Source organism: Streptomyces nigra, assembly GCF_003074055.1.
GTDB lineage: Bacteria > Actinomycetota > Actinomycetes > Streptomycetales > Streptomycetaceae > Streptomyces > Streptomyces nigra.
In genome coordinates this window covers 1,194,633-1,307,814 of the sequence record NZ_CP029043.1, presented here as the reverse complement: position 1 = coordinate 1,307,814, position 113,182 = coordinate 1,194,633, and the positions used below count along the sequence as shown (strand labels likewise).

Sequence of the window (113,182 nt, the reverse complement as noted above, 5' to 3'; positions counted from 1 at the left end):
GTCCAACTCCAGGCACACCCGCACCACTTCACGGCCGCCCGCGCGGGACTCGTCGATCAGCCGCAGCTGCGCCGGGTCGTCGATCATCACGGTGACCGCCGCCGCGAGCTTGGGATCGCTCGTCAGCTCGGCGAAGGCGGCCCGGTCGGCGGACGGATAGGCCAGCAGGACGTCGTCGAAACCGGACCGCGCCAGCCACAGGGACTCGGCGAGGGTGAAAGACATGATCCCCGCGAAGCCGTCCTTCGCGAGGACGCGTTCGAGCAGCGCCCGGCAGCGCACGGACTTGCTCGCGACCCGGATCGGCTTGCCGCCGGCCCGGCGGAGCATGTCGTCCGCGTTGGCGTCGAAGGCGTCCAGGTCCACGATCGCGAGAGGGGCGTCGAGATGGGCGGTGGCCCGGTCGTAACGGGCCCGGTCGGCGGCGCGCGCAGTCATGAACGAAGCCTGCCAGACCGGATTACCGCAGGGTAGGGGGACGTTCCGGGCAGATGTGCACGGGGTCGCGGACTGGTTCCCGCTCGCCCGGCATCAACCCGTAGAGTGACGCGCACGCAAGGGGAACGCCACCGGTCGCGCACCGCGCCGGGATGACGCTCCCCGGGTGCGGGTATGCGTGCCTGGTCGGAGAAGTCCGCCGGGCGCACCGGCACCGGGGACGACGGCCCGTGGACGAGGACGGGCCCGGACACGAGGAAACGGGGGGTGCATGAGCACGGAAGCGCGCCGCGCCCCGATCCCACCGCGCCCCGCCACACCCCCACCCCCGGCGGCCCCGCCACCCCCGGCCACCCCGCCCCGCCCCACGAACCCCCGGAACCGCCGAGCACCGCCCCCGCGCCCCCGTCGGCGCCCCAGCCGCCCCTCGACGCCCCGCCGCCGCCCCGGGCATCGGCCCGCTTCCCGGACACCCCGCCTACGGCGGGCCGCCAGGACGCGCCCCAGAGCGCTCCGGCGAGCCCGACCCCGGGCCAGGACGCCCAGCCGTCCAATGGGGCGAGCACGGCCGCGCGCCGGGACCGGCCGTCGGCTGCGCCCTCGGCCGGTGGGTACCCCGGTGCCGCCCCGGGCCAGGACGCTCAGCCCTCCGACGGAGCGAGCACGGCCCCGCGCCGGGACCGGCCGTCGGCTGCGCCCTCGGCCGGGGGCTACCCTGGCACGGCCCCGCGGCAGGACGCTCAGCCCTCCAACGGGGCGAGCACGGCCCCGCGCCAAGGTCGGCCGTCGGCTGCGCCCTCGGCGGGTGGGTACCCCGGTGCCGCCCCGCGTCCGGACGCCCAGCCCATCGGCGGGGGTTACCCGAGTACGGCGGCACGCTCGGACGCCCCGTCGGCGTCTGCCCCACAGGCCCCCTCGCGCCCTGGCGCCGGCAGCCCGCTGCCCGCCGAGCGCGGCGGTCCGGACCGTGCCACCCTCCGGCCCCCGGCGCCCCGGCACCCCGAGCCAGGCCCCCAGGCGCGCCGCGCCCCCGCCGAGACGTCTGCCGAGACCACGTTCCGGCTGCGGCCGATCCCCGGCGAGCCGCCGGCCCCCGGCACGCCTGCGCCTGCCCGGCCGGGCACACCCTCGGCCGCCGCGCCCACCCGGCCGGGTACCGCCTCGACGCCCCCCGGCGCATCCGCCCGGCCCGGCACCACTCCGCCGTCCGGCGCCCCCAGCGGGTTCGGCGCGCCCCCCGCGCCGCCGCAGAACCCCATGCCGCCGCAGAACCCCGCACCCGCTCCCGGCCACGCCCCCTTCCCGCCCGACCCCTCGCTCTCCTGGAGCGCCCCCACACCTCCGCCCCCCGGGCGGCCCGTCGTGTCGTTCGGGGAGCCCGAGGGGTACGACGCGGGGACCCGCCCGCGTCCCCTCGGCGGCCTGCGGCTCCGGCCGCGGATCGCCCTCGCCGCCGCCTGTGGCGTCCTCGGACTCGGGCTGATCGGCGGTGCCCTGACCGGTAGCTGGCTGGTCGGCGAGCCCGGCGGCGGCGACCAGGGCACTTTCGCCACGGCCGGAACGCTGTGGCACAGCATCCCCGTCGACCGTCTCTTCCCGCCCACCGTGGACGGCAAGGGCGCCGGCCCCGGCGGCGCCGATCGGACCTGGACGCGGATCGCCGTGGCCCCCGACACCGGATGCGCGGACGCCCTCGACCCGCTGCTGCGCAAGGCCCTCGCCCCGGCCGGCTGCCGGCGCCTGCTGCGCGCCACCTACATCGACGCCACCCAGAGTCATGTCACCACCGTCGGCCTGCTGTTCACCAAGGCCGACGCCGCGACGATGCGCGCGCTCGACGCCCGCTTCGCCCGCGACGGCCTCGACCGACGAGCCGACCTCGTGCCCCGCCCCTACGCCCCCAAGGGCACCCTGGCCGCCGGGTTCGGCGACGCCCAGCGGGCCGCCTGGACCATCTCCGTGCTCACCGACGCGCCCGTCGTCGTCTACGCCGTCTCCGGCTGGGCCGACGACCGCGTGGTCGCCCGGCCCGAGCCCGCCGAGGAGGCCATGCGCTCCGGCGCCACCTCCGCCGTCGCCCAGACCGGACTCGGCCACGAGGCGCGGGGCCTCGCCGACCGCGTCGAACGCTCCCTGCGCAGAAACGTCGGCCCGTCCGCGGAGCCCTCGTCATGACCGCCCCCCTGAACAAACCGGCGCCCGCCGCCGTGACCAGAGCCGTGAAAACCTTCCCGACCCGGCGCACCGGCCCCCTCGCGGCCCTGCTCGGCGCCTGCCTGGCCGTCCTGCCCGCCACCCCCGCGCACGCCGACTCCATACGCGCCCAGCAGTGGGCCCTGGAGGCCATGCACACCCAGGAGGCCTGGCGCACCACCAAGGGCGCCGGCGTCACCGTCGCCGTCCTCGACACCGGCGTGGACGAAGACCACCCGGACCTGGCGGGCAACGTCCTCGCCGGCAAGGACATGGTCGGCTTCGGCGCCGAGCGCGGTGACCGCGCCTGGGCCCGGCACGGCACCGCGATGGCCGGCATCATCGCCGGTCACGGCCACGGCGAGGGCAACGGCGACGGCGTCCTGGGCATCGCCCCACAGGCCAAGATCCTCCCCGTGCGGGTCATCCTGGAGGACGGCGACTCCGCCCGTGCCAAGGCCCGCAACACCCGGGGCAACGCCCTCGCCGAAGGCATCCGCTGGGCCGCCGACCACGGCGCCGACGTCATCAACCTCTCGCTCGGCGACGACTCCAAGTCCGCCCACCCCGAGGCCGGCGAGGACGAGGCCGTCCAGTACGCGCTGAGCAAGGGCGCCGTCGTCGTCGCCTCGGCGGGCAACGGCGGCGAGAAGGGCGACCACATCTCCTATCCGGCCGCCTACCCGGGCGTCATCGCCGCGACCGCCGTCGATCGCTACGGCACCCGCGCCTCCTTCTCCACCCGCCGCTGGTACGCCACCGTCAGCGCGCCCGGCGACAAGGTCGTCATCGCCGACCCCGACCGCAAGTACTACGAGGGCTGGGGCACCAGCGCGGCGGCCGCCTTCGTCTCCGGCGCGGCCGCCCTGATCAAGGCCGCCCACCCGGACCTGACCCCCGCCCAGGTCAAGAAGCTCCTCGAGGACACGGCCCGCAACGCGCCCGCCTCCGGCCGCGACGACTCCCGCGGCTACGGCTTCGTCGACCCGGCCGCGGCCCTCGCGAAGGCGGACCGGCTGAAGGCCCGGCAGCTGAAGCCGGTCGCGCACAGCGAGGAGTACTTCGGCCCGGGCCCGGACGCCGCCGCCACCGACGACGGCCCGGCGGGCTGGACGGCCTGGCTCGCGGGCGGCGCCGGAGCCCTCCTCCTCGCCGCGTCCGTCGCCGTCTGGCGAGGCCGCCGCGGCCGCTTCGGACTCGGCGCCTGACCCTCACCCCGAGGACGCGTCGTCCCCGGAGAACACCGACACCGCGGCCACCGCCGCCGCCTCCACCACCGAGATCCCGCGCGCCTGGGTCGTATGGCCGTCCGACAGCACGGCGACCGGCAGTTCGCGTCCCCGGGACGTCACCCGCCCGACGCTGTTGACGTCCCACAGGCCCGTGGCCGTACGCGGCAACCAGCCGTTCTTCAGCGCCCACCCGGAGCCGTCGGCGGCCGCCGACACCCCCCAGTGCTGCCCCTGCGCGATCCGGCCCATCAGCGTGCGTACATACGCCCGCGACGCCGCGTCCAGCTCCGACTCCTCCCCGAACACCTGGCGCAGCAGCCGCAGCCGGTCGGCGGCCGTGGTGCGGGTCAGGCCCCACAGCATCCCGGCGCCGCCCTCCGTGTCCGTGAGGCCGAACCGCTCGTTCGCCGCGTCCAGCCCGGCCGCCGCGCCGATCGCCCGCCACAGCCGGGACGCGGCGGCGTTGTCGCTGTGCTCGATCATCGCGGCGGCGTCCGCCCGCTCCGTGGGCGTCAGCCCTCGTCCCGCGTCCTGGGCGCGCAGCAGCAGTGCCGCCAGGATGTCGACCTTGACGACACTCGCCGTGTCGAAGGAGCCCTCCCCGAACGTGGCGCTCTCCCCGGACGCAAGGTCCAGCACGCCCACCGACACCCGGGCCCCGTCCGGGACGTCGACCTCCCGCATCGCCCGCGCCAGCAGCGCGTCGCGGTCCACCGTCGGCCGTGCCACACGTTCCACCGAAGCCTCCTCACCCGCCGGCGGCGAGGCGGACCCGGACGCCGGCGCGGACGCCGACGATACGGGCCCGGCCGCACGGTGCGCCCGGGATGTCCCGTGGACCGTGCCGCCCAGGACGACGGCGGCGGCGAGGGCGCCGCACAGCAGCGGACGGGCACGGCGGCGTGGGGGAGACTCCATGGCCGCGATCGTGGGCGCCCCACCTGAGCGGTCCGTTAGCCGGAGGTGAAAGCCGTGTCAGAAATGGGGGACGAGGCGGGCCGTGCGTCACATCGGGGTTTCCGGGGCCGCACAAGCGCAGCAGGATCCCCCCGATAGGGTCGGTGACCGTGGCGAACAAGAACATTCCCGACTCACCCTTCTCCGACGACGACGGCACCGCCGACCCCCGGCTGAGCGCCGCGCTCGCCGCCTGGGCCGAGGACCGCACCGCCGAGGGCCCGGTCCTCGAGGCACTCAGGGACGCCCGGCTGCTGGTGCCCGTCGTGGCCGTGCTCGGCGAGGTGGAGGAGGACGAGAAGGGGCTGCGCCGCGAGAAGACCAGCGACATGGCCGTCCCCACCCTCAAGGCCGGGAACCGCACCGCGCTGCCCGCCTTCACCTCCACCGAGTCCCTCGCCCGCTGGGACCCGGCGGCCCGCCCGGTCGCGGTCCCGCTGCGCTCGGCCCTGGAGGCCGCCGCGCACGAGAAGGCGGACACGATCGTCCTGGACCTGGCCGGACCCGTGCCCTACGAGCTGACGGGACGCTCCCTGCTGGCGGTGGCGGAGGGCCGTACGACCACGGACCCGCTGGCCGACCCGGCCGTACGGGAGGCCGTACGGGCCGTCGTGGCCGCCGAGCCCGCCGTCCTGCGCGCCCATCTCGGGCCGGGCCGGGCCGACGGCACCCTGGCCCTCGTCATCGACGCCGCCGAGCCCGCGGAGGCGGCGCGGTCGGTCGCCCAGCGGCTCGCGGCCGACGAGACACTGAGGGCCCGCCTGGTGCGCGGCCTCGACCTGGCACTGCTGCCGGCCGGGACCACGCCTCCGGGCGAGCCCCTGTACGTACGCGATTGAGCAGAAGGATCTAGCCGTAGACGGGGCCGGTGTACTTCTCGCCCGGTCCCTGGCCCGGCTCGTCCGGCACCACGGACGCCTCGCGGAAGGCGAGCTGCAGCGACTTCAGGCCGTCGCGCAGCGGGGCGGCGTGGAAGGAGCTGATCTCGGTCGTGCTCGCGTCCAGCAGGCCGGCGAGGGCGTGGATCAGCTTGCGGGCCTCGTCGAGGTCCTTGTACTTGTCGCCCTCCTCGGTCAGACCGAGCTTCACGGCGGCCGCGCTCATCAGGTTGACCGCGACGGTCACGATGACCTCGACCGCCGGCACCTCGGCGATGTCGCGGGTCATGGCGTCGAAGTCGGTGGAGCCGGAGGTCTCGGGGCTGTCCGAGGGGGAGGTGTCACTCATGCCCCACACGATAGGCCCCGCGCGTGCGGGGCCCTGGTGCGGGCCGGTTAGCGCCGCCCCGGGGATCCTGCTAGCCTTGTGTAACGACCGGCTGGAGACCTCTGTCGCCAGCCCACAAGTGGAGGCTCCGATCTCCCACCTGACCGTCCCCCGGGACGGCGGGTCACCCCGGTCAGGCGGCCACCATCGTTCCGTACGGACGATGGAGTCGCCCGAATCGCGCCCCGCGGCATCGCGGCGGTGCTCCGGAAGTGCTTGGAGCCCCGCCTGTGATCGTCCGGGGCATTTTTTGTGCTTCGGCGCGGTTAGGTCTGTCTAGAAGAGACATACGCGGCTGTCCGCCAGACCGCCGTGTGGTGCTAACCGAGGAGGATCCATCAGCGCCGAGCCCCGCATCAACGACCGGATTCGCGTTCCCGAGGTGCGACTTGTCGGTCCCAGTGGCGAGCAGGTGGGCATCGTCCCGCTGGCCAAGGCACTGGAGCTTGCGCAGGAGTACGACCTGGACCTGGTCGAGGTCGCGGCGAACGCCCGTCCGCCCGTGTGCAAGCTCATGGACTACGGGAAGTTCAAGTACGAGTCGGCCATGAAGGCCCGTGAGGCGCGCAAGAACCAGGCGCACACGGTCATCAAGGAGATGAAGCTCCGGCCGAAGATCGACCCGCACGACTATGACACCAAGAAGGGTCACGTCGTCCGGTTCCTCAAGCAGGGCGACAAGGTCAAGATCACGATCATGTTCCGTGGTCGCGAGCAGTCCCGGCCCGAGCTGGGCTACCGACTGCTGCAGCGTCTCGCGGAGGACGTCCAGGACCTCGGTTTCGTCGAGTCGAACCCGAAGCAGGACGGCCGAAACATGATCATGGTTCTCGGTCCGCACAAGAAGAAGACCGAGGCGATGGCCGAGGCCCGCCAGGCGCAGGAAGCCCGCAAGGCAGAAGCGAAGGCCAACCCCGGCAAGTCGCAGAACGCCGCGGACACCGAGAACGGCGTGGAGTCCGAGGCTCCTGCCGAGGCCTCCGCCGAGGCGTGATCCCGGGGGACACCGTCCCCAGGACATAACCGACAAACGAGCGACGCTCCACCGTGCCCGGTTTCACGACCGGGCACCGGAGCGCCACCCACGAGGAGAGAACGGCGCTATGCCGAAGAACAAGTCGCACAGCGGTGCCAGCAAGCGCTTCAAGGTCACCGGCTCCGGCAAGGTGCTCCGTGAGCGCGCCGGCAAGCGCCACCTGCTCGAGCACAAGTCGTCCCGTGTGACGCGTCGCCTCACCGGCAACGCCGAGATGGCCCCGGGCGACGCCGCGAAGATCAAGAAGCTTCTCGGCAAGTGACGTCCGCGGCGCTCCGCACGAGCGCCGTGCGTCTGGACCGGGACCCCATCGATTCCGGGCCGTGTGAGTCCAACCGCGGCCCCGCTACAAGGAGTTAAACAAAGTGGCACGCGTCAAGCGGGCAGTCAACGCCCACAAGAAGCGCCGGGCGATCCTCGAGCAGGCCTCCGGCTACCGCGGTCAGCGTTCGCGTCTGTACCGCAAGGCCAAGGAGCAGGTCACCCACTCGCTGGTCTACAACTACAACGACCGCAAGAAGCGCAAGGGTGACTTCCGCCAGCTGTGGATCCAGCGCATCAACGCCGCTGCCCGCGCGAACGGCATCACGTACAACCGCTTCATCCAGGGTCTGAAGGCCGCCAACGTCGAGGTGGACCGCAAGATCCTGGCCGAGCTGGCCGTCAACGACGCCAACGCTTTCGCCGCGCTCGTCGAGGTCGCCCAGAAGGCGCTCCCGAGCGACGTCAACGCGCCGAAGGCCGCGTGACGCCGCGCTGGCTCTGAGCCGACGTGACTGGACCCGCAGGCTGTGACGCCTGCGGGTCCTTTCTTTGGCCGGTGGCGCGGTTCCCCGCACCCGGCGTCGACTACTTGTGAAGGTGAAGAAACGCATGCGCCCCGCCGCCCCCGAGCTGATCTCCCCCCGTTCGCAGCGTGTGCTCGCCGCCCGGCGCCTGGCGAAGCGGAACTTCCGGGGCAAGGAGCGGCTGTTCCTGGCCGAGGGGCCGCAGGCCGTGCGGGAGGCCGCCGCCCACGGGGAGACCCTCGTCGAACTGTTCGCCACCGTCGAGGCGGCCGAGCGGTACGCCGACATCATCGGCGAGGCCCGGACCGCCGGCGCCCGGGTGCACCTCGCCGACGAGCAGGTGATCGCCGACATCTCCACCACCGTGACGCCGCAGGGGCTCGTCGGGGTCTGCAGGTTCGTCGACACCCCCTTCGAGGACATCCTCGCCGCCCGCCCCAAGCTGGTCGCCGTCCTCGCCCATGTCCGCGACCCCGGGAACGCCGGGACCGTGCTGCGCTGCGCCGACGCCGCGGGCGCCGAGGCCGTCGTCCTCACCGACGCCTCCGTCGACCTCTACAACCCCAAGGCCGTACGGGCCTCCGTGGGCTCCCTGTTCCATCTGCCGGTCGCCGTCGGCGTCCCCGTGGAACGGGCCGTGGCCGGCCTCAAGGACGCCGGGGTGCGGGTCCTCGCCGCCGACGGCGCTGGCGACCACGACCTCGACGCCGAGCTGGACGGGGACACCATGGGCGGGCCCACCGCCTGGGTGTTCGGCAACGAGGCCTGGGGGCTCCCGGAGGAGACCCGCGCGCTGGCGGACGCCGTCGTGCGCGTCCCCATCCACGGAAAGGCCGAGAGCCTGAACCTCGCCACCGCCGCCGCCGTATGTCTCTACGCGTCGGCCCGTGCACAGCGCGCCTCCGGAGGGTGCCGCTCCGTCACCGACAGCTAGTAAGGTGACCAGCTCGGGGCCCCTCAGCCGTCGTGAGAGGTGGGGTACGGGGATGAGTGTCGGCACGAGCAGCGCACCGGGGGCACATCAGGTGCGACGGCCGTCCGAGGACACCGCCTGCCACGGCATCGACCCCGACGATCTGCCCGACGGCCTCGTCGTGGCCGACGAGCACGGGCACGTGATCTGCTTCAACGCCGCCGCCGAGCGCATCACCGCCGTCCCCGCAGCCGGCGCCCTCGGCCGGCGCCTGGAGACCGCACTGCCCCTGGAGGACCTCGAGGGCCGGCGCTGGTGGCAGCTGACCGACCCCTACGGCGGCCTCGCCATCCGCCGCGGCCAGCCCGAGCGCAACCTCCTGCTGCCGGGCGGCCGCGAGGTGCTGGTCGCCGTGCGCTACGTCCGCGCCGAACCGACCGGGCCCGTGCGCCGGGTGGTCGTCTCGCTGCGCGACACCGAGGCCCGCCGCCGCACCGAGCGCAGCCACGCCGAGCTGATCGCCACCGTCGCGCACGAGCTGCGCTCGCCGCTCACCTCCGTCAAGGGCTTCACCGCGACGCTGCTCGCCAAGTGGGAACGCTTCACCGACGACCAGAAGCGGCTGATGCTGGAGACCGTCGACGCCGACGCCGACCGGGTCACCCGGCTCATCGCCGAGCTCCTCGACATCTCGCGGATCGACAGCGGCCGGCTGGAGGTGCGGCGCCAGCCCGTCGACATCGGCGCGGCCGTCGGACGGCACATCCAGGCGTACGTCGCCGCCGGGCAGCCCGCCGACCGGTTCCTGCTGCGCGTCGAGCAGCCGCTGCCCGCCCTGTGGGCCGACCCCGACAAGATCGACCAGGTGCTGAGCAACCTCATCGAAAATGCGGTGCGGCACGGCGACGGAACGGTCACCATTGACATCACGGCCTCGCCGTCCCCCCGCGAGGGAGAGGACACCGGCACGTCGGTCACCGTGAGCGACGAAGGCCCCGGCATCCCGGAGGAGTCCATGAACCGCGTCTTCACCCGCTTCTGGCGGGGCAGCAAGCGCGGCGGCACCGGCCTCGGGCTCTACATCGTCAAGGGCATCGTCGAAGCCCACGGCGGCACCATCACGGTCGGGCGCGCCCCCGGGGGCGGCGCGCTGTTCCGATTTACGTTGCCCGTGGCGGCACCGGCGTACCTCACCTGAGAGCCGGACCGGGCCCCACGGGCGCATTCGCTCACCTCAACCCCGTTAGACTCGGCCTTTGGCACCTTTGTGTCCCCACACCGAGACGAGATGTCCGCGAGTCGGTACGGGGCCATCCGCCAGCCAACCGGAAGCACGGGAAGAGATGTCGGCACCGAACAAGTCGTACGACCCTGTCGAGGTCGAGGCACTGAAACCAGAAGCCATCGAGCGCATGCGGGACGAGGCGCTCGCCGCCTTCGCCGCCGCGGACTCCCTCGACGCGCTCCAGGAGGCCAAGACCGCCCACACCGGCGGCACCTCCCCGCTGGCCCTCGCCAACCGCGAGATCGGCGCCCTGCCGCCGCACGCCAAGGCCGACGCCGGCAAGCGTGTGGGCCAGGCCCGCGGCGCCGTGAACAAGGCGCTCGCCGCCCGCCAGGCCGAGCTGGAGGCCGAGCGCGACCAGCGCGTGCTGGTCGAGGAGGCCGTGGACGTCACGCTGCCCCACGACCGCGTGCCGGCCGGCGCCCGCCACCCGCTCACCACCCTGTCCGAGCGCATCGAGGACATCTTCGTGGCCATGGGCTACGAGGTCGCCGAGGGCCCGCAGGTCGAGGCCGAGTGGTTCAACTTCGACGCGCTGAACATCGGCCCGGACCACCCGGCCCGCGGCGAGGCCGACACCTTCTTCGTGCAGGGTCCCGACGGTGGCGCGGACTCCGGTGTCGTGCTGCGCACCCACACCTCGCCCGTGCAGATCCGCTCGCTGCTCGACCGCGAGCTGCCGGTGTACGTGATCTGCCCCGGCCGCGTGTACCGCACGGACGAGCTGGACGCCACGCACACCCCGGTCTTCCATCAGGTCGAGCTGCTCGCGGTGGACGAGGGCCTGACCATGTCGGACCTCAAGGGCACCCTGGACCACATGGTCCAGTCGCTGTTCGGCGAGGGCATGAAGACGCGGCTGCGGCCGAACTTCTTCCCCTTCACGGAGCCGAGCGCCGAGATGGACATGCTCTGCTACGTCTGCAAGGGCGAGTCCGTCGGCAACCCCGACCGGCCCTGCCGCACCTGCTCGTCCGAGGGCTGGATCGAGCTGGGCGGCTGCGGCATGGTCAACCCGCGGGTGCTCACCGCCTGCGGCGTCGACCCGGAGAAGTACAGCGGCTTCGCCTTCGGGTTCGGCATCGAGCGGATGCTGATGTTCCGCCACAACGTCGAGGACATGCGAGACATGGTCGAGGGTGACGTCCGGTTCACCCGGCCGTTCGGGATGGAGATCTGATGCGGGTCCCGCTTTCTTGGCTGCGGGAGTACGTCGACCTGCCGGCCACCGAGACCGGCCGCGACGTGCAGGCCAAGCTCATTTCGGCCGGCCTGGAGGTCGAGACCGTCGAACAGCTCGGCGCCGACCTCAAGGGCCCGCTGGTCGTCGGCCAGGTGCTGACCATCGAGGAGCTGGAGGGCTTCAAGAAGCCGATCCGCTTCTGCACCGTCGACGTCGGCCAGGCCAACGGCACCGGTGAGCCGCAGGAGATCGTCTGCGGCGCCCGCAACTTCTCCGTCGGCGACAAGGTCGTCGTGGTCCTGCCCGGCGCCACCCTGCCCGGCGGCTTCTCCATCAGCGCCCGCAAGACCTACGGCAAGACGTCCCACGGCATGATCTGCTCCAGCGACGAGCTGGGCATGGGCGACGACGGCACCCACGGCATCATCGTGCTGCCGCCGGAGACCGAGGTCGGCAAGGACGCCATCGAGCTGCTCGAACTGGTCGACGAGGTCCTGGACATCGCCGTCACCGCCAACCGCGGCGACTGCCTGTCCATCCGCGGCGTCGCCCGCGAGACCGCCATCGCCTACGGCCTGCCGCTGCGCGACCCGGCCCTGCTCGACGTGCCCGGCCCGAACGCCTTCGGCTACCCGGTGCAGGTCTCGGACCCGCTCGGCTGCGACCGCTTCACCGCCCGTACGGTGACCGGCCTCAGCCCCGAGGCGCGCTCGCCGATCTGGCTCCAGCGCCGGCTGCAGAAGGTCGGCATGCGCCCGATCTCGCTCGCCGTCGACATCACCAACTACGTGATGATGGAGCTCGGTCAGCCGCTGCACGCCTACGACCGCAGCCGCGTCCAGGGCACCATCGGCGTGCGCCGGGCCGAGGAGGGCGAGAAGCTCGTCACCCTCGACGGCGTCGAGCGCAAGCTCCACGCCGAGGACCTGGTCATCACCGACGAGCGCGGCCCCATCGGCCTCGCCGGCGTCATGGGCGGCGCCAACACCGAGATCGCGGATCACGAGGACCTGGAGAACGCGACCTCCGACATCGTCATCGAGGCCGCCCACTTCGACCAGGTGTCGATCGCCCGTACGGCCCGCCGCCACAAGCTGTCCTCCGAGGCGTCCCGGCGCTTCGAGCGCGGCGTCGACCCGGCCGCCGCCGCGGCCGCCGCGCAGCGCACCGTCGACCTGCTGGTGCTGCTCGCCGGCGGCACCGCCGAGGCCGGTGTCACCGAGGTCGTCACGCCGTCCGCGCCGCACACCATCACGACGCCGGCCGACCACCCCGACAAGGTCGCGGGCGTCGAGTACGGCCGGGAGACCGTCGTACGGCGGCTGCAGCAGATCGGCTGCGACGTGTACGGGCAGGACGAGCTGATCGTCACCGTGCCGTCCTGGCGGCCCGACCTGCTGGAGCCGAACGACCTCGCCGAGGAGGTCATCCGGCTGGAGGGCTACGAGAACCTGCCCTCCACCCTGCCGAAGCCGCCGTCCGGCCGCGGTCTCACCGCCCGCCAGCGGCTGCACCGCCGCGTCGGCCGCGCGCTGGCCGGCACCGGCTACGTCGAGGCGCCGAACTACCCGTTCGTCAGCGAGCAGATCTTCGACCAGCTCGGCCTGGACGCCGACGACCCGGCCCGCCGTGTCGTCAAGCTCGTCAACCCGCTCAACGACGAGGAGCCCGCGCTGCGCACGTCGCTGCTGCCGGGTCTGCTCGCCGCGCTGCGGCGCAACGACGGACGCGGCACGCACGACCTCGCGCTGTTCGAGACCGGCCTGGTCTTCCAGCCGCGCGAGGAGCGGGCAGCCGCCGGGCACCTGCCCGTGGACCGGCGCCCGACCGACGAGGAACTGGCCGCGCTCGACGCCGTGCTGCCCGATCAGCCCCGGCACGTGGCCGCAGTCCTCGCCGGTGCCCGCGAGCAGGCCGGCTGGTGGGGCCCCGGGCGTCCCGCCGGATGGGCCGACGCCGTCGAGGCGGCCCGGCTCGTCGCCCGTGAGGCGCGGGCCGCGCTGACGGTCCGCGCCGGGCAGTACGGGCCGTGGCACCCCGGCCGCTGCGCCGAACTGGTCATCACCGTGGACGGGTCGGAGCGGGTCGTCGGGCACGCCGGTGAACTGCACCCGCGGGTCCTGAAGGCCCTGCACCTGCCCGCGCGGACCTGCGCGATGGAGCTGGACCTGGACGCGCTGGAGCAGGTCGGCGACGACACGCCCCAGGCGCCGAGCATCTCCACCTTCCCCGTCGCCACGCAGGACGTCGCCCTCGTCGTCGACAAGCCGGTCCCGGCCGCCGAGGTCGAGGCCGCGCTGCGCGAGGGCGCGGGTGAACTGCTGGAGGCCATCCGGCTGTTCGACGTGTACGAGAACGAGGAGCAGCTCGGCGACGGCAGGAAGTCGCTGGCGTACGCCCTGCGGTTCCGCGCCGCGGACCGGACGCTGACGGTGGACGAGGCATCGGCCGCGAGGGACGCCGCGGTGGCCCTCGCGGGCGAGCGGACCGGAGCCGTGCTGCGCGGCTGACGGCTCCGCGCGCCCCCGGAGAGGCGCCCGGAAGTCACCTCACTCGATAGGGTGACTTCCCTGGGCGATCTCGACCTACCGGGGCATCTGCCGACAGAATCGGACCGGCCTTTCGAGGCCGGTCCGATTCTGCGTCGTCAGGGCCTTTCCTGGGGGGCCATCGGCATGTTCCGCATCACGGCTCGGGTTCCCCGCAAGGCACTGGCGATCGGGACGCCCACGGCCTGGGGCGCCACGGTGCTCGCCTACCAACTGACCTGTCCGCTCGCGCAACGCGAAGGCGTCTGCGCCCGTGTCGTCTCCGGTGCCCTGCTCCTCGCCGTGGGCGCCGGCCTCCTCCTCCACACGCGGCGCACCCTGCTGCGCGAGCTGCGGCGGGCCCGGACGGTCGCCGGTGCCGCGCAGAGCGTGCTGCTGCGCCCGCCGCCCGCCCGTGTCGACGGCGTGCGGATCGCCGCCGCCCAGCTGTCCGCCGACCGGGGCGCCCGGGTCGGCGGCGACCTGTACGAGGTCGTCGCCACCGAGTACGGACTCCGGGTGCTCATCGGGGACGTCCGCGGCCATGGCATCGGCGCCCTCGGCACCGTCGCGGCGGTCCTCGGCAGCTTCCGCGAGGCGGCGCACGACGAGCCCGAACTCGGCGGGGTGCTGCGCCGGCTCGACCGGGCCCTGGCCCGGCACCTGGGCGAGCGGGGCGCCCACGACGACTCCGCGGAGGACTTCGTCACCGCGCTGCTCCTGGAGATCGCCCCGGACGGCGGGATCACCGCCCTCAACTGCGGGCATCCCTGGCCCTTTCTGCTGTGCGACGGCGGCGTCGAGCCCCTGGCGCGGGCCGATCCGCTGCCGCCGGTCGGCCCGTTCCCGCTGCCGGTCGATCTGACCCCCCTGCGGTGCGGTGTGTTCCTGCCGGGCGACGTGCTCGTCCTCCACACCGACGGCGTCGAGGACGCCCGGGACCCCGCCGGCCGGTTCTTTCCGCTCCGGGCGACCATGGCCGCACTGGTGGACCGACTCCCGGCCGCACCCGAGACCACCCTGCGCCTCCTCTTCTCCGCCCTGCTGCGGCACACCAGAGGCCGCCCGGCGGACGACGTCGCCCTCGTCGTCCTGCGCAACGACCGTGCGCGGGTGACCTGCGGACCCCTGGCGGCACAGGCCTCCGACCAGGGCGGCGCCGCGCCCGGCACCCGGCCGTCCGCCGGCTGACCCGCCCGGTCGTCGGCGGCGCCGTCCGCCCCGCCACGGAGTGTCGGGCAGGCAGCCGGGCGGACGGCGCGGAAGCGGGCCGCCGCACTGTACGAGGGGGAGCCGGCGGCCCGGCCGGCCTCTTGCGAGGCATTTCAGTCAACCGGCAGGACACTCTCCGCGACAGCGCGCGCACCCTACGGATTCGCGCACTCCGTTCACACCCCGTGTGAACCGGTTCGCACTACTCTGTCGGCACCGAGGCACCCGGGGGGCATCCATGCAGCCCAACACTCTGCTCGACGCGATCCTCGACGAGGCGGGGATCTCGCACGCGGGGCTTGCCGCACATGTGAACCAGGCGGGACGGGCGCGCGGGCTCGCACTGAGATACGAACACACCGCCGTCGCCCGGTGGTTGAAGGGACAGCGGCCACGCGGCCAGGTCCCCGACCTGATCTGCGAGGTGCTCGCCGCCCGGCTGCACCGCACCGTCACCCTCGACGACATCGGGCTCGGGGTGCCGGGCGAGCAGTCGTCCCCGCACACCACCTCGCTGTCCGGCTTCGTGGAGCGGGCCACCGCCCTGTGGCGCTCCGACGAGCAGCAGCGCCCGCACATCCTGGGTGCCCCCGCGGTCACCGGCACGCCCGCCGTCATGCCCGTGTGGGAGTGGGAGAACCCGCCCGAGGACGTCGACGTCTCACGCGGCGGCCGGCACCGGGTCACCGCCGCCGACATCGAGATGCTGCGGTCCGCGCGCGCCCACTACGAGCAGATGTACCGCAAGGCGGGCGGCATGGCGACCCGCACCCGGATCGTCGGCTTCCTCAACGCGGAGGCCGCCCCGCTGCTGCGCGGCAGCTACACCGACGCGACGGGGCGTCAGCTGCACCGCGCCACCGGCGGGTTGGTGGCCATCGCGGGGATCTGCGCGTACGACTCGGACGCGCACGGGCTGGCGCAGCGCTACTTCCACCAGGCGTTGCGGCTAGCGAAGGCCAGCGGGGACCGGGGACTCGGCGCCTATGTGATCGCGCTGCTCGTCAACCAGGCGCTGTTCATGCGGGAGTTCCGGCAGGCGGTCGCCTTCGCCGAGGCCGCGCTGCGGGCCGCCGGCAAGCACATCACCCCGGCGCTCGCCTCGGATCTGTACGCGATGCAGGCGAAGGCGTACGCCCATCTCGGTGACGGAACCAGCGCGCTGTCCTGCATCCGGCGTGCCGAGGAGGCCGCCGAACGCATCCGGCGCGGCTACGAACCCGACGAGACCGGCTATGTCCAGCCGGGCCTCGTCAACGTCCAGGTGGCGGAGGCTCTGCTGAGCCTCGGGGAGGTCGCGGCCGCGCGCGAGCACGCCGCGGCGGCCGTGGACAACCCTGCGCACGACCGGGGCCGGGTGCACCGGCTGGCCATGCTCAGCACGATCGAACTGCGTCAGGGCAACGCGGACAACGCGGTGGCCATCGCCGTGCAGATGGCCGAACAGGCGCGGGGAATGGAGTCCCAGCGGCTGCGCGACAGACTGCGGGCGGTGCGCGAGAACCTGGTGCGCAGTGGTTGCGCGGGGACCGCCGAGGCGGCCGCGCTGATCGACGGAGCACTGCGCGTACCGCTCTAGACGCTTCTCCGCTCTCCGACAACTACGGCTCGCTGCTGCGATATTGCCACTTACTCGACGGAAGGTGGCAGAACCGTGCAGTGGACGAAACAGAACGAACAAACTGTGTATGAAAACCGCTGGTTCACCGTCAATCTGGCAGACGTGGAACTGCCCGACGGCCGGCACCTGGACCACTTCCTGATACGGCTGCGGCCGGTCGCCGTGGCCACCGTGGTCAACGAGGCCAACGAGGTCCTCCTGCTCTGGCGCCACCGCTTCATCACCGACAGCTGGGGGTGGGAACTCGCGGCGGGCGTCGTGGAGGACGGCGAGGACATCGCCGGCGCCGCCGCCCGCGAACTGGAGGAGGAGACCGGCTGGCGGCCGGGACCCCTGCACCACCTGATGAGCGTGGAGCCGTCCAACGGGCTCACCGACGCCCGGCACCACATCTACTGGGCCGAGGAGGGCGAGTACGTCGGGCATCCGGTGGACGACTTCGAGTCGGACCGCCGGGAGTGGGTCCCCCTCAAGCTCGTTCCCGACATGGTCGCCCGAGGGGAGGTCCCGGCCGCCAACATGGCGGCCGCGTTACTGCTGCTGCACCATCTCCGGCTGGGACAGGACGTCCTCGGCCGGCGCGCGGGCCTGCCCTAGGACGCCCTCAGCGTCCGACGGCCTGCCAGATCGCCACGATCAGCGCGCCCACGGCGACGAGGGCGGCGACCGCGGGCAGCGGCCAGCGCGCGTGTTCCAGCGTCGTGATCCGGGAGTCGAGCTCGTCGAGTTCCTTGGCGCTCTCCTCGGTCCGGTGCGTCAGCAGAGTCAGCCCGCCCTCCACACGGGCGTAGGCGACGTCGAGCCGGCGTCGTAACTCTGCGAGTTCTCCCTGAACGGCGGGATGCTCGGGATCGGCGGTCACGTCTCCGCTCCTTTCCGTAGTCGTCTTCAATCCCTGGCATGCGCAGCAAAGTGAACTCGCCTGGTGGACGCGTGGGGAGCGTGTGCGAACGGCATATGCGGGCCCGGCGCGCACACCGGGTGCGAACGCCGCGAGCCCGGCACCTTTTCGGTGCCGGGCTCGCGCGTGCGGCCGGAATCTGACCGTCGGTAATCAGCCGTAGGCGTAGAAGCCCGAGCCGGTCTTGCGGCCCAGGCGACCCGCGTCGACCATCCGCTGCAGCAGCGGGGGAGCGGCGTACAGGGGCTCCTTGTACTCGTCGTACATGCTCTGCGCCACGGACGCGACCGTGTCCAGACCGATCAGGTCGGAGAGCTTCAGCGGGCCCATCGGGTGGGCGCAGCCCATCTCCATGCCGTTGTCGATGTCCTCACGGCTGGCGATGCCCGTCTCGAACATCCGGATCGCCGAGAGCAGATACGGGATGAGAAGGGCGTTCACCACGAAGCCCGAACGGTCCTGGGCGCGAATGGCGTGCTTGCCCAGCAGCTTCTCGGCGAAGTGCTGGGCGCGGGCGATCGTCCCCTCGGAGGTGGTGAGCGCGGGGATCAGCTCGACCAGCTTCTGCACCGGCGCCGGGTTGAAGAAGTGGACGCCGATCACCTGGTCCGGGCGCGAGGTCGCCACGGCCAGCTTCACCAGCGGGATCGAGGAGGTGTTGGAGGCGAGGATCGCGTCGGGCCGGGTCACGACCTGGTCGAGCACCTGGAAGATCTCCGTCTTCACCTGCTCGTTCTCGACGACGGCCTCGATCACCAGGTCCCGGTCGGCGAACTCGCCGAGGTCGGTGGTGAAGGACAGCCGCGCCACGGTGGCGTCCCGCTCCTCCTCGCTGATCTTGCCGCGCTCGGCGGCCTTGGCCAGGGAGTTGAGCAGCCGGGTCCGGCCGATCTCCAGGGCCTCGCCGGTGGTCTCGGCGACCTTCACGTCCAGCCCGGAGCGGGCGCAGACCTCGGCGATGCCCGCCCCCATCTGGCCGCAGCCCACGACACCGACGCGTGCAATATCTCCGGAGATGCCGGTCACATCGTCCCCTTCGCTGATCCACGACTGCGGCAGGCCCGCCGTTGTTCGGCGCCTGCTCCAAAAGGGCACGTTACCTTCGGCGCAGCTTGATCGATCGTTCGGGTGCCTCATGAAAGGCTGACGCCGGACCGGTCCTGTTCATCCGGATCTGTTCTGTAAACGAGGGTTCTTGACCGCGTCACACGGGAGGTACGGAGACGATGCTGCACCGGAAGTCACCGCTGTCACGACGGGCGTTCACGGTCACCGCCCTGTCGGCGCTCATGGCGTCGGGGAGCGCCCTGACGGCGGGGACCGCCGCGGCGGGCGGGACCGACCGTGACCGACGCCACGCGTCAAGAGAGATGCGCGGTATGTGGCTGGCGACCGTGGCGAACCGCGACTGGCCCTCGAAGACGGGGCTGAGCGCACGGCAGCAGCGCGCCGAACTCCTCACCCACCTGGACACGGCGGTCGAGCGCCGCCTCAACACGGTGGTCTTCCAGGTGCGCCCCACCGCGGACGCCCTGTGGCCGTCCCCGCACGAGCCCTGGTCGCAGGTCCTCACCGGCACCCAGGGCCGCGACCCCGGCTGGGACCCGCTGGACACGGCCGTCACCGAGGCCCACAAGCGGGGACTCCACCTGCACGCGTGGTTCAACCCGTACCGCATCGCCAACCACGGCGACCTCGGCCGGCTCGTCGCCGCCCACCCCGCCCGGCAGAACCCCGACTGGGTGGTGCCGTACGGCGGCCGGCTGTACTACAACCCCGGGCTGCCGGAGGTGCGGGCCTTCGTACAGAAGGCGATGCTCGACGCCGTCGAACGGTACGCGGTCGACGGCGTCCACTTCGACGACTACTTCTACCCGTACCCGGTCGCCGGCCAGTCCTTCGACGACGACGACGCCTACGACACGTACGGCGGCGCGTTCCCCGTCCGGGCCGCGTGGCGGCGCGACAACATCGACCGGCTGATCCGGGAGATGGCCGCGGGCATCAAGCGGATCAGGCCCACCGCGCAGTTCGGCGTCAGCCCGTTCGGGGTGTGGCGCAACGCGGCCACCGACTCCCGAGGCTCCGACACCCGGGCGGGCGTGCAGACGTACGACGATCTGCACGCGGACACCCGCACCTGGGTGCGCGAGGGGTGGATCGACTACATCTGCCCGCAGCTGTACTGGAACATCGGGCTGGCCGCCGCCGACTACGCCACGCTCGTGCCGTGGTGGGCCGCGGTGGCGAAGGGCAGCAGGACACGGCTGTACGTCGGGGAGGCGCTGTACAAGGCGGGGGACCCGGCGCAGCCCGCCGCCTGGCAGGACCCGGCCGAGCTGTCACGGCATCTGACGCTCGCGAAGAAGCACCCGGAGGTGCGCGGGCACGTCTTCTTCGCCGCCAAGGACGTGGCGGTGGACCGGATCGGGGCCGTCGACCGGGTGGTCGCGGACCACTACCGGCAGCCCGTGCCGCCCCCGGTCTGACCGGCCCGGCGGGCTCACGCCGGGCCGGTGGACGCGATCAGCGGGACATCTCCTCGTGACGGCGGTGACGGATCTCGGTGTCGGGGCCGGGGGAGCACACACCCTCGTGCCCGTCCTCGAAGCGGACGCGGTACGGAGGATTGCCCTCCTGGCCCAGGATCTCGACGATCTCGCCGACCTTGTCGTGTTGCCCGACCACCCTGCCGTGCTGGACAAGCTGGTCGCCCACGGTTGCGCGCATAGGTTGGGCCTCCTCAGCAGATGCGGGAGCAGCGGTCCGTGGCCTTGAGTCTACGGCGCCAGGCAGGCCCGGGAGGCGGGTCGTCTCCGACCCGTTCAGCCACGTGCCCGCTGGGTCACGGCGATGCAGACGAGCACCGCCGCGGCCGTGAGGGGGGCGGCCACCGTCAGGTGCTCGCCCAGCAGGAGCACCGACCACACCAGTGTGAGCAGGGGCTGGGCCAGCTGCAACTGGCTGGCCTTCGGGATGCCGATGGCGGCCATGCCCCGGTACCAGACGACCAGCCCGAGCAGCTGCGAACCGGCGGCCACCCACAGCAGCCCGGTCACACCGTGCCCGTTCCACTGCACGGGCTCGTACGCCAGCGCGATCGCGGCGGCGGGCAGGCCCAGCGGCAGGCACAGCACCAGCGCCCAGCCGGTCACCTGCCAGCCCGGCATGGTCCGGGCGAGGCGCCCGCCCTCGGTGTAGCCGGCCGCGCACACCAGCAGCGCCGCGAACAGGTACAGGTCGGCGGTGGTGAGGGCGCCGCCGCTCTGCTGGACGGTGAAGGCGACCACGGCCGCGGCGCCCGCGAGCGCCGCCAGCCAGAAGGTGCGCGACGGCCGGGTGCCCACCCGCAGCGCGGAGAACAGCGCCGTCGTCAGGGGCAGCAGTCCGACGACCACGGCGGCGTGCGCGGTGGTCGACGTCTGCAGCGCCAGCGTCGTCAGCAGCGGGAAACCGAGGACCACGCCCGCGGCCACCACCGCGAGCCCCGCCCAGTGCCGGCGATCGGGCAGCGGCACGCGCAGTGCCAGCAGGAAGCCGCCCGCGATCAGCGCGGCCAGCACACTGCGCACGGCCACCAGCGACCACGGGCCGAACCCCTCGAGACCCCACGCGGTCGCCGGGAAGGTCAGGGAGAAGGCCGCGACCCCGAGGCCGGCCTGGAGCGTGCCGCGCACGGCCGGGCGGGCCGGGGCGGCGGAACCGCTGACTGCTATCGGGTTCGGCGCGGTAGCGCTATTCTCGGTCCTCATGCAAGAGCGTAGCAGTGGGGCGGACCTGGCGAATCAGTTGCGAAGAGAACTGGACCGCTACTCTCCTGGTGGAAAGCTCCCGTCGAGCAGGGCGCTCGTGGAGCGGTTCCGGGTGAGCCCGGTGACCGTGTCCAGGGCCCTCGCTCAGCTCGCCGCCGAAGGACTCGTGGTCACCCGGCCCGGCGCCGGCGCCTTCCGCGCCGACCGCCCCGCCCGAGCCGCCGCCACCGGGGACACCTCATGGCAGGAGGTGACGCTCAGCGCCGACAGCGCGAGCGAACTCGTACCGCGCTCGGTGGACGCCTCCGGCGTGCTGGTGTCGCTGGCCGCCCCCTCGCACGGCGTCATCGAGTTCAACGGCGGCTATCTGCACCCCTCGCTCCAGCCCGAGCGCGCGATGGCCGCCGCCCTGTCCCGGGCCGGCCGGCGGCCCGGCGCCTGGGGACGGCCGCCCATGGAGGGGCTGCCCGAACTGCGCGACTGGTTCGCGCGCGGCATCGGCGGGCCCGGCGGCCCGGTCACCGCCGCCGAGGTGCTGATCACCGCCGGCGGCCAGTCCGCCCTGACGACCGCGCTGAAGGCACTCGCGCCCCCGGGAGCCCCCGTGCTGGTCGAGTCGCCCACCTACCCCGGCATGCTGGCGATCGCCCGCGCCGCCGGTCTGCGTCCGGTCCCGGTGCCGGTCGACGCCGACGGCGTACGGCCCGCCCTGCTCGCGGACGCCTTCAAGGCCACCGGCGCCCGCGTGTTCGTCTGCCAGCCCCTGTTCCAGAACCCGACCGGCGCACTGCTCGCCCCCGAGCGGCGCGGCGAGGTGCTGCGCATCGCCCGCGAGGCCGGCGCCTTCGTCGTCGAGGACGACTTCGTACGGCGGCTGGTGCACGAGGACGCCGGGCCGCTGCCGCGCCCGCTGGCCGCCGACGATCCCGACGGGGTCGTCGTCCATGTGTGCTCGCTGACCAAGGCGACCTCGCCGAGCTTCCGGGTGGGCGCGCTCGCCGCCCGTGGCCCGGTACTGGAGCGGCTGCGCGCGATCCAGGTCGTCGACAGCTTCTTCGTGCCGCGCCCCCTGCAGGAGGCGGCGGTGGAACTGGTCGGCTCGCCCGCCTGGCCCCGGCATCTGCGGGCCGTCTCCGCCGAGCTGAAGGCCCGCCGGGACACCATGACCGCCGCCCTGCGCCTGACCCTGCCCGAACTCGCCCTCCCACACATCCCGTCCGGCGGCTACCACCTGTGGCTGCGCCTGCCCGACGGCACCGACGAGGCCGCCCTGACCACGGCCGCCCTGCGCGCCGGTGTCGCGCTCACCCCGGGCCGCCCGTACTTCAGCGCCGAACCCCCGGCCGCGCACGTCCGGTCGAGCTTCGCGGCGGTGGCGGGCGCGGCGGAGATCACCGAGGGCGTACGGCGGCTGCGGGCGGCCTGCGACGAGGTGCTGTGACGGCGGCGCGGCGGCCCGATCCCACTTGATGAAAAACGCTCGACGGAGCCTCCCGGACCCTGCGAGGGTCGGCCCATGACCGACATCCCGCCCCTCGCCGAGGGCTATGAGATCTCCACCGACGCCGCCCGCCTCGACCGCGAGCGGGTGCACCGCTGGCTGTCCACCGACGCCTACTGGGCGCTCGGACGGGCCCGCGAGAAGCAGGAGGAGGCGATCGCGGGATCGCTGAACTTCGGGGTGTACGACACCGCGTCCGGGGAGCAGGTCGCCTACGCCCGGGTCGTCACCGACCGGGCCACCTTCGCCTGGCTGTGCGACGTCTACGTCGACCCGGCGGTGCGCGGCAAGGGCATCGGGACGGCCCTCGTGGGAGCGGTGCGCGAACACCTGCGCCCGTACGGGGTCCGGCGCATCCTGCTCGCCACGCACGACGCCCACGGGGTGTACGCCAAGCTCGGCTTCGCCGCGCTGGAGACCCCGGAGCACTGGATGGCGCTGTACCTCTAGCCGCCCCTTTCGGGAGGGTCCGCCCGAATGGTCCCGACCAGGCGGTGAGGGTCCGTCCACCCACGGTGACATGGGCACGGTCCCTCTTGACCTGGTCACCTTCCCGTCACACCATCACCGCATGTCGCTTCGGGTCACGTTCGTCGCCGCCGCGCGCAGTTCGTCCCTGCTCGCCGAGCGCTTCCAGGACGACCGGCCGCTGGACCAGGCCGGCTGGGACGAGGTGCAACACGTCGCGCGCGACCTGCTGCCCCTGGCGGCCGCCGACCTGCGCTACTGCTCGCCCACCCCGCGCAGCCGCGCCACCGGCGACGCCCTCGGCTACGCCCCGCTGGTGCAGCTGGCCCTGCGCGACTGCGACATGGGGCGCTGGCGCGGGCTCACGCTGGGCGAGGCGATGGCCCGGGAGCCCGAAGCGGTGGACGCCTGGCTCGCCGACCCGCGCGGCACACCGCACGGCGGCGAATCGCTGATCGCGTTCATCTCCCGCGTCGGCGGCTGGCTCGACACCCGGCCCGTGGAGGACGGCGACCGGATCGTCGCCGTGGCCGAGCCGTCCGTGATCCGGGCCGCGCTGGTGTACGCGCTGAAGGCGCCGCCGTCGACGTACTGGAACATCGATGTCAGACCGCTGTCGGCGACGACGGTCATCGGGCACGCCGGCCGCTGGAATCTGCGCCTGGAGGGGACCTCGGCTCAGACCACGCGCGCGTAGTCCGTGGTGAGGACCAGGTCCTTGGCGGGGCCGCGCACCCGCCACACGGTCCGCCAGTGGTCCTCGTCCCGGACCGTGAAGTCCGCCCGGTAGAGGTCCGCCGAGCAGGGGTGGTCGGCGATGTGACGGCCGGTGCGCAGGTCCAGGTCGTGGAACGGGCGGCCGTCCGCGAACCGCACATCGGCCGTGCCGGGCGCGCCGCCGGGCAGGAAGCGCAGCGTGCGTTCCGCGGGCCGGGGCACCCCGCGCCAGACGAACTCGCCGGACTCGTGGTGGAGCAGTCCGCCGTCCTCCAGCGGGCCGAAAACCGTCGTACCGGTGAACGCGCCCTCGTCACCGCTCGCGAGGTCGCGGACGGAACGGTCCACCCGCCAGCGGCCGGCCAGATAGCTCAGCACCTCCGGCACCGGCCAGAACTCGCCCATCCCGTCCCTCTCTCCCGGCACTCGGGTCCCGCGGGACCCGTTGACGCTCTTCGTTCCCCCTATCTTGGACTGGAATCGCGGCGCCAAGGGCGGTCGAAAGGGCCACGGTGACGGGCGGCGTCGTGGTCGGCCGGGTTCACCAGTCGTCGCCGATGTCGAAGTTGGCGGCGATCGGCATCCCGTTGTCCTCGAACACCACCACGAGGTAGGCGCCGTCGGACGCGGTCAGCCCGGCGTACAGCCGTTCCGCCAGTTCCGAATTCGCGACGTCCATGGACCGCGAGATCACGGTGAGCGACGCGGGCACCTGGTCCAGCACTCCGGAGCCTTCCAGTGGACCTGAGTAGACAGAGGCGCTCAGATCCTCGTTCTCGAACCAGTACGTGTATGCGCCGTCGACTCCGGGTGTGATCGACGCGCCGTCGAACGGTACTCCCAGCAGGCGTGAGACGTCCGCCCACAGGCGGTCGCCGAACTCTCTTGTCCGGAAGCCGTCCGGCCGCGCGGGCCCGACATAGAAGTCGAAGTCCCTCTTGAAACCGTCGTACTGCGCGAAATCTGTCATCAGAACCTCTGCCGAGCGTCGTAGCGCCGGGTCCGCCCCAGGTGTTTTGATCACGAGCGTAGTCAACAGCCGCGAGGCTTGATCGTGGCGAAGGCCCCCGGTGGACTCAGCTACGAGCCGCCGGCCAAGGAACCGTCCCCGCACTCCTGTGGCAAGAGGATCGCCGCGGCCGGAACTCCGCTGCTTCAGCGGGCCATTCAATACAAGGCGGTCGCGCCGCACGTCACTTTCCGCACGCCGGGAAACCGGTGACGGAAGGTGCGCAGCAGTCCGGGCAGGACCGTCAGGGCGAGCGAGGCGGCGAAGCCGATCCGCAGGCGACCGGCCTGACCACTGCCGACGGCCCGCGCTGCGGCCAGGCCGTCAACGAGGTCGGAGAGTGCCCGCCGGGCGGCGGGGAGCAGTTCGCTGCCGGCCGGGGTGAGGGCGATGCGCCCTGGGGCGCGAGTGAACAGCGCGTGGCCGACCTTGTCCTCCAGGCGGCGGATCTGCCGGCTCAGCGGAGGCTGGGCGATACCCAGGCGGGCGGCCGCGTGGCCGAAGTGGAGTTCCTCGGCGAGCACGACGAAAGCGTGCAGTTGGGGGAGGGGGAGTTCGGGACGCTCCACACTCCCAGAGATATCAGACCGTGCGTCGAGCGGTATCAGACGTATCCCCGCTGGTCACTCAGCGTGCGGCGCATGACAGAGCGACGTGCGATCCTCAGCCGCTCGACCTTCGAGGAGCAGATCGGCTATGCCCGTGCCGTGGTCGACGGCGACTGGGTGCATGTGTCCGGGACGACCGGGTTCGACCACACCACCATGACGATCTCCGGCGATGTGGTGGAGCAGGCCGAGCAGTGCCTGCGCAACATCGAGGCCGCACTGGCCGAGGCGGAGCGCACCTTCGCCGACGTGGTGCGCGTGCGCTACCTCCTGCCCGACCGCGAAGACTTCGAGCCCTGCCGGCCGGTCCTGCGCCGCTGTTTCGGCGACGTCCGGCCGGCCGCCACGATGCTCGTGTGCGGTCTCTCCGACCCGCGGATGAAGATCGAGATAGAGGGGTCCGCGCGGCGGCGCGTCCCGCCACACGGTGGTACTACGAGCGATCACTCGGTGGCGCCCGTCGAGGCGTACGAACCTCCGTACTACGTGGCTGTCTTCACCACGGTGCGAACGGAGGATCAGAGCGGCTGCAGCGAGACCGACGCACGTATGGAAGACCTGGTGAAGGACGTGCCCGGGTACCTGGGCATCGACCACGCGCAGACTCCCGGCGGGCTGGGTATCACCGTCGGCCACTTCCGCGACGCCGACGCCCTCACTCGGTGGCGGACCGATGTGGAGCACCGCGCGGCGGAACAGCGCGGGCGGGACGAGTGGTACCAGAGCTACACACTGGCATGTGGCGAAGGTGGAACGGAGCAGCGGGTTCACGCGGGAGTCCGCGAAGGCGGATGTTCCGGAGAGCCCGGCAGTGGACTCACCGACGGAGCCCTCCTCGGCGACCGCGCCGCCGCCCACTCATGAATGGATTGCATAAAACTGCGGCGAAACGTATAGTCATGCCATCAAGGAGGAGGCATCCATGGCGGTACGTGCGGCAGTGGCCGGAGCGAGCGGGTACGCGGGCGGGGAACTGCTGCGTCTGCTCCTGGCGCACCCCGAGGTCGAGATCGGCGCCCTGACCGGCAACAGCAACGCGGGACAGCGCCTCGGGGCGCTCCAGCCGCATCTGCTGCCGCTCGCCGACCGGGTGCTGGCCGAGACCACGCCCGAGACGCTGGCCGGGCACGACGTCGTCTTCCTCGCCCTGCCGCACGGAGAGTCCGCCGCCGTCGCCGAGCAGCTCGGGCCGGACGTGCTGGTGGTCGACATGGGTGCCGACTTCCGGCTGAAGGACGCCGGCGACTGGGAGCGGTTCTACGGCTCCCCGCACGCCGGCACCTGGCCGTACGGGCTGCCGGAGCTGCCGGGCGGCCGCACCGCGCTGGAGGGCTCCCGGCGTATCGCGGTCCCCGGCTGCTACCCGACCGCCGTCTCCCTGGCCCTCTTCCCCGCCTACGAGGCGGGCCTCGCCGAACCGGAGGCGGTGATCGTCGCCGCGTCCGGCACGTCCGGCGCCGGCAAGGCGCCCAAGCCGCATCTGCTGGGCAGCGAGGTCATGGGCTCCATGACGCCGTACGGCGTCGGCGGCGGCCACCGGCACACCCCCGAGATGATCCAGAACCTCAGCGCGGCCGCGGGGGAGCGGGTCTCCGTCTCCTTCACGCCGACCCTCGCGCCGATGCCCCGCGGCATCCTCGCCACGTGCAGCGCCCGTGCCAAGGACGGCGTCGGCGCCGGGGCGGTGCGTGCCGCGTACGAGAAGGCGTTCGCCGACGAGCCGTTCGTCCACCTCCTCCCCGAGGGCCAGTGGCCCGCCACGGCGTCCGTCTACGGCTCGAACGCCGTCCAGGTGCAGGTCGCGTACGACGCCGCCGCGGGCCGCATCGTCGCGATCAGCGCCATCGACAACCTCACCAAGGGCACCGCGGGCGGTGCCGTCCAGAGCATGAACATCGCCCTGGGGCTCGACGAGAGCACCGGGCTTTCCACGATCGGAGTCGCGCCGTGAGTGTGACGGCAGCCAAGGGATTCACGGCGGCGGGCATCGCCGCCGGGATCAAGGAGAACGGCAACCCGGACCTGGCCCTCGTGGTCAACACCGGGCCCCGCCGCGCCGCCGCGGGCGTGTTCACCTCCAACCGCGTCAAGGCCGCGCCCGTGCTGTGGTCCGAGCAGGTCCTCAAGGGCGGCCAGGTGTCGGCCGTCGTCCTCAACTCCGGCGGCGCCAACGCCTGTACGGGACCGAAGGGCTTCCAGGACACCCACGCCACCGCCGAGAAGGCGGCCGAGGTGCTCGGCCGGGGCGCCATCGAGATCGCCGTGTGCTCGACCGGTCTGATCGGCGTGCTGCTGCCCATGGACAAGCTGCTCCCGGGCATCGAGACGGCCGCCGGGCAGCTCTCCGAGCACGGCGGCGAGAAGGCCGCCATCGCCATCAAGACCACCGACACCGTCCACAAGACGTCCGTCGTGACCTGGGGGTCCCCCCGGACGGAGTCTGGGGGAGGCTGGACCGTCGGCGGCATGGCCAAGGGCGCCGGCATGCTCGCCCCCGGCCTCGCCACCATGCTGGTCGTCCTCACCACGGACGCCGACCTCGACGACGCGACGCTGGACAAGGCGCTGCGGGCCGCCACCCGGGTCACCTTCGACCGGGTCGACTCCGACGGCTGCATGTCCACCAACGACACCGTCCTGCTGCTCTCCTCCGGCGCGTCCGGCGTCACCCCGGCCTACGAGGAGTTCGCCGAGGCCGTGCGGCAGGTCTGCGACGACCTCGGGCAGCAGCTCATCAGGGACGCCGAGGGCGCCAGCAAGGACATCAAGATCGAGGTCGTCAACGCCGCGTCCGAGGACGACGCCGTCGAAGTGGGCCGCACCATCGCCCGCAACAACCTCCTCAAGTGCGCCGTCCACGGCGAGGACCCCAACTGGGGCCGGGTGCTGTCCGCGATCGGCACCACCAAGGCCGCCTTCGAGCCGGACCGGCTCAACGTCGCCATCAACGGCGTCTGGGTCTGCAAGAACGGCGGCGTCGGCGAGGACCGGGAGAAGGTCGACATGCGCTACCGCGAGGTGCACATCGTCGCCGACCTCGCGGCCGGCTCCGAGACCGCGACGATCTGGACCAACGACCTCACCGCCGACTACGTCCACGAGAACAGCGCGTACTCGTCATGACGAACCCGACGCGGAAGCACACCGCGCTCCCCAAGGCCCAGATCCTCATCGAGGCGCTGCCCTGGCTGGTCCGCCACAACGGCAGGACCGTCGTCATCAAGTTCGGCGGCAACGCCATGGTCGACGAGGACCTGAAGGCCGCGTTCGCCCAGGACGTGGTGTTCCTGCACCACGCCGGGCTCAAGCCGGTCGTCGTGCACGGCGGCGGACCGCAGATCAGCGCCGCCCTCGACAAGCACGGCATCGTCAGCGAGTTCAAGGCCGGGCTCAGGGTCACCACCGAGGACGCCATGGACGTCGTACGGATGGTGCTCGCCGGGCAGGTCCAGCGCGAGCTGGTCAACCTGCTCAACCAGCACGGTCCGCTCGCCGTCGGGCTCACCGGCGAGGACGCGCACACCATCACCGCAACCAAGCACCAGCCCGAGATCGACGGCGAACCGGTCGACATCGGGCGGGTGGGCGAGATCACCGAGATCGACACGGGCGCGATCGAGGCCCTGCTCGCCGACGGCCGTATCCCGGTCGTCTCCTCCATCGCCCGCAGTCAGGACGACGGGCATGTCTACAACGTCAATGCTGATACGGCGGCTGCGGCACTCGCGGCTGCGCTGGGAGCGGAGACTCTCATGGTCCTCACGGACGTCGAGGGCCTCTACGAGGACTGGCCGCGCAGCGACGAGGTGATCAGCCGCCTCACCGCCGCCCAGCTGGAGAAGCTGCTGCCCGAACTGAGCTCGGGCATGGTGCCGAAGATGGAGGGCTGCCTGCACGCCGTACGCAACGGCGTCACCACCGCCCGCGTCATCGACGGCCGGGTCCAGCACTCGATCCTGCTGGAGATCTTCACCGATGAGGGAATCGGCACGATGGTCGTGCCGGACGCGCCGGAGGGGGACGCGCAGTGACCGCCAACCAGGAGTACGCCCAGCGGTGGCAGGGCTCGCTCATGAACAACTACGGCACCCCGCGGCTCCCCCTGGTCCGCGGCGAGGGCCTCAAGGTCTGGGACGCCGACGGCACGCGGTACCTCGACTTCGTCGGCGGCATCGCCACCAACGCCCTCGGCCACGCCCACCCGGCGATCGTCGAGGCCGTCAGCCGGCAGATCGCCTCCCTCGGCCACATCTCCAACTTCTTCATGGCCGAGCCGACCGTCGCCCTCGCCGAACGGCTGCTCCAGCTCTTCGGCCGGGACGGCAAGGTCTTCTTCTGCAACTCGGGCGCCGAGGCCAACGAGGCCGCGTTCAAGCTGGGCCGGCTCACCGGCCGCACCCATGTCGTCGCCACCGACGGCGGCTTCCACGGCCGCACCATGGGCGCCCTCGCGCTGACCGGCCAGCCCGGCAAGCGCGACCCCTTCCTGCCGCTGCCCGGCGACGTCACCCACGTCCCGTTCGGCGACGCGCAGGCGCTGGCCGCCGCCGTCACCGAGGAGACGGCCCTGGTGATCATCGAACCGATCCAGGGCGAGAACGGCGTCGTGGTCCCGCCCGCCGGATATCTGAAGGCGGCGCGGGCCATCACCGCCGCCACGGGCGCGCTGCTCGTCCTCGACGAGGTGCAGACGGGCATCGGCCGTACCGGGCACTGGTTCGCCTACCAGGCCCACGAAGGCGTCCTCCCGGACGTCGTCACCCTCGCCAAGCAGCTCGGCGGCGGACTGCCGCTCGGCGCCACCGTCGCCTTCGGGCGGGCCGCCGACCTGCTGCAGCCCGGTCACCACGGCACGACCTTCGGCGGCAACCCCGTCGCCTGCGCGGCCGGCCTCGCCGTCCTGGACACCATCGCGGACGACGGGCTGCTGGAGAACGTCAAGCGGCAGAGCGAGAAACTGCGCGACGGCGTCGAGGCCCTCGGGCACCCGCTGATCGACCATGTCCGGGGCGCGGGACTGCTCCTGGGTATCGTGCTCACCGGGCCGCACGCCGCCGGTGTGCAGCAGGCGGCCCAGGACGCCGGTTTCCTGGTGAACGCGCCCGCCCCCGATGTCGTACGGCTGATGCCGCCGCTGAACCTGGGGGACGACGAAGTGGAGGCGCTTCTTCAGGGCCTGCCCGGCATCCTGGACGTGGCCGCAGGGGACGGATCCGGAGAATGAGACGACGATGAGCCAGGCGCAGGACCACGGGCACAACGGGGCGAACGGGGCCGCGGGGCCCGCCGTGCCGCAGACCCGCACCGCACGTCACCGCCGGATCGTGGACATTCTCAACCGGCAGCCCGTGCGGTCGCAGAGTCAGCTGGCGAAGCTGCTCGCCGACGACGGGCTGAGCGTCACCCAGGCGACGCTCTCCCGCGACCTCGACGAGCTGAACGCGGTCAAGATCCGCAACAACGACGGCGACCTCATCTACGCGGTGCCCAGCGAGGGCGGCTTCCGTACGCCGCGCGCCCCGCTGGGGGAGTCCGCGAAGGAGGAGCGGATGCGGCGGCTGTCGCAGGAGCTGCTCATCTCCGCGGAGGCCTCCGCGAACCTCGTGGTCCTGCGCACCCCTCCGGGGGCCGCCCAGTTCCTGGCCTCGGCCATCGACCAGGCCGAACTCCACGACATCCTGGGAACGATCGCGGGCGACGACACACTGTTGCTGATCAGCAGGAACCCCACGGGGGGTCAGGCGCTCGCGGACCACTTGCTGAGGCTGGCGCAGAACGCCCACTGAGGGGGCGGGACAAGGTTTCTGGCCGGGCGCGCCGGCGCAGTTTTGACCCCCTGGCCGGGCGCTCTTCGTCCCCCGGGCGGGGGCGAGCTGGGAGGTCTCCGTCCGCCTGGCGGGGGCGAGCTGGGAGGTCTCCGTCCGCCTGGCCGGGGCGACGAGGTCCGCTGCACGGGGTGCCCGGCGGGATCGCCGTCGTGTCTCAGCCCAGGCGGGCCGCCAGGCCCCCCGTGCAGCGGACCTCGTCGCCCGCGGTGATCAGCAGGGCCTCCACGTCCGGCAGGGACTCCAGCCAGGCCAGGCCCGCCCGCGACCCCATGGCGAAGGCCGCAGTCGCCCAGCAGTCCGCCCAGGTCAGACGGGGCGCGACCACTGTTACGGCCACCAGGTCCGTCACCGCCGAGCGGCCCGTGCTCGGGTCGACGATATGGGCGCCGCGCTCCGCCGTACCGGAGGTGGCCACCGCCAGCTCGTCCAGGCCGGCCGCGGAGATGACCGCGGCGAGACCCCCGGGACGCAGCGGGTCCGCCACACCGACCCGCCACGGACGCCGGCCGTCGGGCACGCCGAGCAACTGCACGTCTCCGCCGCCGTTCACGCTCACACCGGTCACCCCGGGAACCCCGGTGAGGGCGCGTGCGGCCCGCTCGATCGACCAGCCCTTGACGATGCCGGTCGGGTCGACGCGGCCCGCGTAGGACGTGCTGAACCAGCCGTCGCTCAACCGCTGCGCCTCGGCGCCGAGTTCGAGGACCTCGGCCACCTCCGGGTCGCACGCCTCCAGCGTCAGCTCACCGCGCGCCAGCCGGGACACCTGGCTGTCGTCGCGGTACGTGCTGAACACCTCGTCGACCCGGTGCAGTCCGGCGACCGCCTCGTCCAGGGCCGACCGGACGGCGTCGGGTTCCCCGCCGCGGACGTCGAAGGAGACGACCGTCCCCATGACCTCCTCCGCACGACGCACCGCGGCGGGAGCTGGTGTCGGTTCCACCACCGTGTCAGCCACCGGCCTGGTCCAGGGCCGACTGGAGGGACTCCTTGTACCCGGCGCTGGTGTACGTCGCCCCGGACACGGCGTCGATCTCGGCGCTGCCGGCGGCCACGGCGGCCTGGTTGAGCTTCGGCACGGCGTTGGCGGTGATGTTGGTGCTCTGCCCGCCGCTCGGCGCCTTCACGGCCTCCGCCTTGGTGATCTTCCCGCCGCTGACGGTGACCCGGACCTGGACCGGCCCGTACTGGGTCTGCGCGACGGCGCCGGTGACGGTACGGGCCTGTGCCGCGCCCCCGCCCGCATTCTGCCCGCCCGACCCCTGCGAGGCGCCCGCCGCAGCGTTCGCCTTGTCGATCGCCGACTGCAGGGACTGCTTGTACCCGGTGCTGGTGTACGTCGCCCCGGAGACGGCGTCGATGTCGGCGCTCTGCGCCGCGACCGCCGCCTGGTTGAGCTTCGGGACCGCGTTCGCGGTGATCTGGTCGCTCTGGCCGCCCTTGGGAGCCTGGACCGCCTCCGCCTTGGTGATCTTGCCGTTGCTGACGGTCAGCCGGACCTGGACCGCGCCGTACTGGGTGCGCGCCGCGTCACCGGTGACCGTGCCGGACCCCGCGGCCTGGGCGCCGCCCTGCGGCGAGGCCGCGGCCGGGGGCGCCGCTCCGCCGGCCGCCTGGGCGGACGCCGGGTCGGTCGCCGGCTTCAGCGACAGCAGCAGCACGATCCCCGACACGGTGGCCGCACCGGCCAGCACGAAACGCCGGATGGGATGGCTCTTCCTCATGACTTTCCACAGCTCCTGGAGTCTTGACGTCTCGAAGTCCGGTCGCTCACATCTCGAACGACTCGTGGTGGATGCGGCGGGCGGGCACTCCGGCGCCGCGCAGTGCCTCGTACACGGACTGGGCGAACCCGGGCGGGCCGCAGAGGAAGACGTCGTGCTGGTCGATGTCCGGCAGCTTCTGCCGCAGCCGTTCCGCCGAGATGTCCGGACGCTCGCCGTCCGGGCTGTTGACCGCGTACATCAGCCGGGCACCGCGCTCGTCGGCGATGGCCGCGAGCTCGTCCCACAGCGCCAGGTCCTGGGTGCTGTTGGCCCGGTAGAGCAGGGTGATGTCCCCGGAGGCGCCCGGCAGCGTCTCGAACAGGGCGCGCATCGGCGTGATGCCGACGCCGCCGGCCACCAGCAGCACCTTGCCGCGGCTGCGGCGCTGGGCCGTCAGGGCGCCGTACGGGCCCTCCGCCCACACCTTGGTGCCGGGCTTCAGGTCGCGCAGCCGGGACGTGTGGTCGCCGATCGCCTTGACGGTGATCCGCAGCATGTCGGGGCGGGGCGCCGCCGACAGCGAGTACGGGTGGGAACTGAAGCGCATGCCGGGCGCCTTGAACCGCCAGCGGAAGAAATGACCCGCCTCGGCGCCCATCCGGTGCAGCTTGCGCCCGCCGATCAGCACCGACACGATGCCGGGCGTCTCCTCGATGACGGCCTCCACGTACATCCGGTGCCGCAGGTTGAGGCGGATCGGGGTGATGACCCGGTACCAGAGCACCAGCGCGGTGACCGCGCCGTACAGGCCGTACCAGAAGGTCTTCGCGGTGGGCTCGACGGCGAACTCGTTGCCGGTGGTGATCTGGTGCCAGAACGTCAGGAAGACGGCCGCGTACGTCAGCAGGTGCACGTGGTACCAGCCGTCGTAGGGGATACGCCGCCGGATGCCGCCGATCGAGATGAAGGCGATGACGAACAGCAGCCCGGTTCCGATGGCCGCCTTGCCCATGTCGGGCAGGGTGTTGACGGAGTCGATCGTCTGCTGGACGACGTCACCGAGCGTCCGGCCGCCCTGGAGCGCGTAGCCCCACATCGTCAGGAAGACGTGCGCGATGACCAGGCAGACCGTGTACCGGCCGCTCATGGCGTGCCACCGGGCCACCCGGTCCGAACCGACCCGCCGCTCCAGCGCCGGCACCCGCGCCATCTGCAGGACGACCAGCGCCATCAGATACCCGGCGAGCAGACCCGTGATCCGCCCCGCGGCCAGGATCTTCGCGGTGTCGTCCGCCAGGGACGGCGTGTTGTCCCACCACAGCCACAGCACCGCCGCCGCGCCCGCCCATAGGGCGACGACCAGCGGGACGGCCGGGGAGCGGCGCGGACGGATGCGGCGCATCGTCTGGCGGCGGGCGGCACGGCCGCCTGCGAGCGTGGTGGTCACGGTTCCTCCGGGGACGGGAGCAAGGGGTTGACGTGGTCCCTTGGCCCAGAGATACGTGCGGGGAGGCCCGTGTGTTCAGCCCGGGGGCGAGGGTGCCTCAGACGCCGGCCGGAGGCAGTGGCAGCGGTAGGCCGGGGAGGCCGTCCATGCTGGTCGCGATGTGGTCCTTCTTGGCGAAGTACGCGCTCAGCGAGTCGTCGTCCTCCCGGGAGAAGCGGCGTCCGTGCAGGTCGCGGTCCTCGTCGTACGTCATCAGGGGGACGGCGTACCCGCAGGAGTCACGGATGCGTTCGGCGTGGACGACGATGACGGCGCGCAGGCCGTGCTGGGACGGGTCGATGCCGGGGAAGTGGCCGAGGAGTTCCGCGAAGCGCGGGTCGTCGCGGAAGACGGCCTCGCCGCGGCCGTGCACGCGCACGATGTTCGGCGGCCCCTGGAAGGCGCACCACATGAGGGTGATCCGGCCGTTCTCCCGCAGATGCGCGATCGTCTCGGCGTTGGAGCCGGCGAAGTCCAGGTAGGCCAGCGTCAGTTCGTCGAGGATGGCGAAGGAGCCCTTGAGGCCCTCGGGGGAGAGGTTGACCGTGCCGTCGGCCGCGAGGGGCGCGCTGGCGGTGAAGAAGAGCGGCTGCTCCTCGATGAACGTGCGGAGCCTGCCGTCGATGCGTTCATATGTTTTGCCCACGTCGTCGATTATGGGCGCTGATCGTTCGGGTGTCTAAGGAAATCTGACGCGCAGCCCGGATATCACCGTGGCCGCCCCGGCCGGCGTGCCAACGGGGCGGCCACGGCTGCCTGTCACTTCACCTGGTGAGCGTGCAGGCGGCGAACGCCTCCAGCCCGTCGGGCTTGGCTGCCGCGCGGCCGATGGCGGTCTCGATGCGGTTGAGCGCGGCGACGCGCTTGTCTTCCAGCGGGCCGAGGATGGCGTTCTGGACGAAGTTGGGGCCGCCCTGTCCGACGGTGTCGGCGAGGCGCTGGTTGGCCTCGGTGATCTGGGTCTGGAGCTGGGCGAGGTTGCGGTCGACCTCGGCCTGGGCGGAGGCGGGGATCGCGGGGAGTTCGTCGGTGACGTCGGGGCAGGTGATGGTTCCGGCCCCCGTGTTGGCCCCGGCCCCCTCGCCGTTGCCCGCGTTGCCGTTCCCGGTGTCCTGGCCCGCGCCCGCGTTACCGTCCGCCCCGGCCGGCTCGCTCGGCGTCGCCTCTGCCCCGTCGTCGGCTCCCGCTCCGGTTCCGGCCCCGTCGGCGTTCAGCGTGCAGCCGGCCAGCGCCTCCAGCCCGTCGGGCTTGGCTGCCGCGCGGCCGATGGCGGTCTCGATGCGGTTGAGCGCGGCGACGCGCTTGTCTTCCAGCGGGCCGAGGATGGCGTTCTGGACGAAGTTGGGGCCGCCCTGTCCGACGGTGTCTACGAGGCGCTGGTTGGCCTCGGTGATCTGGGTCTGGAGCTGGGCGAGGTTGCGGTCGACCTCGGCCTGGGCGGAGGCCGGGATCGCGGGGAGCTGTCCGGTGACGTCGGGGCAGCTGATGGTGCCAGGACCGGCCAGGGTGCGGGCGGTCTCGGCGCGCTGCCCGGACTCCCCGGCCAGGGCGAGACCGGCGATCACCGTGCCGGACAGCGCCACCGCCGCGGCGCCGCCGACGAACGCGACACGACGCTTGTTGTACTTCGGAAGAGCCCTGGACATACGGATGCCTCACTCGGGTTCGGGGTGTCGTCGAGGACGAACGCGGCGCCTGCGCTCGGCGGGATATACGGGTAAGCGGTTACTGGCGTTCAAAGTTTCAACCAGGGGCCCGGGTTCCGCTCCGACGCGGCATGGAGCCGCCACCCCGATTGACGAATCATGCAGAGCTCTGCATACTCATGCATGGCAATGCGTGGCGTGCCGGTCGGCGCCCACTAACGTGACGACCGCCTCCCGTGCCCGCCGCGGGAGACGACGCCACACCCAGACCTCCGAGGAGCACAGCGAGTGAGCAGCAACAGCGGTGACGTCCGGCTCTGGGGCGGCCGTTTCGCCGACGGTCCCGCCGAGGCCCTGGCCAAGCTGTCCGCCTCCGTCCACTTCGACTGGCGGCTGGCCCCGTACGACATCGCCGGGTCCCGTGCGCACGCGCGCGTGCTCCACACGGCGGGGCTCCTCACCGAGGACGAGCTCACCCGGATGATCGCCGGCCTCGACCAGCTGGAGACGGACGTCGCCGACGGCTCCTTCGTGGGCACCGTCGCCGACGAGGACGTCCACACCGCCCTGGAGCGGGGCCTGCTCGAGCGCCTCGGCCCCGACCTCGGCGGCAAGCTGCGCGCCGGCCGCTCCCGCAACGACCAGGTCGCCACCCTCTTCCGGATGTACCTGCGCGACCACGCCCGCATCATCGGCGGCCTCATCGCCGACCTCCAGGACGCGCTGATCGGGCTCGCCGAGGCCCACCCGGACGTGGCCATGCCCGGCCGCACCCACCTCCAGCACGCCCAGCCCGTGCTCTTCGCCCACCATGTCCTCGCGCACGTCCAGTCGCTGTCCCGGGACGCCGAGCGGCTGCGCCAGTGGGACGAGCGGACGGCCGTGTCGCCGTACGGCTCGGGCGCGCTGGCCGGTTCCTCGCTGGGCCTGGACCCGGAGGCGGTCGCGAAGGACCTCGGCTTCGAGCACGGCTCGGTCGGCAACTCCATCGACGGCACGGCCTCCCGTGACTTCGTCGCCGAGTTCGCCTTCATCACCGCGATGATCGGCGTGAACCTCTCCCGGATCGCCGAGGAGATCATCCTCTGGAACACGAAGGAGTTCTCCTTCGTGACGCTGCACGACGCGTTCTCCACGGGCTCGTCGATCATGCCGCAGAAGAAGAACCCGGACATCGCCGAGCTGGCGCGCGGCAAGTCCGGCCGGCTGATCGGCAACCTCACCGGCCTGATGGCCACCCTCAAGGCGCTGCCGCTCGCGTACAACCGCGACCTCCAGGAGGACAAGGAGCCGGTGTTCGACTCCTGCGACCAGCTGGAGGTCCTGCTCCCCGCGTTCACCGGCATGATGGCCACCCTCACCGTCAACCGCGAGCGCATGGAGGAACTGGCTCCGGCCGGCTTCTCCCTCGCCACCGACATCGCCGAGTGGCTGGTCAAGCAGGGCGTCCCCTTCCGGGTCGCCCACGAGGTCGCCGGCGAGTGCGTCAAGGCGGCCGAGGCCGAGGGCAAGGAGCTCGACGAGCTGACGGACGAGCAGTTCGCGAAGATCTCCGCCCATCTGACGCCGGAGGTGCGGACCGTGCTCAACGTGCCCGGCGCCCTGGCCTCCCGCAACGGCCGGGGCGGCACGGCCCCGAGCGCGGTCGCCGTCCAGCTCGCCGAGGTCAAGGCCGACGTGGCGGCCCAGCACACCTGGGCCACGGCCAAGAAGGGCTGAGGCCCGCCCCGTGCTCGGGGGCGTCGCGGGTTACGTTGGTCGGACAGCGGTACCGAAGCCGACCGAACGGAGCCCGCGATGCCCTTCGCCCGACTGGCAACAGCGACGACCCCGACCTGCCACATCGGACTCGGCCTCGCCGCCGTCGGCCGCCCTGGCTACATCAATCTCGGGCGGGACGAGGACCTCGGGGCCGACCGCAGCGTCGAGGCGCTGCGCACCCGCACCCATGAACTCCTCGACGCCGCCTACGCGCAGGGTGTGCGCTACTTCGACGCCGCCCGCTCGTACGGCCGTTCGGAGGAGTTCCTCGCCGGATGGCTCGCCGCCCGTCCGGACGTCGACGACGTCGTCGTCGGCAGCAAGTGGGGCTACACCTACACCGCCGACTGGACGACCGACGCCGAGAAGCACGAGGTCAAGGACCACAGCCTCGCCACGTACGAGCGCCAGCGCGCCGAGACCGCCGCACTGCTCGGCGACCGGCTGGACCTCTACCAGATCCACTCGGTCACCCCGGACAGTCCCGCGCTCACCGACAAGGAGCTGCACGCGCGGCTCGCGGAGGCCGCAGCCCAGGGCGTGACCATCGGGTTCTCCACCAGCGGCCCGGCCCAGGCGGACGCCGTGCGCGCCGCCCTCGCCGTGACGGTCGACGGCGAACCCCTCTTCCGTACCGTCCAGTCGACGTACAACGTCCTGGAGACCTCGGCGGGCCCCGCTCTCGCCGAGGCGCACGACGCCGGGCTCACGGTGGTCGTCAAGGAGGGTATGGCCAACGGGCGGCTCGCCGGCCCGGAGGCCCCCGAGACGCTGCGGGCCGTGGCCGCCGAGACGGAGCAGGGGTGCGACGCGGTGGCCCTGGCGTTCGTCCTGCGCGAGCCCTGGGCCGGGGTCGTCCTCTCCGGCGCGGCGACCACCGCACAGCTGGCGTCCAACCTGCACGCCGCCGTGGTGGACCTGGACGAGAACCGGGTCGCCCGGCTCGCGGCCCTCGCGGAGGAGCCGGGCGCGTACTGGGAGACACGCGGCCGCCTGCCCTGGCACTGATTTCTTCTTTTCGCCGATCGGCCCGTGATGAGTGCCGCATGCCCCGGATGAGACATCTCTGTCTCACATGGGTTAATCTCGTGTCATGGCTGTCGATCGTGAACACGTGCTGCGCAGTGCCGCGGCCCTGCTGACCCGCAAGGCCACCGCGACCATGGACGAGGTCGCCAAGGCCGCCGGGATCAGCCGCGCCACCCTGCACCGGCAGTTCGCGGGCCGCGACGCGCTCGTGCGCGCCCTGGAGTCCCTGGGCATCGCCGAGTGCGAGGCCGCGCTGGACGTGGCCGACCTCGACAGCGGCTCCGCCGCCGACGCCGTACGCCGGCTCGTGCGCGCCGTCGAGCCCGCCGCGGGACTCCTCGCCTTCCTCTACACGGAGAACCAGCTCTACGAGGGCGAGCGGATCAACCCCGGCTGGACGGCGATCGACGACCGTATCGCCGCCCTGTTCCGGCGCGGACAGCTCGCCGGGGAGTTCCGTATCGACCTGACCCCGGCCTGGCTCACCGAGGCGCTGTTCGGCCTCATGGCCTCCGGCGCCTGGATGGTGCAGAGCGGCAAGGGAGCCCCCCGGGACTTCCACCACATGATCGTCGGGCTGCTGCTCGGCGGCGCACTCAGGAGAGAGGAATCATGACCAGCACCCTGCGGCCGGCGGAGACGACCGAGGCGGTGACCGCGCGCCCGGGCCGTTGGCTCGCGCTGTCCGTCCTCGTCCTCGCCGTGCTGCTGGTGGCCGTCGACGCGACCGTCCTCGGTCTCGCGACCCCCTACATCAGCGAGGACCTCCAGCCCTCCGGCACCCAGCTCCTGTGGATAGGCGACGTCTACTCGTTCGTGATCGCGGGCCTGCTCGTGTCCATGGGCAGCCTCGGCGACCGCATCGGCCGCAAGCGGATCCTGCTCGTCGGCGCCACGGCGTTCGGCGTGCTGTCCGTCCTGAACGCCTACGCCACGAGCCCGGAGATGCTGATCGCCGCCCGGGCGCTGCTCGGCGTCGCGGGCGCCACGCTGATGCCCGCGACCCTCGCCCTGATCCGCAACCTCTTCCACGACCCGCGCGAGCGCAGCCTCGCGATCGGCATCTGGGGCGCCACGGCGTCCGCGGGCACCGCCGTCGGCCCGATCGCCGGCGGATTCCTGCTCGAGCACTTCTGGTGGGGCTCGGTCTTTCTGATCAACCTGCCCGTGATGGCGGTCCTGGTCCTCGTCGGCGCCCGGATGCTGCCGGAGTCGCGCAACCCGGCGCCGGGTCCCTGGGACCTGCCCAGCGTCCTGCTGTCGCTGCTCGGCATGATCGGAGTCGTCTACGCCGTCAAGGAGGCCGCCGCGCACGGCTTCACCTGTGTCACGCCCGCCGCGGGCCTCGTGGGAGTGGCCGCGCTGTACGGCTTCGTCCGGCGCCAGCTCACCCTGCCGGCGCCGCTGCTCGACATGCGGCTGTTCCGGCACCGGGGCTTCAGCGGCGCGGTCCTGGCCGACCTGCTCACCATCCTCGGCCTGTCCGGGCTGGTGTTCTTCCTGTCGCAGTTCCTGCAACTGGTGCAGGGCAGGGGACCGCTCGAAGCGGGTCTGGCCGAACTGCCCGCCGCGATCGGCGCGGTGGTGGCCGGTCTGATCGCGGGCCGTGCGGCCCGGCGGTTCTCGGTACGGGCGGTCGTCTCGGCCGGTCTCGCCGCGATCGGCGTCGCGCTCGCCGTGCTCACGGTGGTCGACCGGACCACGGGCTACCCCCTGCTGGGCGCGGCCCTCCTCGTGGTCGGCGTCGGCGCGGGCTTCTCCTTCACCGTGACGTCCGACGTCATCCTGTCCTCCGTACCGAAGGAACAGGCGGGCGCCGCGTCCGCGGTGTCGGAGACGGCGTACGAACTCGGCGCGGCCCTGGGCATCGCGGTGCTCGGCTCGATCGTCACCGGCGTCTACCGGGACTTCACCGGCCCGGCCGGTACCCCGGCCGAGGCGCACGAGTCCCTGGGCGGAGCGGTCGAGGCGGCGGCGGGTCTGCCCGCCCCTACGTCCGAGGCGATGCTGGACGCGGCCCGTACGGCCTTCGTGGATGGCCTCGCGCTCGCGGCGGGCGCCGGAGCGGCGGTGCTCCTGGCGGCGGCGGTGGCGGCGTGGTTCCTGCTGCGCGGTCAGCGACTGGACGACTCGCCGTCCCGGTGAGGACGGCCCCGGCGGTGGGGCGGGGTTACGCGGCTTCCTTGGCCTTGCTGGCGTACATGTCCACGTACTCCTGCCCGGACAGCCGCATGACCTCGGCCATCACGGAGTCGGTCACCGCCCGCAGCACATAGCGGTCGCGGTCCATGCCCTCGTAGCGGGAGAACTCCATCGCCTCGCCGAAGCGCACGGTCACCTTGCCCGGGCGGGGCATCCCGGCGCCGCCCGGCTGGAGCTTGTCCGTGCCGACCATGGCGAACGGCACGACCGGCGCGCCCGTCATCAGCGTCAGACGGGCGATGCCGGTACGGCCCCGGTAAAGGCGGCCGTCGGGGGAGCGGGTGCCCTCCGGGTAGATGCCGAAGACCTTACCCTCCTCCAGGATCCGGCGTCCGGTCATCAGCGCGGCCACGCCGCCCCGCCCGCCGTCCCGGTCCACCGGGATCATGCCGACGCCGGTGAAGAACCAGGCCATGAGGCGGCCCTTGAGGCCCTTGCCGGTGACGTACTCGTCCTTGCCGATGAAGAGGACCTGCCGGTCGCAGACCAGCGGAAGGATCATCGAGTCGATGAACGTCAGGTGGTTGCCGGCCAGGATGACCGGACCGTCGCCGGGGATGTGCTCCGCGCCCTCCACCTGTGGGCGGAACATCAGGCGCATGATCGGTCCGAGCACTGCCTTGATGAGCGCGAAGCGGGACAACGGGCCCTCCGGTGTCAAGGGATTCATCTCTGTCTGTGCAGGTGAGGACGATACTCGCGGTCCCCGCGATCCCGCACATCGGGTACGCCGACTTCACCGAGGTCTTACTCGCCGTTGACGTGCGTTTACCTGCGGTGACGCCTTGTGGTCGGCTCGAAACGTGTCCGCAACGGTGTGACGGACGTCGCTCGGCCGACGCGCCCCGGGTTCCCCCGCTCGGGCGTGGCGAACCCGTGGGGAAGCCGAGAGATGTCAGTGGCGTGTCCGACGGTCCGTCACCACCCCACCCCCATACGCCATCCCGTGTCACCCGCGTGTTCGGCCCTGGGTCTCCCATCTGTCATGCACGCGCACCTACGATCGGCGCGCACCGACGCAACGAGGCAGGAAGGGCGCTCATGGGAACCCAGGACAACGAGCAGACCGCCACCACCCGACGGCGGACTCTTCTCGGCGCGGCCGTACTCGGGGCGGGAGGCGTCCTCGGGCTCTCCGGCCAGGCGGCCGCCGCCGGCGGCGGGCTCGGGGGCGCCGCACAGGGGAGCGGCGGGCACGGCGGCGGACTGAAGAGCCTGCCCAAGCCGACGATCATCGGGCACCGCGGCGCCAGCGGCTACCGGCCCGAGCACACCCTCGGCTCCTACCAGCTGGCCCTCGACATGGGGGCCGACATCGTCGAGGCCGGCGACCTCGTCCCCACCCGGGACGGGCATCTCGTCTGCCGGCACGAACCGGAGATCGGCGGTACGACCGACGTCGCGAGCCGTCCCGAGTTCGCCGGCCGGAGAAGGACCAAGTCGCTGGACGGGGTCGCCACGACCGGCTGGTTCACCGAGGACTTCACGCTGGCCGAGCTGAAGACGCTGCGCGCGACCGAGCGCATCCCGGCCAACCGCCCGCACAACACCCTCTACGACGGCCGCTGGGAGATCCCCACCTTCGAGGAGGTCCTCGACTGGCAGGACGAGCAGACCCGCCGTCGCGGGAAGCAGGTCTGGATCTACCCCGAGCTCAAGCACCCCACCTACTTCCGTGAGCAGGGCCTCGGCCTGGAGGAGCGGGTCGCCAAGGTGCTGCGCAAGCACCGCAAGGACCGGCGGGACTCGCCCGTCGTCCTCCAGTCGTTCGAGCCCACCAGCGTCCAGCGCATGAACCGGCTCGTCGACAACCCGCTCGTCGTCCTGCTCTCCGGCGCGGACAGCCGCCCCTGGGACTTCGAGACGACGGGGGACCCGCGCACCGTCGCCGACCTGATCACCCCGGCCGGACTGCGGGAGATCGCCTCCTACGCACAGGGCATCGGCCCCACCCTGGACCTGGTCATCCCCAAGGACGCGGCCGGCAGGCTCACCGAGCCCACCACGCTGGTGCGGGACGCGCACAAGGTGGGCCTGCTCCTGCACCCCTACACGATGCGCAACGAGAACCCGTTCCTGCCCGCGGACTTCCGCAAGGGCACCGACCCGGACGCCTACGGCGACGTCTTCGGCGCCTACCGCACCTACTTCGCCACCGGTATCGACGGAGTCTTCACCGACAACCCCGACACCGGCCTGCTGGCCCGCCAGGACTTCGCGAACCGCATCGTCAACCACTGACGCATGAGCCCCGGTTGGGGTGACCTCCGGCCGTCCGGGCAACCCCGCGCCCGGGCGGCCCCGTCCTGCCGCACATGAGGGACGACCTGGTGACCACCCTGAGCCCGCTGCTCGCCGCCGAGGCCCGGGCGGAGGCGGCGGCCTCCGGAGACGAGCCGGCCGACCTGGAACAGGCGGTCTGGCTGCGCCTCCTGGAACACCTCGACGCGGACGGCCCGCCCGCCGACCCGCACGCCTGGCTGCGCCGCGCCGTCCGCTCCGAGTCCCGCCGCAGCCGCCGTACGGCCCGGCGCGAACGGCCCTACGAGCGCGAGCCCGCCGCGGACACCGAGCGGCACGACCCGGAGGGCCTCGCACTGGCCGCCGCGCGCCGCCGTGCCCTGCGCGACGCGGTCCGCCGGCTGCCCGGCCGCTGCCCCCGGCTGCTGGAGGCGCTGCTGTCCCCGGACGACCCGACCTACCGCGAGATCGCGGGGGAGTTGGGTATCTCACAGGGCAGTCTCGGCCCGGAACGTTCCAGATGCCTGGGATGTCTGCGCCGATTGCTGACGCCGGAGGTTGCGGCCCGCAGTGCGCGGGGATAGGAGTGAGGACTACCGGTGATCAGGTGAGCGGGAGGCGTGCGCACATGGGCATGAGCGTGACCATCTCTGCGGCGACCGAGCAGGACGCGGAGCAGATCTTCAGGCTGCAGTACCTGTGCTTCCAGAGCGAAGCCGCGCTGTACGGCAACTACCGCATCGCCCCGCTGGTCCAGAGCCTGGACTCGGTCCGGGCCGAGGTCGACGCGGACTGCGTGTTCGTGGCCCGGCTCGGCGAGGAGGTCGTCGGCTCGGTCCGCGGCCATGTCACCGAGGACGGCGCCGCCGCCATCGGCAAGCTCTGCGTCCACCCCCGCCTCCAGGGCCACGGCATCGGCGCCCGGCTGCTGCGCGCGGCCGAGGCCGCCCTGACCGAACAGCGCGGCGCCAAGCGCTTCCGCCTGGAGGCCGGCCACCGCAGCGAGGGCAACCTCCGCCTCTACCGCAAGGTCGGCTACGAGCGGGTCGGCACCTCGCAGGGCGCGGACGGCGTCCCGATGATCGTCCTGGAGAAGGAGGCGGGCGCCTACGTCACGACGGCGTGACGGCGCGGGCCCGGCGCAGCCAGTACAGGGCCGACAGCGGCAGCAGGACCGGGATGAAGAGATAGCCCATGCCGTAGTCGGACCACACGGTCGCGTCGGGGAAGGCCGACGGGTCCGCCAGGGTCCAGGTGCCGACGACGAGGACGCCCACGAGCTCGGCGGCGCAGCACACCAGCGCCGCCCTGCGGGCCCGCTCCCCGCCGCGCACCAGCGTGTACGTGATGAAGCCGTACACCACACCGGCCACCGCGGACAGCGTGTAGGCGAGCGGGGCCCGGCCGAAGTCCGTCGCGATCTGGTACGCCGAGCGCGACACGGCCCCGACGACCATCACGCCGTACAGCCAGACCAGCAGCACACCGGGCCCGCTGATCAGCCGTGCCGGCCCGTCCTCGGTCGTGGCCATCTCAGCCTCCCCAGATGTCATAGAGCCGCACCTCCAGCACGGCCAGCACCACCCCGCCCGCGGCGACCGTCACCGAGCCCCACTTGGACCGCTCCGCCAGCGACATGAAGCCCGCCGCCGGGACACAGGCGAACGCGCCCAGCAGATACGCCACGAAGATCGTCGTGCCCTGCTCCGGCTCCTCGCCCCGCGCCAGCAGCACGATCCCGGCGATCAGCTGCACCAGCGCCAGCACCGTCACGACGGCCATGCCGATGAAGTGCCAGTCCTTCGTCGGCTGGTCACGGGAGGCGGCCCAGCCGCACCACGCGGCGAGCAGCAGCGCGGCGACACCGGTCACCAGCATCAGGGCAGCGAACATGCCGGTGAGCCTATTACGGGCCAAAAGGCCTGATGCGGCCGCCCCCGGACAGCGGTCGTAGGGTCGGGGGCATGAAGATCCGTGCACAGGCCCTCCTGTTCGACAACGACGGCACCCTCGTCTCCTCCCTCGCCTCCGTGGACCGCTGCTGGACGCGCTGGGCCGCGGAGTACGGCGTCACGGAGGCGTTCGGCAGGATCGAGCTGCACGGCCGCCCGGCCGTCGAGATAGTCGCCGACCTGCTGCCCGCCGCACGCGTCCCCGAGGCGCTCGCCCGGATCGAGGCGCTGGAGGTCGAGGACGTCCCGAACGACGGCGTCCACCTGCTGCCCGGCACCCGGGACTTGCTCGACGCGCTGCCCGCCGACCGCTGGGCCGTCGTCACCTCCGCCACCCGACGGCTCGCCGAGGCCCGGCTCGACGCGGTCGGCATCCTGCCCAAGACGATGGTGACCGCCGACGACATCACGCGCGGCAAGCCCGACCCCGAGCCCTATCTGCTCGCCGCCCGGGAACTGGGCGTCGACCCGGCCGGCTGCGTCGTCCTCGAGGACGCCCCCGCGGGTCTCGCGGCCGGCCGCGCCGCCGGGATGACGACCGTGGCGTTGACCACAACCCACCAGGCCCACGAGCTCGACGCCGACCTCGTGGTGAAGGACCTCTCGGCCTTGTCCGCGCTGGTCGGCGACGGCGCCGTGGAGATCTCCGCGCGCGTCTGACCCTGTCCGCCGCTGTCCACCATGCGGACAGCGGCGGCCGGTAAGGACCGTACGTCTGCTTTACTGATCGCATGACCACCACGAGCAGCCGCATTTCCGCGACCGAGGCGCCCCTGACGCCCGGTGCTCGTTGTATGTGTCGAATGTGCGCCTTCTAGAGGGCCCCCGCACCATCCGAGCCTCGCGCCCCGAAGCGAGCCCGCTCAGGTCCGCCCGCCCCGGGTTCCAGGACTGAGCCACGCCCCCGCGCACACGTTCTCCGCGTTCACCCCTGTCACGGGACCGTGCCGCGCCCGGCTGCCTTCGACCACGTATGCCCCGTGCCCGGCGACCACGACGCGCCGCGCACTCGACAGTGACGGAACTCCAGTGATCACCACTTCGGGCCTGACCAAGGTCTACCGCTCGCGCGGCCGCGAGGTCACCGCCCTCGACGGCGTCGATCTCCACGTCCGCGAAGGCGAGGTGTACGGCGTCATCGGCCAGTCCGGCGCCGGCAAGTCCTCGCTCATCCGCTGCGTCAACCTGCTCGAACGCCCCACCTCCGGCACCGTGACCGTCGCCGGCCAGGACCTCACCGCCCTCGCCGGACGCGGCCCCCGGGCCGGCCGGGAGCTGCGGCGGGCGCGCAGCCGGATCGGCATGGTCTTCCAGCACTTCAACCTGCTGTCCTCGCGGACCGTCCAGGACAACGTCGAGCTGCCGCTCGAAATCCTCGGCAAGTCCGGGAAGGAACGTTCCCGCAAGGCGCTGGAACTGCTCGACCTCGTCGGCCTCGCCGACAAGGCCAAGTCCTACCCCGCCCAGCTCTCCGGCGGCCAGAAGCAGCGCGTCGGCATCGCCCGCGCCCTGGCCGGCGACCCCAAGGTGCTGCTCTCCGACGAGGCCACCAGCGCCCTGGACCCGGAGACCACCCGATCGATCCTCCAGCTGCTGCGCGACCTGAACCGGCAACTGGGCCTGACCGTCCTGCTCATCACCCACGAGATGGACGTCGTGAAGTCGATCTGCGACTCCGCCGCGCTGATGGAGCGGGGCCGGATCGTCGAGTCCGGCACCGTCGGCGAACTGCTCGCCACCCCCGGCTCCGAACTGGCCTCCGCCCTGTTCCCGGTGGGCGGCGAGGCCTCCGCCGACGACCGCACCGTCGTCGACGTCACCTTCCACGGCGAGGCCGCCACCCAGCCGGTCATCTCCCAGCTCTCGCGCACCTACAACATCGACATATCGATCCTCGGTGCCGCCATCGACACCGTCGGCGGCCTCCAGGTCGGCCGGATGCGCATCGAACTGCCCGGCCGCTACGAGGACAACGTCGTGCCCATCGGCTTCCTGCGCGAACAGGGCCTCCAGATCGACGTCCTGGGCCAGGAGCCCGTACTGCTGAAGGAAGGTGCCCGGCTGTGACCTGGTCCGAGATGCAGCCCCTGCTGGAACAGGCGTGTTGGGACACCCTCTACATGGTCGGCTGGTCCACGCTGATCGCCGTGGTCGGCGGCCTCCCGCTGGGCATCCTGCTCGTCCTCACCGACCGCGACGGACTCCTGCAGAACGTCGTCGCCAACAAGGTCATCGGGCAGATCGTGAACATCGCCCGGTCCATGCCGTTCATCATCCTGATGGTCGCGCTGATGACCTTCACCCGCTGGGTCACCGGCACGACCATCGGCCGCGAGGCCGCCATCGTGCCCCTCGCCATCGGCGCGATCCCGTTCTTCGCACGGCTGGTCGAGACGGCCGTCCGCGAGGTCGACGGCGGACTCGTCGAGGCCGTGCAGGCCATGGGCGGCAACACCTGGACCGTGGTCCGCAAGGTCCTCGTCCCCGAGTCGCTGCCGTCCCTCATCGCCAGCACCACGACCACGATCGTCGCCCTCATCGGCTACTCGGCCATGGCCGGCACGGTCGGCGCCGGCGGCCTCGGCGACATCGCCATTCGCTACGGCTTCCAGCGCTTCGAGACCGAGCTGATGTGGATCACGGTGGCGATCCTCGCCGTCGTCATCTCCCTCATCCAGGCCGCCGGCGACTTCGCGGCCCGCTCGCTGCACCACCGGGGCGGCCGCTCCGGGCCCGCGCCCAGGCTGCGCCTGCTGAAGGCCGCCACCGCCACGAGCAAGACCGTCTAGTCGCGCTCGCCCCCCTGAACTCCCCGGGCACCCATGCCGGGGTCGCACCACCCTAGGAAAGGCACTTTTCGTGCGTAACACCGCCAAGATCACCACCGCCGCCCTCGCCGTCGGAGCCCTCACCCTCGGGCTCACCGCCTGCGGCTCGGACAACGACTCCGCCTCCGACGCGAACGCCCCGCTCAAGGTCGCCGCCACGCCGACCCCGCAGGGCGAGATCCTCACCTACATCAAGGACAACCTCGCGAAGAAGGCCGGCCTCGACCTCGAGGTCAAGGAGTTCACCGACTACGTGACGCCGAACACGGCCGTCCAGCAGGGCGAGGTCGACGCCAACTACTTCCAGCACCAGCCGTACCTGGACGACTTCAACAAGAAGAACGGCACCGACATCGTCGCCGTGCCGAACGCCACGGTGCACCTGGAGCCCCTCGGCGTCTACTCCAAGGGCGTCAAGAAGCTCGCGGACCTCGAGAAGGGCGCCACCGTCGCCCTGCCGAACGACACCACCAACGAGGCCCGCGCGCTCAAGCTGCTCGAGGCCAACGGCGTGATCGAGCTGAAGGCGGGCGTGGGCTACGAGGCGACCCCCAAGGACATCGCCTCCAACCCGAAGAACCTGAGCTTCAAGGAGCTGGAGGCGGCCCAGCTGCCCCGCTCCCTCGCCGACGTCGACGCCGCCGTGATCAACGGCAACTACGCGCTCGAGGCCGACCTCAGCCCCGCCGAGGACGCCATCGCGGCCGAGTCCCCCAAGGACAACCCGTACGGCAACTTCCTCGCCGTGAAGAAGGGCAACGAGGACGACCCGCGCGTCGAGAAGCTCGCCAAGCTGCTCACCTCGCCCGAGGTGAAGAAGTTCATCGAGGACAAGTACGACGGCGCCGTCGTCGCCTCCTTCTGAGCCGTCGGACCGTCATCTGACGGGGCGTTCGACGCGTATCGCCCACCACGGGGTCCACACCTTCACCGGGTGCGGACCCCGTGGTGCGGTTCAGTGCTTTCATGCTGCATGCTGGGCAGTTCGCAGGCCCTGAAGGTATTTCCGACGGTTACGGAGCGGCGCATGACTGGCACCTTCCCCACCATCTCCATCAGCACGGAGCGGTTGGTGCTGCGTCCCCTCGACGAGGACGACGTGCCCGCACTGGCCGAGATGATGAACGACGAACAGGTCGGCGCCTGGACCGACGTGCCGCAGCCCTTCACCGAGGACAGCGCGCGCTCCTGGATCACCGAACACGCGCCCGCCGAGCGGGAGGCCGGCCGCGGACTCGACCTCGCCGTCACCGAGTTCCTCACCCAGCGCCTGGTCGGCATCGTCCAACTGGCCAAGACCAACTGGCACGTACGCGCCACCGAACTCTCCTACATCGTCGCCCCCTGGGCCCGCGGCGAGGGCTACGCCTCCGAGGCCGCCCTCGCCACCGCCCAATGGCTGTTCGCCGACCAGAAGTTCGAGCGCATCGAGCTGCGCACCGCCGCCGACAACACCGCCTCCCAGCAGGTCGCCCAGAAGATCGGCTGCATCAGCGAGGGCGTCCTGCGCAACGCCTGCATAGCCCACGTGCGCACCGAGGACGGCACCTGGACCGATGTGCGCACCGACTTCATCGTCTGGAGCCTCCTCCCCGAGGACCTCGACGGCGCCGGGGACCACCTGGCCGGATCCGGCGGTTTCACCTCCTACGGCGAGTGGAACTGACCCGGAGCCGATCCCCGGGCCCCGGCGGCGGCCCCGCCCCGACCAGGTACCCTCACGAGGCCCGGTCCTCGGGCTCCCCATGACGACCTGCGCGACACCAGGAGACTGACGACGATGGCCGACCGCGTCACGGTGATCGGCTGGGACGGCTCGCCGCTGACCGCCGCGGCACGCTCCGCCCTCGGCGCGGCCACCCTCGTGGCCGGCGCCGGCCACCATCTGGCGCTCCCCGAGGTGCCCCCGAACGCCGAGCGCATCCGCCTGGGCAGCGTCGCCCTCGCCGCCCGCCGCGTCGCCGGCCACCGCGGCACCGCGGTCGTCCTGGCCGACGGCGACCCCGGCTTCTTCGGCGTCGTACGCACCCTGCGGGCACCCGAGTTCGGCCTGGAGGTCGAGGTCGTCCCCGCCGTGTCCTCGGTGGCCACCGCCTTCGCCCGCGCCGGGATGCCCTGGGACGACGCACAGGTGGTCGTGGCACACCCGCGCACCCTGCGACGCGCGGTGAATGTGTGCCGGGCCCACACCAAGGTCGCCGTGCTCACCTCGCCCGGCGCGGGCCCCGCCGAACTCGGCCTGCTCCTGGAGGGCGTCCACCGCACCTTCGTGATCTGCGAGGAACTCGGCACCGACCGTGAGCAGGTCACCGTCGTCACCTCCGACAAGGCCGCCGACCACACCTGGCGCGACCCCAACGTCGTCATCGTCGCCGGCGGCACCGCCCCCGCGCCCGACGGCATCGGCTGGATCGCCGGCCGCGACCCCTCCACCGGCCCGCGCGGCTGGACGCTGCCCGCACAGGCGTACGGCGGCCTCATGGGCGAGGGCGAGCTCGAACCCCTGCGCGCCGCCCAACTCGCCCGGCTCGGCCCGCGCGTCGGCGACCTCGTCTGGGACATCGGCTGCGGCAGCGGTGCCTTCGCCACCGAGGCCGCACGGGCCGGCGCGGCCGTCATCGCCGTCGACAGCGACCCCCGCGCCTGTGAGCGCACGGAGGCGAACGCGCGCGCCTTCGGCGTACAGACCCAGATCGTCCACGGCACCGCCCCGCACGTCCTGGAGGACCTCCCCGAACCGGACGTCGTCCGCGTCGGCGGCGGAGGGGCGGCCGTCGTCTCCGCCGTCGCCGACCGGCGCCCGCAGCGCATCGTCACCCACGCCGCCACCCGGGACGCCGCCGAGCTCATCGGCCGCGATCTCACGGAGCACGGCTACGACGTCGAGTGCGCCCTGCTGCAGTCCGTCGAACTCGACACGCGGGCCTGGACGGAACGCGAACGGAGCGTTGCGTTCCTGCTCAGCGGGGTACTGCCCGATCGCACGGTGTGACCGTCCGACCATCCCCGTGATCCTGTTGTCGTACCGCTCGCGGTAGGCTGGCCGATCGTTGTACCGCACGCGGGCGCCCGGCAGTTCGTCGGTCGATGTCCGGAAAAACGCTCCCTGTTCGGGGCGTGTGTGGTACGGCGGAACCGGAGGACGCGCAACGTGGCGCAGTCCACAGCGGCCCGTCGCGGATCAGCCTGTCGCGACGGCCGAACGGCCACGACAATGCCACTCAATGGCTTTGTCGCCTTTTTTGGGCGGGTCGTTCGTGCCGCTGGGCTCGGACGCTCGTTCTTCATAGCGGGGGCGGTCGGTGCGCCGTCCCCGGTGGCTGGTCGTAGAAGCACTAACCGATGGGCGAGGGGTACGCATGACCGACACCGGCCAGGTCCCGGGCGAGGGACTGCCGGAGAGCGCAGGCATGGTGGAGCAGCCGGGCGTCCCCGCGGCGCCGGATGCGTACAGCTACCTCTCCGAGACTCCCGCTGAAGAAGAAGACCTGCTGCTGCCCGGCTCCCAGGGCGCCTGGGGCAACGAGGTCGCTCCACCCGCGCCGGAGCCGGTCGTCGAGGCCGTGCACGAGCCGGACGCGCACGAGCTCTCCGGCCGTGACAGCGGCTCCGTCGACCTGACCGGCGTCCGACTGCCCGGGCCCGCCACGCCCACGGCCCCGACGACGCCGATCCCTCCGATCACCCCCAGGCGGCCCCTGCACCTGGGCCCGCCCATCCCGGACACCTCCGCCAGCCCGGTCCGCTCGCTGGCCGACCGGGGCGCCGTCGGCATGCCGGCCCGCCAGCCGGGACCGGCCGTCCCCGAGTACGCCGAGACGGCGCAGGCCCCGGCGCCCGCGGGGGCCTGGGGTGCGCCCGTCCCCGGGCCGGTGACCGCGGAGGCCCAGACTGCCGAAACGGTTGTTCCGGTTCCGGTCGCAGAGCCGGTCGGGGCCGCGCAGGCGGTTGTGGCGCGCGTCGCCACCGAGGCCGGGGCCGCTGCCGCGCAGGTCGCTGAGGCTCAGGCGCCGGTGGGGCAGGACGAGACGTACGGTGCGCCGGAGCCGTCGCCCGAGCATGCGGCCGCTGATCCGGGGCAGGCCGGGGCGCCGACGCCGGTCGCGCATGAGGCGCAGGGTGACGCTGCCGCCGCCGATCCTGTTGGGCAGGAGCCCGGGGACGGGGGACAGGCCCAGCCGGTCGAGCCCGCCCCGCAGGACGTTCCGGTCGACGCCGTCCCGCAAGGGGTTCCGGCCGGCGAGCCCGCGCAGGTCCCGGTGGGGCCGGAGGGCCCCGAGGGCGCGGAGCACGGCGAGGTGCCGGTGCCCGAGGCCGTCGTACCGGAGGAGCCGCAGCCGGTGGCCGAGGCCGTCGTCGAGGCGGAGCCCGAAGGCGTCGTTCAGGAGGCGGTGGTCGTAGAGGCGCCCGAGGCCGCCTCGCAGGACACGGAGGCTCCGGCCGACGGTGAACTGCCCGCTCCCCATGCCGCAGAGGTTCCGGGCAGCACCGAGCCGGCCCAGGCCGTCCCCGAGGCCGAGCCCGCCGAGACCCCCGAGCCCGCCCCGGCGCATGCCTCACAGGCCATGGCAGAGGCGCACGTCCCGGAGCCCGCAGCGGAGGCACACGTCCCGGAGCCCGCAGCGGAGGCACACGCGCCGGAGCCCATCGCGGAGGCCTACGCCCCCGCCCAGGCGCTCCCGCCCCACGCCCCGGCCGGGGCCCTGGCCCCCGAGCCCCTCCCCGCCGAGCCGGAAGCAGGCGTTCAGCCCGGCGCCCCGGAGCAGGCCGAGCCGCCGGCGGACCAGGCAGCGCATCCCGAGCCGCGGACCGAGGCCCCCGCGCCGCAGGCACAGGCACAGGCCCCCGAACAGCCCGACCAGGCCCCCGCCGCCGAGGAGGCCGCCGTGCAGCCGAGCGAGCCCGCCCCGGCGGAGCAGTCGGCCCAGACGCCCGAGCCCCTGGCGGCACACGCCGGTCAGCCGTCGCCGGAGACCGCCCCCCAGGCCGACACAGCCGTCCCCGCCGAACCCGCGGAAACCGTCCAGCCGCTCGCCGCAGCGGCACCGGCACCGGCGATGGCCCCCATCCCGGACCAGCCCTCGGCCGAGCAGCAGCAGTACCTCGCCGAACCGGCCGGCCCCCAGCTCAGGCCGGCCGCCCACCCGGACGAGGCCGTGGCCGTGATGCCCGGTGCCGTCCCGCAGGAGCCGGCGCCCGGTCAGCCCCTCGGCCGGTTCGTCCCGGTCGAGGGCACCGTGCCGACCACGCCGCACCTCGCGCCCACCCCGCCGCAGCCGCTGATCCTGCCCACCGAGGAGCCGCAGGACCCCGCCGTCGCCGAGGTGCCCGCACCCCGCGAGGCCGACGCCGGGCTCGTCCAGCACGCCGACGACCTGGACACCCGGGCCGCCGACGAGGACCGGGCGGACCAGGACGCGCAGACCGAGGAGGTCCCGGCCGAGGCGGAGCCGCGCGGCAACGGCGGTCCCGCCGCGCCCGGCTACGACGACGCCGAGCGCGAGGCCGTCCTCAAGGTGATGCGCGAGCGCCGCGACATCCGCAACGGCTTCCGCAGCGACCCCATCCCGCACGAGGTGCTGCTCCGGGTCCTGGAGGCCGCCCACACCGCGCCCTCCGTCGGCCACTCCCAGCCCTGGGACTTCGTTGTCATCCGCTCCTCGGAGACCCGGCGCACCATGCACGAACTGGCCATGCGCCAGCGCGAGGCGTACGCCAAGTCGCTGCCCAAGGGCCGGGCCAAGCAGTTCAAGGAACTGAAGATCGAGGCCATCCTCGACACCCCGGTGAACATCGTCGTCACCGCCGACCCCACCCGCGGCGGCCGCCACACCCTCGGCCGGCACACCCAGCCGCAGATGGCGCCGTACTCCGCCGCCCTCGCGGTCGAGAACCTCTGGCTCGCCGCCCGCGCCGAGGGCCTCGGCGTCGGCTGGGTCAGCTTCTTCGACGAGCGCGAGATGGTCCGCGCCCTCGGCCTGCCCGAGCACCTGGAGGTCATCGCCTACCTGTGCGTCGGATACGTCGACGAGTTCCCGGACGAGCCCGAGCTGCTCCAGGCGGGCTGGTCCAAGCGCCGCCCGCTGTCCTGGGTCGTCCACGAGGAGACGTACGGCCGCCGCGCCCTGCCCGGCGAGGAGCCGCACGACCTGCTCGCCGAGACCGTCGCGCAGATCCGCCCGCTGGACGCCAAGGCGCTCGGCGAGGCGTGGGAGCGTCAGAAGCGCATGACCAAGCCGGCCGGCGCGCTCGGCATGCTGGAGATCATCTCCGCGCAGCTGTCGGGCCTGTCCCGGCAGTGCCCGCCGCCGATCCCGGAGCCCGCGGCCGTCGCGATCTTCGCAGGGGACCACGGTGTGCACGCCCAGGGCGTCACCCCCTGGCCGCAGGAGGTCACGGCCCAGATGGTCGCCAACTTCCTCGGCGGCGGCGCGGTCTGCAACGCCTTCGCCGCCCAGGTCGGCGCCGAGGTCTGCGTGGTCGACGTCGGCGTGGCAGCCGACCTCCCGGCGACCCCGGGCCTGCTGCCCCGCAAGGTCCGCGCCGGCACCGCCGACATGACGACCGGTCCCGCGATGTCCCGCGAGGAGGCCAAGCAGGCCATCGAGGTCGGCATCGAGACCGCCCGCGACCTGGTGGCGGCCGGCAACAAGGCCCTGCTGACCGGTGAGATGGGCATCGCCAACACCACGGCGTCCGCCGCGCTGATCTCCCTGTACACCGGGACCGACCCGGCCGAGGTCACCGGCCGCGGCACCGGCATCAACGACGAGACGCTGGCCCGCAAGACCGAAGTCGTCCGGCGTGCGCTGGACTTCCACCAGCCCGACCCGGCCGACCCCATCGGGGTCCTCGCCGCGATCGGCGGCCTGGAGCACGCCGCGCTCGTCGGCCTGCTGCTCGGCGGCGCCTCCCTGCGGACGCCCGTCATCCTGGACGGCGTGAGCGCCGGCGCCGCCGCACTGGTGGCCCGCGCGATCGCCCCCGAGGTGCTCGCCGCCTGCATCGCGGGTCACCGCAGCGCCGAACCCGGCCATGTGGCCGCCCTGAACAAGCTCGGTCTGCGCCCGCTGGTCGACCTCGACCTGCGGCTCGGCGAGGGCACGGGCGCGCTCCTGGCCCTCCCGCTCGTCCAGAGCACGGCCCGGGCGATGCACGAGGTGGCGACGTTCGACTCGGCGGGAGTCACCGAGAAGTAACCGCATGTCTGCGGGGACCCGGAGCCACGCGCTCCGGGTCCCCGCCATGTGCGCGCGAGCGCGCCCAGCCTTCGGACACCCGTACCGCCGCCCGCGCCCGCAGCATAAAATCCGCACGTCAGGGCATCGCCCCGCCGCCACCCCCAAGGGAGCCGCACCCTCATGGCCGAACACCCCGCCTATCCCGTAGGCCTGCGCCTGACCGGTCGCCGGGTCGTCGTCCTCGGCGGTGGCCAGGTCGCCCAGCGCCGCCTCCCGGCGCTCGTGGCGGCCGGCGCCGACATCCGGCTGGTGTCCCCCGAGGTGACCCCGTCGGTCGAGGCGATGGCGGACGCGGGGGAGCTCACCTGGGACCGGCGCCGCTACGAGGAGGGCGACCTCGCGGACGCCTGGTACGCCCTCATCGCCACCAGCGACCCCGAGGCGAACACGGCCGCCTCCGCCGAGGCCGAGCGGCACCGCGTGTGGTGCGTCCGCTCCGACGACGCCGACGCCGCGACGGCCTGGACCCCGGCCACCGGCCACAGCGAGGGTGTCACCGTCGCCGTCCTGACGACCGAGGCACGCGGCCGCGATCCCCGGCACACCGCCGCCATCCGTGACGCGGTCGTCGAGGGCCTGCGCGACGGCACGCTCGTCGCCCCGCACCACCGCACCCGCAAGGCGGGTGTCGCCCTGGTCGGCGGCGGTCCTGGCGACCCGGACCTGATCACCGTGCGCGGCCGCCGGCTGCTCGCCGAGGCCGACGTCGTCATCGCCGACCACCTCGGCCCGCGCGACCTCCTCGCCGAACTGCCGCCCGGCGTCGAGGTGATCGACGCGGCGAAGCTGCCGTACGGCAGGTTCATGGCGCAGGAGGCCATCAACGAGGCCCTCATCGAGCACGCCCGGCAGGGCAAGTCGGTCGTCCGCCTCAAGGGCGGCGACCCCTTCGTCTACGGCCGGGGCATGGAGGAGGTCCAGGCGCTCGCCGAGGCCGGTATCCCGTGCACGGTCGTACCCGGCATCTCCAGCTCGATCTCCGTGCCCGGCGCCGCCGGCATCCCGGTCACCCACCGGGGCGTGGCCCATGAGTTCACCGTGGTCAGCGGTCATGTCGCCCCCGACGACGAGCGGTCCCTGGTGGACTGGCCGTCCCTCGCCAAGCTGACCGGCACGCTGGTGATCCTCATGGGCGTCGGCACCCTCGGCAAGGTCGCCGAGACGCTCATGGCGCACGGCAAGTCCCCGGACACCCCGGTGGCGCTGGTCCAGGAGGGCACCACGGCCGGACAGCGCCGGGTCGACGCGACACTGGCCACGGCGGGCGCCGCGGTGGTCGAGCACGAGGTGAAGCCGCCCGCGGTCATCGTCATCGGCGACGTCGTGAAGGCGGGCCCGGCCCCCACCGCCTGAGCCATTCCGTAACCCGGGGTAACAGACCCTCTCCGCACCGTTGGCACCGCACCCAGGACAAGGCAGTATCACTCTGTGGCCGATCTCATCACCGTCGACGACCCCGACGACCCGCGTCTGCGCGACTACACGGGCCTGACCGACGTCGACCTGCGCCGACGGCGCGAGCCCGCCGAGGGCCTGTTCATCGCCGAGGGCGAGAAGGTCATCAGACGGGCCAAGGAGGCCGGCTACGAGATGCGCTCGATGCTGCTCTCCGCCAAGTGGATCGACGTGATGCGCGACGTCATCGACGAACTCCCGGCCCCCGTCTACGCGGTCAGCCCGGACCTCGCCGAACAGGTCACCGGCTATCACGTGCACCGGGGCGCGCTGGCGTCCATGCAGCGCAAGCCGCTGCCCGACGCGACCGAACTGCTGCGAAGCGCCCGCCGGGTCGTCGTGATGGAGGGGGTCAACGACCACACCAACATCGGCGCGATCTTCCGCTCCGCCGCGGCCCTCGGCATGGACGCCGTCCTGCTCTCCCCGGACTGCGCCGACCCGCTGTACCGCCGGAGCGTCAAGGTCTCCATGGGCGCGGTCTTCTCCGTGCCGTACGCCCGTCTGGACACCTGGCCCAAGGCGCTGGAGACGGTCCGCGAGGCCGGCTTCTCCCTCCTCGCCCTGACCCCGGACGAGAAGGCGAAGACCCTGGACGAGGCCGCCCCGCACCGGATGGACCGGGTCGCCCTGATGCTCGGCGCCGAGGGCGACGGCCTGTCCACCCAGGCCCTGGTCGCCGCCGACGAATGGGTCCGCATTCCGATGTCGCACGGCGTCGACTCGCTCAACGTCGGCGCGGCGGCCGCGGTCGCCTTCTACGCGGTCGCGACAGGCCGCCCCGACCTGTAGTCCTAGGGCGTGTTTCGAAAGTCCCGTCTGGCGCGCGACGTCTGGCACGGCACCTCGCCGCGTTGTCGGACCGTCCACGTACGTCCAGTACGCGGACGGTCCCCCGCCTTGCGATGCTCCCCCACTGCCTGAAGGGCGTGGGAGGTGCCCCCGGCACCAGACGCCGCGCGCCCCGCCCTCCGGGCGAACGACGCCACTTTCGAAACACGCCCTAGTCCTACTCCGGGATCTCGAACTCCGAGGAGTACCGCTCGTCCATCGTTCCGTGGTCCGGCGCCACCCGCTCCTGCGCGGGCGGCCCGCCGGTGCCGCCGAGGCCGCGGTCCGGGCCCTGGCAGCCCTGGGCGGCCGCGATCCCGAGCGCCACGAGCAGCGTCACCACGACGAACACGAACAGCCGCTGCCGCAGCAGCTGCGGATTGGCGGGCCGGCGCCCGGTCCCGGTGGGACGCGGCGCCTGACGCCCGGCGCCGCCGCGGGTCGTGGGCCGGCCGCCGTTGCCCCCGCGCGGATTGCCGCGCGGCGCGGGCGTCGGCCGGGACCCCGCGCGGGACGCGGAGCCGCCACCGGTCCGCGATGCGGGACCACCACCGGTCCGCGGCGCGGAACCGTCCCGGGCGGGCCCGGGCACCCGTCCCGCGCCCCCGCCGCGCGGTCCGGCCGCGCCGCCCCGGGGCGGCGGAGTGCCTGGCGAGCGCCGCTGCACCCGCTGCGGTTCGGGATAGGTCTCGGCGAGCCGGCCGGTCACCCGGTCCGCCTCGGCGGCACGCTGCGCCGGCGGGCGTACGTCCCCGAGGTCCTGCGCCTCCCGCGCGGCGATCTCCTTCAGCCGCAGCGAGAGCTGGAGCGTGCTGGGCCGTTCCTCGGGGTCCTTCGCCAGACAGGCGCGCACGAGCGGCGCGAGGGCGTCGGGCACCCCGTGCAGCTGCGCCTCCTCGTGCACGACGCGGTACAGCATCACCTCGGAACTGCCGTGCCCGAACGGCGAGTCACCCATCGACGCGTACGCGAGCGTCGCACCGAGCGAGAAGACGTCCGTGGCCGGCGTGACGGCGGCGCCGCGCACCTGCTCCGGTGCGAGGAAGCCGGGCGAGCCGACCGCCGTCCCGACATGGGTGAGGGTCGAGGCGCCGGTGGCCCAGGCGATGCCGAAGTCGATGATCCGCGGCCCCTTGGGGGACAGCAGGATGTTGGACGGCTTCAGATCCCGGTGCACGACCCCGGCCTCGTGGACCGCGACCAGCCCCTCGGACAGCGCGGCCCCCACCGCCGCGACCTCCGCCGCGCCGAGCGGGCCCTCGTCGGCGACCTTGTCGTGCAGGGAGGGGCCGGGCACGTACTGCGTGGCGAACCACGGACGGTCCGCCTCCAGATCGGCGGCCACCAGCCGGGCCGTACACCCGCCCCGGATCCGCCGTGCCGCCGAGACCTCCCGCGCGAACCGGGAGCGGAACTCCTGGTCCTCCGCCAGATCGGGCCGGATCACCTTGAGCGCGACCCGCTGCCCCTTCTTGTCGGAGCCCAGGTACACGACGCCCATTCCGCCCGCGCCCAGCCGTCTGTGAAGCCTGAACGATCCGACGACGCGCGGGTCCTCGCGCCTCAGGCGCATCATCGCCATGTTCATCCCCGCTGCCCGGTCCGTGTGACGTGCCACAGCTTACGTTTCCACGGCCCGCCGTGCGCAGAGGCCGCGCCCTCTCGGCCCGGTGGATTGTCGGGCGCGGACCGGGAAGGTGAAAGGTGGTCAGAGCGCCGACCGCTCAAGCGACTTCACCTCGGACGGTCCGTCAATCTCCGGCCGGGCAACGGCGGTTGGGGCCGGACAGGAGACCGGTGTGCCGGGAGTGACGGGGGAGGGGGACACGAGCCGTACGGCGGGGTCGGCGGCGGGCGGAAGAGGAACCCCCGGAAAGATCGCGGTCCCATCCACCGTCACCGAGTGAGCGATGTCACCCGGAAGGCGAGACAACGCCCGGTCCGTGCCACCGCACGACCTGTGTCCTCCTCGAGAGCCCCCTCGGACACCCGGAGAAACCGGGCGGACCGGGCGCCCCCTCCGGGAAGACCCCGAGACCCGCGCACCCGTCTCCACCCAGGGGAGTACACCGCCCGCGAGGGCTCATCCTCCGGGAGGCCCGCCAATCGGTACGAGGGCATGACGTGCGGAACGGGCCGCGCCCCTAGATTTGAGGTCAAGCGGCGGGTGCAGCACTCGTCCCCCGAGGTCAGACGCCCGCCGCTGCAGACGAACATCCGACACAGGTCAGGAGAGGGGCCATGGCCCAGACGGCACCGCGGGCACTGATCCGCACCCAGGCGCGCACCGCGCCGCGCCGCCAGGGCCGCCGCCACCCGCTGGTGGCGACACTGATGGCCCTTCCCCTGGCGGCCCTGCTCCTCCTCGTCTTCGACGGGTGGGAGACGGTGGCCACACAGGCGTCGTCCGTGGGTGTGATGCTGGGGCGCTGAGCGGCGACCCCAGGCCCGGAAGAGCGGTCCGGGCGGGGACATCCCATCCATGAAACCCCGTGGGGACGGGGGTGCGGCGGACGGCACAGATGCCGGCGCAGCTGGGGAGCTGCGCCGGCATTGCTCTTGCCCGGCACCGCGGGCGGCCACGTACGCTCGCTCCAGCCGACCCGCCTGCGAGGGACCGAAGTGACCGCCCATTCCCTGTTGTCCGGCCTCGCCGCGCGCGCCGAGGTCTCGGCCCACTCCCGCGCTCCCGACTGCGGGTCGTGTGCGGCCGTCACCCTCGCCGACCGCCCCGACGCCACCGTCGTCCGGCACGCCGGCACCGTGGCCAAGGCCCACCCGCCGGACAGCACCCCGGCCGACCTGGTCCCCCGCCTCACCACCGCCGCGGGCCTCCCCGGCCTCCTCCTGCCCCCGCTCACCCCCGCGCCCGCCGACCTGCACGGCCGGCTCGTCACCTGCTGGCCGTACGGCCGTCCCGTGGACCCCGCCGACCCCGACGCGGCTCCCTGGGAGGAGGCCGCGGCGCTGCTCGCCGGGCTGCACCGCGCGCCCGTCCCGGCCGGGCCGCCCGTGATGCGGGGACCGGCGAAGGCCGCGCTCGCCGTGACTCGGCTCCGCTCCGCCACCGGCACCCCGCGCCCGGCGGCGTCCACCGTTCTGCGCGCCTGGGACGCCCTCCCGGCCTGGGCCCGCGCCGAGGCCCCGCAGCCGGCCCCGGGCGCCCTGTGCCACGGCGACTTCCACCTCGGCCAGCTCGTCCGGCACCCGGCGCCGGACGGGCCGTGGCTGCTGATCGACGTCGACGACCTCGGCACTGGCGTCCCCGCCTGGGACCTGGGCCGCCCGGCCGCCTGGTACGCCTGCGGACTGCTGGAACCCGACGAGTGGAGTCGCTTCCTCGCCGCCTACCGGGCCGCCGGCGGCCCCGCCGTCCCGGCCGAAGGAGACCCCTGGTCGGCGCTGGACGTCCCGGCCCGTGCCCTCACCGTGCAGACCGCCGCCCGCGCGATCACCAAGGCGACCGCCGAGGGGCGGGCCCTGGACGAGGTCGAGCAGTGCCTGGTGGACGCCTGTGACCGAATGGTGCCCGTCCCGCCCGAGTTGACCCAGGGCACCCCGAAGTAGGGTGCAACCGACCGCAGCCGGGCAGAGTCTGTCCAGGCGAGACGCGAAGCAGAACCGACCGGCGAGGAGTTGAGCCGAACGATGCAGTGTCCGAAGTGCCATGCGCCGATGCACACCTACAACCGCAACGGCGTGCAGATAGAGCAGTGCAGCGGCTGCCGGGGGATCTTCCTCGACTACGGCGAGCTGGAGGCGCTGACCCGGCTGGAGTCCCAGTGGACCCAGCCGGCCCCGCCGCCCCCGGCCGCTCCGCAGGCCTACCCGGCCGCCGCCCCGCAGGCCCCGGCGTGGGGCGCTCCGCACGGCGGGCACGGCGCCCACTACGGCAACCGCCGCCACAAGAGCTTCGGCCACATGCTGTTCTCCAGCTGAGCCGCCAGGCCACGAAGAAGCCCCGGTCGACGACCGGGGGCTTCGGTGTGTGGACGATACTGGGATTGAACCAGTGACCTCTTCCGTGTCAGGGAAGCGCTCTCCCGCTGAGCTAATCGTCCTCGGGACCACGACCCGGGGGCCGTGGGCACTGCGTGCGCGATACTGGGATTGAACCAGTGACCTCTTCCGTGTCAGGGAAGCGCTCTCCCGCTGAGCTAATCGCGCGGGTCAGACCTTCGATGATCGGTCGAAGATCCAGTGGACGATACTGGGATTGAACCAGTGACCTCTTCCGTGTCAGGGAAGCGCTCTCCCGCTGAGCTAATCGTCCTTGGAGGTGGAGACGGGATTTGAACCCGTGTAGACGGCTTTGCAGGCCGTTGCCTCGCCTCTCGGCCACTCCACCAGGAGTGAGGGGTCGGGAAGATCCCCTTGTTCCTTCGAGCGGACGACGAGGCTCGAACTCGCGACCTCAACCTTGGCAAGGTTGCGCTCTACCAACTGAGCTACGTCCGCTTGTCGTTTCCCGATCCGCTCCCGCGGCCCGGCGACGAGTTGAACTCTAGCGGATTCCCGGGCCAGTACAAAAACGCGTTTGCGCAGCGTGCTGCGCCTCACCTGCTCGGCGAGCCGGGGAGCCGCCCCGGAAGGACAGGTCCAGGTCACGCCGCGGACACCGGCCATAGACTCGACGGCGTGCACGACCTCCCGCCTCTCGCCCGTTTCGGCGACCGCGTCGCCACCGGTCTCCTCGACGTCACCAGCGATCCCGCGGCCCTCGACTCCAGCGGCTTCTGGGCCGTCTGCGCCGATTTCGAGGGCGCGCTGACCTGCGCCCGCTTCCAGGACGTACTACGGGAGGAGGTGCCCGCCCCGGTGCCGGGGGCGTGGGCCGGGCCGACGGCCGGTGACTGGACGTCGTCCCTCGACCGCGTCGCGTACACGGCCGGGGTGCGGCGCATCCGCGAGCACATCGCGGCCGGCGAGGTCTACCAGGCCAACCTCTGCCGGGTGCTCAGCGCGCCGGTCGCGGCGGACGCCGACGTCGACGCGCTCACCGCCCTGCTGGCCCGCGGCAACCCGGCGCCGTACGCCGGAACGATTCGGCTGCCGGGGCACGGCGTCGAGATCGCCACCGCCTCGCCCGAGCTCTTCCTGCGCCGCGACGGCCGTGTCGTCGAGTCCGGGCCGATCAAGGGCACCGGCCGCACCGAGGCGGACCTCCTGGAGAAGGACTACGCCGAGAACGTCATGATCGTCGACCTCGTGCGCAACGACATCGGCCGGGTCTGCGCCACCGGCACGGTGACCGTCCCCGACCTGTGCGCCGTGGAGAAGCACCCCGGGCTCGTGCACCTGGTGTCGACCGTCCGCGGTGAGCTGCGCCCCGGCGCCGGCTGGCCGGAGCTCCTCGACGCCGCGTTCCCGCCCGGCTCGGTCACCGGCGCGCCCAAGTCCAGCGCGCTGCGGATCATCGACGCGCTGGAGACGGCACCGCGCGGGCCGTACTGCGGCGGGGTCGGCTGGGTCGACGCAGACCGCGGCACCGGCGAGCTGGCCGTCGGGATACGGACCTTCTGGATCGACCGGGACGCGGGCGTACTGCGTTTCGGCACCGGCGCGGGGATCACCTGGGGGTCGGACCCCGAAGGTGAGTGGCGGGAGACCGAACTGAAGGCGTCCCGGCTGCTCGCGGTAGCGTCGGGCACGTACGAGGTGAGTGGAGAGGGACTGCAACCGTGAAGATCTGGCTCGACGGCGGGCTGAAGGACATCGAGACCGCCCGCGTCTCCGTCTTCGACCACGGTCTGACCGTGGGCGACGGCATCTTCGAGACCGTGAAGGCGGTGGACGGCCGGCTGTTCGCGCTGACCCGGCACCTCGACCGGCTGACGCGTTCGGCGCTCGGGCTCGGCCTGCCCGCCCCCGACCACGACGAGGTCCGCCGGGCCTGTGCCGCCGTCCTGGAGGCCAACCCGATGCCGCTCGGCCGGCTGCGCATCACCTACACCGGTGGCCAGGGCCCGCTCGGCTCCGACCGCGGCGAGCACGGCCCCACGCTCGTCGTCGCCCTCGGCGAGACCAGCCGGCGCCCCGACAGCACGGCCGTGGTCACGGTCCCCTGGACCCGTAACGAGCGGGGCGCGCTCACCGGCCTGAAGACCACCTCGTACGCCGAGAACGTCGTCGCGCTCGCCCGCGCCCATGAACACGGCGCCTCCGAGGCCCTGTTCGCCAACACCGTCGGACAGCTCTGCGAGGGCACCGGCTCCAACGTCTTCGTCGTCCTGGACGGCGAGATCCACACCCCGCCGGTGGCGTCGGGCTGCCTCGCCGGCATCACCCGCGCCCTCACCGTCGAGTGGACCGGTGCCAAGGAGACCGACCTGCCGCTGGACGTCCTGGAGCGGGCCGACGAGGTCTTCCTCACCTCCACCCTGCGCGACGTGCAGGCCGTGCACCGCGTCGACGACCGCGAACTGCCGGGCGCGCCCGGCCCGGTGACCGCCAAGGCCATGCGGATCTTCGAGGAGCGCTCCGGCGACGACCTCGACCCGTAGGGACGACCCGACCGGTAGGGAAATTCGTCTGCCGCAGGGGCTGTCCGCCGGGTAGAACACACCTGATGACCACGACCCTGCGGCCGACCGAGCCGCTTCAGCGCCATCCCGACGGGACCCGTTCGCGCCGCTACCAGGTGTGTGTGAACGGCCGCCCCGTCGGCGTCCTCCTGCTGGGCACGCACCCCGTCTTCGGCGAGGGCGTGGCCCGGGTGACGGAGCTGCGCATCGAGGAGGCCGACCGGCGGCGGGGCCGGGCCACCGTCGCCGCGCTCGCCGCGGAGGAGGTGGCGCGCGGCTGGGGCTGCACCCGGATCGAGGTGACGGTTCCCGGCGACGCGGTCCCGGCGCTGCGCCTGGTCACCGCGCTCGGCTACCTCGTGCGCAACCGGGGCATGGCCAAGGCCCTCGGCGACAGCCCGCCCGCGCTGCCGCCAGGCAGCCGGGCGCGGCCCATGACCGAATCCGAGTACGCGGAGTGGATCGTCAAGAGCGACGAGGACTACGTGCGCTCCTGGGTCGAGCGCGGCGTCCCCGAGGACGAGGCCCGGGCGAAGTCGCGCCGGGACCACGAGGCACTCCTGCCCCACGGGTTGCGGACGCCGGGGACGACCCTCGACGTCCTGGAGCACGAGGGCACACCGGTGGGCACCGTCTGGGTCGGCACCCACCAGGGCCGTGCCTATGTGTACGACGTCGAGACCGTCCCGGAGCACCGGGGCCGGGGTCACGGCCGCTCGCTGATGCTGCTGGCCGAGGGCCGGGCGATCGCCGCCGGGCACCGGATGATCGGCCTCAACGTCTTCGCGGGCAACTCCGCCGCCGAGCGGCTCTACGACTCGCTCGGCTACGAGACGACGGCGTACGCCCTCTACAAGAACCTGCTCTGACGGCGGTCAGGCCCCCTGCTCCGCCAGCAGCCGGTCCACGATCTCCTCGACGCGCTCGCGCAGCCCCTCCTGGCTCCTGCCGCCGTCGAGGCGCTCACCGTCGATCACATAGGTGGGGGTGCCGGTCACGCCGATCGCCTTGCCCTCGGCCTGGTCGGCGTCGACGATCAGGATGTGCCGGCCGTCGATCAGCGCGGTGTCGAACTCCTCCGCGTCCAGGCCGAGTTCCCGGGCCGCCTCGATCAGGAAGGGCTCGCCCTGGCGGTCCAGCTCCTCGACCCGGCCGAGCACGGCCTCGATGTACGGCCACCCCTGCCCCTGCTCCAGGGCCTCCTCGGCGGCCTGCGCGGCGGCGAACGCGTGCTTGTGCTTCTCCAGGGGGAAGTGCCGCAGCCGCAGCTCCAGCCGGTCGCCGTAGCGGGCGCGCAGGGCACGCAGATCGTCGAGGGCGCTACGGCAGTCGGGACACTGCAGCTCGCACCAGAAGTCGAGGACGACAGCGGTGCGGTCGGGGGAGGAGTCGTTCATGGTCCCAGTCTCCCAGTCCCGGCCGGGCCCACCCAATCCGGCCCGCGACCGGGACCTCGGGAGGAGACGACCCCGGAGATGTCCCTGATGTCGGCCCGAGCCGTGGCCGGGCGGGGTGGCGGCGGTGCAGGATGGAAGGAAGAAGTGCCCTGTCGGACGCAGCCCGCCTGGAGGCCCGGAATGATCGCCGAGACCGTCTGTTCCGCCGTCGCCGCGGCCGGCCTGGGCATCGCGGCGGTCACGGCGTACCGCAAGCGTTTCCTCGCGGCCACGCGTATCGCGGCGTACGCGCTGGTGCCCCTGGGGCTGGTGATGACCGGGGTCGTCGAGTGGCTGGCCGACACCGCCTTCAGCCCGACGGCCTGGGTGGGCTTCGGTGTGCTGGGGCTGTCCTGGGTGCTGTTCGCGACCAGCCGCGCGGTGGAGCGCCGCCGCGGCGGCACGCGCAAGGAGCGCAAGGAGGCCCGGGCGGCCGAGCGCCGCGAGGCAGTGGCGCCTGCGGCGTCCGCGCCCTCGCTGGGGGAGGGGTCCAAGCCGTCGAAGCGGCCCGCGAGCGCCCCGCGCGCCGAGCCCGCCGACGACTTCAGCGACATCGAGGCCATTCTGAAGAAGCACGGCATCTGACCGGGGCGTTTCCGGAGCGAAGCGACACAGTGGGTCGCCGTCCGGCCCCGAATGATCACGACTCGGACCGGACATCACGGAATACAGCGAACACCCGCTCATTCCGGGCGTGTTGATCGCGGAGCGGGGTCCGTCTGCGCCATCATCGCCCGCGAGATGCTGGACACGACACAGAGCGAGGCCGCGCCACCTCAGGACGAGCCTCGTGGGTGCCTCTTCGCCCTTTCCCAGCCACCGCTGATGATCTTCCTTGCGGTGATCGGGTGTCTGCTGCTCATGGCTGCGCTGCACGATCTGCTGCTGCTCTGAGCCGTACCCGCGGTCCCCGGCGCCACCCGCCGGGGCCCGCGTCCAGGCCCCCGTCCGCGTGTCCGCCCGGCGTCTCAGCCTCTCAGCCGGTGGCCTCCTTGCGGCGCGCCCGGTAGGCGGCCACATGCAGACGGTTGCCGCAGGTCCGGCTGTCGCAGTACCGGCGCGAACGGTTGCGCGACAGGTCCACGAAGGCGTGCCGGCAGTCCGGTGCCTCGCAGCGCCGCAGCCGCTCCTGCTCCCCGGCCACCACGAAGAAGGCCAGCGCCATGCCGCAGTCGGCCGCGAGATGGTCCGCCACGGACGCGCCCGGGGCGAAGTAGTGCACATGCCAGCCGTGGCCGTCGTGGTCGGTGAGGCGCGGAGTGGTGCCCGCCGCCGCCACGAGTTCGTTGATCAGCCCGGCCGCGGCCCTCGGGTCCGACGCCGCGAAGATCGACGCGAACCGGCCGCGCACCTTGCGCACCGCCGACAGATCGAACTCGGACAGCACCCCGACATCGCTGATGTCGTGCTTTCGTACGAAGTCGGCAAGGGCCGTGATGTCCGACAGCCCGTCCTCGCCGCCGTCCTCGTCCGGCGCGGTGTTCACCAGATCCACCACGACATCGAGTGCGCACCGGGCGTCATGGGTGATCAGCACGTTCTGCTCCCTGGCCTGGAGGTGGGCGTGGGCGCCCGCCGATGCTGGCCGATGGTAGTGGCTCACGCCGCCGGCACACCGCCGTCGTCCGCACATGGCTTCGAATAGAACGCCCGGGGCCCGCCCACGGTTCCCATGGGCGGGCGGAACGGCCGTCCGGTGCCCTGGCGACGCACCAGAGCCCTCAGGGGCCCCCACAGGCCCCGACACACCGGCGCCGCCCTCGCGGTGCGAGGACGGCGCCGGTGGCCTGCCTATGCGGTTGTCCTGGCCCGAGCCGTCACCCCGAGTCGACGGCGCCGGGCGGCTTGCGGGGATCTCGCCCTAGCTTTCCGCCAGGATGTGCGAGAGCTCCTGGTCGAGGTCGAAGTGACGGTGTTCCGTACCGGGGGGCACGGCGGCGTCCGTCCGCTTCAGGAAGGACTCCAGGGCTCGCGCGGGGGCCTCGAGCAGTGCCTCGCCCTCGGGCGAGCTCAGGGCGATGCAGACGACCCCCTGACCATGACTGCGCGACGGCCAGACACGGACGTCGCCGGTACCGGTGGGCCGGTGGAGGCCCTCGGCGAGGAGGTCGCGGGCGAACACCCACTCGACGGTCTCCTCGGCTCCGGTGTGGAAGGTGGCGTGCACGGCGTAGGGGTCGGCCGTGTCGTACCGCAGGCCTGCGGGGACAGGCAGGGAGGACTCGCTCGACACAACGAGGCGCAGGTGCAGCTCGCAGCTGACCGTGGTGTTCATAAGCGCCAGGGCCTTTCGCTCAGTGTGCGCTCGGGGATTCGCACGTCGGCGAAATCGACATGCCACCTACGGTGCCGTTGTAAACCCCTCTGAGTGTTTTGCGTGGGATTACGTAACTCTTCCGGCCGAGAACCCGTTCGCGCGGTACGACCATTTCGGTGACCGGATTCGGTCCGGTAGGGTTTGGCCGTATGAATACGGGGAGTGACGAGTCCGGGGGCGCCGCCGTGGCGTCCGAAAGGACGCACGTGAGCAAGGCGCGGGACGACGCTGAGCGGGCCCTGGGATCCCGGGCGCCCGAGTTCGTCAAGGCGCGGCGCCTGCTGCACCTGAGCTGGCAGGTGGGCGTCTTCATCATCGGCCTGGCGGTCGTGGGCGCGGGGATCGTCATGCTGCCGCTGCCCGGCCCAGGCTGGGTAGTGATCTTCGGCGGCATGGCGATCTGGGCGACCGAGTTCGTCTGGGCCCAGCTGGTGCTGCGCTGGACCAAGCGCAAGGTCACGGAGGCGGCCCAGAGGGCGCTCGACCCGAGGGTCCGCCGGCGGAACATCGTCCTGACCTCGGTCGGTCTGGTGATCATCGCCGTACTGGTGGGGATCTACCTGTGGAAGTTCGGCGTCGTCATGCCCTGGAAGATCAAGGACCAGTGAGCCCGCGGGGGGCGCGGGCGTCCTCCCGGCTCCGCTCGGGGCGGTCACCCGCACCCCCTGACATGGGGTAATGTTCTGTCTGCGCCGGGGCGATTAGCTCAGTGGGAGAGCGCTTCGTTCACACCGAAGAGGTCACTGGTTCGAACCCAGTATCGCCCACCCGGATCCGACGGCCCGCCTGTGAGACCACAGGCGGGCCGTCGGCGTTTCCGCGTCCCGGCCTTGATCCCGTCGGAGGCCCCGGACACCGGACGGTGACGATCCGTTACACGGAGTGGAGTCCCGGGCGCCGCACCGAAATGATCAGCGCGCGTCCAAGGGAACTATCCGAAGATCAAGGTCAAGACGGACTTTCGGCCGTACCCGGACTTCCGGAAGAAGTTCAACACACGGGCGCCCGGGGGGAATCCGCCCGGACGTCTTCCGGAATTCCCGCGGGAATACGGCCTGGGAATGCGCTGCGCGATCATGTGCGGGTCGCACGAGGGGGACCGCGTGCCCGTGCGGTCCCCCTGCTACCTCCTCCTGCCGTCAGCGCATGGTGCCCAGGAAGTCCCGCACCCGCCGGGCGTCCCGCAGACGCTGTTCGTACGTCGCCCCGACGGCCAGGAGCAGAAGGCCGGCGAGGGCGGGCGGCACCCAGCGGGGGAGCGCGTCGGTCACCTGGACGATGTATGGGGCGAGTTCGTGCAGGGCGTCCAGGGCGAGCACCGTGCCGCCGAGCAGGAGCGGCGCCTGCAGATGGTGCCGGGCGCCGAGCAGGGTGACCGCCAGCGCGGCCAGGCCCAGCAGCAGGGGGCGCGCCCAGTGCGGGTCGCCCCACGCGGCCAGCAGACTCGGCACGAGCGTCGCGGCGAGCCCGGGGCCGTACGCCGTCCAGGAGGAGGCGGCCGTGTCGCGGCGCCTGCTCAGGAAGCCGACGACCAGGGCCGGGACGGTGACCGGCAGGGTGTACGCCTCCGGGGTACCGACGTCCCACGCCGCGAGGCGCACCCACGTGGCCGGCACGAAGAGCGCGGTGCCCGCGAAGGCGAGGAGACGGCGGCCGGGGCGCAGCGCGGTCGCCGAGACGATCACCCCGCACAGCGCGAGGACCAGGGCCAGCATCGGCAGATCACCGGACGCGGCCGCCAGAGCGAAGGCGAGCAGTGCGGACACGGCGCCCGTGACCTCGACCGGGACGGTCGCGCGGGCGCCGTCCCCGAGCCGGGCCGCCAGCAGCGCCGCCACCACCGGGACCACCAGGACCAGGACGGCGGTGTCCTGCGCCCGCCAGCCGGCCGCGGCACCGGAGGCGCAGGCGAGCGCGGTCGCGTACCCGAGGGCGGCCGGGGCCGTGACCGGCGCGAGGCGCGGTGTCCAGGAGGCCGCCGCGAAGAGCGCGGTGAGGGCGGCCGTCACGGCGAGCGTCGCGCTCTCGTCCGCCAGGGAGAGCAGGACGAGGGGCAGCGTGGTCAGCAGGGCGAGGATCGTGGCGGTCAGGTGGAGGGGTTCGGGCCGCTCGGGCGTCGGGATCCAGACGGCCGCCGCGAGCGCCCCGGCGGTGGTGCAGCCGAGGGCCACCAGACCCACGGCGTACGGGACGTCGAGCACCGCCGGGAGCACCAGCGCCGTCGCCCAGCCGAGGACCAGCACCCCGGTCAGGGCCCGGGCCCGTCCGACCGCGTCGCGCGTCAGGAACAGGACACCGGCGACGGCCGCCAGGACGAGGGGCGCCGTCCCGGTGTGCGGGGGCCATGGCGCGTCGGCGGTGACCGCCGTCCGCACGGTTCCGGGCGCCCCCGACCACACCCGCTCGATCCAGGAGACCGGACCCGTCAGCGCGAGCGCCACCGGCGGCAGCGTCCACAGCAGGGCCAGCCCCTGTACGACGGCGGAGGCGTGGACCAGGCCCTGACGCACCGCCTGCGGCAGCCGGGCCGGCCGGGCCACGGCCAGCAGGGCCATGCCGCAGGCCAGATACGTCGGGACCGTCCACTCGGCGGGCAGCGCGGGCCGGACCGTACCGCCGGCCGCGGCGACCGTGAGGAGGCCGGCCGCCAGGGCCAGGCCGCCTGCCTGGCGTCCGGCCGCCGGCTGCCACGCGGCCGTCAGCACGACGCCTGCGGCGAGGAGGAGGAGCGCCGCCGCACGGGCGGCGGCGCTCGGGCCGGTGGCCGTCCACGACAGCCAGCCGGCCGCCCACACCCCCGAGACGCCCAGGCCGTAGGCGCCGACGACGGCGGTCAGCCGGACGGGCCGGGCGGACATCCGCAGCGCCACGGCCGTGTCGCACGCAGCCGTCACCAGCACGGCGAGGGTGACCATACGCACTCCCGCGTCGGCGGCCACCGCCCCCAGCACGAGCGGCAGTTGGGCGGCCACCAGGGCGGCCGGCAGGGGCAGGCGCAGGGCCGAGGCGCGCGGCAGCAGGCCGTACGCCGTCCACAGAGCGGCCAGCGTCGCCGAGGCGACTGCCGAGTACCCGGTGCCGTCCGTGCCGGGCAGCGCCGCCGCGTGCAGCGCGTACGCGTCGAGCACCGTCAGCGCGAGCCCGAGGCCCGCAACCGACTCGGCCGTCGAGCGCAGCCCCCGCTTCAGCAGCGGCACCGGCGCCGCGAGCACCGCCACCGTGACGGCGCCCAGCACCAGCGCCCGCCCCGCGATCCCCAGGTCACCCCAGCTGACCAGGGTGAACGCGATCGCCGCGATGGTGAGCAGCACACCGCCGAGCAGCAGCAGGACGTTCTGCACCCGGGGCGCCGAGGCCTCGGGGCGCGGCGGGGCGACGGGCGCGGGGGCCTGGGGCGCGGCCGCGTGGAGGGCCGTGACCAGCCAGGCGCGACGGTGCAGCAACTGGGCCCGGCGGGCGTCCAGTCGGCGCAGCTCCAGATCCAGGAGCCGCAACTCCTCGGCCGGTGGCGGAATGTGCGTCATAGACGGAGTGTGGTCCGCGTCACGACCGCCCGGCATGAGTGCGGGTACTCAGAGGACGTACTCAGTCGGCGTGCGGACCGGCCGGAGCAGGGCACACTTCGTGCATGGACTGGAGTCACTACCGCTTCCGCAGCCTCTGGGTCCTCCCGGCGACCCCGGCCGTCGTCCTGGAGGTGCTGGAGCGGGTCGAGGACTATCCGCGCTGGTGGCCGCAGGTCCGCTCGGTGCGCAGGACCGACGGCACCACCGGGGTGATCACCGTCCGGTCCTTCCTCCCCTACGACCTCACCTTCACGGCCCGCGAGGTGCGGCGCGACCGGGCGGCCGGGGTCCTGGAGATCGCCGTCTCCGGTGACCTCGACGGCTGGGCGCGCTGGACGGTCACCCCGCACGGCGACGGGTGCCGGGCCCGCTACGACCAGGTCGTCGACGTCAACAAGCCGTTGCTGCGCAGGCTCGCGGTACCGGGCCGGCCCGTCTTCCGGGCCAACCACCGGCTGATGATGCGCGCGGGACACCGCGGCCTGCTGGCGCTCCTCGCCGAGGGGCGGCAAGCGGTTTGAAGGAACCGCGCGGGGACCTGTATTGTTCAGTGCGTTCCCGGGCGATTAGCTCAGTGGGAGAGCGCTTCGTTCACACCGAAGAGGTCACTGGTTCGAACCCAGTATCGCCCACCGGGAGAAAGCCGGTCCGCCTGACGCGGGTCGGCTTTTCCGCTGTTCAGGTCGCGGCCTTCGAGACCGCAGCCGTTCAGGCCGCCGCCGGGAGATCCGGGCGCAGCGGCCACGCCGGGTCCACCGACTCCTCCGTGCCGCTGCGCGCGAACCACGCCTGCAGGCCACGGGCCTGCGCCGCGTGCCACACCGCCTGGAGCGTGTGCAGCTCCGCCGGGGACAGCCGCTCCAGCCGGGCAGCGAAGCGCCGGCCCACCGCGCGCACGACCTCCAGCGACGCCAGCGCGTCGGCCGCCGCGTCGTGCGCGTCCTCCAGCTCGACCTCGTAGTGCGCGCAGAGGTCGGTCAGGGTGCGGCGCCCCTTGCGGTAGCGGTCCAGATGCTTGTCGAGGACGCGTGGGTCGAGCACCGTCAGCGACCGCGTCTCGAACCAGCGGGACAGCGACGAGGCGCGGTGCCGCCTCAACTCGCGGTCCAGCAGCGTCAGATCGAACGGCGCGTTCATCACCACGAGCGGGCGGCCCGCCGTCGCCTGCACCGCCAGCTCCTCGGCTATCTCCTGCATCACCGGCGCCGGCCAGCGGCCGTGGCGCTGGAGGTGATCCTCCGTCAGTCCGTGCACCGCCGTCGCCGCCTCCGGCACCGGCACGCCCGGGTTCACCAGCCAGCGCGTCACCCGGGGCCGGGTCCCCGGGGCGTCCTGGACGACGACGGCCGCCGAAACGATCCGGTCGGTCTCGACGTCCACGCCTGTCGTCTCCGTGTCGAATGCCGCCAGCGGGCCTTCGTACCAGCACGCCATACCGCTCAACTCCTCGTCCGTCCGTGGCAGCTGACGTACCGTCTTCTGCCCGTTTGGTGATACCCGGGCTGTTTGCGGCGTACGCCGGAAGGAGACAACAGGAGTACGGGTCTTTGCAGTTCAGCGGCCCGTCACGGGGATTCACTTGCTGGGAAGGCTGTTCGTCATGGCGATCGCGCAGCCCGAGCGGGACGGGCTGCTGCCCGGACGGACGGGCCCTTCTCGCGGTTCACTCGCCACCACCGCGTGCATGGAGACGCTCCAGGTGGGCTATCTGCACGCGGTGGCCGCGGCGGCGGGATGCTCGCTGTCCCAGCCGTTCCCGGACAACGGCATCGACTGGCACGTCAGCCACAGCGCGCCCGGCCACACCGTCGACGACGAGGTCACCATCAAGGTGCAGCTGAAGGCGACGTACCAGGTGGCGCCGGACCCGCCCGGCCGCTTCTTCTCCTTCACACTCGACAACGCCCATCTGGCGAAGCTCGCCCGCACCCCGGTCTCGGTGCACAAGATCCTCGTCGTGATGATCGTGCCCCGGTCCCAGGAGCAGTGGCTGCGCGCCGGACACGACCGGCTCGACCTCAGGCACTGCTGCTACTGGGTCAACCTCGCCGGTCACGCGATCACCGGACGGCGCCGCACCACCGTGCGGATCCCGACCTCCCGCATCTTCGACGACCGGGCGCTCTGCGAGATCATGACGCGGGTCGGGACCGGAGGCAGACCATGACCCACCGCCCGCTGCACGAGAGCGCCCGGCCGGTCCGGCCGCACCCCGTCGACGCCGCCTGGGACCGGCCGCCCGAGCCCGGCGACGTCGACCCCGCGGTCCTCGCCGCCCTGCTGCACCGGCACGGCTGGCAGCGGCGCGGGGGAGCGGCGGGCCGCTACGGCCGCTGGACCCCGCCCGGACCGGGAGGCGGCGGCACCAGCCTGCTGGTCCCGGAGTCCCGCGCCTTCCCCGACAGCGACGACCTGCTCACCGAGGCGCTGACCGCGCTGTCCCGCAGCGGCACGGCCGCCGCCCGCGAGGTGCTGGTCTGCCTCGCCGTGCCCAGCGACGAGATCCGCTGGTGGCGGGACGCACCGCGCGGCCCGGCCGGGGCCGCGCCCTGGGCCGCCGAGGAGGAGCTGCGCACCGCTGCCCGCCGCACCCTGCTCGCCGCCGCGCTGGCCACCCGCGCGCGGGCCGGCTACCACGGCGCCCGGCACCGCCGCGCCGCCGTCGGCCTGCTGGAGGACGTCCTCGTCGGCTCCGCGCCCGACGGCCGCGGCCTCACCGCCTTCGTGCCCGTCGCCACCGGGCGCCCGCTCGCCGTCCGTCTCCACCAGGCGCTGTACGCGGCCCGCGAGGCCGTCGACTACCAGCGGGCCACCGGCGGCATGGACGCCTTCGACGGCGCCGTCGAAGCGGGCGTCAGCCGGGAGCTGATCGAGGGCCTGATCGCCCTGGTGCGCGGCACGGAGGGCGCGCGGGTCGCCGTGGAGTGGGCGCCGGCCGCCGGTGTCCCCGAGGACTGCCAGGCCGACGGCGAGCCCGTCGAGTTCTCACCCGGCGACCTGCCCGTCCTGCGCGCGGCCGGCGCCCGCTATCTGCGCGAGGAACCGTCGGTGCCGGTGCGGATCACCGGTGCCGTCGTACGGATGCGCCGGACCGGCACCCGCGGGGAGGGCACCGTGCGGCTGCGTGTCATCGCCGGCGCCGAGGTCTCGCACGTCCGGCTGACCCTGGACGAGGAGGCGTACCGCATCGCCGGGCACGCGCACCTCGTCGGACTGCCGGTGCGGGTGCGCGGCCGGCTGGAGAGCCGGGGCGGTTTCCGCAGGCTGGCCGGTGCCCGGGACGTGGTCCCGGTGCAGGTCGACGACGCGGAGCGGGACCGGCTGATGAAGGCGCTCCAGGAGGACCTGGACTTCTTCGAAGAGGTGTGCGCGGGCGAGGACACCGGCGACTGACGCCGGGCGGAGCCGGAGGGGCCGCGGTAACCGTTTCGCGATCGGTGGTCGCGGGTCGGTACGATCGCAGTCATGCGCGCGCTCCTGGTATGGCGCCGCACCCACCCTTCAGTCAGGAGAGACCGGTGTCAGACGTCCGTGTGATCATCCAACGCGATTCCGAGCGGGAAGAGCGCGTGGTGACGACGGGCACTACGGCCGCCGACCTCTTCGCCGGCGAGCGCTCCATCATCGCCGCGCGCGTGGGCGGCGAGCTCAAGGACCTGTCGTACGTGCTCTCCGACGGCGAGGAGGTCGAGGGCGTCGAGATCTCCTCCGAGGACGGTCTGAACATCCTGCGGCACTCCACCGCGCATGTGATGGCGCAGGCGGTGCAGGAGCTCTTCCCCGAGGCCAAGCTGGGCATCGGCCCGCCGGTCAAGGACGGCTTCTACTACGACTTCGACGTCGAGAAGCCGTTCACGCCCGAGGATCTCAAGGCCATCGAGAAGAAGATGCAGGAGATCCAGAAGCGCGGCCAGAAGTTCGCCCGCCGCGTCGTCACCGACGAGGCAGCCCGCGAGGAGCTGGCGGACGAGCCGTACAAGCTGGAGCTGATCGGCCTGAAGGGCTCCGCGTCGCACGACGACGGCGCGGACGTCGAGGTCGGCGCCGGCGAGCTGACGATCTACGACAACCTCGACGCCAAGACCGGCGACCTGTGCTGGAAGGACCTCTGCCGCGGTCCCCACCTGCCGTCGACCCGAGCGATCCCCGCGTTCAAGCTCATGCGCAACGCGGCGGCCTACTGGCGCGGCAGCGAGAAGAACCCGATGCTCCAGCGCATCTACGGCACCGCCTGGCCGTCGAAGGACGAGCTGAAGCAGTACCTGGAGTTCCTCGCCGAGGCCGAGAAGCGCGACCACCGCAAGCTGGGCAGCGAACTCGACCTGTTCTCGATCCCCGAGCAGATCGGCTCCGGCCTCGCCGTCTTCCACCCCAAGGGCGGCATCATCCGCCGGGTCATGGAGGACTACTCGCGCCGCCGGCACGAGGAGGAGGGCTACGAGTTCGTCTACACCCCGCACGCGACGAAGGGGAAGCTCTTCGAGCAGTCCGGGCACCTGGACTGGTACGCCGACGGCATGTACCCGCCCATGCAGCTCGACGAGGGCGTGGACTACTACCTCAAGCCCATGAACTGCCCGATGCACAACCTGATCTTCGACGCGCGCGGCCGTTCCTACCGTGAACTGCCGTTGCGCCTCTTCGAGTTCGGGACCGTGTACCGGTACGAGAAGTCCGGCGTCGTGCACGGCCTCACCCGCGCCCGCGGCTTCACCCAGGACGACGCGCACATCTACTGCACCCGCGAGCAGATGTCGGACGAGCTCGACAAGACGCTCACCTTCGTCCTCGGGCTGCTGCGCGACTACGGCCTGACCGACTTCTACCTCGAGCTGTCCACCAAGGACCCGGAGAAGTTCGTCGGCTCCGACGAGGTCTGGGAGGAGGCGACCGAGACGCTGCGCCAGGTCGCCGAGAAGCAGGGCCTGCCCCTGGTGCCCGACCCGGGCGGCGCCGCCTTCTACGGCCCGAAGATCTCCGTGCAGACCAAGGACGCCATCGGCCGCACCTGGCAGATGTCGACCATCCAGCTCGACTTCAACCTGCCGGAGCGCTTCGACCTGGAGTACACCTCCGCCGACGGCTCCAAGCAGCGTCCGGTCATGATCCACCGTGCGCTGTTCGGCTCGATCGAGCGGTTCTTCGCCGTGCTCCTCGAGCACTACGCGGGCGCCTTCCCGGCGTGGCTCGCGCCCGTCCAGGCGCTCGGCATCCCGATCGGTGACGCGCACGTCGAGTACCTGGAGAAGTTCGCCTCCGCCGCGAAGAAGCAGGGACTGCGCGTCGAGGTCGACTCGTCCTCGGACCGGATGCAGAAGAAGATCCGCAACGCCCAGAAGCAGAAGGTGCCCTTCATGGTCATCGCGGGGGACGAGGACATGGCGAACAACGCCGTCTCCTTCCGCTACCGCGACGGCTCCCAGGAGAACGGCATCCCGTTCGACGAGGCCATCGCGAAGATCGCGAAGATCGTCGAGGAGCGGGCGCAGGTCTGATCCACCGGCTGTGGGAGGCCCCCGGGAGCTCAGCTCTCCGGGGGCCTCCTGTCGCTCTCGCGGGAGAAGACCTGGAGCAGCCAGGAGGAGAACGACCCGGTCACCGCGCCCAGCAGGGCCAGCCCGCCCGCCATCATGCCCGTCGCGATGGTCCGGCCGCCCGTGGTCACCGGTGTGATGTCGCCGTACCCGACCGTGCTGAGGGTCGACGCCGCCCACCACACCGCGTCGCCGAAGGTCCGCATGGTGGCGCCGGGCGCTCCGCGTTCCTGCTGGAAGACGGCCAGGGCGCCGGCGAAGCCGAGGAGCAGCGTGGACAGGCTCGCGTAGGCGATCACCCGGGCGTGCAGGGACAGCCGTGGCTCTCCCTGCCGGTGCTCGATCGCGTCGTAGAGCGGCACGATCCGCAGCGGCCGCAGCAGCGGCAGCAGGACCACGACGGTGTGCAGGAAGTGCGTCCGGGCGAAGCGCAGGAACGTCTGCCCGCTGAGCCGCTGGCGCACCACGAAGTCGGCGGCGAACAGCAGCCACAGCGCGGCCATCGTGTACGTGCACACGTCCCTCCAGAACGGCAGCGAGCTCACCGCGAGGACGCGGACGGCGTAGGCGGCCAGGAAGAGCAGTGACGCCAGGAACAGGGGGATCTCGGTGCGCTGCTCCCAGCGGGCGGAGGGGCTGTCGTCGTCCACGGGTCCAGCTTGGCCGGTGGCTGCCGCCCGGGCGCCCCGGCGACACGCCGGGAACGGTCGAAGCCATATGCTGCACGCATGACGAGTGAGCCGGAGCAGCAGTGGGGAGTGGGCATCCAGGACGCGTTCCAGCGCTTGTGGACGCCCCATCGGATGGCGTACATCCAGGGTGAGAACAAGCCGACCGGTCCCGGCGCGGACGACGGCTGCCCCTTCTGCTCGATCCCGGCCAAATCGGACGAGGACGGGCTGGTGGTCCGGCGCGGCGAGCAGGTCTACGCGGTCCTCAACCTGTACCCGTACAACGGCGGGCACCTGATGGTCGTGCCCTACCGTCATGTCGCCGACTACACCGACCTCACGGAGCCGGAGACCGCCGAGCTGGGGGCGCTGACCAAGCAGGCCATGACGGCCCTGCGGACCGCCTCGGGCGCCCACGGCTTCAACATCGGCATGAACCAGGGCACGGTCGCCGGTGCCGGGATCGCCGCCCACCTCCACCAGCACATCGTGCCGCGCTGGGGCGGGGACACGAACTTCATGCCGGTCGTCGGGCACACCCGGGTGCTGCCCCAGCTGCTGGCGGACACCCGGAAGATGCTGGCGGAGGCCTGGCCGACGGCCTGACCCGGCGCCTGTGGACCTGCCGGGGCCGGCACTCGGCCCCGGCCCCTACGCGTCGTAGACGTCCGCCTTGCGGGGCGACGGGTCCTGGACGGCCGTGCTCAGGAAGGCCGAGCGCGCACCGAACTTCTCGGTGTCCACGCCGTTCTCCGCGAGCACCCTGATCGCCGAGGCGTGCACGGCCCGCAGCACCGGGGTGGCGGCGCGCAGCGCGTCGTCGGCCATGAAGCGGTGCCGCCACGGCTGGTCGGCCCAGGCGTGCCGCAGCCCGAACGGCTCGGGCAGGGCGATCGTCCCGCCCAGCCAGTTCAGCGCCGGCGGATACCAGGTGATCGGGGCCCGCACCGCGAGGCGCACCACCTCGTCGGTGCTGACCAGCGGGAGCTTGATCGTGCGGTTCTCCCACGGCTTCAGCGACTTGGCGACCTCCCTGGTCGGCGCCTCGGGCTTCTCCTGGAAGAGCCCGTTGACCGGCCCGAGGGCGTGACCCGTCACCTCGATGCGCAGCGTCTCGTGCAGCACCGTCACGGTGATCAGCATCGTGATGATCAGCTGGCCGTCCCACAGCGTCCACTGGACGCCCAGGTAGTGCCGGTCGCCGCTGCCGAACTGCTGCTTGTTGCAGATGTCCTGTATCGCGTGCGGCTTGACCTGGTACGCCTCGACGTCCGTGCCCTCCGGCCGGGACACCGCCGAGGCGCCCTCGGCGATCGGCGTGACGACCCAGTGGCGTATCGAGGGCTTCGGGAAACCGCCGGTGTTCAGCGGGCCGCGCTCCAGCATGCTCAGCTGGTCGTGGATCGAGCGGATCACGTCCCAGCTGCGGAAGGGGTGGATCTCGCGGGACGGGTCGGCCGGCACCAGCTCCTCGGCGAGCTGCCAGCTGCCCCAGCGCGTGCCCATGCCGAGTATGCCCTTGGGCCCGGCGTAGAAGACGGAGTTGGACTGCTGCTCGGCACTGAGCTTGGCCAGCGCCTGCCGCAGATGCTCGGCCTGCGTCTCGTTGGGACTCGTCGGCACCGCCTCCGGCACCTTCGCGCCGACGCTGCTGCCCGCGAGCAGGCTGTCCCAGCGCTCCCGCAGATCCCGCGCGGTGCGCTCGCAGACCTGCTTCGCCCAGAACCAGCCGAGGACCGGCATCACCACCGAGGCACGCGCGTACCAGGCCCAGATGCCGGTGAACGGCATCTTGAGCAGGAAGAGCACGGCCAGCGCCCCCATCGCGACGAGGAGCACGGACCCGAGCGCCCCGCCCCGCTTGGCGTCCCGCTTGACGATGGTGGTGCGCAGCGTGAAGACCATCAGCCACACCAGGAGTCCCGGCAGGAACAGCAGACCGCAGACCACCATGATCCCGCTGAGCGTCCGGTCCCTGGCCTTGCGGATGTTGTTGGCGGCCAGGCAGTGCTCGACCACGACCTGCGGCTCGGTGCCGAAGGACTGGATCAGCGGCTTGCGGCCGTCGCCGAGCATGCGGTCGACCACGGCCCGCGAGAACGCCTCACCGAGGTTCGGCCGGAAGATCCGCGCCCAGGCACGGCCGGCCTTGACGTCCGTCTTGTGCCACTCGTTGTCGGCCTTCTTGATGTCCTCGTAGGGATTGTCCCGATAGGCCGCCGAGGCCAGCGCGAACGTCGCCGTCTGCCCCTCGCCCGCCGTGCGCGGCACCTGCGGACCGAAGATGTCCGCGTAACCGCCGTCAACGGTCATTCCCGCCCCGATCGCCGCAGTGTCGCTCCTGCGGCCTTCCCGACTTCCGTACTGCGCACACCTGTTGATCGCCTGTCGATCGCCTGCCGATCGATGATCAGCGTATCCCCAGCCACCGACATCCGTCGGCGGACGGCCGAAGCCGCCCACCGACGGGCGGGGAGCGCTCAGGTCGGCGTCCGGAAGGCTCCGGCGCGTCGCCGTGGCGGCACGCGCGCCCAGGGAGCTACCGGGCGGCGCCCGGCGCGCCCTACGAGGCCACCCGCATGAGGGCGCGCCCTACGAGGCCACCCGCGTCTCCTCCCGGATCTTCTCCGCGATCTGCTGCGGCATCGGCTCGTGCCGCGCGTACCGCCGGCTGAAGCGGGCCGTGCCGTGCGACAGCGACCGCAGGTCCACCGCGTACCGGCCGATCTCGATCTCCGGCACCTCGGCCTTGATCAGGGTGCGGCCGCCGCTGGTCTGCTCGGTGCCGAGGACGCGGCCCCGCCGTCCGGACAGATCGCTCATCACGGCCCCGACGTAGTCGTCGCCGACCAGGACGGAGACCTCCGCCACCGGTTCGAGCAGATGGATCTTCGTGTCGTTCGCGGCCTCGCGCAGCGCCAGCGCACCGGCCGTCTGGAACGCGGCGTCCGAGGAGTCCACCGAGTGCGCCTTGCCGTCGAGCAGGGTGACCCGGACGTCGACGAGCGGATGCCCGGCCGCGACGCCCTTGGCCGCCTGCGCCCGCACGCCCTTCTCCACGGACGGGATGAACTGGCGCGGCACCGCGCCGCCGACGACCTTGTCCACGAACTCGATGCCCGAACCGCCGGGCAGCGGCTCCACCTCGATCTCGCAGATCGCGTACTGCCCGTGCCCGCCGGACTGCTTCACATGCCGGCCGCGGCCCGCCGCCCTGCCCGCGAACGTCTCCCGCAGGGACACCTTGTACGGCACCACGTCGACCTGCACGCCGTAGCGGCTGCGCAGCCGCTCCAGCGCGACGTCGGCGTGCGCCTCGCCCAGCGCCCACAGCACCACCTGGTGGGTCGCCTGGTTCTGCTCCAGGCGCATGGTCGGGTCCTCCGCGACCAGCCGGGCCAGACCCTGCGACAGCTTGTCCTCGTCGGCCTTGCTGTGCGCCTGGATGGCGAGCGGGAGCAGCGGGTCCGGCATCTGCCAGGGCTCCATCAGCAGCGGGTCGTCCTTGGACGACAGGGTGTCCCCGGTCTCCGCGCGGCTCAGCTTCGCCACGCACGCGAGGTCGCCCGCGATGCAGTGGCTGAGGACGCGCTGCTGCTTGCCGAAGGGCGCCGACAGCGCGCCGACCCGCTCGTCGACGTCGTGGTCCTCGTGGCCGCGGTCCTCCAGTCCGTGCCCGGACACATGCACCGTCTCGTCGGGGCGCAGCTTGCCGGAGAAGACGCGGACCAGCGAGATCCGGCCGACGTACGGGTCGGACGCGGTTTTCACGACCTCCGCGACCAGCGGACCGTCCGGATCGCACGGCTTCAGCTCGCGCGGGCGGCCGTCGACCGTGGTCACGGCCGGCGCCGGGCGCTCCAGCGGGGTCGGGAAGCCGCGGGTGATCAGCTCCAGCACCTCGACCGTGCCGAGGCCCTGCCGGGCGCCGTCCGCGGCGGGGGCGGCCGCCAGCACGGGGAAGAACGTGCCGCGCGTGACGGCCCGCTCCAGGTCCTCGATGAGCGTCTTGACGTCGACCTGCTCGCCGCCGAGATAGCGGTCCATCAGGGTCTCGTCCTCGCTCTCCGCGATGATCCCCTCGATCAGCCGGTTGCGCGCCTCGTCGATCACAGGCACCTCGTCGGTGCCGGGTTCGGACTCCTTGCGCTCCCCGGTCGAGTAGTCGAAGAGCTTCTGCGACAGCAGGCCGATCAGACCGGTCACGGGCGCGTGCCCGTCCGGGCCCGGCTCGCCGTGCAGCGGCAGGTACAGCGGGAGCACCGCGTCGGGGTCGTCGCCGCCGAACGCCTCCGCGCAGATCCGCGTCATCTCCTCGTAGTCGGCCCGCGCTGCCTCCAGATGCGTCACGACGATCGCGCGGGGCATGCCGACGGCCGCGCACTCGTCCCACACCATGCGGGTCGAGCCGTCGACGCCGTCCGAGGCCGAGACGACGAAGAGGGCCGCGTCCGCCGCGCGCAGACCGGCCCTGAGCTCCCCGACGAAGTCGGCGTATCCGGGGGTGTCCAGCAGGTTGATCTTGATGCCGTCCCATTCGACGGGCACCAGGGAGAGCTGCACCGAGCGGTGCTGCCGGTGCTCGATCTCGTCGTAGTCGGAGACGGTGCCGCCGTCCTCGACGCGGCCCGCCCGGTTCACCGCCCCCGCCGTCAGCGCGAGGGCCTCGACCAGAGTCGTCTTGCCCGAGCCGCTGTGGCCGACCAGCACCACGTTCCGTACGGACGTGGGGTGGTCGGCCGCTGTAGCCCTGCCGGCGGCTCCGGGGTGTGCGTTCGCCTTGTCGCCCATGATCCTGCCTCCCGTGCACGGTGAGGTCACTGTGGGCGCGGACGTACGGTCCCTCTCCCGGGCCCGGGCCCGGAAGGCGCCCCCAGCGATGGCGGCTGCGACGACGCCCGCGGTCCTTCGAGCTTTCCACTCACCGCACGGCGCGTCCATACGACGGACGCGACCGCGCGCCGGGCCCCGCACGGACCGGCCGCCGGGCCCCTGGACGAGTGCCCGGCGGCAGCCCGCACGCGCGCGTGGCTACGATGGGCCAGCCGGTGGCCAGCAGGGGCCGCCCGGCGCCACACCGACCCTCGGGAAGGCCATGCTGAACAAGTACGCGCGTGCTTTCTTCACGCGTGTTCTCACGCCGTTCGCCTCATTTCTGATCAGAAGGGGCGTCAGCCCCGACACCGTCACCCTGATCGGGACCGCCGGCGTGGTCGCGGGCGCGCTGGTCTTCTACCCCATGGGCGAGTTCTTCTGGGGCACGGTCGTGATCACGCTGTTCGTGTTCTCCGACCTCGTCGACGGCAACATGGCGCGCCAGCTGGGCCGCTCCAGCCGCTGGGGGGCCTTCCTCGACTCCACGCTCGACCGGGTCGCCGACGGCGCCATCTTCGGCGGCTTCGCCCTCTGGTACGCCGGGGGCGGCGACGACCTCGTGCTGTGCGCGGTGTCGATCTTCTGCCTGGCCAGCGGCCAGGTCGTGTCGTACACCAAGGCGCGGGGCGAGTCGATCGGCCTGCCGGTCGCGGTCAACGGCCTGGTCGAGCGCGCCGAGCGCCTGGTGATCTCGCTGGTCGCCGCCGGTTTCGCGGGCCTGCACAAGTTCGGCGTGCCCGGCATCCAGTACCTGCTGCCGGTCGCGCTGTGGATCGTCGCCGTGGGCAGTCTCGTCACGCTGATCCAGCGGGTCGTCACCGTCCGCCGGGAGTCCGCCGAGGTCGAGGCCGCCGAGGCGCGCGACAATCCGGAGAGCGCCTCCCACGGGAGCGAGGCCGCCACGTGAGCGCCCAGGACCGGCTGACCGACGCCCTGTACGGGCTCGGCTGGGGCACCGTGAAGAAGCTCCCCGAGCCGGCCGCCGTGCGCCTCGGCCGCACCATCGCCGACCTGGCGTGGAAGAAGCGGGGCAAGGGCGTCCAGCGGCTGGAGGGCAACTACGCGCGCGTGGTGCCCGACGCGAGCCCGCAGCGCCTGGCCGAGCTCTCGCGCGCGGGCATGCGCTCGTATCTGCGCTACTGGATGGAGTCCTTCCGGCTGCCCGCCTGGAGCGAGGAGCGGGTGCGCGAGGGCTTCACCCCCAAGGACGTCCACCACCTCACCGACGGGCTGGCCGCCGGCAAGGGCGTGATTCTGGCCCTGCCCCACCTGGCCAACTGGGACCTGGCCGGGGCCTGGGTCACCACCGAACTGAAGACACCGTTCACGACGGTCGCCGAGCGCCTCAAGCCCGAGACGCTCTACGACCGCTTCGTCGCCTACCGCGAGGGCCTCGGCATGGAGGTCCTTCCGCACAGCGGCGGCAGCGCCTTCGGCACGCTGGCGCGCCGGCTGCGCGACGGCGGCCTGGTCTGCCTGGTCGCCGACCGCGACCTGTCCGCCTCCGGCGTCGAGGTCGACTTCTTCGGCGCGACCGCCCGGATGCCCGCGGGCCCGGCCCTGCTCGCCCAGCAGACCGGCGCGCTCCTGCTGCCCGTGACGCTCTGGTACGACGACTCTCCCGTCATGAAGGGCCGTGTCCACCCACCGGTCGAGGTACCCGAGTCAGGCAGCCGGGCCGAGAAGACGTCTGTCATGACACAGGCGCTGGCCGACGCCTTCGCCACGGGTATCGCGGAACATCCGGAGGACTGGCACATGCTCCAGCGCTTGTGGCTCGCCGACCTGGATCCCACGAAGGGGACCTCGTGAGAATCGGCATCGTCTGCCCGTACTCCTGGGACGTCCCGGGAGGCGTCCAGTTCCACATCCGGGACCTCGCCGAGTACTTCGTCCGGCAGGGCCACGAGGTGTCGGTGCTGGCCCCGGCCGACGACGACACCCCGCTCCCGCCGTACGTCGTCTCGGCGGGCCGGGCCGTCCCCGTGCCGTACAACGGCTCGGTCGCCCGGCTGAACTTCGGCTTCCTGTCGGCCGCGCGCGTGCGCCGCTGGCTGCACGACGGACGGTTCGACGTCATCCACATCCACGAGCCGACGTCGCCGTCCCTCGGCCTGCTGGCCTGCTGGGCGGCCTCGGGGCCGATCGTCGCCACCTTCCACACGTCCAACCCGCGCTCGCGCGCGATGATCGCCGCCTACGCGATCCTCCAGGCCGCCCTGGAGAAGATCAGCGCCCGGATCGCGGTGAGCGAGTACGCCCGCCGGACGCTGGTGGAGCACCTGGGCGGCGACGCGGTCGTCATCCCCAACGGCGTCGACGTCGACTTCTTCGCCCGGGCCGAGCCGAACCCCGACTGGCAGGGCGACACCATCGGCTTCATCGGCCGTATCGACGAGCCCCGCAAGGGCCTGCCGGTGCTGATGCGGGCCCTGCCGAAGATCCTCGCCGCCCGCCCGCAGACCCGGCTGCTGGTGGCCGGCCGGGGCGACGAGGAGGAGGCCGTCGAGGCCCTGCCCGCCGAGCTGCGCTCCCGCGTCGAGTTCCTCGGCATGGTCAGCGACGAGGACAAGGCGAGGCTGCTGCGCAGCGTCGACCTGTACGTGGCGCCCAACACCGGCGGGGAGAGCTTCGGCATCATCCTGGTCGAGGCGCTGTCGGCGGGCGCCCCCGTCCTCGCCTCCGACCTGGACGCCTTCGCGCAGGTCCTGGACCAGGGCGCGGCCGGCGAGCTGTTCGCCAACGAGGACGCGGACGCCCTCGCGGAGGCCGCCGTACGCCTGCTGGAGGACCCCGCCCGGCGGGCCGCGCTGCGGAAGCGGGGGAGCGCCCATGTGCGCCGCTTCGACTGGTCGACCGTCGGCGCGGACATCATGTCGGTCTACGAGACGGTGACGGCGGGCGCTGCGGCCGTCGCCGCCGACGAGACCCCCGGTTCGGGCACCGTGAGCGGGCTGCGCGCCCGGCTGGGGCTGGCACGGGACTGACGGGTCTCCCAAGCCGGGAGTGGGCGGCTGGGGCGCCCCGCGCGCGGGGCGGGCGGACCGGCGCCGCTAGTCTGCGCCCGTGACTGCGACACTCATCTGGATCCTCGTCGTCCTCGTGGCGATCGGCCTCTACCTCAGCTGGACCGCCGGCCGGCTGGACCGGCTGCACGCCCGGATCGACGCGGCGCGCGCCGCGCTCGACGCCCAACTGCTGCGCCGCGCCTCCGTCGCCCAGGAGCTGGCCACCTCCGGGGTCCTGGACCCGGCCGCCTCGATCGTGCTGTACGAGGCCGCGCACGCGGCCCGGCAGGCCGAGGAGGAGCAGCGGGAGGTCGCCGAGAGCGAGCTGAGTCAGGCCCTGCGCGCCGTGTTCGCCGAGACCCAGCAGGTCGAGGCAGTCCGCGAGGCGCCCGGCGGCGAGGCGGCCGCCCGTGAGCTGACCGAGGCGGTCCGCCGGGTGCCGATGGCCCGCCGGTTCCACAACGACGCCGTCCGCGCGGCCCGCGCGCTGCGCCGGCACCGCAAGGTCCGCTGGTTCCGGCTGGCCGGCCACGCCCCCTTCCCGCTGGCCTTCGAGATGGACGACGAACCGCCCGCCGCGCTGGTCGAACGCGCCTCCTGACCGTTCGATACGCCCCCCCGGGGACGCCCCTGCAACGGGAAAACGATCCACCGGCTTCTCATTGGCCCTTGCTGTGGACTGGTCCGCTGCCGTTTCCTCGATGCTCGCAGCAACCCTTCTCCACCTGTAGTGAGGTCACCCGTGTCCATCTCCGAAAACCAGGCTCCCGAGACCGGCACCGCCCGTGTGAAGCGCGGCATGGCCGAGCAGCTCAAGGGCGGCGTGATCATGGACGTCGTCACCCCGGAGCAGGCGAAGATCGCCGAGGACGCGGGCGCGGTCGCCGTCATGGCCCTGGAGCGGGTGCCCGCCGACATCCGCAAGGACGGCGGCGTGGCCCGGATGTCCGACCCGGACATGATCGAGGGCATCATCGAGGCCGTCTCGATCCCCGTCATGGCCAAGTCCCGCATCGGCCACTTCGTCGAGGCCCAGGTCCTGCAGTCCCTCGGCGTCGACTACATCGACGAGTCCGAGGTCCTCACCCCGGCCGACGAGGTCAACCACTCCGACAAGTGGGCGTTCACGACCCCCTTCGTCTGCGGCGCCACCAACCTCGGTGAGGCCCTGCGCCGTATCGCCGAGGGCGCGGCCATGATCCGCTCCAAGGGCGAGGCCGGCACCGGCAACGTCGTCGAGGCCGTCCGCCACCTGCGCCAGATCAAGAACGAGATCGCCCGCCTGCGCGGCTACGACAACAACGAGCTGTACGCCGCCGCCAAGGAGCTGCGCGCCCCCTACGAGCTCGTCAAGGAGGTCGCCGAGCTCGGCAAGCTCCCGGTCGTGCTGTTCTCCGCCGGCGGTGTCGCCACCCCGGCCGACGCCGCCCTGATGCGCCAGCTCGGCGCCGAGGGCGTCTTCGTCGGCTCCGGCATCTTCAAGTCCGGCGACCCGGCCAAGCGCGCCGCCGCCATCGTGAAGGCCACCACCTTCTACGACGACCCCAAGATCATCGCGGACGCGTCCCGCAACCTCGGCGAGGCCATGGTCGGCATCAACTGCGACACCCTGCCCGAGGCCGAGCGCTACGCGAACCGGGGCTGGTGATGACCTCACCCGTCATCGGAGTCCTCGCGCTCCAGGGCGACGTGCGCGAGCACCTCGTCGCCCTGGCCGCGGCCGACGCCGTGGCCAGGCCGGTGCGCCGCCCCGAGGAGCTGGCCGAGGTCGACGGCCTGGTCATCCCCGGCGGTGAGTCCACCACGATCTCCAAGCTGGCCGTCCTCTTCGGGCTGATGGAACCCCTCCGCGCGCGCGTGCGCGACGGCATGCCCGTCTACGGCACCTGTGCCGGCATGATCATGCTCGCCGACAAGATCCTCGACCCGCGCTCGGGCCAGGAGACCGTCGGCGGGATCGACATGATCGTCCGCCGCAACGCCTTCGGGCGCCAGAACGAGTCGTTCGAGGCGGCCGTCGACGTCAAGGAGATCCCGGGCGAACCGGTGGAGGGCGTCTTCATCCGGGCCCCCTGGGTGGAGTCCGTGGGCGCCCGCGCCGAGGTCCTCGCCGAGCACGACGGCCACATCGTGGCGGTCCGCCAGGGCAACGCGCTGGCCACGTCGTTCCACCCGGAACTGACCGGCGACCACCGTGTGCACGGGCTGTTCGTCGAGATGGTGCGCGCGTACCGGACGTCCGAGTCCTTGTAGGATTCCTGCGTTCGTTGCAGTGATGGGTTACGCGAAGGAGACAGGCAGATGTCCGGCCACTCTAAATGGGCTACGACGAAGCACAAGAAGGCCGTGATCGACGCCAAGCGCGGCAAGCTCTTCGCGAAGCTGATCAAGAACATCGAGGTCGCGGCCCGGATGGGCGGCGTCGACATCGAGGGCAACCCGACGCTCTACGACGCCATCCAGAAGGCCAAGAAGCAGTCGGTCCCGAACAAGAACATCGACTCCGCGGTCAAGCGCGGCGGCGGCCTCGAGGCCGGCGGTGCCGACTACGAGACGATCATGTACGAGGGCTACGGTCCGAACGGCGTCGCGGTGCTCATCGAGTGCCTCACCGACAACCGCAACCGCGCCGCCTCCGACGTCCGGGTCGCGATGACCCGCAACGGCGGCTCCATGGCCGACCCGGGCTCGGTGTCGTACCTGTTCAACCGCAAGGGCGTGGTGATCGTCCCCAAGGGCGAGCTGACCGAGGACGACGTCCTCGCCGCCGTCCTCGACGCGGGCGCCGAGGAGGTCAACGACCTCGGCGAGTCCTTCGAGGTGATCAGCGAGGCCACCGACCTGGTCGCGGTCCGCACCGCGCTCCAGGACGCCGGCATCGACTACGAGTCGGCCGACGCCAACTTCGTCCCGACCATGCAGGTCGAGCTGGACGAGGAGGGCGCCAAGAAGATCTTCAAGCTGATCGACGCGCTCGAGGACAGCGACGACGTGCAGAACGTCTTCGCCAACTTCGACGTCAGCGACGAGATCATGGAGAAGGTCGACGCCTGACGCGGGCACGCGCCGCACGCGCTCAACGGGCCGACGGGACACACCCGTCGGCCCGTCGCATTGTCAGCGGCACCCGATAGCCTGCACAAACAGGTGAGCGAAGGGAGGGGCGCGGTGCGCGTACTCGGGGTGGACCCCGGACTGACCCGCTGCGGCGTCGGCGTCGTCGAGGGGGTCGCGGGCCGGCCGCTGACCATGCTGGGCGTCGGAGTCGTCCGCACTCCGGCGGACGCCGAGCTGGGCCATCGCCTGGTCGCCGTCGAGCAGGGCATCGAGCAGTGGCTGGACGAGCACCGGCCCGAAGTCGTCGCCGTGGAGCGGGTGTTCAGCCAGCACAACGTCCGGACCGTCATGGGCACCGCCCAGGCCAGCGCCGTCGCCATGCTCTGCGCCGCCCGCCGCGGCATCCCCGTCGCCCTGCACACGCCCAGCGAGGTCAAGGCCGCCGTGACCGGCTCGGGCCGCGCCGACAAGGCACAGGTCGGCGCCATGGTCACCCGGCTGCTGCGGCTCAGCGCTCCGCCCAAGCCGGCCGACGCCGCCGACGCCCTCGCGCTCGCCATCTGCCACATCTGGCGCGCCCCCGCGCAGAACCGCCTCCAGCAGGCCGTCGCCCTGCACACCGCCACCGCATCGAAAGGCCGCCCGGCATGATCGCCTTCGTCAACGGCACCGTCGCCGCCCTCGCCCCGGACGCCGCGGTCGTCGAGGTCGGCGGCGTCGGCATGGCCGTCCAGTGCACGCCGAACACACTGTCCACCCTGCGCGTCGGGCAGCCCGCCAAGCTGCACACCTCCCTCGTCGTCCGTGAGGACTCCCTCACGCTCTACGGCTTCGCCGACGACGACGAGCGGCAGACCTTCGAGCTGCTGCAGACCGCGAGCGGCGTCGGCCCCCGCCTCGCCCAGGCCATGCTCGCCGTGCACACGCCGGACGCCCTGCGCCGGGCCGTGGCCACCGCCGACGAGAAGGCCCTCACCGCCGTCCCCGGCATCGGCAAGAAGGGCGCCCAGAAGCTCCTCCTGGAGCTCAAGGACCGCCTCGGCGAGCCCATCGGGGCGCCCGCCGTCGGCGCCCCCGTCACCCAGGGCTGGCGCGACCAGCTGCACGCCGCCCTGATCGGCCTCGGTTACGCCACCCGCGAGGCCGACGAGGCCGTCAGCGCCGTAGCCCCGCAGGCCGAGGCCGCCGAGGGCACCCCGGAGGTCGGCCGCCTGCTGAAGGCGGCGCTGCAGACCCTGAACAGAGCGCGCTGACCGCCCCACCCGACGACACCGGCGTACGGCACCCCCGCGTACGCCCTCCACCGCGACCCGCGAGGCACACGCAATGAACTGGGACGACGACACCACCGGCACCCCTGCCCCCGAGCGGCTGGTGGGCTCCGTCGCCGATCGCGAGGACCAGGCCGTCGAGGCCGCGCTGCGCCCGAAGGACCTGGACGAGTTCATCGGGCAGGAGAAGGTCCGCGAGCAGCTCGACCTGGTGCTGCGGGCCGCCCGCGCGCGGGGCGCCACCGCCGACCACGTGCTGCTCTCCGGCGCCCCGGGTCTCGGCAAGACCACCCTCTCCATGATCATCGCGGCCGAGATGGGCGCCCCCATCCGGATCACCTCCGGCCCCGCCATCCAGCACGCCGGCGACCTCGCCGCGATCCTGTCCTCCCTCCAGGAGGGCGAGGTCCTCTTCCTCGACGAGATCCACCGCATGTCCCGGCCCGCCGAGGAGATGCTGTACATGGCCATGGAGGACTTCCGCGTCGACGTGATCGTCGGCAAGGGTCCCGGCGCCACCGCCATCCCGCTGGAGCTGCCCCCGTTCACCCTGGTCGGGGCCACCACGCGCGCGGGCCTGCTGCCGCCCCCGCTGCGCGACCGCTTCGGCTTCACCGCGCACATGGAGTTCTACGAGCCCGTCGAGCTGGAGCGGGTCATCCACCGCTCCGCGAGCCTGCTCGACGTCGAGATCACCGCCGACGGCGCCGCCGAGATCGCCGGCCGCTCCCGCGGCACGCCCCGCATCGCCAACCGCCTGCTGCGCCGCGTCCGCGACTACGCGCAGGTCAAGGCCGACGGGATCATCGACCAGGACATCGCGGCCGCCGCCCTCGCGGTCTACGAGGTCGACGCCCGCGGCCTGGACCGGCTGGACCGCGGCGTCCTGGAGGCGCTGCTGAAGCTGTTCGGCGGCGGACCGGTCGGCCTGTCCACGCTCGCCGTCGCCGTGGGGGAGGAACGTGAGACCGTGGAGGAGGTGGCCGAACCCTTCCTCGTCCGGGAGGGGCTGCTCGCCCGCACTCCGCGTGGCCGGGTGGCCACACCCGCGGCATGGACGCATCTCGGACTCACCCCGCCCCGCACATCGCCTGCTGGAAACGGACAAGGGGACCTGTTCGGGGCGTGACGCCCCGGTGACGGCGAGCTCTGTGGCCGGAGCAGGAACCCCGGTGCCATGCTGAGCGTTGTTCCCTGCGCGGAGACTCGCTTAGACTCCGCCGATGCCGCCCTTGTCGGCGGCAGACAATCCCCCAACCATCAGGCCGCTCACCAACGCGGTCGTGTGAAGGAAGTTCCGACCCGTGAGTCTCGTGACCCTCCTCCCGTTCATCGTGCTCATCGGGGCCATGTTCCTGATGACCCGGTCGGCCAAGAAGAAGCAGCAGCAGGCCGCCGACATGCGGAACCAGATGCAGCCCGGATCCGGCGTCCGCACCATCGGTGGCATGTACGCCACCGTCAAGGAGGTCAACGACGACACCGTCCTCCTCGACGCCGGCCCGGGCGTGGACCTTCTCTTCGCCAAGAACGCCATCGGTGCCGTCCTCTCCGACGACGAGTACAACCGCATCGTCCACGGCGTCGAGCACGACCTGAAGTCCGACGTCGTCCCGGACGACGCCTCCTCCCTCACCGAGGCCGACGAGCCCGCTGCCGCCGCCTCCGACGAGAAGTCCGTCGACCTCGGCAAGAAGGACGAGACGGACAAGACCGAGGAGCCGTCCGAAGCCGTGGCCGCCGAGGCCAAGACGGAGGACGCGCCGAAGAAGACCGAGGGCGACTCCGACGCGAAGTAGCCACGTTCCGGGGCGCGCGGGCGACGCCTGCGCGCCCCCGGGCGTGCGGAGCTCGCACGGTATCCCGACACCATGTCATGGCTGCCCGCCCGTAGATCCGGCGCGAGGCGGCCCGAGAGGGAGTACGAGAAGGTGGCAGCACCTAAGAAGGGCCGTAAGGCGAGCGCCCAGAGCAAGCCAGGGCGCTCGCTGGCCCTCATCCTGATCGCCATCGCGGCGCTCACCGGAGGGATGTTCGCCTCGGGGCACACCACTCCGCGACTCGGCATCGACCTGGCCGGCGGCACCAGCATCACGCTGCGTGCGGAAGCCGAACCGGGCCAGGAATCCGCGATCAACAAGACCAACATGGACACCGCGGTCCAGATCATGGAGCGCCGCGTCAACGGTCTTGGTGTCTCGGAGGCCGAGGTTCAGACCCAGGGCGACAAGAACATCATCGTCAACATCCCCAAGGGCACGGACTCCAAGCAGGCCCGGGATCAGGTCGGTACCACCGCCAAGCTCTACTTCCGCCCCGTCCTCCAGCGCGAGGCGTCCGGCGGCGCGGCGCAGCCGACGCCCAGCGCGTCGCCCAGCGGCTCCCCGAGCGCGTCGCCCAGCGGCTCCTCGGCCAAGGACCCGGCGAAGTCCACCGGCTCCGCGACTCCCTCCGCGACGGCCACCACCCAGGGCCGCGCCGTCACCGGCGGTCTGAAGGCGGACACCTCGCCCTCCCCGTCCGCCGGCGCGGACGGCGACGTCGCCAAGCTCCAGGCCGCGTACACCGCGCTCGACTGCTCCAAGCCCGCCCAGCGCGCCGACGCCGGCAAGGACGCCAAGCCCGGCGAGGCCACGGTCGCCTGCGGCAAGGACGGCGAGGTCTGGACGAAGTTCCTGCTCGGCCCGGTCGCGGTCGACGGCACCGAGGTCAAGGACGCCCAGGCCTCCTTCGACACCACGCGTGCCGCCGGCTGGCAGGTCGACATGAAGTTCACCGGCACCGGCTCCAAGAAGTTCGCGGACATCACCGGCGAGCTGTCCAAGCAGCAGTCCCCGCAGAACGAGTTCGCGATCGTCCTCGACGACGAGGTGGTCTCCCACCCGTACGTCCAGCAGGCCATCACCGGCGGCAACGCGCAGATCTCCGGCAGCTTCACGCAGGAGGAGGCCAAGAGCCTCGCCAACATGCTGTCGTACGGCGCCCTCCCGCTGACCTTCAGCGAGGACAGCGTCACCACGGTGACCGCCGCGCTCGGCGGCGAGCAGCTGGAGGCCGGCCTCATCGCCGGCGCCATCGGCCTCGCCCTCGTCGTGATCTACCTGCTGGTCTACTACCGCGGCCTGTCGATCATCGCGATCCTGTCGCTGCTGGTCTCCGCGGCCCTGACCTACACGATCATGTCGCTGCTCGGCCCCACCATCGGCTTCGCGCTGAACCTCCCGGCCGTCTGCGGTGCCATCGTCGCCATCGGCATCACCGCGGACTCGTTCATCGTGTACTTCGAGCGCGTCCGCGACGAGATCCGGGAAGGCCGCAGCCTGCGCCCCGCCGTCGAGCGGGCCTGGCCGCGCGCCCGGCGCACCATCCTGGTCTCCGACTTCGTGTCGTTCCTCGCCGCCGCGGTGCTCTTCATCGTCACCGTCGGCAAGGTCCAGGGCTTCGCGTTCACGCTCGGCCTGACCACCCTGCTCGACGTGGTCGTGGTGTTCCTCTTCACCAAGCCGCTGCTGACGCTCCTGGCCCGCACGAAGTTCTACGGAGGCGGACACCCCTGGTCCGGCCTCGACCCCAAGCGACTGGGCGCCCGGCCGCCGCTGCGCCGCACCCGCCGCCCCTCCGCCCCCATCGAGACGAAGGAGGCGTGAGATGTCGAAGCTCGGCAACCTCGGCGCCCGACTGCACCGTGGCGAGGTCGGCTACGACTTCGTCCGCAACCGCAAGCTCTGGTACGGCATCTCGATCCTGATCACCATCACGGCCATCGTCGGCCTGGCGGTGCGCGGCCTGAACATGGGCATCGAGTTCCAGGGCGGCGCGGTCTTCAACACCCCGAAGACCACCGTCTCGGTGGCCCAGGCCCAGGAGATCGCGGAAGAGGCCTCCGGCCACGACGCGATCGTCCAGAAGCTCGGCGGCGGCGACAAGGCCACGCTGCGCATCCAGGTCGCGGGCATCGACACCAAGCAGGCCGACAAGGTCTCCGCGGAGATCGCGGACAAGCTCGGTGTCTCGGAGAACGACGTCACCGGTGAGCTGGTCGGCCCGAGCTGGGGCGAGCAGATCGCCAACAAGGCCTGGCAGGGCCTCGGCATCTTCCTGATCCTGGTCGTGATCTATCTGGCGATCGCGTTCGAGTGGCGGATGGCCCTCGCCGCGTTCGTCGCCCTGATCCACGACATCACCATCACCGTCGGCATCTACGCCCTCGTCGGCTTCGAGGTCACGCCCGGCACGGTGATCGGTCTGCTCACGATCCTCGGTTACTCGCTCTACGACACGGTCGTCGTCTTCGACAGCCTCAAGGAGCAGACGAAGGACATCACCAAGCAGACCCGCTGGACGTACAGCGAGATCGCCAACCGCTCGATCAACGGCACCCTGGTCCGCTCGATCAACACCACGGTGGTCGCGCTGCTGCCGGTGGCGGGCCTGCTGTTCATCGGCGGCGGCTTCCTCGGCGCCGGCATGCTCAACGACATCTCGCTGTCGCTGTTCGTCGGCCTCGCGGCCGGCGCGTACTCGTCGATCTTCATCGCCACGCCGCTCGTCGCCGACCTCAAGGAGCGCGAGCCCCAGATGAAGGCCCTCAAGAAGCGGGTGCTCGCCAAGCGGGCGCAGACCGCCGCGGAGGGCCCGGCCACGGACGTCCCGGCCGACGACGAGTTGTACGACGACGAGCCGGAGGACACCGCGGCGGCGGTCGTCGGCCCGCGCAACCAGCCCGCATCGCGCACCCGCGGCCGCAACCGCCCCTCGGGGAAACGCCGATGACCGACATCAGCGAGCTGCTGCTCAGCAAGATCCGGGACGTGGCTGACTACCCGGAGCCGGGCGTGATGTTCAAGGACATCACCCCGCTCCTGGCGGACCCGGCGGCCTTCACGGCGCTCACCGACGCGCTCGCCGAGGTGGCGGATCGGACCGGTGCCACCAAGGTCGTCGGCCTGGAGGCCCGGGGCTTCATCCTCGGAGCGCCGGTCGCGGTCCGGGCCGGCGTCGGCTTCGTCCCCGTGCGCAAGGCGGGCAAGCTCCCCGGGGCGACGCTCAGCCAGGCGTACGACCTGGAGTACGGCTCGGCGGAGATCGAGATCCACGCCGAGGACCTCAGCGGCAGCGACCGGGTCCTGGTCGTCGACGACGTCCTGGCGACGGGCGGCACCGCCGAGGCCTCGATCCAGCTGATCCGCCGGGCCGGTGCCCAGGTCTCGGGCCTCGCCGTCCTGATGGAGCTGGGCTTCCTGTCCGGCCGGGCCCGTGTGGAGCCGGCGCTGGCGGGCGCCCCGCTGACGTCGCTCCTCACGGTCTGACCCCGTCCCGCAGCACCCGATGCCGCGTGTCCGCTGGGCGGGCACGCGGCATCGTCGTGCCGCGGCCGGGGCACGTGACCAGGGGTGGCGACCGGCGTCCCGGAATCCACGGGACGCCTCACGTGTTTCCGGGGTAGACGGCCCTCACACGGCCTGAAGGCGATCCTGCGCCCCAGGATCGCTACCATGGGGTCTCCGGAGCCTGACCGGGGGACCCGGATCGCGCACGAGGAGTCCTCTTGCCAGACGAGGCCCAGCACCTGACCGCCGCAAAGCCCGAGTCCGCCTCGGCCGCCGCGGCGAAGCCCGCGCCGAACGCACCGCACGCCAAGAACGACTCGCGCGGGACGGTCGAGCACGCCCAGTCGGCCCCGGTCGACAAGCCGGCCGAGCAGGCGCGTCCCAAGCCGGCCCCGCCCGAGCGCTCCACCCCCGCGGTCCGCCCGAACACCGGCCAGCCCGCCCGCTCCGGCTCCTCCAACCGCGTCCGGGCCCGCCTCGCCCGCCTCGGCGTCCAGCGCTCCAACCCGTACAACCCGGTCCTGGAGCCCCTGCTGCGCATAGTCCGCGGCAACGACCCCAAGATCGAGACGGCCACCCTCCGCCAGATCGAGAAGGCCTACCAGGTCGCCGAGCGCTGGCACCGCGGCCAGAAGCGCAAGAGCGGCGACCCGTACATCACGCACCCGCTGGCGGTCACCACCATCCTCGCCGAGCTGGGCATGGACCCGGCCACCCTCATGGCGGGGCTGCTGCACGACACCGTCGAGGACACCGAGTACGGCCTCGACCAGCTGCGCCGCGACTTCGGGGACTCCGTCGCCCTGCTCGTCGACGGCGTCACCAAGCTGGACAAGGTCAAGTTCGGCGAGGCCGCCCAGGCCGAGACCGTGCGCAAGATGGTCGTCGCCATGGCCAAGGACCCGCGCGTCCTGGTCATCAAGCTCGCCGACCGCCTGCACAACATGCGCACCATGCGCTACCTCAAGCGCGAGAAGCAGGAGAAGAAGGCGCGCGAGACCCTCGAGATCTACGCGCCGCTCGCCCACCGCCTGGGCATGAACACCATCAAGTGGGAGCTGGAGGACCTCGCCTTCGCGATCCTCTACCCCAAGATGTACGACGAGATCGTGCGGCTGGTGGCGGAGCGTGCCCCGAAGCGGGACGAGTACCTGGCCATAGTGACCGACGAGGTCCAGCAGGACCTGCGCGCGGCCCGTATCAAGGCGACCGTCACCGGCCGCCCGAAGCACTACTACAGCGTCTACCAGAAGATGATCGTCCGCGGCCGTGACTTCGCGGAGATCTACGACCTGGTGGGCATCCGTGTCCTCGTCGACACGGTCCGCGACTGCTACGCCGCCCTCGGCACCGTGCACGCGCGATGGAACCCGGTCCCCGGCCGGTTCAAGGACTACATCGCGATGCCGAAGTTCAACATGTACCAGTCGCTGCACACGACGGTCATCGGCCCCAACGGCAAGCCGGTCGAACTCCAGATCCGCACGTTCGACATGCACCGCCGCGCCGAGTACGGCATCGCCGCGCACTGGAAGTACAAGCAGGAGGCCGTCGCCGGCGCCTCCAAGATCCGTACCGACGCCCCGAAGACGTCCGGCAAGGGCAAGGACGACCACCTCAACGACATGGCGTGGCTGCGCCAGCTGCTGGACTGGCAGAAGGAGACGGAGGACCCGGGCGAGTTCCTGGAGTCCCTGCGCTTCGACCTGTCCCGCAACGAGGTCTTCGTCTTCACCCCCAAGGGCGACGTCATAGCGCTGCCGGCCGGTGCCACCCCCGTCGACTTCGCCTACGCCGTCCACACCGAGGTGGGCCACCGCACCATAGGAGCGCGGGTCAACGGCCGTCTCGTCCCGCTCGAGTCCACCCTGGACAACGGCGACCTCGTCGAGGTCTTCACCTCCAAGGCGGCCGGCGCGGGCCCCTCCCGCGACTGGCTGGGCTTCGTCAAGTCGCCGCGCGCCCGGAACAAGATCCGGGCCTGGTTCTCCAAGGAGCGCCGCGACGAGGCCATCGAGCAGGGCAAGGACGCCATCGTCCGGGCGATGCGCAAGCAGAACCTGCCGATCCAGCGCATCCTCACCGGCGACTCGCTCGTCACGCTCGCCCACGAGATGCGCTACGCCGACATCTCCGCGCTGTACGCGGCGATCGGCGAGGGCCATGTGTCCGCGCAGAACATCGTGCAGAAGCTGGTCCAGGCGCTCGGCGGCGAGGAGGCGGCCACCGAGGAGATCGACGAGTCGGTCCCGCCGGCCCGCAGCCGCCGCAAGCGCCGCTCCAGCGCCGACCCGGGCGTCATCGTCAAGGGCGTCGAGGACGTGTGGGTCAAGCTGGCCCGCTGCTGTACGCCGGTGCCGGGCGACCCGATCATCGGGTTCGTCACCCGCGGCAGCGGGGTGTCGGTGCACCGCAGCGACTGCGTCAACGTCGACTCGCTGTCCCGCGAGCCCGAGCGGATCCTCGAGGTCGAGTGGGCGCCGACCCAGTCCTCGGTCTTCCTGGTCGCCATCCAGGTCGAGGCCCTGGACCGCTCCCGGCTGCTGTCGGACGTCACCCGCGTCCTGTCGGACCAGCACGTCAACATCCTGTCGGCGGCCGTCCAGACCTCCCGCGACCGGGTCGCCACCTCGCGCTTCACCTTCGAGATGGGCGACCCCAAGCACCTGGGCCACGTCCTGAAGGCCGTCAGGGGAGTGGAGGGCGTCTACGACGTCTACCGCGTGACCTCGGCGCGCAACCGGTCGTAGCGGCCGTCCAGGAACGAAGAGAGGGCTCCCGTACGCGATGTACGGGAGCCCCTCTCGTTCCGGCTCGGGCGGGGATCAGCCGCCGAACTCCTGGAGACCCTTCAGGGCGGTGTCCAGCAGCGCCTGGCGGCCCTCCAGCTCACGCTCCAGCTTGTCGGCCTTCGCGTTGTTGCCCTGGGCGCGGGCCTGCTCGATCTGGCCCTTCAGCTTGTCCACGGCGGCCTGCAGCTGACCGGTCAGCCCCTCGGCACGCACGCGTGCCTCCGGGTTGGTCCGGCGCCACTCGGCCTCCTCGGCCTCCTGGATGGCCCGCTCCACGGCGTGCATCCGGCCCTCGACCTTCGGCCGGGCGTCGCGCGGCACATGGCCGATGGCCTCCCAGCGCTCGTTGATCGAGCGGAAGGCGGCGCGCGCCCCCTTCAGATCGCCGATGGGCAGCAGCTTCTCGGCCTCCCCTGCCAGCTCCTCCTTCAGCTTGAGGTTCTCCGACTGCTCGGCGTCCCGCTCGGCGAACACCGAGCTGCGGGCGGCGAAGAAGACGTCCTGGGCGCCGCGGAAGCGGTTCCACAGATCGTCCTCGTGCTCACGCTGGGCACGGCCCGCGGCCTTCCACTCGGTCATCAGCTCGCGGTAGCGAGCGGCCGTCGGACCCCAGTCCGTCGAACCCGACAGCGCCTCGGCCTCGGCGACCAGCCGCTCCTTGGTCCGGCGGGCCTCCTCGCGCTGCGCGTCCAGCTGCGCGAAGTGCGCCTTGCGCCGCTTGGAGAAGGCCGACCGGGCGTGCGAGAAGCGGTGCCACAGCTCGTCGTCCGACTTGCGGTCCAGCCGCGGCAGGCTCTTCCACGTGTCCACCAGAGCCCGCAGCCGCTCACCGGCGGCCCGCCACTGGTCGGACTGCGCCAGCTCCTCCGCCTCGGCGACCAGCGCCTCCTTGCGGTGACGCGCCTCGTCGGACTGCTTGGCCCGCTGCTGCTTGCGCTCCTCGCGGCGCTTCTCGACCAGCTCGACGAGCTTGTCCAGCCGCACCCGCAGAGCGTCCAGATCACCGACCGCGTGGTGCGCGTCGACCTGCTCGCGGATGTGGTCGATCGCCGCCGTCGCGTCCTTGGCGGACAGGTCGGTGGTCTTCACTCGCTTCTCGAGGAGGCCGATCTCGACAACCAGGCCCTCGTACTTGCGCTCGAAATAGGCCAGCGCCTCTTCGGGGGAGCCGGCCTGCCAGGAACCGACGACCTGCTCGCCGTCGGCCGTACGCACGTACACGGTCCCCGTCTCGTCGACGCGGCCCCACGGGTCGCTGCTCACAGCGCCTCCTCCACATGATGCCTGCGAGGGGCTGGTGTCCCCCCGGGCATCGTCCACAGTTTCGTCACGGCCAACATAGGCGACCGGCGGGTTGCCTGTCCGCATCCCGCGCGACCGAAATTACGCAGTTGGGGGTCAGGATTTGGTGACCGTCGCCTTGTCGATCACGACCGTCGCGTTCGGCGCCCCGTCACCCGCACCGGTGCTCTCACCGGCGTCGGCGATCTTCTTCAGCACCTTCATCCCCGACTCCGAGACGGTACCGAACGGCGTGTAGCTGGGCGGCAGCTGACTGTCCTGGTAGACGAGGAAGAACTGGCTGCCTCCAGTGTGCTTCTGACCCGTGTTGGCCATCGCCACGGTGCCCGCGGGATACGTGTTGGCCTTGAGACTCTTGTCCTTCAGATTCTCGTCCGGAATCGTGTAGCCGGGACCGCCGGTGCCGGTGCCCGTCGGGTCGCCGCACTGCAGCACGTAGATGCCGTTGGTGGTGAGCCGGTGGCACTTGGAGTGGTCGAAGTAGCCCTTGTCGGCGAGGAAGTCGAACGAGTTGACGGTGTGCGGCGCGGCCGACGCCTTCAGCGCGATGTCGATGTCACCGCACGTCGTCGCGAGCTTCATCGTGTACTTCGCCGACTTGTCGACGGTGAGCTCCGGCTCCTTCTTCCAGGTCGCCGTCTTCACCTTGCCCTCGGCGGGCTTCTCGCACGGGTCCGGGGCCTTGCTCGGCGCGCTCGCGCTCGGTGTGACCTCCGCGCCCGCGTTCTGCTTGGTGTCGTCGTCGCCCTTGAGGACATCCGTCGTGTACAGCGCGACGCTGCCGATGACGACCACCGCGAGCACCGACGCGATCACCGAGTTGCGCACGCGTGCCTTGCGCCGGGCGTCCGTACGCCGCTGCTGCTGCCGCAAGAACTTCTCCCGGGCGAGCTGACGCCGCCGCTGTTCCTGGCTGACCACCGGGTTCTCTCCTCATGCGTCGTGTGTGTCGACCGGTACACAAGTGCTCAGTGAGTCGACCGTCTGCGTGTGACCCGTACCGTATATGGGTTCGCTGAGTGTTCGGCAGCGCCGGTAGGCTCTGACGACAGGCGACGCCCGCCGACAAACCACCCGTGTCGACACAAACGAAGGACGATCGTGCTCATTGCCGGGTTCCCCGCCGGGGCCTGGGGGACGAACTGTTATCTCGTCGCCCCCGCCGCCGGTGAGGAGTGCGTGATCATCGACCCGGGCCACGAAGCGGCCCCCGGAGTCGAGGAAGCGCTGAAGAAGCATCGGCTCAAGCCCGTCGCCGTCGTCCTCACCCACGGCCACCTCGACCATGTGGCCTCGGTCGTCCCGGTGTGCGGCGCACACGACGTACCGGCCTGGATCCACCCCGAGGACCGGTACATGATGAGCGACCCCGAGAAGGCGCTCGGCCGGTCCATCGGCGTGCAGTTGATGGGCGAGCTGACCGTCGGGGAACCGGACGACGTCAAGGAGCTGACCGACGGTGCGACGCTCGGGCTGGCGGGGATGGAGCTCACCGTCGCCCACGCGCCGGGCCATACCAAGGGGTCGGTGACCTTCGGCCTGCCCGAGACGGCGGACATCCCGCCGATCCTGTTCTCGGGCGACCTGCTGTTCGCCGGCTCCATCGGACGCACCGACCTGCCCGGCGGTGACATGGCCGAGATCCTCGACTCGCTGGCCCGTGTGTGCCTGCCGCTCGACGACTCGACCGTGGTGCTGTCCGGCCACGGCCCCCAGACGACCATCGGCCAGGAGCGCGCCACCAACCCGTATCTGCGGCAGGTGGCCGCCGGCCAGGGAGCCCAGCCCGCTCCCCGACGAGGAATGTGACAAGACTTCCGTGAGCACCTTCAAGGCCCCCAAGGGCACGTACGACCTGCTGCCGCCCGACTCCGCCAAGTACCTCGCGGTGCGCGAGGCGATCGCCGCGCCCCTGCGGAACTCCGGCTACGGCTACGTCGAGACGCCCGGCTTCGAGAGCGTCGAGCTGTTCGCACGCGGCGTCGGCGAGTCCACCGACATCGTGACCAAGGAGATGTACGCCTTCGAGACCAAGGGCGGCGACAAGCTCGCGCTGCGTCCCGAGGGCACGGCCTCGGTGCTGCGCGCCGCCCTGGAGGCCAACCTGCACAAGGCGGGCAACCTCCCGGTCAAGCTCTGGTACTCGGGCTCGTACTACCGCTACGAGCGCCCCCAGAAGGGCCGCTACCGCCACTTCTCCCAGGTCGGCGCCGAGGCGATCGGCGCCGAGGACCCGGCGCTCGACGCCGAGCTGATCATCCTGGCCGACCAGGCGTACCGCTCCCTGGGCCTGCGGGACTTCCGCATCCTGCTGAACTCCCTGGGCGACAAGGAGTGCCGCCCGGTCTACCGCGCCGCGCTCCAGGACTTCCTGCGCGGACTGGACCTCGACGAGGACACCCTGCGCCGCGCCGAGATCAACCCGCTGCGCGTCCTCGACGACAAGCGCGAGTCGGTCCAGAAGCAGCTCGGCGGCGCCCCGCTGCTGCGCGACTACCTGTGCGACGCCTGCAAGGCCTACCACGAGGAGGTCCGCGAGCTGATCACGGCCGCGGGCGTCGTCTTCGAGGACGACCCCAAGCTGGTGCGCGGCCTGGACTACTACACGCGGACGACCTTCGAGTTCGTCCACGACGGTCTGGGCTCCCAGTCCGCGGTGGGCGGCGGCGGCCGCTACGACGGCCTGTCCGAGATGATCGGCGGCCCCGCGCTGCCGTCCGTCGGCTGGGCCCTCGGCGTCGACCGCACGGTCCTCGCCCTGGAGGCCGAGGGCGTGGAGCTCGAACTGCCCTCCACCACCAGCGTGTTCGCGGTGCCGCTCGGCGAGGAGGCCCGCCGCGTGCTGTTCAACAAGGTCACCGAGCTGCGCAAGCTCGGCATCGCGACGGACTTCTCCTACGGCGCCAAGGGCCTCAAGGGCGCCATGAAGAACGCCAACCGCAGCGGCGCCCGCTACACCATCGTCGCCGGCGAGCGCGACCTCGCCGAGGGCGTCGTCCAGCTCAAGGACATGGAGTCCGGCGAGCAGACGGCGGTCGGCGTCAACGAGATCGTCGCGGAGCTGGAATCCCGTCTGGGCTGATTCCACGAGGAATGCGGGACAGAGGGGGACCTTCCGGGTCCCCCTCTTTTCGCTGCTCGCGGGGTGTCCGAAACCCTGCGCGCGCCTTGGCACGGGCGTACTTCCTTATGCGCAGCGAACGGTGGGGACCCGCGCGGGTGCGGCACAATGTGCCCTGTCCGGGGAAACTCCAAGTCTCAAGTGACGGAATCGGCGTGATGAGCAAGACGACAGTCAAAGACGTCTCCACCGAGCCCGAGTCGGAGCCCGCACCGTCCGCCACGCGGTCGGTCGGCGGCAGCCGGGCGCTCGCCCTGCTGCTGGTGATCACCGGCGCCGCGGGACTGCTCGCCGCCTGGGTCATCACGATCGACAAGTTCAAGCTGCTCGAGGCCAAGGTCGAGGGGAAGACGTTCACCCCCGGGTGCAGCCTGAACCCCGTCGTCTCCTGCGGCAGCGTCATGGAGTCCAAGCAGGCCGCCGTCTTCGGCTTCCCCAACCCGATGCTCGGCCTCGTCGCCTACGGCATCGTGATCTGCGTCGGCATGAGCCTGCTCGGCCGCGCCCGCTTCCCGCGTTGGTACTGGCTCACCCTCAACGCCGGCACCTTCTTCGGCGTCGTCTTCTGCGCCTGGCTGATGTACCAGTCGCTGTACAACATCAACGCGCTGTGCCTGTGGTGCTCGCTCGCCTGGGTCGCGACGATCGTCATGTTCTGGTACGTGACCTCGTTCAACGTCCGCAACGGCCTGCTGCCCGCCCCGAACTGGCTGAAGGGCTTCTTCGGCGAGTTCACCTGGGTCCTGCCCGTGCTGCACATCGGCGTCATCGGGATGCTGGTCCTGACCCGCTGGTGGGACTTCTGGACCAGCTGACCTCGCGGGCCGCGTTGTCAGTGCGGTGATTTAGGGTTTCCAGAGTGGAGCCCGACCTGTTCACCGCAGCCGCAGAGGAACGCCAGGAGAAAGACCCCGCGGGGAGTCCCCTGGCGGTACGGATGCGCCCCCGCACCCTCGACGAGGTGGTGGGCCAGCGGCATCTGCTGAAGCCGGGCTCACCCTTGCGCCGCCTGGTCGGCGAGGGCGCCAAGGGCCCCGCCGGCCCCTCCTCGGTGATCCTCTGGGGCCCGCCCGGCACCGGCAAGACCACCCTGGCCTACGTCGTCTCCAAGGCCACCAACAAACGCTTCGTGGAGCTCTCCGCCATCACCGCCGGGGTGAAGGAGGTCCGCGCGGTCATCGACGGCGCCCGCCGCGCCACCGGCGGCTACGGCCAGGAGACCGTCCTCTTCCTCGACGAGATCCACCGCTTCAGCAAGGCCCAGCAGGACTCCCTCCTGCCCGCCGTGGAGAACCGCTGGGTCACCCTGATCGCCGCCACCACCGAGAACCCCTACTTCTCGGTCATCTCCCCGCTGCTCTCCCGCTCCCTGCTGCTCACCCTCGAACCGCTGACCGACGACGACATCCGGGACCTCCTGCGCCGCGCGCTGAGCGACGAACGCGGCCTCAGGGACGCCGTCGCCCTCCCCGAGGACACCGAGGACCACCTGCTGCGCATCGCCGGGGGCGACGCCCGCCGCGCCCTGACCGCGCTGGAGGCCGCCGCCGGGGCCGCCCTCGACCAGGACGAGAGCGAGATCAGCCTGGCAACGCTGGAGCAGACCGTCGACCGGGCCGCCGTGAAGTACGACCGCGACGGCGACCAGCACTACGACGTGGCCAGCGCCCTGATCAAGTCGATCCGCGGCTCCGACGTGGACGCCGCCCTGCACTACCTGGCCCGGATGATCGAGGCCGGCGAGGACCCCCGCTTCATCGCCCGGCGCCTGATGATCTCCGCCAGCGAGGACATCGGGCTCGCCGACCCGCACGCCCTGCCGACCGCGGTCGCCGCGGCCCAGGCCGTCGCCATGATCGGCTTCCCGGAGGCCGCGCTCACCCTCAGCCACGCCACGATCGCCCTCGCGCTCGCCCCGAAGTCCAACGCCGCGACGACCGCCATCGGCGCCGCCCTGGACGACGTACGCAAGGGCATGGCGGGACCCGTGCCGCCCCATCTGCGCGACGGGCACTACAAGGGCGCCGCCAAGCTCGGGCACGCGCAGGGGTACGTGTACCCGCACGATCTGGCCGAGGGCATCGCCGAACAGCAGTACGCGCCCGACGCCCTCAAGGACCGCGAGTACTACACCCCGACCCGGCACGGCGGCGAGGCCCGCTACGCCGACGCCGTGGAGTGGACCAGGAAGCACCTCGGTCGCAAGCGGTCCTGAGCACCCTGTAAACTGCTCCGAAGTGCTGTGTCCCGTGCAGTCAGAACGGGACGGTCAGCCGGAACCCCCAGTGGGTTCCAGGAGCGTCGCGCACCGTTCGAATGGTGTCGCGGGCAGCCCACCACCCTCCGTCCCCGGACGGAACCGGTCGGTGGGCCACTCGCGTGCTGCACGTATGTGCCCAGACCAGGGAGCGGCTGCCCACCCCGTCCGCGAGGACGAGGAGGGTTTCCCCGGCTGCGGATTGCGACCTCCCTCAACCCTGACGAGCCGAACATCCAGAAATGAGAGATCGTGGCGAACCAGTCCCGCCCCAAGGTCAAGAAGTCGCGTGCCCTCGGCATCGCGCTGACCCCGAAGGCCGTCAAGTACTTCGAGGCCCGTCCCTACCCGCCGGGTGAGCACGGCCGCGGCCGCAAGCAGAACTCGGACTACAAGGTCCGTCTGCTGGAGAAGCAGCGTCTGCGCGCGCAGTACGACGTGTCCGAGCGCCAGCTCGTCCGCGCCTACGAGCGTGCCTCCAAGGTTCAGGGCAAGACCGGTGAGGCCCTGATCATCGAGCTCGAGCGCCGCCTCGACGCCCTGGTCCTGCGTTCGGGCATCGCCCGCACCATCTACCAGGCCCGTCAGATGGTCGTGCACGGCCACATCGAGGTCAACGGCCAGAAGGTCGACAAGCCGTCCTTCCGCGTCAAGCCCGACGACGTCGTGATGGTCCGCGAGCGCAGCCGCGAGAAGACGCTCTTCTCGATCGCCCGCGAGGGTGGCTTCGCCCCCGAGGGTGAGACCCCGCGCTACCTCCAGGTGAACCTCAAGGCCCTGGCGTTCCGCCTGGACCGCGAGCCGAACCGCAAGGAGATCCCGGTGATCTGCGACGAGCAGCTCGTCGTCGAGTACTACGCCCGCTGATCCTTCGGCGGCCGTAGCACCCCAGCGCACCGGAGCCCGTCGTCTCCCCACCTTCCCGGTGGGGCGGCGGCGGGCTTTCGCGTCCGCGGCGACGCGGCCGTGCGCGGAGGGTAATCCGGTACGGCGGCGCATCGACGGCGCGATAGGCTCGGTGCACGACTTTTTCGATGCAGACCGATGCGAAGGCACATATCAGGGAGCGGGTGCACACAGTGTCCGGTGGAGAGGTTGCCGGGATTCTGGTGGCGGTCTTCTGGGCGATCCTGGTCTCCTTCCTCGCCGTGGCGCTGGCGAGGCTGGCCCAGACGCTGAAGGCGACCACCAAGCTGGTCGCGGACGTGACCGACCAGGCCGTGCCGCTCCTCGCAGACGCCTCCTCGGCGGTGCGCTCCGCGCAGACCCAGATCGACCGGGTCGACGCGATCGCCTCCGACGTCCAGGAGGTCACGTCGAACGCCTCCGCGCTGTCGACCACCGTCGCCTCCACCTTCGGAGGCCCCCTGGTCAAGGTCGCGGCCTTCGGCTACGGCGTGCGCCGGGCCCTCGGCCGCAAGGACGGCGAGCCGGCCAAGGCCTCCGGCTCCAGGCGCACCGTGATCGTCGGCCGTACCGTGCCGGCCGCGCGGCGGGAGAAGCGAAACCGCGGGAAGAGGGACTGAGGCCCAGCATGTTCCGCCGTACGTTCTGGTTCGGCACGGGCGTCGCCGCCGGTGTCTGGGCCACCACCAAGGTCAACCGGAAGCTGAAGCAGCTGACCCCCGAGAGCCTCGCCGCGACCGCGGCGAACAAGGCCCTCGACGCCGGTCACCGCATCAAGGACCGCGCCGTCGGCTTCGCCCTCGACGTCCGGGACAACATGGCCCGGCGGGAGGCCGAGCTCCACGAGGCCCTGGGCATCGACGAGCGCCCCGAACTCCCCGTTTCCCGGCGGTACTCCGCCATCGAGAACCACAAGCAGCCGAAGTCGTACGTCATCGACAGCACGACGTACACGAACAACCGGAATGAGGACCACTGATGGAGTCGGCCGAGATTCGCCGCCGCTGGCTGAGCTTCTTCGAGGAGCGCGGGCACACCGTCGTCCCTTCGGCGTCGCTCATCGCGGACGACCCGACTCTGCTCCTCGTCCCGGCCGGCATGGTGCCCTTCAAGCCCTACTTCCTGGGTGAGGTCAAGCCGCCCTTCTCCCGCGCGACCAGCGTCCAGAAGTGCGTGCGTACGCCGGACATCGAAGAGGTCGGCAAGACCACCCGGCACGGCACCTTCTTCCAGATGTGCGGCAACTTCTCCTTCGGCGACTACTTCAAGGAAGGCGCCATCACCTACGCCTGGGAGCTGCTCACCACGCCCCAGGACAAGGGTGGTTACGGCCTGGAGCCGGAGAAGCTCTGGATCACCGTCTACAAGGACGACGACGAGGCCGAGCGCATCTGGCACGAGGTCGTCGGTGTGCCGAAGGAGCGCATCCAGCGCCTCGGCATGAAGGACAACTACTGGTCGATGGGTGTCCCCGGCCCCTGCGGCCCGTGCTCCGAGATCAACTACGACCGCGGACCCGAGTTCGGCGTCGAGGGCGGCCCCGCCGTCAACGACGAGCGGTACGTGGAGATCTGGAACCTCGTCTTCATGCAGTACGTGCGGGGCGAGGGCATCGGCAAGGACAACTTCGAGATCCTCGGCGAGCTGCCGAGCAAGAACATCGACACCGGCCTCGGCCTGGAACGCCTCGCCATGATTCTGCAGGGCGTGCAGAACATGTACGAGATCGACACCTCCATGGCCGTCATCAAGAAGGCCACCGAGCTGACCGGCGTGGCCTACGGCGACGCCCACGACTCGGACGTCTCCCTGCGCGTGGTCACCGACCACATGCGCACCTCCGTCATGCTCATCGGCGGCGGCGTCACGCCCGGCAACGAGGGCCGCGGCTACGTCCTGCGCCGTATCATGCGCCGCGCCATCCGCAACATGCGCCTGCTCGGTGCCACCGGTCCGGTCGTGAAGGACCTGGTCGACACCGTGATCGAGATGATGGGCCAGCAGTACCCCGAGCTCATCACCGACCGCGAGCGCATCGAGAAGGTCGCCCTCGCCGAGGAGAACGCCTTCCTCAAGACGCTGAAGGCCGGCACCAACATCCTCGACACGGCCGTCAGCGACACCAAGGCCGCGGGCGGTAGCGTCCTGCCCGGTGACAAGGCCTTCCTGCTCCACGACACCTGGGGCTTCCCGATCGACCTCACCCTGGAGATGGCCGCCGAGCAGGGCCTCTCCGTGGACGAGGACGGCTTCCGGCGCCTGATGAAGGAGCAGCGGGAGCGCGCCAAGGCCGACGCCCAGGCCAAGAAGACCGGGCACGCCGGAGCCGGTGCCTACCGTGAGATCGCCGACCAGGCCGGTGCCACCGACTTCATCGGCTACACCGACACCGAGAGCGAGTCCACGATCGTCGGCATCCTCGTCGACGGCGCCTCCTCCCCGGCCGCCACCGAGGGCGACGAGGTCGAGATCGTCCTCGACCGCACCCCGTTCTACGCCGAGGGCGGCGGCCAGATCGGTGACACAGGCAAGATCAAGGTCGACACCGGTGCCGTGATCGAGATCCGCGACTGCCAGAAGCCGGTCCCGGGTGTCTATGTGCACAAGGGCGTCGTCCAGGTCGGCGAGGTGACCGTCGGCGCCAAGGCCCACGCCTCGATCGACTCCCGCCGCCGCAAGGCCATCGCCCGTGCCCACTCGGCCACGCACCTGACCCACCAGGCCCTGCGCGACGCTCTCGGCCCGACGGCCGCCCAGGCCGGTTCCGAGAACCAGCCCGGCCGCTTCCGCTTCGACTTCGGCTCGCCGTCCGCCGTCCCGACGGCCGTGATGACCGACGTCGAGCAGAAGATCAACGAGGTGCTGGCCCGCGACCTCGACGTGCGTGCCGACATCATGGGCATCGACGAGGCCAAGAAGCAGGGCGCCATCGCCGAGTTCGGCGAGAAGTACGGCGAGCGGGTCCGTGTCGTGACCATCGGCGACTTCTCCAAGGAGCTGTGCGGCGGCACGCACGTCCACAACACCGCTCAGCTCGGCCTGGTCAAGCTGCTCGGCGAGTCGTCCATCGGTTCCGGCGTCCGCCGGATCGAGGCCCTCGTCGGCGTGGACGCCTACAACTTCCTCGCCCGGGAGCACACGGTCGTCGCCCAGCTCCAGGAGCTGATCAAGGGCCGCCCGGAGGAGCTTCCGGAGAAGGTCTCCGCCATGCTCGGCAAGCTGAAGGACGCCGAGAAGGAGATCGAGAAGTTCCGCGCCGAGAAGGTGCTCCAGGCCGCCGCCGGGCTCGCCGAGTCCGCGAAGGACATCCGCGGCGTCGCGGTGGTCACCGGCCAGGTCCCGGACGGCACCACCCCCGAGGACCTGCGCAAGCTCGTCCTCGACGTGCGCGGCCGCATCCAGGGCGGACGCGCCGCCGTGGTCGCCCTGTTCACCGTGACCAACGGCAAGCCGCTGACGGTCATCGCCACCAACGACGCCGCCCGCGAGCGCGGCCTCAAGGCCGGTGACCTCGTCCGTACGGCCGCCAAGACGCTCGGTGGCGGCGGTGGCGGCAAGCCGGACGTGGCCCAGGGCGGCGGCCAGAACCCGGCCGCACTCGGCGAGGCCGTCGACGCGGTCGAGCGGCTCGTGGCGGACACGGCCAAGTGAGCTCCGACACACAGGCGAGCGGCGACGGCCGGGGCATGCGCCGCGGCCGGCGCCTCGCCGTCGACGTGGGCGATGCCCGGATCGGCGTCGCCTCCTGCGACCCGGACGGGATCCTCGCCACCCCGGTGGAGACGGTCCCGGGCCGGGACGTCCCGGCGGCCCAGCGGCGCCTTCGGCAGCTCGTCGAGGAGTACGAGCCGATCGAGGTCGTCGTCGGTCTGCCCCGCTCCCTCAAGGGCGGCGAAGGCCCGGCCGCGGTCAAGGTCCGGGGCTTCGCCCAGGAACTCGCCCGCATGATCGCGCCCGTCCCGGTCAGACTCGTCGATGAGCGCATGACGACCGTGACGGCCAGTCAGGGACTGCGCGCCTCGGGCGTGAAGTCCAAGAAGGGCCGTTCGGTCATCGACCAGGCGGCGGCGGTGATCATCCTGCAGCAGGCCCTCGAATCCGAACGGGTGTCAGGCAAAGCACCCGGCGAGGGCGTCGAAGTGGTTATCTGATCGCGATACGGTAACGTTCCGCGCGATACGGCGGCGGTCGAACAGCCGCCGTACTTACGGAGACCGGACGGCAACTGGGCCCGATCGCTCAGGGACCGACCGTCTCGCGGTTCCAGGGAACCGGTCACCCGCCCCCGGCCTGCAGGCCGGGACCCGCCGCCGACGGCGGAAGCGAGGTGACCGGCCCCGGTCACCGCGTGGAGGAGGTGCGATCGGTGACCACGCTTCAGGTGCGTGGACGGACCCACACGGGCCTGGCCGGGCAGGCCGGCCCGCGGCCCGTGCGTGGCCCGCTGCCGGTCGGACCACGAGTTCTAGGGGCGCACATCCACCAGGCAATGCTGCGGCGAGCGGTGTCCGGACGTACGGACACTTCTGTCATGAACAGTGCTAGGCCGTGTCCGCGACCTGGCCCTGACGTCGTCGGGCGACACCACGGGGCCCACCTGCCGCGACGGGCCGACGGCTGCGGCCGCTTCACCCGAGAGGAGGAAGACACGCACGGCCTCGCTCCCCACGGCGAACTCCGGCGTGTCGACCGCTCCGATGACTGAATATGGCCGGGGCGACGGCTCCGATCGCTGGCAGGACGACCCGTACCTCGGGGACGGCGGGTGGAACGCCCAGCAGGCCCAGCACGGCGACCAGCAGGGCTACGGCGACGGGCAGCAGCAGTACGCCGACCCGCAGCAGCAGTACGACCAGCAGCGCTACGCCGAGCAGCAGTACTACGCCCAGCAGGCGCAGCAGCAGTACAACGAGTGGAACGACGGGCAGCAGACCGGGTACGGCCAGCAGCAGTACCCGCAGCAGTACGCGGACCAGCAGCAGGGTTACGGCCAGCAGGGCCAGGGGCAGCAGCAGGGTCACGGGCAGCAGCAGTCGTACGACGGCGGGTGGGCCACGGGCAGCCACCAGCAGGTCCCGTACGGCCATCCGCAGGACCCGTACGCGCAGCAGCAAGGCGCCTACGGGGGCGGGCAGCAGGACTACTACGGCACCCAGGACGCCTATCCGCCGCCGGAGCCGCCCACCCGGCGTGCCGCCGAGCGCGAGCCCGAGCCGGACACCGGCTGGGACCCTGGCCCCGACCAGGGCGAACACGCCTTCTTCGCGGGAGGGGGCGACGACGATGACGACGACACGGACGCGCGCGGCGAGCGGTCGGGGCGCGGCGGCAAGAAACCGAAGAAACGTCGCGGCGGACCGGCCTGCCTGGTCCTCACCCTGATCTTCGCGGGTGTGGCCGGCGGGGTCGTCTACTTCGGCTACCAGTTCTACCAGGACCGTTTCGGCCCGGCGCCGGACTACGCGGGGGACGGCAACGGCCAGCAGGTCACCGTCGTCATCCCCAAGGGCGCGGGCGGGTACGTCATCGGACAGAAGCTGAAGGAGGCCGGTGTCATCCAGAGCGTGGACGCGTTCGTGTCCGCGCAGAACGACAACGCCGACGGCAAGTCCATCCAGGACGGCGTCTACACCATGCAGAAGCAGATGTCGGCGGCCAGCGCCGTCGAGCTGATGCTCAGCCCCAAGAGCCGGTCCAACCTGATCATCGCCGAGGGCTCGCGGAACGTCGCCGTCTACGCGCTGATCGACCAGCGCCTCGGGGTCGCGGACGGCACCACGGCCAAGGTCGCGAAGACGCAGTACAAGGAGCTCGGCCTGCCCGACTGGGCGCTGGACCAGCCCAATGTGAAGGACCCGCTGGAAGGGTTCCTCTACCCGTCCAGCTACGCGGCCAGCAAGGGCCAGAAGCCGGCGACCGTGCTCAAGGAGATGGTCGAGCGGGCCACGGAGAAGTACGAGGAGATGGGGCTGGAGAAGAAGGCCGCCGGTCTCGGCCTCGACAGCCCGTGGGAGGTGCTCACGGTGGCCAGCCTGGTCCAGGCCGAGGGCACCAGCCACGACGACTTCCGCAAGATGGCCGAGGTCGTCTACAACCGCCTCAAGCCCGGGAACCCGGAGACCTACGGTTCCCTGGAGTTCGACTCCACGTACAACTACATCAAGAACCAGAGCAAGATCGACCTGAGCATCGCCGAGCTGCGGCGCTACGACAATCCGTACAACACGTACTTCGTCAAGGGTCTGCCGCCCGGCCCCATCGACAACCCGGGTGAGGACGCGCTCAAGGGCGCGCTGAACCCGACGAAGGACGGCTGGTACTACTTCATCTCGCTGGACGGCAAGACCAGCAAGTTCACCAAGACGCTGAAGGACCACGAGAAGCTGGTCGAGGAGTTCAACGCGTCGAGGAAGAAGAGCTAGGAACGACGGACGCAGTGAACGATTCCGCCAAGGCCGCGACGGGCGGGCGGTGCCGGGCGGCGGTGCTCGGTTCCCCCATCCGGCACTCCCTGTCCCCGGTGCTGCATCGCGCCGCCTACGCCGAACTCGGGCTCACCGGCTGGTCGTACGACCGTTTCGAGGTCGACGAGGCGGCCCTGCCCGGCTTCCTCGCCGAGCTCGGACCGGAGTGGGCCGGGCTGTCGCTGACCATGCCGCTGAAGCGCGCCGTCATCCCGCTGCTCGACGAGATCAGCGAGACGGCCGCCTCGGTCGAGGCCGTCAACACCGTCGTCGTCACCGAGGACGGCCGCCGCGTCGGCGACAACACCGACATCCCCGGCATGGTCGCCGCCCTGCGCGAACGCGGTATCGAGGAGGTCGGCTCGGCCGCCGTGCTCGGCGCCGGCGCCACCGCGTCCTCGGCGCTGGCCGCGCTGGCCCGGGTGTGCACCGGCGAGGTCGTGGCATACGTCCGCAGCGAGGCGCGCGCCGCCGAGATGCGGCAGTGGGGCGAGCGGCTCGGCATCGAGGTCCGTACGGCGGACTGGGCCGACGCCGCCGAGGCTCTGCGCGCCCCGCTGGTGATCGCGACGACCCCCGCGGGCACCACAGACGCGCTCGCGCACGCCGTGCCCGAGCGCCCCGCCACCCTCTTCGACGTGCTGTACGACCCCTGGCCGACCGAGCTCGCGGCTGGCTGGTCCATGTTCGGCGGGGCCGTGGTCAGCGGCGTCGACCTGCTGGTGCACCAAGCCGTGCTCCAGGTGGAGCAGATGACCGGGCACGCCCCCGCGCCGCTGGAGGCGATGCGAAAAGCGGGGGAGCGCGCGCTGGCGGACCGCTAAGATCCGCTGAGTTCCGCAGGGGGCGGAACACAGTCTTCACAGGGGGAGCACGACACCGTGTCCACAGGTGTGCCGATCGCGTCCGGCAAGAGCGAGATATTCGAGGTCGTCCT

General features: G+C 72.1%; 106 protein-coding genes, 7 tRNA genes and 4 pseudogenes (2 of these 117 only partly in view). 83 read left to right on the top strand and 34 right to left on the bottom strand.

All coding sequences use genetic code 11. The features are described 5' to 3' along the window. Positions 1–438: the start of an amino acid deaminase/aldolase gene (locus DC008_RS06075; protein WP_108706047.1), read on the bottom strand. It extends 765 nt beyond the left edge of the window; the window shows 438 of its 1,203 coding nt (coding positions 1–438); the start codon lies at positions 436–438; the stop codon falls past the left edge of the window. Between the two features lie 1,257 nt (positions 439–1,695). Here DC008_RS06075 and DC008_RS06070 point away from each other — a divergent pair. After that, positions 1,696–2,613: a hypothetical protein gene (locus DC008_RS06070; protein WP_108706046.1), complete on the top strand. Its 918-nt coding sequence runs from the start codon at positions 1,696–1,698 to the stop codon at positions 2,611–2,613. Further along, on the top strand, positions 2,610–3,839 hold the full coding sequence (mycP, locus tag DC008_RS06065; RefSeq protein WP_108706045.1) for a type VII secretion-associated serine protease mycosin: 1,230 nt from the start codon (positions 2,610–2,612) through the stop codon (positions 3,837–3,839). Before DC008_RS06070 ends, mycP begins: the two co-directional genes overlap by 4 nt. A gap of 3 nt (positions 3,840–3,842) precedes the next feature. Here mycP and DC008_RS06060 read toward each other — a convergent pair whose 3' ends face one another. Further along, complete coding sequence (locus DC008_RS06060) at positions 3,843–4,781, bottom strand: serine hydrolase (protein ID WP_108706044.1); 939 nt, start codon at positions 4,779–4,781, stop codon at positions 3,843–3,845. Between the two features lie 149 nt (positions 4,782–4,930). Between DC008_RS06060 and DC008_RS06055 the strand changes: the two genes are divergently transcribed. Beyond that, a complete protein-coding gene (locus DC008_RS06055) occupies positions 4,931–5,659 on the top strand; it encodes an SseB family protein (RefSeq protein WP_108710582.1) in 729 nt (242 codons plus the stop codon). A gap of 10 nt (positions 5,660–5,669) precedes the next feature. Here the strand turns inward: DC008_RS06055 and DC008_RS06050 are convergent, their stop codons facing one another. Next, positions 5,670–6,047 (bottom strand): DUF1844 domain-containing protein, encoded by a 378-nt coding sequence (locus tag DC008_RS06050; RefSeq protein ID WP_055622915.1) that lies wholly within the window; start codon positions 6,045–6,047, stop codon positions 5,670–5,672. A 351-nt stretch (positions 6,048–6,398) separates the two neighbouring features. Here DC008_RS06050 and infC point away from each other — a divergent pair. The 10 genes and pseudogenes from infC (at position 6,399) to DC008_RS05995 (ending at position 17,249) form a co-directional block, all read left to right on the top strand. After that, a pseudogene (gene infC, locus DC008_RS06040) lies at positions 6,399–7,080 on the top strand (translation initiation factor IF-3). A 109-nt stretch (positions 7,081–7,189) separates the two neighbouring features. After that, complete coding sequence (gene rpmI / locus DC008_RS06035) at positions 7,190–7,384, top strand: 50S ribosomal protein L35 (RefSeq protein WP_004933563.1); 195 nt, start codon at positions 7,190–7,192, stop codon at positions 7,382–7,384. A gap of 103 nt (positions 7,385–7,487) precedes the next feature. Continuing rightward, positions 7,488–7,871, top strand: a complete 384-nt coding sequence (gene rplT / locus DC008_RS06030) for a 50S ribosomal protein L20 (RefSeq protein ID WP_006141703.1) — start codon at positions 7,488–7,490, stop codon at positions 7,869–7,871. Between the two features lie 124 nt (positions 7,872–7,995). Continuing rightward, complete coding sequence (locus DC008_RS06025) at positions 7,996–8,844, top strand: TrmH family RNA methyltransferase (protein WP_108706043.1); 849 nt, start codon at positions 7,996–7,998, stop codon at positions 8,842–8,844. A gap of 52 nt (positions 8,845–8,896) precedes the next feature. Further along, positions 8,897–10,021, top strand: a complete 1,125-nt coding sequence (locus DC008_RS06020) for a sensor histidine kinase (protein WP_108706042.1) — start codon at positions 8,897–8,899, stop codon at positions 10,019–10,021. Positions 10,022–10,166: 145 nt separating this feature from the next. Continuing rightward, positions 10,167–11,288, top strand: a complete 1,122-nt coding sequence (gene pheS, locus DC008_RS06015; RefSeq protein WP_108706041.1) for a phenylalanine--tRNA ligase subunit alpha — start codon at positions 10,167–10,169, stop codon at positions 11,286–11,288. Beyond that, a complete protein-coding gene (pheT, locus tag DC008_RS06010) occupies positions 11,288–13,801 on the top strand; it encodes a phenylalanine--tRNA ligase subunit beta (protein ID WP_108706040.1) in 2,514 nt (837 codons plus the stop codon). The genes pheS and pheT overlap by 1 nt, the downstream gene beginning before the upstream one ends. 165 nt (positions 13,802–13,966) lie before the next feature. Then, positions 13,967–15,010: a PP2C family protein-serine/threonine phosphatase gene (locus DC008_RS06005; RefSeq protein WP_108706039.1), complete on the top strand. Its 1,044-nt coding sequence runs from the start codon at positions 13,967–13,969 to the stop codon at positions 15,008–15,010. 259 nt (positions 15,011–15,269) lie between these two features. Beyond that, on the top strand, positions 15,270–16,610 hold the full coding sequence (locus tag DC008_RS06000; protein ID WP_108706038.1) for an NsdA family TPR-like regulatory protein: 1,341 nt from the start codon (positions 15,270–15,272) through the stop codon (positions 16,608–16,610). Positions 16,611–16,685: 75 nt separating this feature from the next. Then, entirely contained in the window at positions 16,686–17,249 is a 564-nt protein-coding gene (locus tag DC008_RS05995) for an NUDIX hydrolase (protein WP_055622923.1), read from the top strand. A 7-nt stretch (positions 17,250–17,256) separates the two neighbouring features. Here DC008_RS05995 and DC008_RS05990 read toward each other — a convergent pair whose 3' ends face one another. Next, the gene (locus DC008_RS05990; RefSeq protein ID WP_055622924.1) at positions 17,257–17,514 is read right to left on the bottom strand and encodes a hypothetical protein; all 258 of its coding nucleotides are present in this window, start codon (positions 17,512–17,514) and stop codon (positions 17,257–17,259) included. 192 nt (positions 17,515–17,706) lie between these two features. Continuing rightward, positions 17,707–18,579, bottom strand: coding sequence for a 3-hydroxybutyryl-CoA dehydrogenase (locus DC008_RS05985; protein WP_164492268.1), 873 nt, complete (start codon positions 18,577–18,579; stop codon positions 17,707–17,709). A gap of 200 nt (positions 18,580–18,779) precedes the next feature. Between DC008_RS05985 and DC008_RS05980 the strand changes: the two genes are divergently transcribed. Then, positions 18,780–20,042, top strand: a complete 1,263-nt coding sequence (locus DC008_RS05980; RefSeq protein WP_208645815.1) for a glycoside hydrolase family 10-like protein — start codon at positions 18,780–18,782, stop codon at positions 20,040–20,042. Positions 20,043–20,079: 37 nt separating this feature from the next. Here the strand turns inward: DC008_RS05980 and DC008_RS05975 are convergent, their stop codons facing one another. Further along, positions 20,080–20,283: a DUF1918 domain-containing protein gene (locus DC008_RS05975; RefSeq protein ID WP_108706037.1), complete on the bottom strand. Its 204-nt coding sequence runs from the start codon at positions 20,281–20,283 to the stop codon at positions 20,080–20,082. 95 nt (positions 20,284–20,378) lie between these two features. Next, positions 20,379–21,305, bottom strand: a complete 927-nt coding sequence (locus tag DC008_RS05970; protein ID WP_108706036.1) for a DMT family transporter — start codon at positions 21,303–21,305, stop codon at positions 20,379–20,381. Here DC008_RS05970 and DC008_RS05965 point away from each other — a divergent pair. The 3 genes from DC008_RS05965 (at position 21,304) to DC008_RS05955 (ending at position 23,971) form a co-directional block, all read left to right on the top strand. After that, positions 21,304–22,746 carry an aminotransferase-like domain-containing protein gene (locus DC008_RS05965; RefSeq protein WP_108706035.1) on the top strand — a complete coding sequence of 481 codons (1,443 nt, stop codon included), beginning with the start codon at positions 21,304–21,306 and terminating at the stop codon, positions 22,744–22,746. The two genes, DC008_RS05970 and DC008_RS05965, sit on opposite strands and share 2 nt — an antisense overlap. Before the next feature lie 75 nt (positions 22,747–22,821). Next, positions 22,822–23,256, top strand: a complete 435-nt coding sequence (locus DC008_RS05960; RefSeq protein WP_108706034.1) for a GNAT family N-acetyltransferase — start codon at positions 22,822–22,824, stop codon at positions 23,254–23,256. Positions 23,257–23,377: 121 nt separating this feature from the next. Next, positions 23,378–23,971: a histidine phosphatase family protein gene (locus DC008_RS05955; protein WP_108710579.1), complete on the top strand. Its 594-nt coding sequence runs from the start codon at positions 23,378–23,380 to the stop codon at positions 23,969–23,971. On the opposite strand, the gene DC008_RS05950 is transcribed toward DC008_RS05955, so the two are convergent. The 3 genes and pseudogenes from DC008_RS05950 to DC008_RS05935 all read right to left on the bottom strand — a co-directional run. Beyond that, entirely contained in the window at positions 23,953–24,396 is a 444-nt protein-coding gene (locus tag DC008_RS05950; protein ID WP_108706033.1) for a DUF6314 family protein, read from the bottom strand. The two genes, DC008_RS05955 and DC008_RS05950, sit on opposite strands and share 19 nt — an antisense overlap. Before the next feature lie 136 nt (positions 24,397–24,532). Continuing rightward, positions 24,533–24,961 (bottom strand): hypothetical protein, encoded by a 429-nt coding sequence (locus DC008_RS05945; RefSeq protein WP_108706032.1) that lies wholly within the window; start codon positions 24,959–24,961, stop codon positions 24,533–24,535. Between the two features lie 233 nt (positions 24,962–25,194). Continuing rightward, positions 25,195–25,569 (bottom strand): annotated as a pseudogene (locus tag DC008_RS05935) (LysR family transcriptional regulator); the annotation flags it as partial. A gap of 72 nt (positions 25,570–25,641) precedes the next feature. Here DC008_RS05935 and DC008_RS35890 point away from each other — a divergent pair. From DC008_RS35890 to DC008_RS05905, 7 genes and pseudogenes are all read left to right on the top strand, one after another. After that, positions 25,642–26,019: pseudogene (locus tag DC008_RS35890) on the top strand (RidA family protein); the annotation flags it as partial. Positions 26,020–26,058: 39 nt separating this feature from the next. Beyond that, positions 26,059–26,383, top strand: a pseudogene (locus tag DC008_RS35665) (antibiotic biosynthesis monooxygenase family protein); the annotation flags it as partial. Positions 26,384–26,530: 147 nt separating this feature from the next. Then, complete coding sequence (gene argC / locus DC008_RS05925) at positions 26,531–27,559, top strand: N-acetyl-gamma-glutamyl-phosphate reductase (protein ID WP_108706031.1); 1,029 nt, start codon at positions 26,531–26,533, stop codon at positions 27,557–27,559. Next, entirely contained in the window at positions 27,556–28,731 is a 1,176-nt protein-coding gene (argJ, locus tag DC008_RS05920) for a bifunctional glutamate N-acetyltransferase/amino-acid acetyltransferase ArgJ (RefSeq protein ID WP_108706030.1), read from the top strand. The genes argC and argJ overlap by 4 nt, the downstream gene beginning before the upstream one ends. Then, a complete protein-coding gene (gene argB, locus DC008_RS05915; protein ID WP_108706029.1) occupies positions 28,728–29,639 on the top strand; it encodes an acetylglutamate kinase in 912 nt (303 codons plus the stop codon). The genes argJ and argB overlap by 4 nt, the downstream gene beginning before the upstream one ends. Then, entirely contained in the window at positions 29,636–30,832 is a 1,197-nt protein-coding gene (locus tag DC008_RS05910; protein WP_108706028.1) for an acetylornithine transaminase, read from the top strand. Before argB ends, DC008_RS05910 begins: the two co-directional genes overlap by 4 nt. A gap of 7 nt (positions 30,833–30,839) precedes the next feature. Continuing rightward, on the top strand, positions 30,840–31,394 hold the full coding sequence (locus DC008_RS05905; protein ID WP_108706027.1) for an arginine repressor: 555 nt from the start codon (positions 30,840–30,842) through the stop codon (positions 31,392–31,394). Between the two features lie 196 nt (positions 31,395–31,590). Here DC008_RS05905 and DC008_RS05900 read toward each other — a convergent pair whose 3' ends face one another. From DC008_RS05900 to DC008_RS05880, 5 genes are all read right to left on the bottom strand, one after another. After that, positions 31,591–32,331, bottom strand: a complete 741-nt coding sequence (locus tag DC008_RS05900) for an FAD:protein FMN transferase (RefSeq protein WP_208645814.1) — start codon at positions 32,329–32,331, stop codon at positions 31,591–31,593. A gap of 55 nt (positions 32,332–32,386) precedes the next feature. Then, positions 32,387–33,160, bottom strand: coding sequence for an FMN-binding protein (locus tag DC008_RS05895; RefSeq protein WP_108706026.1), 774 nt, complete (start codon positions 33,158–33,160; stop codon positions 32,387–32,389). 46 nt (positions 33,161–33,206) lie between these two features. Beyond that, positions 33,207–34,589: a ferredoxin reductase family protein gene (locus DC008_RS05890; protein ID WP_164492267.1), complete on the bottom strand. Its 1,383-nt coding sequence runs from the start codon at positions 34,587–34,589 to the stop codon at positions 33,207–33,209. 97 nt (positions 34,590–34,686) lie between these two features. Beyond that, positions 34,687–35,274: a pyridoxamine 5'-phosphate oxidase family protein gene (locus tag DC008_RS05885; protein ID WP_108706025.1), complete on the bottom strand. Its 588-nt coding sequence runs from the start codon at positions 35,272–35,274 to the stop codon at positions 34,687–34,689. A gap of 118 nt (positions 35,275–35,392) precedes the next feature. Then, positions 35,393–36,274 carry a hypothetical protein gene (locus tag DC008_RS05880; RefSeq protein WP_108706024.1) on the bottom strand — a complete coding sequence of 294 codons (882 nt, stop codon included), beginning with the start codon at positions 36,272–36,274 and terminating at the stop codon, positions 35,393–35,395. A gap of 288 nt (positions 36,275–36,562) precedes the next feature. On the opposite strand from DC008_RS05880, the gene argH reads away from it, so the two are divergent. From argH to DC008_RS05860, 4 genes are all read left to right on the top strand, one after another. Beyond that, the gene (argH, locus tag DC008_RS05875) at positions 36,563–37,993 is read left to right on the top strand and encodes an argininosuccinate lyase (RefSeq protein WP_108706023.1); all 1,431 of its coding nucleotides are present in this window, start codon (positions 36,563–36,565) and stop codon (positions 37,991–37,993) included. 78 nt (positions 37,994–38,071) lie between these two features. After that, positions 38,072–39,043, top strand: coding sequence for an aldo/keto reductase (locus DC008_RS05870; RefSeq protein ID WP_108706022.1), 972 nt, complete (start codon positions 38,072–38,074; stop codon positions 39,041–39,043). A gap of 85 nt (positions 39,044–39,128) precedes the next feature. Continuing rightward, entirely contained in the window at positions 39,129–39,680 is a 552-nt protein-coding gene (locus tag DC008_RS05865) for a TetR/AcrR family transcriptional regulator (protein ID WP_108706021.1), read from the top strand. Further along, positions 39,677–41,209, top strand: coding sequence for an MFS transporter (locus DC008_RS05860; protein WP_108706020.1), 1,533 nt, complete (start codon positions 39,677–39,679; stop codon positions 41,207–41,209). The genes DC008_RS05865 and DC008_RS05860 overlap by 4 nt, the downstream gene beginning before the upstream one ends. A 25-nt stretch (positions 41,210–41,234) precedes the next feature. Here the strand turns inward: DC008_RS05860 and DC008_RS05855 are convergent, their stop codons facing one another. Beyond that, complete coding sequence (locus DC008_RS05855; RefSeq protein ID WP_055625369.1) at positions 41,235–41,909, bottom strand: lysophospholipid acyltransferase family protein; 675 nt, start codon at positions 41,907–41,909, stop codon at positions 41,235–41,237. A 398-nt stretch (positions 41,910–42,307) separates the two neighbouring features. On the opposite strand from DC008_RS05855, the gene DC008_RS05850 reads away from it, so the two are divergent. The 3 genes from DC008_RS05850 (at position 42,308) to DC008_RS05840 (ending at position 44,633) form a co-directional block, all read left to right on the top strand. Continuing rightward, positions 42,308–43,507: a glycerophosphodiester phosphodiesterase gene (locus tag DC008_RS05850; protein WP_108706019.1), complete on the top strand. Its 1,200-nt coding sequence runs from the start codon at positions 42,308–42,310 to the stop codon at positions 43,505–43,507. Between the two features lie 74 nt (positions 43,508–43,581). Beyond that, positions 43,582–44,091: a sigma-70 family RNA polymerase sigma factor gene (locus DC008_RS05845; RefSeq protein ID WP_108706018.1), complete on the top strand. Its 510-nt coding sequence runs from the start codon at positions 43,582–43,584 to the stop codon at positions 44,089–44,091. A gap of 44 nt (positions 44,092–44,135) precedes the next feature. Further along, the gene (locus DC008_RS05840; protein WP_108706017.1) at positions 44,136–44,633 is read left to right on the top strand and encodes a GNAT family N-acetyltransferase; all 498 of its coding nucleotides are present in this window, start codon (positions 44,136–44,138) and stop codon (positions 44,631–44,633) included. Here DC008_RS05840 and DC008_RS05835 read toward each other — a convergent pair. Then, positions 44,620–45,039, bottom strand: a complete 420-nt coding sequence (locus tag DC008_RS05835) for a hypothetical protein (RefSeq protein WP_108706016.1) — start codon at positions 45,037–45,039, stop codon at positions 44,620–44,622. The two genes, DC008_RS05840 and DC008_RS05835, sit on opposite strands and share 14 nt — an antisense overlap. A gap of 1 nt (position 45,040) precedes the next feature. Continuing rightward, positions 45,041–45,400: a hypothetical protein gene (locus DC008_RS05830; RefSeq protein WP_108706015.1), complete on the bottom strand. Its 360-nt coding sequence runs from the start codon at positions 45,398–45,400 to the stop codon at positions 45,041–45,043. Between the two features lie 71 nt (positions 45,401–45,471). Between DC008_RS05830 and DC008_RS05825 the strand changes: the two genes are divergently transcribed. The 9 genes from DC008_RS05825 to DC008_RS05785 all read left to right on the top strand — a co-directional run bounded on the left by DC008_RS05825 (position 45,472) and on the right by DC008_RS05785 (position 57,775). After that, entirely contained in the window at positions 45,472–46,119 is a 648-nt protein-coding gene (locus DC008_RS05825) for an HAD-IA family hydrolase (protein ID WP_108706014.1), read from the top strand. Between the two features lie 369 nt (positions 46,120–46,488). Beyond that, on the top strand, positions 46,489–47,526 hold the full coding sequence (locus DC008_RS05820) for a methionine ABC transporter ATP-binding protein (protein ID WP_055625362.1): 1,038 nt from the start codon (positions 46,489–46,491) through the stop codon (positions 47,524–47,526). Then, positions 47,523–48,248, top strand: a complete 726-nt coding sequence (locus DC008_RS05815; protein WP_055625361.1) for a methionine ABC transporter permease — start codon at positions 47,523–47,525, stop codon at positions 48,246–48,248. Before DC008_RS05820 ends, DC008_RS05815 begins: the two co-directional genes overlap by 4 nt. Positions 48,249–48,318: 70 nt before the next feature. After that, on the top strand, positions 48,319–49,152 hold the full coding sequence (locus DC008_RS05810) for a MetQ/NlpA family ABC transporter substrate-binding protein (RefSeq protein WP_108706013.1): 834 nt from the start codon (positions 48,319–48,321) through the stop codon (positions 49,150–49,152). A gap of 162 nt (positions 49,153–49,314) precedes the next feature. Further along, positions 49,315–49,953, top strand: a complete 639-nt coding sequence (locus DC008_RS05805; RefSeq protein ID WP_055625359.1) for a GNAT family N-acetyltransferase — start codon at positions 49,315–49,317, stop codon at positions 49,951–49,953. A 114-nt stretch (positions 49,954–50,067) separates the two neighbouring features. Next, on the top strand, positions 50,068–51,279 hold the full coding sequence (cbiE, locus tag DC008_RS05800; RefSeq protein WP_108706012.1) for a precorrin-6y C5,15-methyltransferase (decarboxylating) subunit CbiE: 1,212 nt from the start codon (positions 50,068–50,070) through the stop codon (positions 51,277–51,279). 367 nt (positions 51,280–51,646) lie between these two features. Continuing rightward, on the top strand, positions 51,647–55,486 hold the full coding sequence (gene cobT, locus DC008_RS05795) for a nicotinate-nucleotide--dimethylbenzimidazole phosphoribosyltransferase (protein ID WP_108706011.1): 3,840 nt from the start codon (positions 51,647–51,649) through the stop codon (positions 55,484–55,486). A 162-nt stretch (positions 55,487–55,648) separates the two neighbouring features. After that, complete coding sequence (gene cobA, locus DC008_RS05790; RefSeq protein ID WP_108706010.1) at positions 55,649–56,881, top strand: uroporphyrinogen-III C-methyltransferase; 1,233 nt, start codon at positions 55,649–55,651, stop codon at positions 56,879–56,881. 75 nt (positions 56,882–56,956) lie between these two features. Next, positions 56,957–57,775, top strand: a complete 819-nt coding sequence (locus DC008_RS05785; RefSeq protein ID WP_108706009.1) for a TrmH family RNA methyltransferase — start codon at positions 56,957–56,959, stop codon at positions 57,773–57,775. Between the two features lie 217 nt (positions 57,776–57,992). On the opposite strand, the gene DC008_RS05780 is transcribed toward DC008_RS05785, so the two are convergent. Continuing rightward, complete coding sequence (locus DC008_RS05780) at positions 57,993–59,402, bottom strand: serine/threonine-protein kinase (RefSeq protein WP_164492433.1); 1,410 nt, start codon at positions 59,400–59,402, stop codon at positions 57,993–57,995. 653 nt (positions 59,403–60,055) lie between these two features. Here DC008_RS05780 and DC008_RS05775 point away from each other — a divergent pair. From DC008_RS05775 to DC008_RS05765, 3 genes are all read left to right on the top strand, one after another. Then, on the top strand, positions 60,056–60,247 hold the full coding sequence (locus DC008_RS05775) for a hypothetical protein (RefSeq protein WP_055623822.1): 192 nt from the start codon (positions 60,056–60,058) through the stop codon (positions 60,245–60,247). A gap of 189 nt (positions 60,248–60,436) precedes the next feature. After that, positions 60,437–61,381 carry a phosphotransferase family protein gene (locus DC008_RS05770; protein WP_108706007.1) on the top strand — a complete coding sequence of 315 codons (945 nt, stop codon included), beginning with the start codon at positions 60,437–60,439 and terminating at the stop codon, positions 61,379–61,381. A gap of 81 nt (positions 61,382–61,462) precedes the next feature. Further along, the gene (locus DC008_RS05765) at positions 61,463–61,753 is read left to right on the top strand and encodes a TFIIB-type zinc ribbon-containing protein (RefSeq protein WP_079033786.1); all 291 of its coding nucleotides are present in this window, start codon (positions 61,463–61,465) and stop codon (positions 61,751–61,753) included. Positions 61,754–61,803: 50 nt separating this feature from the next. Here DC008_RS05765 and DC008_RS05760 read toward each other — a convergent pair. From DC008_RS05760 to DC008_RS05740, 5 genes are all read right to left on the bottom strand, one after another. Beyond that, a tRNA-Val gene (locus tag DC008_RS05760) sits at positions 61,804–61,875 on the bottom strand. A 34-nt stretch (positions 61,876–61,909) separates the two neighbouring features. Then, positions 61,910–61,981: transfer RNA gene (locus tag DC008_RS05755), tRNA-Val, on the bottom strand. Between the two features lie 34 nt (positions 61,982–62,015). Further along, positions 62,016–62,087 (bottom strand) — tRNA-Val (locus DC008_RS05750). Position 62,088: 1 nt separating this feature from the next. Next, a tRNA-Cys gene (locus DC008_RS05745) sits at positions 62,089–62,162 on the bottom strand. A gap of 37 nt (positions 62,163–62,199) precedes the next feature. After that, positions 62,200–62,272, bottom strand: a tRNA-Gly gene (locus DC008_RS05740). 180 nt (positions 62,273–62,452) lie between these two features. Between DC008_RS05740 and DC008_RS05735 the strand changes: the two genes are divergently transcribed. The 3 genes from DC008_RS05735 (at position 62,453) to DC008_RS05725 (ending at position 65,207) form a co-directional block, all read left to right on the top strand. Next, a complete protein-coding gene (locus DC008_RS05735) occupies positions 62,453–63,499 on the top strand; it encodes a chorismate-binding protein (protein ID WP_108706006.1) in 1,047 nt (348 codons plus the stop codon). Beyond that, positions 63,496–64,317 carry an aminotransferase class IV gene (locus DC008_RS05730; protein WP_055623818.1) on the top strand — a complete coding sequence of 274 codons (822 nt, stop codon included), beginning with the start codon at positions 63,496–63,498 and terminating at the stop codon, positions 64,315–64,317. Before DC008_RS05735 ends, DC008_RS05730 begins: the two co-directional genes overlap by 4 nt. A 65-nt stretch (positions 64,318–64,382) precedes the next feature. Then, complete coding sequence (locus DC008_RS05725; protein ID WP_108706005.1) at positions 64,383–65,207, top strand: GNAT family N-acetyltransferase; 825 nt, start codon at positions 64,383–64,385, stop codon at positions 65,205–65,207. Between the two features lie 6 nt (positions 65,208–65,213). Here DC008_RS05725 and DC008_RS05720 read toward each other — a convergent pair whose 3' ends face one another. Next, the gene (locus DC008_RS05720) at positions 65,214–65,735 is read right to left on the bottom strand and encodes a DsbA family protein (RefSeq protein ID WP_164492266.1); all 522 of its coding nucleotides are present in this window, start codon (positions 65,733–65,735) and stop codon (positions 65,214–65,216) included. A 180-nt stretch (positions 65,736–65,915) separates the two neighbouring features. Here DC008_RS05720 and DC008_RS05715 point away from each other — a divergent pair, with 180 nt between their 5' ends. Both DC008_RS05715 and DC008_RS35380 read left to right on the top strand, forming a co-directional pair. Then, complete coding sequence (locus DC008_RS05715) at positions 65,916–66,359, top strand: hypothetical protein (protein ID WP_055623815.1); 444 nt, start codon at positions 65,916–65,918, stop codon at positions 66,357–66,359. Positions 66,360–66,515: 156 nt separating this feature from the next. Continuing rightward, complete coding sequence (locus DC008_RS35380; RefSeq protein WP_004002639.1) at positions 66,516–66,668, top strand: hypothetical protein; 153 nt, start codon at positions 66,516–66,518, stop codon at positions 66,666–66,668. An 82-nt stretch (positions 66,669–66,750) separates the two neighbouring features. On the opposite strand, the gene DC008_RS05710 is transcribed toward DC008_RS35380, so the two are convergent. Next, positions 66,751–67,311 carry a CGNR zinc finger domain-containing protein gene (locus DC008_RS05710; protein ID WP_108706003.1) on the bottom strand — a complete coding sequence of 187 codons (561 nt, stop codon included), beginning with the start codon at positions 67,309–67,311 and terminating at the stop codon, positions 66,751–66,753. Positions 67,312–67,635: 324 nt separating this feature from the next. Further along, positions 67,636–68,049: an SsgA family sporulation/cell division regulator gene (locus DC008_RS05705; protein ID WP_004002642.1), complete on the bottom strand. Its 414-nt coding sequence runs from the start codon at positions 68,047–68,049 to the stop codon at positions 67,636–67,638. Positions 68,050–68,240: 191 nt separating this feature from the next. Between DC008_RS05705 and DC008_RS05700 the strand changes: the two genes are divergently transcribed. Both DC008_RS05700 and DC008_RS05695 read left to right on the top strand, forming a co-directional pair. Next, the gene (locus DC008_RS05700; RefSeq protein WP_108706002.1) at positions 68,241–68,699 is read left to right on the top strand and encodes a TIGR02611 family protein; all 459 of its coding nucleotides are present in this window, start codon (positions 68,241–68,243) and stop codon (positions 68,697–68,699) included. An 87-nt stretch (positions 68,700–68,786) separates the two neighbouring features. Beyond that, positions 68,787–68,858 (top strand) — tRNA-Val (locus DC008_RS05695). Between the two features lie 372 nt (positions 68,859–69,230). Here the strand turns inward: DC008_RS05695 and DC008_RS05690 are convergent. Next, positions 69,231–71,615, bottom strand: coding sequence for an SCO7613 C-terminal domain-containing membrane protein (locus tag DC008_RS05690; protein ID WP_208645813.1), 2,385 nt, complete (start codon positions 71,613–71,615; stop codon positions 69,231–69,233). Between the two features lie 104 nt (positions 71,616–71,719). Here DC008_RS05690 and DC008_RS05685 point away from each other — a divergent pair, with 104 nt between their 5' ends. Together DC008_RS05685 and DC008_RS05680 are read left to right on the top strand one after the other, a co-directional pair. Next, positions 71,720–72,178: an SRPBCC family protein gene (locus tag DC008_RS05685; protein ID WP_108706000.1), complete on the top strand. Its 459-nt coding sequence runs from the start codon at positions 71,720–71,722 to the stop codon at positions 72,176–72,178. 39 nt (positions 72,179–72,217) lie between these two features. Next, positions 72,218–72,289: transfer RNA gene (locus DC008_RS05680), tRNA-Val, on the top strand. Between the two features lie 76 nt (positions 72,290–72,365). Here DC008_RS05680 and DC008_RS05675 read toward each other — a convergent pair. After that, a complete protein-coding gene (locus DC008_RS05675) occupies positions 72,366–73,091 on the bottom strand; it encodes a 3'-5' exonuclease (RefSeq protein WP_108705999.1) in 726 nt (241 codons plus the stop codon). A gap of 166 nt (positions 73,092–73,257) precedes the next feature. Between DC008_RS05675 and DC008_RS05670 the strand changes: the two genes are divergently transcribed. The 3 genes from DC008_RS05670 (at position 73,258) to thrS (ending at position 77,152) form a co-directional block, all read left to right on the top strand. Continuing rightward, complete coding sequence (locus tag DC008_RS05670) at positions 73,258–73,824, top strand: DUF4365 domain-containing protein (protein WP_055623809.1); 567 nt, start codon at positions 73,258–73,260, stop codon at positions 73,822–73,824. Beyond that, on the top strand, positions 73,821–75,050 hold the full coding sequence (locus DC008_RS05665; RefSeq protein WP_108705998.1) for a hypothetical protein: 1,230 nt from the start codon (positions 73,821–73,823) through the stop codon (positions 75,048–75,050). Before DC008_RS05670 ends, DC008_RS05665 begins: the two co-directional genes overlap by 4 nt. Before the next feature lie 125 nt (positions 75,051–75,175). Then, on the top strand, positions 75,176–77,152 hold the full coding sequence (gene thrS, locus DC008_RS05660; protein WP_108705997.1) for a threonine--tRNA ligase: 1,977 nt from the start codon (positions 75,176–75,178) through the stop codon (positions 77,150–77,152). Between the two features lie 29 nt (positions 77,153–77,181). Here thrS and DC008_RS05655 read toward each other — a convergent pair whose 3' ends face one another. Then, complete coding sequence (locus tag DC008_RS05655) at positions 77,182–77,841, bottom strand: potassium channel family protein (protein WP_108705996.1); 660 nt, start codon at positions 77,839–77,841, stop codon at positions 77,182–77,184. 78 nt (positions 77,842–77,919) lie between these two features. Between DC008_RS05655 and DC008_RS05650 the strand changes: the two genes are divergently transcribed. Beyond that, a complete protein-coding gene (locus DC008_RS05650) occupies positions 77,920–78,468 on the top strand; it encodes an HIT family protein (protein WP_108705995.1) in 549 nt (182 codons plus the stop codon). Between the two features lie 45 nt (positions 78,469–78,513). Here DC008_RS05650 and DC008_RS05645 read toward each other — a convergent pair whose 3' ends face one another. Continuing rightward, complete coding sequence (locus tag DC008_RS05645) at positions 78,514–80,175, bottom strand: hypothetical protein (protein WP_108705994.1); 1,662 nt, start codon at positions 80,173–80,175, stop codon at positions 78,514–78,516. 279 nt (positions 80,176–80,454) lie between these two features. Beyond that, entirely contained in the window at positions 80,455–82,653 is a 2,199-nt protein-coding gene (locus tag DC008_RS05640) for an elongation factor G-like protein EF-G2 (RefSeq protein ID WP_108705993.1), read from the bottom strand. 304 nt (positions 82,654–82,957) lie between these two features. Here DC008_RS05640 and pgsA point away from each other — a divergent pair, with 304 nt between their 5' ends. From pgsA to relA, 15 genes are all read left to right on the top strand, one after another. Further along, positions 82,958–83,644 carry a phosphatidylinositol phosphate synthase gene (gene pgsA, locus DC008_RS05635; RefSeq protein WP_055623803.1) on the top strand — a complete coding sequence of 229 codons (687 nt, stop codon included), beginning with the start codon at positions 82,958–82,960 and terminating at the stop codon, positions 83,642–83,644. Continuing rightward, positions 83,641–84,549, top strand: coding sequence for a phosphatidylinositol mannoside acyltransferase (locus DC008_RS05630; protein ID WP_108705992.1), 909 nt, complete (start codon positions 83,641–83,643; stop codon positions 84,547–84,549). The genes pgsA and DC008_RS05630 overlap by 4 nt, the downstream gene beginning before the upstream one ends. After that, a complete protein-coding gene (locus tag DC008_RS05625) occupies positions 84,546–85,724 on the top strand; it encodes a glycosyltransferase family 4 protein (RefSeq protein WP_108705991.1) in 1,179 nt (392 codons plus the stop codon). Before DC008_RS05630 ends, DC008_RS05625 begins: the two co-directional genes overlap by 4 nt. Positions 85,725–85,803: 79 nt before the next feature. Beyond that, a complete protein-coding gene (locus DC008_RS05620) occupies positions 85,804–86,346 on the top strand; it encodes a LemA family protein (RefSeq protein ID WP_055623800.1) in 543 nt (180 codons plus the stop codon). A 141-nt stretch (positions 86,347–86,487) separates the two neighbouring features. Further along, positions 86,488–87,393: a pyridoxal 5'-phosphate synthase lyase subunit PdxS gene (pdxS, locus tag DC008_RS05615; RefSeq protein WP_055623799.1), complete on the top strand. Its 906-nt coding sequence runs from the start codon at positions 86,488–86,490 to the stop codon at positions 87,391–87,393. Next, entirely contained in the window at positions 87,393–87,998 is a 606-nt protein-coding gene (gene pdxT / locus DC008_RS05610; RefSeq protein WP_108705990.1) for a pyridoxal 5'-phosphate synthase glutaminase subunit PdxT, read from the top strand. The genes pdxS and pdxT overlap by 1 nt, the downstream gene beginning before the upstream one ends. Positions 87,999–88,046: 48 nt before the next feature. Then, entirely contained in the window at positions 88,047–88,799 is a 753-nt protein-coding gene (locus DC008_RS05605; RefSeq protein ID WP_055623797.1) for a YebC/PmpR family DNA-binding transcriptional regulator, read from the top strand. Between the two features lie 114 nt (positions 88,800–88,913). After that, positions 88,914–89,453 (top strand): crossover junction endodeoxyribonuclease RuvC, encoded by a 540-nt coding sequence (ruvC, locus tag DC008_RS05600; protein WP_108705989.1) that lies wholly within the window; start codon positions 88,914–88,916, stop codon positions 89,451–89,453. Next, positions 89,450–90,055: a Holliday junction branch migration protein RuvA gene (gene ruvA, locus DC008_RS05595; RefSeq protein ID WP_108705988.1), complete on the top strand. Its 606-nt coding sequence runs from the start codon at positions 89,450–89,452 to the stop codon at positions 90,053–90,055. Before ruvC ends, ruvA begins: the two co-directional genes overlap by 4 nt. A 73-nt stretch (positions 90,056–90,128) precedes the next feature. Further along, positions 90,129–91,202, top strand: a complete 1,074-nt coding sequence (gene ruvB / locus DC008_RS05590) for a Holliday junction branch migration DNA helicase RuvB (RefSeq protein WP_108705987.1) — start codon at positions 90,129–90,131, stop codon at positions 91,200–91,202. Positions 91,203–91,377: 175 nt separating this feature from the next. Next, complete coding sequence (gene yajC / locus DC008_RS05585; protein WP_108705986.1) at positions 91,378–91,872, top strand: preprotein translocase subunit YajC; 495 nt, start codon at positions 91,378–91,380, stop codon at positions 91,870–91,872. Positions 91,873–92,004: 132 nt separating this feature from the next. Further along, on the top strand, positions 92,005–93,720 hold the full coding sequence (secD, locus tag DC008_RS05580; RefSeq protein WP_108705985.1) for a protein translocase subunit SecD: 1,716 nt from the start codon (positions 92,005–92,007) through the stop codon (positions 93,718–93,720). 1 nt (position 93,721) lies between these two features. Next, positions 93,722–94,846 carry a protein translocase subunit SecF gene (gene secF, locus DC008_RS05575; protein WP_108705984.1) on the top strand — a complete coding sequence of 375 codons (1,125 nt, stop codon included), beginning with the start codon at positions 93,722–93,724 and terminating at the stop codon, positions 94,844–94,846. Continuing rightward, on the top strand, positions 94,843–95,382 hold the full coding sequence (locus DC008_RS05570; RefSeq protein WP_055623790.1) for an adenine phosphoribosyltransferase: 540 nt from the start codon (positions 94,843–94,845) through the stop codon (positions 95,380–95,382). Before secF ends, DC008_RS05570 begins: the two co-directional genes overlap by 4 nt. 239 nt (positions 95,383–95,621) lie before the next feature. After that, complete coding sequence (gene relA, locus DC008_RS05565) at positions 95,622–98,153, top strand: GTP pyrophosphokinase (protein ID WP_055623789.1); 2,532 nt, start codon at positions 95,622–95,624, stop codon at positions 98,151–98,153. Between the two features lie 75 nt (positions 98,154–98,228). Here the strand turns inward: relA and DC008_RS05560 are convergent, their stop codons facing one another. Together DC008_RS05560 and DC008_RS05555 are read right to left on the bottom strand one after the other, a co-directional pair. Beyond that, the gene (locus tag DC008_RS05560) at positions 98,229–99,458 is read right to left on the bottom strand and encodes a DUF349 domain-containing protein (protein ID WP_108705983.1); all 1,230 of its coding nucleotides are present in this window, start codon (positions 99,456–99,458) and stop codon (positions 98,229–98,231) included. Positions 99,459–99,593: 135 nt separating this feature from the next. Beyond that, complete coding sequence (locus DC008_RS05555) at positions 99,594–100,418, bottom strand: peptidylprolyl isomerase (RefSeq protein ID WP_108705982.1); 825 nt, start codon at positions 100,416–100,418, stop codon at positions 99,594–99,596. A 180-nt stretch (positions 100,419–100,598) separates the two neighbouring features. On the opposite strand from DC008_RS05555, the gene DC008_RS05550 reads away from it, so the two are divergent. The 12 genes from DC008_RS05550 to DC008_RS05495 all read left to right on the top strand — a co-directional run. Continuing rightward, the gene (locus tag DC008_RS05550; protein WP_108705981.1) at positions 100,599–101,306 is read left to right on the top strand and encodes an MBL fold metallo-hydrolase; all 708 of its coding nucleotides are present in this window, start codon (positions 100,599–100,601) and stop codon (positions 101,304–101,306) included. 10 nt (positions 101,307–101,316) lie between these two features. Then, positions 101,317–102,579, top strand: a complete 1,263-nt coding sequence (hisS, locus tag DC008_RS05545; protein WP_108705980.1) for a histidine--tRNA ligase — start codon at positions 101,317–101,319, stop codon at positions 102,577–102,579. 197 nt (positions 102,580–102,776) lie between these two features. Beyond that, the gene (locus DC008_RS05540; RefSeq protein ID WP_108705979.1) at positions 102,777–103,433 is read left to right on the top strand and encodes a vitamin K epoxide reductase family protein; all 657 of its coding nucleotides are present in this window, start codon (positions 102,777–102,779) and stop codon (positions 103,431–103,433) included. 44 nt (positions 103,434–103,477) lie between these two features. Further along, positions 103,478–104,833, top strand: coding sequence for a replication-associated recombination protein A (locus DC008_RS05535; protein WP_108705978.1), 1,356 nt, complete (start codon positions 103,478–103,480; stop codon positions 104,831–104,833). A gap of 294 nt (positions 104,834–105,127) precedes the next feature. Further along, a complete protein-coding gene (gene rpsD, locus DC008_RS05530; RefSeq protein WP_062674288.1) occupies positions 105,128–105,742 on the top strand; it encodes a 30S ribosomal protein S4 in 615 nt (204 codons plus the stop codon). 203 nt (positions 105,743–105,945) lie between these two features. Further along, the gene (locus DC008_RS05525; RefSeq protein WP_107096827.1) at positions 105,946–106,401 is read left to right on the top strand and encodes a DUF948 domain-containing protein; all 456 of its coding nucleotides are present in this window, start codon (positions 105,946–105,948) and stop codon (positions 106,399–106,401) included. A gap of 8 nt (positions 106,402–106,409) precedes the next feature. Continuing rightward, a complete protein-coding gene (locus tag DC008_RS05520) occupies positions 106,410–106,760 on the top strand; it encodes a hypothetical protein (protein WP_108705977.1) in 351 nt (116 codons plus the stop codon). Next, on the top strand, positions 106,760–109,432 hold the full coding sequence (gene alaS / locus DC008_RS05515; protein ID WP_108705976.1) for an alanine--tRNA ligase: 2,673 nt from the start codon (positions 106,760–106,762) through the stop codon (positions 109,430–109,432). The genes DC008_RS05520 and alaS overlap by 1 nt, the downstream gene beginning before the upstream one ends. Positions 109,433–109,467: 35 nt before the next feature. After that, complete coding sequence (gene ruvX, locus DC008_RS05510; protein WP_055623832.1) at positions 109,468–109,932, top strand: Holliday junction resolvase RuvX; 465 nt, start codon at positions 109,468–109,470, stop codon at positions 109,930–109,932. A gap of 546 nt (positions 109,933–110,478) precedes the next feature. Then, positions 110,479–112,203 (top strand): endolytic transglycosylase MltG, encoded by a 1,725-nt coding sequence (gene mltG, locus DC008_RS05505; protein ID WP_108705975.1) that lies wholly within the window; start codon positions 110,479–110,481, stop codon positions 112,201–112,203. Between the two features lie 14 nt (positions 112,204–112,217). Then, a complete protein-coding gene (locus DC008_RS05500; protein WP_108705974.1) occupies positions 112,218–113,069 on the top strand; it encodes a shikimate dehydrogenase in 852 nt (283 codons plus the stop codon). Between the two features lie 57 nt (positions 113,070–113,126). Beyond that, a protein-coding gene (locus DC008_RS05495; protein ID WP_108705973.1) for a hypothetical protein crosses the window boundary here: on the top strand, positions 113,127–113,182 show its 5' end (the start). Its footprint extends 286 nt past the window's final position; the window shows 56 of its 342 coding nt (coding positions 1–56); the start codon lies at positions 113,127–113,129; the stop codon falls past the right edge of the window.

What these genes read in the sequence shown, in the direction of transcription:
- DC008_RS06070 (WP_108706046.1), top strand. Translation starts at nt 1,696, where the DNA reads ATGCCGCCGCAGAACCCCGCACCCGCTCCCGGCCACGCCCCCTTCCCG.
- mycP (WP_108706045.1), top strand. Translation starts at nt 2,610, where the DNA reads ATGACCGCCCCCCTGAACAAACCGGCGCCCGCCGCCGTGACCAGAGCC.
- DC008_RS06060 (WP_108706044.1), bottom strand. Translation starts at nt 4,781, where the DNA reads ATGGAGTCTCCCCCACGCCGCCGTGCCCGTCCGCTGCTGTGCGGCGCC.
- DC008_RS06050 (WP_055622915.1), bottom strand. Translation starts at nt 6,047, where the DNA reads ATGAGTGACACCTCCCCCTCGGACAGCCCCGAGACCTCCGGCTCCACC.
- rpmI (WP_004933563.1), top strand. Translation starts at nt 7,190, where the DNA reads ATGCCGAAGAACAAGTCGCACAGCGGTGCCAGCAAGCGCTTCAAGGTC.
- DC008_RS06025 (WP_108706043.1), top strand. Translation starts at nt 7,996, where the DNA reads ATGCGCCCCGCCGCCCCCGAGCTGATCTCCCCCCGTTCGCAGCGTGTG.
- DC008_RS06020 (WP_108706042.1), top strand. Translation starts at nt 8,897, where the DNA reads ATGAGTGTCGGCACGAGCAGCGCACCGGGGGCACATCAGGTGCGACGG.
- pheS (WP_108706041.1), top strand. Translation starts at nt 10,167, where the DNA reads ATGTCGGCACCGAACAAGTCGTACGACCCTGTCGAGGTCGAGGCACTG.
- pheT (WP_108706040.1), top strand. Translation starts at nt 11,288, where the DNA reads ATGCGGGTCCCGCTTTCTTGGCTGCGGGAGTACGTCGACCTGCCGGCC.
- DC008_RS06005 (WP_108706039.1), top strand. Translation starts at nt 13,967, where the DNA reads ATGTTCCGCATCACGGCTCGGGTTCCCCGCAAGGCACTGGCGATCGGG.
- DC008_RS06000 (WP_108706038.1), top strand. Translation starts at nt 15,270, where the DNA reads ATGCAGCCCAACACTCTGCTCGACGCGATCCTCGACGAGGCGGGGATC.
- DC008_RS05980 (WP_208645815.1), top strand. Translation starts at nt 18,780, where the DNA reads ATGCTGCACCGGAAGTCACCGCTGTCACGACGGGCGTTCACGGTCACC.
- DC008_RS05975 (WP_108706037.1), bottom strand. Translation starts at nt 20,283, where the DNA reads ATGCGCGCAACCGTGGGCGACCAGCTTGTCCAGCACGGCAGGGTGGTC.
- DC008_RS05965 (WP_108706035.1), top strand. Translation starts at nt 21,304, where the DNA reads ATGCAAGAGCGTAGCAGTGGGGCGGACCTGGCGAATCAGTTGCGAAGA.
- DC008_RS05970 (WP_108706036.1), bottom strand. Translation starts at nt 21,305, where the DNA reads ATGAGGACCGAGAATAGCGCTACCGCGCCGAACCCGATAGCAGTCAGC.
- DC008_RS05960 (WP_108706034.1), top strand. Translation starts at nt 22,822, where the DNA reads ATGACCGACATCCCGCCCCTCGCCGAGGGCTATGAGATCTCCACCGAC.
- DC008_RS05955 (WP_108710579.1), top strand. Translation starts at nt 23,378, where the DNA reads ATGTCGCTTCGGGTCACGTTCGTCGCCGCCGCGCGCAGTTCGTCCCTG.
- DC008_RS05950 (WP_108706033.1), bottom strand. Translation starts at nt 24,396, where the DNA reads ATGGGCGAGTTCTGGCCGGTGCCGGAGGTGCTGAGCTATCTGGCCGGC.
- DC008_RS05945 (WP_108706032.1), bottom strand. Translation starts at nt 24,961, where the DNA reads ATGACAGATTTCGCGCAGTACGACGGTTTCAAGAGGGACTTCGACTTC.
- argC (WP_108706031.1), top strand. Translation starts at nt 26,531, where the DNA reads ATGGCGGTACGTGCGGCAGTGGCCGGAGCGAGCGGGTACGCGGGCGGG.
- argB (WP_108706029.1), top strand. Translation starts at nt 28,728, where the DNA reads ATGACGAACCCGACGCGGAAGCACACCGCGCTCCCCAAGGCCCAGATC.
- DC008_RS05905 (WP_108706027.1), top strand. Translation starts at nt 30,840, where the DNA reads ATGAGCCAGGCGCAGGACCACGGGCACAACGGGGCGAACGGGGCCGCG.
- DC008_RS05900 (WP_208645814.1), bottom strand. Translation starts at nt 32,331, where the DNA reads ATGGGGACGGTCGTCTCCTTCGACGTCCGCGGCGGGGAACCCGACGCC.
- DC008_RS05895 (WP_108706026.1), bottom strand. Translation starts at nt 33,160, where the DNA reads ATGAGGAAGAGCCATCCCATCCGGCGTTTCGTGCTGGCCGGTGCGGCC.
- DC008_RS05880 (WP_108706024.1), bottom strand. Translation starts at nt 36,274, where the DNA reads ATGTCCAGGGCTCTTCCGAAGTACAACAAGCGTCGTGTCGCGTTCGTC.
- DC008_RS05870 (WP_108706022.1), top strand. Translation starts at nt 38,072, where the DNA reads ATGCCCTTCGCCCGACTGGCAACAGCGACGACCCCGACCTGCCACATC.
- DC008_RS05865 (WP_108706021.1), top strand. Translation starts at nt 39,129, where the DNA reads ATGGCTGTCGATCGTGAACACGTGCTGCGCAGTGCCGCGGCCCTGCTG.
- DC008_RS05860 (WP_108706020.1), top strand. Translation starts at nt 39,677, where the DNA reads ATGACCAGCACCCTGCGGCCGGCGGAGACGACCGAGGCGGTGACCGCG.
- DC008_RS05850 (WP_108706019.1), top strand. Translation starts at nt 42,308, where the DNA reads ATGGGAACCCAGGACAACGAGCAGACCGCCACCACCCGACGGCGGACT.
- DC008_RS05845 (WP_108706018.1), top strand. Translation starts at nt 43,582, where the DNA reads ATGAGGGACGACCTGGTGACCACCCTGAGCCCGCTGCTCGCCGCCGAG.
- DC008_RS05840 (WP_108706017.1), top strand. Translation starts at nt 44,136, where the DNA reads ATGGGCATGAGCGTGACCATCTCTGCGGCGACCGAGCAGGACGCGGAG.
- DC008_RS05835 (WP_108706016.1), bottom strand. Translation starts at nt 45,039, where the DNA reads ATGGCCACGACCGAGGACGGGCCGGCACGGCTGATCAGCGGGCCCGGT.
- DC008_RS05830 (WP_108706015.1), bottom strand. Translation starts at nt 45,400, where the DNA reads ATGTTCGCTGCCCTGATGCTGGTGACCGGTGTCGCCGCGCTGCTGCTC.
- DC008_RS05825 (WP_108706014.1), top strand. Translation starts at nt 45,472, where the DNA reads ATGAAGATCCGTGCACAGGCCCTCCTGTTCGACAACGACGGCACCCTC.
- DC008_RS05805 (WP_055625359.1), top strand. Translation starts at nt 49,315, where the DNA reads ATGACTGGCACCTTCCCCACCATCTCCATCAGCACGGAGCGGTTGGTG.
- cbiE (WP_108706012.1), top strand. Translation starts at nt 50,068, where the DNA reads ATGGCCGACCGCGTCACGGTGATCGGCTGGGACGGCTCGCCGCTGACC.
- cobT (WP_108706011.1), top strand. Translation starts at nt 51,647, where the DNA reads ATGACCGACACCGGCCAGGTCCCGGGCGAGGGACTGCCGGAGAGCGCA.
- cobA (WP_108706010.1), top strand. Translation starts at nt 55,649, where the DNA reads ATGGCCGAACACCCCGCCTATCCCGTAGGCCTGCGCCTGACCGGTCGC.
- DC008_RS05780 (WP_164492433.1), bottom strand. Translation starts at nt 59,402, where the DNA reads ATGAACATGGCGATGATGCGCCTGAGGCGCGAGGACCCGCGCGTCGTC.
- DC008_RS05775 (WP_055623822.1), top strand. Translation starts at nt 60,056, where the DNA reads ATGGCCCAGACGGCACCGCGGGCACTGATCCGCACCCAGGCGCGCACC.
- DC008_RS05765 (WP_079033786.1), top strand. Translation starts at nt 61,463, where the DNA reads ATGCAGTGTCCGAAGTGCCATGCGCCGATGCACACCTACAACCGCAAC.
- DC008_RS05725 (WP_108706005.1), top strand. Translation starts at nt 64,383, where the DNA reads ATGACCACGACCCTGCGGCCGACCGAGCCGCTTCAGCGCCATCCCGAC.
- DC008_RS05720 (WP_164492266.1), bottom strand. Translation starts at nt 65,735, where the DNA reads ATGAACGACTCCTCCCCCGACCGCACCGCTGTCGTCCTCGACTTCTGG.
- DC008_RS05715 (WP_055623815.1), top strand. Translation starts at nt 65,916, where the DNA reads ATGATCGCCGAGACCGTCTGTTCCGCCGTCGCCGCGGCCGGCCTGGGC.
- DC008_RS35380 (WP_004002639.1), top strand. Translation starts at nt 66,516, where the DNA reads ATGCTGGACACGACACAGAGCGAGGCCGCGCCACCTCAGGACGAGCCT.
- DC008_RS05705 (WP_004002642.1), bottom strand. Translation starts at nt 68,049, where the DNA reads ATGAACACCACGGTCAGCTGCGAGCTGCACCTGCGCCTCGTTGTGTCG.
- DC008_RS05700 (WP_108706002.1), top strand. Translation starts at nt 68,241, where the DNA reads ATGAATACGGGGAGTGACGAGTCCGGGGGCGCCGCCGTGGCGTCCGAA.
- DC008_RS05690 (WP_208645813.1), bottom strand. Translation starts at nt 71,615, where the DNA reads ATGACGCACATTCCGCCACCGGCCGAGGAGTTGCGGCTCCTGGATCTG.
- DC008_RS05685 (WP_108706000.1), top strand. Translation starts at nt 71,720, where the DNA reads ATGGACTGGAGTCACTACCGCTTCCGCAGCCTCTGGGTCCTCCCGGCG.
- DC008_RS05675 (WP_108705999.1), bottom strand. Translation starts at nt 73,091, where the DNA reads ATGGCGTGCTGGTACGAAGGCCCGCTGGCGGCATTCGACACGGAGACG.
- DC008_RS05670 (WP_055623809.1), top strand. Translation starts at nt 73,258, where the DNA reads ATGGCGATCGCGCAGCCCGAGCGGGACGGGCTGCTGCCCGGACGGACG.
- DC008_RS05665 (WP_108705998.1), top strand. Translation starts at nt 73,821, where the DNA reads ATGACCCACCGCCCGCTGCACGAGAGCGCCCGGCCGGTCCGGCCGCAC.
- DC008_RS05650 (WP_108705995.1), top strand. Translation starts at nt 77,920, where the DNA reads ATGACGAGTGAGCCGGAGCAGCAGTGGGGAGTGGGCATCCAGGACGCG.
- DC008_RS05645 (WP_108705994.1), bottom strand. Translation starts at nt 80,175, where the DNA reads ATGACCGTTGACGGCGGTTACGCGGACATCTTCGGTCCGCAGGTGCCG.
- DC008_RS05640 (WP_108705993.1), bottom strand. Translation starts at nt 82,653, where the DNA reads ATGGGCGACAAGGCGAACGCACACCCCGGAGCCGCCGGCAGGGCTACA.
- pgsA (WP_055623803.1), top strand. Translation starts at nt 82,958, where the DNA reads ATGCTGAACAAGTACGCGCGTGCTTTCTTCACGCGTGTTCTCACGCCG.
- pdxT (WP_108705990.1), top strand. Translation starts at nt 87,393, where the DNA reads ATGACCTCACCCGTCATCGGAGTCCTCGCGCTCCAGGGCGACGTGCGC.
- DC008_RS05605 (WP_055623797.1), top strand. Translation starts at nt 88,047, where the DNA reads ATGTCCGGCCACTCTAAATGGGCTACGACGAAGCACAAGAAGGCCGTG.
- ruvA (WP_108705988.1), top strand. Translation starts at nt 89,450, where the DNA reads ATGATCGCCTTCGTCAACGGCACCGTCGCCGCCCTCGCCCCGGACGCC.
- ruvB (WP_108705987.1), top strand. Translation starts at nt 90,129, where the DNA reads ATGAACTGGGACGACGACACCACCGGCACCCCTGCCCCCGAGCGGCTG.
- secF (WP_108705984.1), top strand. Translation starts at nt 93,722, where the DNA reads ATGTCGAAGCTCGGCAACCTCGGCGCCCGACTGCACCGTGGCGAGGTC.
- DC008_RS05570 (WP_055623790.1), top strand. Translation starts at nt 94,843, where the DNA reads ATGACCGACATCAGCGAGCTGCTGCTCAGCAAGATCCGGGACGTGGCT.
- DC008_RS05540 (WP_108705979.1), top strand. Translation starts at nt 102,777, where the DNA reads ATGAGCAAGACGACAGTCAAAGACGTCTCCACCGAGCCCGAGTCGGAG.
- DC008_RS05520 (WP_108705977.1), top strand. Translation starts at nt 106,410, where the DNA reads ATGTTCCGCCGTACGTTCTGGTTCGGCACGGGCGTCGCCGCCGGTGTC.
- alaS (WP_108705976.1), top strand. Translation starts at nt 106,760, where the DNA reads ATGGAGTCGGCCGAGATTCGCCGCCGCTGGCTGAGCTTCTTCGAGGAG.
- ruvX (WP_055623832.1), top strand. Translation starts at nt 109,468, where the DNA reads ATGCGCCGCGGCCGGCGCCTCGCCGTCGACGTGGGCGATGCCCGGATC.
- mltG (WP_108705975.1), top strand. Translation starts at nt 110,479, where the DNA reads ATGACTGAATATGGCCGGGGCGACGGCTCCGATCGCTGGCAGGACGAC.